Here is a 113537-nt window from a genome sequence, read left to right as displayed (position 1 = left end):
CGCGTCTGCGGCCTCCTGCGCGGAGGAGGCGGACCCGCTGAGCCCGTCCGCATTCGCCTGGTTCGCCGCCGCGGCGTCGTTCGCGGCCCCGGCCTGCGCGGAGTCCGAGCCGGCGAGCGCGTCCTTCGCGTTCTTCGCGTCGTCGGCGCTCTTGGTGCCTTCCTGATAGGCGTTGGACAGTTGGTCGAGGCTTTTCTTGAGCATGAGGCCCTGCTGGTTCTGGTAGGGCAGCGTGCTTTCGGACAGTTCCTGCATCTTGTTGTTGAGGGTGCTCATGGCCTGGTCGTTGCCTTGGGCGGCGCGGGCCATGGTTTCCATGCTGATGCCGGTCTGTTCCAGCAGTTCGGGCAGGTTTTTCGCGTGGCTGGCCATGCGGTCGAGGAATCCGAAGTCCATGTTCTGCATCTGGTCGACCATGGTGGAGCTGACGTCTCCGGTGGTTTCCATCGCGGTTTTGATTTCGTCCGCCGACTGCTTGGCTTTCTGTGCCTTGTTGGCCCAGTTCATGAGGGCGGCGCCGGCGACGGTGAAGGCGATGCCCCATGGTCCGCCCATGAGGTCGATGACGCCGCCGGCCATGCTTTTCAGTCCGGTGGTGACTCCCTGTGTGCGGCTTACGGTGGTGCCGAACGTCTGCATCTGCCGTTCGGTGCTGCCGAATGCGGCGCCGATGGCCTGCATGCCGTAGGAGAAGCTGCTGCCGGCCGCCTGGAATCGTTGGATGGGGTCGACGACCATGCCCATGGCCTGGCCGAAGCGGCTGCCGCTGGTGGCGAGTTTGCCGAAGCTGGTGTGCAGGAGGGTGGCGGCGCCGACGGCGGCTCCCATGACGACGACGCCCTGTTGGACGCCGGAGGGCAGGTTCGTGAACGCGTCGACGAGCATGTCGACGGTCTGCACCATGGAGCGCAGGGGCCCGTTGGCTCCCTCGCCGACGGTGATGAGCATGGTCTCGAAGCTGCCGGCGAGGTTCTCGAGGTCGCCTTTGAGGTTGTTGTTCTTCGCGGCGGCCTGTTCGGCGGCGAAGCCGCTTTCGCTGACTTCGCTGGTCCACTGGTTGATGCCGTCCGCTCCCTCCGCGTACAGCACGTTGGCGGCGCGGATGGCGTCGGAGCCGAATATCGTGGCGAGCGCCTGGTTGCGCTGCTCCTGTGACAGGCCGCCCATCCTGTCCTGCAGTTGGCCGGCGAGGTTGGCGAGGCCGACGAAGTTGCCTTGCGCGTCGTATGCGTTGATGCCGAGTTCCTGCATGAGGTTCTTGGCCTTGGTGCTCGGGTTCGCGAGGCTGATGAGCATGGTCTTGAGGCTGGTGCCGGCGTCGGAGCCGATCATGCCGGAGTTGGCGAACGCGGCCAGTGTGCCGGTGGTCTCCTCCATGCTGATGCCGAACGAGTTGGCGACCATGCCGGACTGCTGCAGGGCGTAGCCGAGGTCGCGTGCGCTGCCCTGTGCCTTGCCGGCGCCGGCGGCCAATGCGTCGGCCACGCGGGATGCGTCGGCGCCGGTGAGGTTGAACTGGGCGAGCGTGGAGCTCATGAGTTCGGCGGCCTCGCCGACGGCCATGCCGTCGCTGGCCGCGAGGTTCAGCGCGCCGGTCAGGCCGCCGGCGAGGATGTCTCCGGTGCTCATGCCGGCCTTGCCGAGTTCGTTGATGGCGTCCGCGGCCTCCGAGGCGGAGTAGACGGTGTTGGCGCCGGCATCCAATGCGGCCTGCCGCAGCTGCTGCATCTGCTGGGCGCTGGCCCCCGTGTTGGCCTGCACGGTGCTCATGGCGGCGTCGAACTGGGCGAACGCGGATACGGCGGCCACGCCGATGGCGGCGGACACCGCGCCTATGGCGAGGCCGGCCTTGGTGAAGCCCGCGCCCACCTTCTCGCTGGTGGTCATGGGCTTCTCCATGGCGGTGCCGAGCTTGGACGCCTGCGCGGATGCGGCCTGCATCTTCGCGGTGTAGTTCGACGTGTCGGCCATGAGCCGGATCATGATGTTCTCGTTCAACGCCATGGATGCGGTCCTTATTGTTTGTCGATGATGCGGGGCTTGAGGCTGGTGGTCTGCGCGTTCGAGTTCACGCTGCCGGATTCGCGGTATTGTTTCATGGCCTGTTCGCGCATCTCGGTGACGAAGCAGAGTTCGACCTCGCCGCCGGCGAACGCCTCGTGCACGCGGTCGTAGTCGTGGCAGAAGCCGATGGGCATCCCGCATAGCGGGCATACACGGTTCTCGTACGCCTGCAGGGCGAGCATCCACAGGCGTTCCGTCTCGTCCCATTCGACCGGGTCGTCGGGGGTCGGGGTCCAGCCGAGCCAGCGCTTGTAGCTGATGCCGAGGCCGCGTGCGCAACGCAGCCCGGCCAGGAGTTCGGGGTCGTCGGCTATGCGGTCGGCGAGTTCAGCAGCTCGGACACGGCTTTTGGGAGGCTCGTGGCCGGGGTGTTGAGCTGCTGGATGGTTTCGAGCAGCTGCATGGTCTGCGAGTCGGACAGTTCGTCGGCCAGCCGTTCGGCGTCGATGTCGGTGGTCTCGCCCCTCCATGTGGCGTGGTCGAGCATCCTGGGCAGGGCGAGCGTGAGGAGCTGCTGGAAGTCCTTGACGATCTTGCCGTCGACGCTTTTGGTGGAGGCTGCGACGATCTGGTTCCACTGGCTGGAGTTCAGGCCGCGCAGCGTGAGCGTGAGAGAGGATTCCCGCACCTTCGCGCCCAGTTCGTTCAGACGTGCCGTGAGCTCGTCACGTTTCCTAACGGTTTGTGCGGCCTCGGCCTCGGTCATGCCGTTCGCGGCCGGGGGCAGGTTGTTGATTTCGTCGGCGGTGAGGATGGCCTGTCGCAGGGCGTCGAGGTCGGTGCACACGTCGACGTCGGCGGTGGGGCGGCTGATGGTGATGTTCATGTCGATCCTCCGAAAAAGCAGGGTCGATTCTCGAAGGGGGAGGTTCCCCATGCCGGAGAATCGGAGACGGCATGGGGAAGGATGATGGCGGTCAGCTGCCGCTGGCCGGTGTGGGTGCGGGCAGTATCGCCGTGCCGGCGGCGCGGGCGTTCGCGCCCTGGGTGGTGCAGTCGACGACGGTGACGGTCTGGCCTTCGGTGCCGGAGACCCCGCCGTCCGCGGGCAGGTCGGCCCACCCGGATCCCAGGTCGCATACGGTGTCGTAGGCGACCTTGGGGGCCGCGTCGGCCGCGGTGATGATGTATCGGCGCTGCCGGCCCGAACCGAGGGTTTCGGCGACGGTGACGGTCTGGCCTCCCTCACGGGCTGCCGCGGTGACCGTCAGCGTGCCGAGCGTCGGCTCGGGCGTCACGCTTTTGGGCCGACGGTCGCGGTCTCGTCCTGGCTGCCGGGATCGGCGGAGAACGAGATGGTGCTCATCTGACGCTGGTTGGCGGCGTGCGCGACCGGCGTCTTGATGCCGATGGTGACCTTGAACACGCTGACGGTCTGTCCGGCCGCGAACGCGTCGTCGGTCGGCAGGCCGCGACGGCGCACGATGTAGCCGACGGTGCCCTGCGTGAGCGTCTCGACGGCCTTGTTGTCCGCCTTCGCGGCGCCGTTCTGCACGTTGACGTTGTCGAGCAGCTGGAGCGTGCCGTTCTCGTATTTCTCCTGTCCGGGGATCTGGCCCACGGCGGCGGCGCCCTCGCGGTCGTCGTCGATCATGTCCTGCGAATGGTCGAGTTTCCATCCGTCGGCGGTCAGCCAGTAGGACAGTTCCACCGCGTCGTCGGCGGTGAGCTCGTCCACTGTCGGGTTCTTCACGTCCGTGATGGCGGGCACGAACACGGTTTTGACGCGGCCGTCCTCCAAGTAGGCTGTGACGTTGTTCGGCATTATTCTGCCTTCCTTTCGGGGTTTGGTGGTGTTAGATGGGGTATCCGGTGCGCCATGTGAGCACGCGCATCACATAGGGGCGGCTCGACTCCGGCTGCTGGAGCTCGGCCGCGTAGGTGCCGGAGTCGATGTCGGGCACGAGCGCGGACAGCCCCTCGGGCATGGCGCCGTCCAATGCGTCCTGGAGTCGTTCGCACGCGATGTTGACGGACGTCTCGTTCACGCCGACCACGCGGATGTCCAATACGGCATGGCGCAGGGTAGCATGCACGGCCTCGTTCAGGTCGCGGCCGGTCTGGCGCAGGGAGACGACGATCCACGGCGGATGCGCGCCGTCGGCCATGCCGTCCTCGTACACGGCCCACCCGTGCATTTCGGGCAGGAGGGCGAGTACTGCGGTTCGGGCTTCGAGATAGTTCATAGGCCCTTCGCCGCCTCGTGCACGTAACGGGCCACGGTGTCGAGCTCCTCCTCGCCGTGCTCGTAGAACCGGTGCGAGCCGCCGCCCTTGGACGTGCCGAAGAACGCGATGTTGGCCAGCGAGCCCGCGCCGCCCGACTGGGGTGCGATGTCGGCCTCCACGTTCACGCCAGCGGATTTCATCTCGTAGGCGATGGGGATGCGGCTCATGGCCGCGTTGGAGGAGCCGGCCACGTCCTGCTGGATGGAGGTCTTGATGTTCTGCGCGCCCTTCTTCACCGCGGCGGCCACGAGGGCCTGCTTCTTCTTCGGCACGGCGGCGAGCCGTCGGCCGAACGCGGTGAGCTGGGACGCGTCAACCGATATCAGCGGCATCGTCGGTCTCCTTCGGGATCTCCTGCACGTTCCAGCGTTTCGCCGTCGCGTGCGACTTTTCCGACTGCATGTTGACGAGCCGGTATCGGCGGCCTATGAGGTCGGGGTCGGACGAGGCCGTGCATTCGGCCATGTCCTTCTCCCTGACCCCCGTCGCCGTCCATGGCAGGTGCAGGTAGAGCGCCCATTCGGGGACCATGCCGCCGGCGTTGGAGCTCTCGCCGGTGGCCGTGGCCCTGTTCGATGCGACGCCGCCGGCGGTCTGCAGTTTGCCCCTGCCCTCATACACCGTCGTCACGGCCTGCGTGACGGCACCCGTTTCGGGGTCCACGGTCTCGCCTGTGTGCCGGGTGATGCGGAACGTGTCGGTCATGAGGGATTCGGCCATGCTGCGGGCTCTGTTCAGGATTCTCATTTGAACACCCCGATGCTGATGCCGGGCGAGCCGAACCGGTTGCGGAGCGCACGTTTCGTGCTTTCGGGCAGTTCGCTCGCGTCGATGACCTCGTCGCCTCCCTGCCGGAAGCCGACCTGGTAGTCGTCGATGCGTTCGTAGGCCTTGCTGCGGTCGGCTCCGGGGCCGCCGTTCTCATGTTGGGTGAGCCCGGCGGCGACCATGCTGCATACGAGGCGGACGATGTCGGCGGGCACGGGGTCGTATCCGGCGGTGAGTGTGATGGTGACGGGCCGGGGGATGCCGTCGGGCGTGCCCCATAGGCCTTCCCGGTACAGGGCGTTGCCGAACAGCCTCCAGTCGTCGCATTCCTCTCCGTCGATGAGCACGGAGGCCACGGAGATCACCGGCCGGCATGGAAGGTCGAGCTTCCGTGAGACCTCGCTGGGGATGGTCAGCGTGTATTCGCCTCGGGAGATGGGGCATCCCGCGGCGTCCCGGACGGCGGCGGATACGGAGCCGAGCAGTCTCTGGGCCAGCGTCTCGCTGCCGTCGTAGTTGATGCCGTAGCCGTCGAGGTCCTTGGGGGTTGCCAGCGGTTCCATATGGTCTCCTAGGATGCGATGACGCCGGCCGCCCTGAGCTGGGTGAGGATGGCGTTGACCGTGCGGACGGCATCCGCCACCGTGGCCGTGTCGGCGAGGTTGGGGACGGCGACGCCCTTCTTCACTCCTCCCAGTGCCGTCGACGTGGCGGCGGGCAGCGTATAGGGAGTGCCGGCTCCGATGGCGGTGCGAGCCGCCGCGGCATCCGTGGCTTTGAGCACTGCCTTGCCGGTGGCGGTGGCTCCGGAGAGCGTGTCGGCGGTCGGGGATGCGGGCACGGTGGGGATGACGCCTGCGGCGAGCTTGTCCTTGGTGATGCCGCCGGCGAGCATCGCGTTCGTGATGCTGCCGTCCGCCGGGGTCGCGGATGAGCCGCTTCCGGGGATGGCTGCGTTGAGCTCGTCCGTGGTTTCGGCCGCGATAACCGCGCGGCCGGCGTCGCCCACGTAGGGCATGTCCTCGTAGTTTCCCATCACTTGCCCACCTTGAACGTGACGGTGGCGAGGCATTCGGGGCGGACGACCTTCGCGCCGTAGAGGTGCAGGCCCTTGACGATGTCGTCGAAGCCCTTCTCCTTGCGGGCGGCCTCGACCTTGGCGATCTGTTCGGCGAACGTGGTCGCGGCGTTGGTGCCGGCGATGATGACGTTGCCCTCGTCGGTGGGCGCGTCCTCGGTGCCTCCGGTGGCGGCGGGCGTGTTGTTGCTCTTGAGGATGGTCATGCCGGCGATCTCGCCGACCACGCCGTTGAGCAGGGTGTTGTGTGCGGCGTCGGAGCCGGTGATGAACCGGTTGTCCTTGCGCAGCAGGCCGTAGAAGTCGGGGTTGACGATGACCCAGCGGCCGAGGTCGGGCACGTTCTGCTTGTCGAGCGCGGTGGCGAGGTCGACGATGGCGTCGTACGCCTTGGTGGCGGTGGCTCCGGAAAGTGGGTCGAGCTTGCTTTTCGCGCCCTTGGCCATGAGCCCGGCGACGTACTGGTCGGCCAGGTCACGCAGCTGGTAGGCGGCGTCCTCGCTGTAGCGGGCGCTCAGGTCGTTCATGCTCTGGCGCTTCTCCACGTCGTCGACCTCGAACGCGAAGTATTTGCTCTGGTCGATGACGAGTTCGCCGGCGTCCCTGTCCGTGGCGGCTTCGATGGCGATGTCGGTGTGCGGGGTGTAGTCGCCGACGCTGATGTGGGCGATGCCGGTGATGTGCACGGTGTCGCCGTAGTTGGCGATGTCGCCCTCGTAGTCGCGGTTCACGGCGGAACCATAGACGAGGCTCTTCTGGAGTTCCACGAGGATCTGGGCGCTCCAGACCTCGGGGATGAAGTTGGTGATGGCCATTGGTCATGCTCCTTTACTTGTTGATGCCGAGGATGTCGTCGAGACGGCCTTCCGACTTCGCCTTGACGATCGCCTCGGGTTTCATGGTTTTCAGGTCATCCCTTGTGAGCTGGCCGGCGCCACGGTCTCCATCGCGCGTTCCCGAGGGAGGGATGATGCCCTGCGGGCCAGTGGGGTTCCCGGCTTTCCCGAGATACGGTTTCTCCTTCACGAGGCCGTCGAGCGCCGTGCCGATGGCCTGCGTGTCCACGTCGCCGTCGTCGGAGACGCTGAACTTGGAAAGGTCGAGATAGCGCAGCGCGTCGGACGGGTCGTTGAGCCTGCCGGATGCGGCGGCCCGGATCTCGGCCTTGAGGATGCGCTGGTTGGCCTGCTGCAGGGCCTCGTCCTTGATGGACTGTTCCTTTTTGGCGGCCTCGTATTCGGCCTCCTTGCCCTGCAGTTCGGCTACCTGCCGTTCGAGCGCGTCGACCTTGTCGCTCTTGCCGTAGGCCTCTTTGAGTTTGCGTTCGAGGTCCCTGTTGACCTTGCGCTGGGCCTCGTATTTGGACTGCCAGTCGGTTTCGGGCGGTGTCTGCCCGTCCTCGTTCGGCTTGTTCTCGTCGGTCTGGTTCTGATCCATGGTGTTTCCTTTCGAATCGGTGGATCATTGCGTGAAAATCTGGCCTCTGGTGGTCTTCCACCTGCGGTATTCGTTCTCCGCTCTCGCCAGTTCCTCCGGCGTGGCTGGCGCGTTGCTGCGGTAGGGGCTTCTGCCCTCCAATGCGGCCTCGTAGCGCAGGAGGGCGGTCTGGAGGCGTTTCTGCGCGGCGGTCATGGTCTCGTGCCGGCCCTGCCGCCAGTCGTTGTTGTGCAGCCACATCCCCCGTCTGATCTCCGGGGCCTGGCTCCGCCAGTCCTTGGGCAGGACGTAGCCCTCGCGTTCGAGCAGCCGGACCGCCTGGTCCCTGTCCTTGGCGAGCGCGTAGATGCCTTCGGGGGTGAGTCGGCGTTTTTGGGTGCGTCCCTGTCGGGTGGCGATCATGTTGGACCAGCCGTAGCGTGTGGTGCCTTCGGTGGTGGTCATGATCTTGTAGCCTTTGGCGCGTTTTGATTGGCCGATTGGTTCCATGCCTCGTTTGGCGTTGACGACCTGGCTGATGTCGGCGCCGTCGCGGATGGCCTGTGCGTTGGCTTTGCCGAAGGTTTTGTCCTGTTGTTCCGGGCTGAGGCTGTGGAACGTTTCCATGGGGTCGGTGATGAGCCCGTTGGCTCGTGCCCTGTCCTTGTCGGTGATGGGCACGTGGCGGCCGTGGCAGTGCGGGTGTCGGAGGAATCCCTGGTTCCATCGGAACGTTTTGCCGGCCAGTATCATGCATCGGTCGCAGCATCCGGGGGCTTCGACTCTCACCCATTGGACGCCTGGCCGGAGTGCCGTGTCCGTTTGGGCGGCGCTGTTGGCGGCGTCGTTGACGGCGAGCGCTGTGATGAGGGTGAGGAGTTGGCGTCCTATTTCCATGGCCTGTGTGGGTTTGGTGCCTTGGCTTATGGCGTGGAGGGTTGCGGTCATGGGGGCTTCGAGCGCGTCGGTGAGTGGTTGTCCTTGTGCGGTGTATCCGCCGAATGCCGTGGTGTTGGCGAGGGCGAGTGGTTCGACGTAGTCGCCTTGTTGGGCGAGCATCATGGTGTTGGCGGCCACTGCGGTGTCCGCTGCTTTGGCCTGCAGGAGGGTCAGGGTGCGGATGAGTTGGAGGCTCAGGGGTTTCCAGGATGCTGTGATGTCATTGGTTCTGACCTTGTTCCAGAGGCGGCTGGCGGTTCTGGTCGCGGTCAGTTCCAGTCTGGCGAGTTTCCGTTGGCTTTCCGTCAGGGCCGGTAGTGGTTGCATCGGCTTCTCCGATTCTCAGGGAGCGGTTCAGGGCTTCGAGTTCGGGGTCTCGTGTCTCGTCCTGTTTGAGCCGCATGATGCGGTCGATTTCGTCGGCGCCCAGTCCCATGCGTTCGGCGATCCATTGGAGGGGGAAGCCGAGCTGTTGGTATTTGAGCATGGCGTCGGCCATTTGGGTTTCGTTGCGGTACAGGGGGCTGCTGAAGTCGACTTTCGCGGTTTCGATGATGCGTGCGGTGGCGTCGTCCTGTTCGATTCTGGCGGCGAGCCGGCATAGGGTGCGGATGCCGCCTTTGAGGTAGCCGATGCGTTCGTTGGTTTTGCTGACGAGGCCGGCTTCGGCGACTTCGTAGCCGGTGGCGGGCACTTCGGCTTTGGTGAGCAGGTAGTGGCCGGGGGTTCTGGTTTCGGCGGCGATGTGTTCGACGGCTTTTTCGATGACGGGGATGAACGCGTTGAGGTTGGCGGCGCTCCATTCGGTGGCGCGTACGCCGTCGCCGGTGATCTGGAGGATGCGTTCGCTCACCTGCTTGTCGAGCTCCACGGCCTTGGAGCCGACGATGTTGCCTTCGGCGTCGAGGACGGGTTCCTCCAGTCGGTCTCCGCCGAGGATGAGGCGGCCGGGCAGGGTGGCCCAGTCGAGGCCGTTGAGCAGGTAGGCCCAGACGACGTTGACGGTGTCCTGCATGTCCTCGACCATGCTGATGTCGCTCATGGGCGCGTTGTCGAGCAGGCTTTGGTTACGGAACTCCACGAGGGGAACCTCGCCGAGTCCGTTGGCCTGTTCGGACGCGCGGTCGAACGTCCATTGCACGTCCGGGGGGAGACGGTCGTTGCCGCTGGGTTCGGGGTCGGTCTTCCTGCGACGCACGGTGTATGTGGCGTCGGGCAGGAGCAGCTGGCCGATCTCCTCGTCGTCTCCTTGGCGGATGAGGATGCCGGCCGTGGTGACGCCGGTGAGCGGGTCGATGCACACGGCGCAGGAGTCGGGGTTCTCGAACGTGATGCGTGCCTTGCCGCCGATGTCGGTGACGAGCCCGTAGCTGCGCCGCGCCGCCGTCATGACGAGCGCCGCCTCGGAGAGGCCGCGGTCGGCGTCGGAGCGGTTCCATGCGTCCCATACGCTGCGGCCGATGTGGTCGGTCGGGTCGTACGGGGTGAAGCCCTTGAAGCTGATGCGTTCGACCGGCGCCTGCGCGACGGGCAGGCACCAGTTGTCGGTGAAGCCCTTGAACCGTCGGCTGATGTAGCGCTGGAACTCGTCGGACACGAACCGCAGGGTCCCGCGCCGGCCTTTGACGTAGTTCATGTGCTTGGCGATGTCGCTGCGGCGCAGCATCACCTTGGTGGCGAGCAGGTTCGTCATGCGTGCCAGATACTCATCCGAATAGGCTGCCATGTGTGGCCTTTCTTGTGCTGGTGCCGCTGAACAGGAAGTTGTGGCGGCGTTCGCCCCATCCTGCGGAGCGGGCGTCGCTGGCGGCCTCGTGGGCGAGGACGCTGGTTACGGCGGCGTCGATCTTGCGGTCCTGCTTGGGTTTGCCGAGCCCGTATCGTTCCAGGCTTTTGCTGATCTTGCGGGCGTTGGCCATGTGCGTGTTGGTGATGGGGCATCCGTCGTGGGTGATGAGTCCGCTGGCGATGTCGGCCTCGAAACGGCGCAGCGCCTCGTAGACGGCGCCGACGCGGCTGGAGCCGCTCATCATCCACGACAGGTATTTCTTCGGTCCGTAGCGGCGGTCCCACGCCTCGATGTCGGACTCCCACGAGACCTCGTCGCGGAATCCGGGGTCGCAGTAGACGCGGACGATCCGGTACCGCCGGTTGAGTTCGTCCCACGCGGCGTTGACCTCGCCGCGCTGTATCCTGCCGCCCCAGTCCTTCGGATTCCATATGGTGGGTCTTTGCCCGTCGCCGTAGCGCGGGGTGAACAGGAAGCCGTTGAGCGTCTCGGCCTTGATGCAGGTCCAGTCGTCGTTTTCGGAGCCGTCGAACCCGCAGCATATCTCGGTGCCGTCCGGCGGATTGGGCAGCCACAGCTGATGGTGGCGGGCCAGGGGCCTATCCTGCGTACGCACTCTCCCATACTCCTTCGTCAAGCCATGCGCCGGCGCCCTGCACGAGACGGTTGCCGAAGAACCGTTCCGCCTGGTTGGGGTCGCGCCGCATCAATGCAGTGGCCTCGGCGTCGATGGAGTCGAGGTTCACCCACGGACTTCCGCTGTACACCGCCTCGAGGATCCGCCGCCGTTCGCGCTTGTTGAAGAAGCTGAACGGGGTGCCGTCATCGCGTCGCAGGCTCGGGTCGAGGTCGGGGTTGCGGTAGAACACGAACACGTCGGGGGCGCCGGACTCGTACACCTGCTGCGCGTAGCTGTTCTCGGCGGGGTCCCATGCGTTGGTCCACGCGTGGGTTCGGCCGCCCATGCCGGCGGCTCCTCGCCGCTGCGTGTCGGCCACGTCGATCATGCCGTTCGATTTCGTGTACAGGCCCGCCTCGTCCTGTTCCGCGTCGCTGATCGGGTTCCCCAGTCGCGAACGTGCCGAGGAGGTCACGATGTCGATGCGGTCGAGGTCCAGTCCGTCGTCCTCGCCGTCGGTTCCGGGTCTGAGGATTCGGATGAACGTGTCTCGCACCAGCAGCAGCCGTTTCAACGGGCCTAGCTGGATCATGGCCTTCAATGGCCTGTAGGCGTTGGCCACCTGGTCCTCGCTGTTGGCGGTCAGCTGGATGAGCGGGGAGGGATTGGGCCGTCCCTTGGGCTCGCCTTCCCGGTAGGGGAATTCGAAGCCGCAGGGGCATCCCCAGTCCGAACAGCGGTAGACGTCGCCCTGCTCCGCCCAGCCGTCGAAGACGACCGGCCCGCTCGCCTCGTCGGCCACGAACGCGGCCTCGGTCGGCCCCTTGCCGGTCTTCTGCGGTCCCACGGTCAGGGTCTGCCTATAGGTGAACGCCTGGTTGAGGACCATCGGGTTGTCGATGGTGACTTCCTCGGGCGGCACGTATTCGGCGTCCTCGCGGATGCGCAGCCGGTTGGCGAGGACCCAGAACTGCCAGTCCGCGAGCCGGAACGGCCGTCCTCGCAGGGGGCCGTCGGGCTGCCGGCAGTGCGCGGTGATCCATGCGTCGTTCAGGTCCCCCAGTGTGGGGAAGTCGATGACGAACTCCGGCTCCGTCATGCTAGGCCCTCAGACGACGCTTCGCCACCGTCATGCCGGCGTCGTTCGCCTGCCGTTCGGCGAGGCCTCGCTCCATGCGCCGCTGCGCGAGCTCGTCGGGCGCGATTCTCCAGCCGAGCCGCGCCAGACCGTCTGCGCTCAGGCCGATGCGGTCGGCGTAGCGGGGGATGAGGCCCCTGTCGGCGGCGGACGAGCCGGAGGATTCGGCGATGGTCATGCTGCGGCAGTACATGGCGATGTCGAACACCATGTACGAATACTGCGGCATGCTCCACGCCCATGCCTGCGGGTATCTCCACACCGCCTTCCACATGGACAGCTCGCGGCGGCGGAACGCCCTTGTCTCCTTTTCGGAGAATCTGACGACGCCCTTCTCCACGACCTCCATGACACGGTATCTTCCCAAGGGGAAGCCGGGCACGGGACCGTCGTACTCGCCGTTGGGCAGGCTCATCAGCGTGTATCCCGCGCGTGCGGACGTCCTTGAATTGGGGTCCTTGGCCGGACCGCTGCGTGTTCTCGCCCCTCCGCTAACCATGGTTTCACCTCGCTTCGCCCGGGCCTTTCGCCCGGCTCACGTCATGACAGCCCCGTTTCGGGGCATAAGAAAAGCCGCCTCGGAGAAGGCGGCCCAACGCAGCGTGTAGCCGTGGCCGGCTAGCTCTGCCACAAATCGAACTCCCGGTAGCAGTCGCGAATCGATTTCGTCTTCCCGTCGAAAATCTTTTCGTCGGCGAGTTCTTCGAAAGTTGTGCAGTCACGGCTGATTGGATCATAGGTGAAGTCGCGCTTGAACGGCTCCAGATTGCAGACGAACCATCCATCATGGCCGGCCCCGGTAATCATGGTAATGAAATACTCACGGTCGTTATAGTCGAAGATGGTCTCACAGTTGCCTTGACACAGTTCGGAGAACCACTGCCAGTCATCGGTTCGGTACGGATACGTTCTTCCGGTCATAGTTCACTCCAACTCCTCGCCCAACGTGTTGACTTTGTCGAATAGTCTATGCTCATCGTCCTTCAGCTCCCGCGCATCGCCACGGCGGGGCTTACCTCCGGGATATGTCCAATCGTGAACGTGTGGCCCCATGCCCTTGTGGTCGCGGTAGTCGATCTGCCGCCGCACTTTCCCTTCGCCCATGATGGAAATGGAATGAAGGGCACGCGTTTCTTTGTTCACAGTCACGTAGATTCGGTTCTCGCTCATGGTTTCGATAGGTGCCGTGGTGTTCTTCGCGTCCCTTCGCTCCACGAATTTGATGTTACCGAATTGGAGCAGGGTCCGGTACTCGCTGCCGTACGGTTTCCCGTTCCGGCCAATACCGCTTGACGCGCCTCGGCCTCCCATGCCTTCACCCTTTCCGTATTGCGGTTCCTGTAACCGATATACGCGGTGCCTTGCCAATCGAAGCCCGTCATTGGACTGCCATAAAGCAGCACAAGCCCCGGTCGGAGCCTTCGTATGGCCTCGGACATGCCCATACGCCACAGTCTAACGGCGCCGAGATCCCCGAGCACGCCGAGCGTTGACGCCGCCACGACGGAGCCGATGGGCAGCCCGTCGAACGCGAACGCATAGGACTCCGGCGTGCTCCATTGGAGCGTGGGAATCACCGAAAGACCATGCCGCTGCCAGTATGCACCGATGAGCCGGGAACGGTACACGTTGTGCAACTGCATGGCCATGGGCATGTCCGTGTACAGGCTGAAGTCGGGTGCCAGCACGCAGCGGAAGGGCCGCAGCATGTCGACGTACCGTTCGGGATGGCGCCAGATCCGCTCGAACTGGTAGTCGTCGAGGAAGAAATGCGCTCCATTGCCCGGTTTCGCCGAGTCCGCCATGCCCCTGACGTAGTTGAATCCAATCAAGTCCTCGGGGATTGCGTCGCACGGGGCGAGCGTGGGGATGTCCCATCGGCCGAAGGTCTCCACGCCGTCGAGCAGGGGAAGATTGTAGGCGTTCATCGTCCTCTCCCTCTCGCCCATGGGCCCCCTTCCCGGAACGTTTGAACGCCGCGCACCTCGGAGACACCTCACCGGCGGTTCGGCCGCCCCGGCCGCCTACCCCCACCCCCCGTATGGGGAAACCGTTGGTATTGCAACGTTTTTGTTTGAAAAAAATTTACGAGAGGTCTTGCTCTCGTGTCGCCGCCGTCCTGCGTCGTTTGACGCTGATTGGCGATGAAACTGAATCAGTCCTGCCGGAATCCTGCGGGTCGTGTGCGTGCGGTCTTGGTGTTGTGGCATGCGACGCAGATGCCTCGGCAGTATTGAGGATCGTTCGGATTGAGTCCTCGCTCGATGAGTTCCGTTCGTTCGAACGGATAGTGGTCGCAGACTGTTGACGGCTTTCCGCACAGGCCGTGGTGTCTGCCGCAGCCACCGTGCTCGATGTCGTCGCCCGGGCACACGCAGCGTGGGTCCCGTGCCAGCACCCTGGCCCGGCATGCCCTGTGCCCTGCGCTGGTGTAGGGGTTGTGTCCTCTGGTCAGGCGTCTGCCCTTCCGTCGTCGGCAGGTCTGGCATTTGGTCGCCGGCGCCTCGACGAGGTTGGGACAGCCTGGGGTGGAGCATACCCGGTATCCCATGGGGTCTCCCGTCGTCAGGGGCTGGATGTGAGTGGTGCCGGAGGGAATCGAACCCCCATCGTCGGAGACTGTCGGGTTACGGCCGACACGCAGTCCACCTGCTCGACACCGGGAGACACGCCGTGCAGACTGATCGGAGAACACGGCGTGCTTTTGTTGAGAGAGAAATTGGGCAGCGATATGAGAAAACCCCTGAGACCAAAGGCCTTAGGGGTTTTCATACTTATCGCTGTAGCGATTATATCACAGGTGCGTGTAACCCTACTCCTGCTTGAAATCCGTTTTTCGTTCAGCCAGTTCCAGCAGCCGGAGAATCGGGAACTCCCGATAACCGTTCTCGAGCTTCGGCGCCGTGATTCTACCGCTCCGGATCCAGTTGTTGACGTCGTCGCGGGTCACGTCGATGCCGGTCTCCTTTGCCGCATACCTCGCGGCTCCCGATGGCGTCTGCGTAGTGTGGAATCCTTCCAGCTTGCGTCGTGCGTCGGTCCTCAGTTGGGCGACGTTGAGCAGTGCGTTGCATCCCTTGCAGACTATCCAACTGTCCTCCTTCGCGGCATATGCCAGGCTCTCGCATGTGGGGCAGACGCCGATGAGCCGGCGCAATCGAGGCGGACGGTCGGTCAGCCTTTCGATGCGTGTGTTGGCCCGGACGACCTCGCCGAAGTAGTAGGCCGCGCCGTCGGCCGCCGTTACCTGCCTGATGTTGATGAGGAACGATCTGATCAGTCTCGGCCACGGCAGGGGACAGAGTCCGGAATCTCGCGCGATGGAAACGAGCAGGTATTCCACGTCTCGGCCCACGTCCTCGGCATGCTCATCGATGCCAAGCCGGGCGAATGCGGCTCGGCCGCCGTGCCCACGCTCTCCGAAATGCACCTCTCTGCGTATCACCAGCTGCAGGACGTCCATATGTCGGCGCAGGATATCCAGTTGCCGAGCATAGTCCCTTGCACAGTGGCTGCATATCCGCTGCTCGTTGGATATGTCGGCCGCGTTGCATGTCGGACAGATAGCCATCGTCACCTCTCTCTTGATTGCTTGGCCTGCTCCAATGCCGCACACACTCTCATGATGACGGACTCCAGTTGGTTGATCTCGGTCTCGGAGAATGTCGTCATGTTCGCGAGCGCTGTTGTTTTTTTATGCCGTCGGTTTTGGGGGTCGTGCCGTCATGTTGATCAGGCATGGCTGGGACGGTCGTGTTCATTATGTTGATTCCGCTGTTGTCTTGACCGGGCAGCAGATTCTTCTGTTCGTCCGTCAAGCGCGTGTATGGCCTGACCCCGCTCATGGCAGCACCTCCACGGTTTCGAGGAGTTTGCCGGCCAACGCGCGGATATCATCGTTATCCGTGTTCTCCTCGCTGTAGAGGGCGGGCGCGAGGCCAAATCCGAGGGCATCGAGACTCGTGGTGATCGCGTTGGCGAGTGATTCCAGGCGGCTGATGTCGCCACGATGGTCGGCGGCGAGGGCTTCGACCTGCACGTGCTGCCATCCCGACTGTTCGAGACGACGCTCCGCCTCCGTGACAGTGGTGTCCTGCGCGTCCTTGCACGTGAACGTGACGATGATACGCGGCTCAGTCATTGTTTATCTCCTTCTGGTTCCGTGGTGGCTTTGAGAACGTTGTCGATGGCTTGGGAGATCAGGATGGCCTGACGGGGCGTGTATGTCGTGGGAACGATGATGGTACGCGTCGAGACGGGAACGTTATTGGCAAGCCGGTAGGTGATGCGCGTGATCTCAGAATCGAATTCCGCGCATTCAAGCACACCGTATGCGACGGTAGGGGCCGCGAAGCTTGCGGCGGTTCTGGCTTCATTGTCGCTGTTGTCAGTCATTGGGGTTCCTTTCGGAAGTGTTATTCGAGCATGGGGTCGTCCCGGTAGCGGGCGCGGATGCCGGGGTCGGTCGTGCGGCGCATGGATTGGATGAGCCGTCGTGTGTCAGGGTCGTCCAGGTCCACAGGGTCCGCGGTCCCGAGCCGGATGTCGGCGTCGCATCCGTCGCACAGGTCGTCGTCCTCGTAAAACGTCGTCTGCGCGCCGCAGCGGCGGCATGTGCCGTGCCATGATCGCGATACGCCGTGGAGGAATCTCCAGCATCGATCGCACAATGGGGTTCTGACGGTTTTCAGCGGCAGGAGCTCATGGCAGTGGGAGCATTCACCCCGCCGCCGGCGTCTCGCCGACCTGCTTCCCGGCCCGGTCATTGCCATTCCTTTCCTTCTCCGGTTCGGCACTCATCGGGGTCCTCCCATCAGTGCTTCCGCGTTGGCGAGTTCCCGTGTCTGCCATCGGAGCAGCATTTCAGGTGTGGCGTTGCGCGGCAGTGGGTTCGGGTCGTACGTCCGGCCATGCCCCCTGTCCGCTCGGGTCCACCTGCGGTAAAGCCGGCGCCGTTCCTTCCATGACAGTTCCACGCTCGCGTCGACGATGCGCACCACCTCAAGCCGGACGCACCGGTAGGACTCGATGGGATCCTCCTCGCTCGCGGTGAGCTCGCAGCCGACGGGACGCACCTGATAGACGTCGCCACGCCCGTACATGCTCGCATGGAATCGTGCATACAGGCGGTCGGGAGTGCAATACACCTGATTGGGATGCTTGGTCGCGTCGATGGGCGCATCCTCGCCCCGCTCCCTACGCATCCTGCAGATGGGGCAGTCATCGTAGTTGTCGCGACTATGACCGGGCTCGATCAGATCGCCCGGCTTGAGACCGGGCACACCACCGTGATACAGGACACTCACTCGTCCACCACCCCACGCATCGCGGCGACGGCATCCCGGACCGCATCCAGATAATCCGACTTGTCCGCACAGTTCGTGTACGAGTCCCATCCCGGATAGCCCGGCTGCTTCAATCCCTCGTAGACGGCGGCGGCCATGGCCTCCACCTCCTCGTCGGTCAACGGTCGGCGAGCGCCGTCCAGGTATCCTTGGTGGTAGGCGAGCCAGATGGTTTCGGGGTTGGGGTTGTGTGTGGTGAATTGTTGTTGTGCTTCGAGGGTGAGGCTCATTTCATGTTCCTTTCGAGGAGGGTGCGGATGAGTTTGTAGGTTTTCCATTCCACGTTCAGGCATGTGTCGCTTCTGTGGTCGGTGGTGCCGGTGGAGGCGTGGATTTGCTGGATGATGTCCGGGTTGATGCTTTCCATCGTGAGGATGAGGCTTGATACGTCCACTTGGCGGTGGCTGAGCCGGCGCATGGTCTCCGGCATTCTTCGGGAGAGGAAATCCACGTCGAAGTGGATGCTGAAGCCGGTCGGGTGCAGCACATGGTCCGTGGTGAGGCGGCGGATCCATTGGTCGAACGTGTCCATGACCGTTGGCCATGAGCAGTCGTCCGAACCCGTGTGGTCGAGCTCGTGGATGAGGTTGTTGGCCGTATGCGTCTCATATGCCCAGGCGCTCAGGTTCTCGCGGACGTGACGCCAGAAGCGGGGTTTGACGAGTGAATGGTATTCCTCGCCGGTCTTCTCTCCCGTCATGTCCGTGAGCATGGCGCTGATCTCCAGCAGGCTGTCCCTGACCGGGTCCACGCCGGTGGTTTCGATATCCAGCCAGAGCAGCATGTCCGTTCCGCTCATTTCTTCTTCCTCCCGTGCTGTCTGTCGTAGCGTTCATGGGCCTTCGCCAGGATTTCCTCGCGATGCGTCTGGTAGTATTCCCGTTTCCGTCCCGTGCTGACCCTCCATGCCTCATAGCATTTGCGGCACATGCCACGGGCCTTCTTCCGGCCGCAGTCCCCACCGCAGGATTCGCAGATGCGGTCCGTGTATCTGGGGCGGCGTGTTCGCGGGCTCGACCCCGATTGCATCTGTCTCACGTAAGCCGCCAGTTCCGGATCGCGGATTATCTCGTCGAACAGACTCGGATGCGTCGGCAGGTTCCGGGCCACCGGAGGCCGGACCGTCAACGTGCTGTGCGCTGTGATGGTCATTGTTCGCTCCTTCCTACGCGACCTGGTCCAGCTCGTCCGGTGCCACACGGCCCAGCAGCCTGTCCACGGCGGTCTGCGGGTCCACGCCCTCGTTGAGCATGTCCGCCAGCCGTTGACGGGCCTGCGAGCGCTGGCTTGAGCCGAATCCGTGGGTGTTTTCGGTGCTGAACCGGTGTTCGATGGGTTTGATGATCGCGGTGACGTGTTCGCATCCGGCGCTGTGACGGTGGGGTGGTTCCACGTGGCGTGGCGGTGTGGGTGTTGGCTTGGGGTTGGGGTTGCAGGCGATGTTGAGTTCCTTGCCTCGGCGGAGCCAGTTGCGGAAGGCGGCGTCGGGGTTCTTGGGTGTTTTCCCTTCGGCGAGGCAGCGGTCGCGGAACTTGTCGGCTTCGCGTTGGAGGTCGAGGCCGCATTCGTCGGCGAGCTGTTGGGCGTCGGGGTTTGGTTTCCATTCGGTGATGGTTTTGATGGTTTTCTCGCGCGCGTGACTCTCTAAGGGTTCTATTAAGGGTTCTTTAAGGGTTTGGGTGCAGTGGGCTTCACCCCTCTGGTGCGCTGTACTGCACCGGTCTGGTGCAGTGGGCTTCACCGGTGCGGTGGATTGCAGGGGTGAAGTGGGCTTCACCCCTGTTTTGCGTGTTCTTTTTTTCTTGGTGATGCTTGGTTTTGCAACGGTTTCGACGGGTGTTGCGGACTGCACCGGTGCAGTGTGCTTCACCCCTGTTTTAGGATTTTTCATGTCGGTGCCCACACGGGGGAAGATTTCGTACACGGTGGGCCGCTGGCCTTTCGCGTAGTTGTGCAAGAGGCGCTGGTCTCCCCTGCGGATGAGTCGCATTCGTTCGAGTTTGCGCAGGCAGGTCTGCACCGTGCGTACGCTCTTCTCCAGCTGATCGCTCATCGTGTTGACGCTTGGCCATGCCATGTTGTCGTCGTTCGCATAGTCGGCGAGGATGACGAGCAGCAGTTTCGCGCTCGAATCGCCGCCAAGCTTCGTCTTCTTGGCTCGCGCCAGCAGTTCCACGCTCATGGTTCGTCTCCTTGGCTTAGCTGCCACCAGCAGTGGCGGCAGACCACGTATTTCGCTTTCGTATGCCAGATCTCACGCCTGTGGCATATCAGGCAGATCGTCTCGTTCATGCCGCCTCCGGCGGATCCGTCACGGTGATGTCGCCGTTGTCGTTCAACATCACCCATTGGGGGCGGTCGGAGCGGGCGTAGCGGAGCATGGGCGTCTCCGACGGATCCCTGCCCATGCGCACCAGCAGTCCCAATCGGTAGGCTTCGGCGGGGTGCGCGTGCACCCACCCATGGCATCCCGTCGTGCCCGTGCCGCAGATGTCGATGAGATTGCTGGGACGATGTAGCAACGTCGGGTCGGGTTGTTGGCTGCGCAACTGGCGGTGATGGCGTCCACCCGGCGAACCCGGCAGATATCTGCCGCACACGCTGCAGCATCGTCCATCCCGCTCGTCCACCAGACGTTTCACGCTTGCGGATGGTTGGCTCATAGCGCACCTCCCAACGGGTCGCAGTCCAAGGCCAGGCTGTCGGCCTCCCGCCCCTGCTCCTGCCCCTGTATCCGAATCCAGAAGCAGCCGTATTTGGTCCCATCCGCGGCGACGGCCTGGAAGTAGCCACCGTCCGGACTGTCGCTCATCGACTGCGAGCTCAACACCCTCATGCCCTCCGGCGTGCCCAGTGCGATGCAGGAGAGTATGACGCACAACGCCACCACCCCGCAGGCCGTGACCGTGCGCAGTATCATGCCGAACGTCCTCATAGCCTCTCCTCCAACACGTTGACCGCGGTGAACGGGGCGACAAGCTCATGTCGGGGATCCTCACCGTAGTCCGTCCGCAGGGTCTTAGGGGGCGTCGGAACCTTGACGACCGGGACCCTCTGCGGCATCATGCCCATCTCCACATACCCGCTGCGCTGGTGGACCACGCTCAACGCGCCGTCCACCGTCTGGCCGCGCATGTCCCGTGCCAGGAACCGGTGGCCCAGCAGTTCGCCGGGCGTCATCCTGGTCCAATCGACGCTCACCGAGGTGTTCATTCCCGTTCTCCTTTCACATAGGCGCCGTCCAAGGCGCTTTTCTCGTCGTCGCCCACCTCATAGCCGAGCCGTTCCAGCAGCCGGTAGTAGGGGCGGACGATGGATTCCAGAGTCTTCTCCCGTTCCCACGCCTCCGGAGACAGGGCGTTTTCGACGAGGGCGGACAGGTCGCAGACCGCCCGCAGCGTCGGGTCCGTGGGCTTCAGGCCTTCGAGGATGTCCTTGCGGTAGTCCTCCAGCCTGTAGGGCAGTTCCTGGGCGAAGACGAGCCCGGCGGCGAGGCCGGCCAATCCCGCCAGCGCCTCCGGGTCCGTCCTGCGGCGTTCACGGACGAGCCCGTGCAGGAACGCGATGCGCAGGTTCAGGCAGAACGACGCGAACGCGTTGATCCGTCTGGTCCTCTCCCACTCGATGCGGGCGCGTTCCTGCCGTTCCCTGTCGGCCTGCGCGGTCGCCGCCTTCTCCTCATCGGTTTTCCGGATGGCGAGACGGATGTCCCACTGCCACATTTCGGCGTCCTCGTCGGGCACTCGTGCGACGAACGGGCCGGTCCGGCCCTCCAATGCCTCGGCGACGGTACGGCCTCCCGGTCTCACGCTGTCGGGGAGGGACGTGTATTCGCCCCAGTCCATCTGGTCGATCAGGGTGATGTCGTCGCGGGAGCCGATGTAGTCGAGCTGACGGCGGCGCCATTGCGCCCATGCGATGCGACGGCGTTCACGTTCCGCCACGGCGTGGAGGTTGCCGCCGCCCGCGGCCTCCGCCACCCGCTTCTGGGCTTGGGGATGGTCCCTGAACTCGCTGATGGTCAGCCAGTCCTCCAATGAGAGCTGCTGGGGTTTGGACACCCGGTCCCGGATGCCGGGGTCGATGGCCGCGACCTTCAGCCGTTGGCGTACGTATCGGGTGCTGCGGCCCGTGGCCTTGGCCATCTCCTCCGTGCTCAGCCCGAGGTCCAGCAATCCCTGGTAGCCGGCGGCCTGTTCGGTCAGCGTGAGGTCGCTGCGCTGGTCGTTCTCCACGATCATGAGCTCCCGCTGCTCCCGTTCGGAGAGTTCCGCGACGGCGCAGGGCACCGTCCGCAGTCCCGCCTGTTTCGCGGCCGCCAGCCGACGGTGGCCGATGATGACCTTGTACCGCTCCCGGCCGTCCGCGCGGCGTCCGTCATGGACGACGAGGAGGTTCTGCCGGATGCCCTGCGCCTTGATGCTTTCGGCGAGGTCGGTCACGTCGCCCACGTTCCCTCGGGGATTATGCGGGTTCGGGACCAGTTGGCCCACGGGGATTTCCACGATGTTCTGCATCAGTCCTCCTGTAGCTGCGGGAACAGTGCCTTGAGCTGGCGGGCGCTCTCCCCCACCCAGCCGTTGCCGGCGACGGCGATGACGCCCGACAGTCCGGCGGGTGCGACGTGTTTGCCCGAGCCGGTGCGGTGCGTCAGGCCTCGGGCGAGCCGGCGCAGGACGCCGACGGCCACGTTCGACGCGTCACCGGGCCGGAGGGTGCCGTTGGTCTTGCGGGCCTGGACCTCCTCCAGTTCCAGGAGGGCCTCCCTGGCCATGTCCAGTTGTTCGGGGTTGAGGCGCATGGAACGGTACCGCGCCTGTGCCGTGCCGCGCATCAGAAGTCGGGCTCCCCGTTGGTGTTGAACTCGTCCTGTGGTGTGCCGTAGTCGGCGTGGCCGCCCCACGGATCCTGCGTGGCCTCGCACGCCTGGGACTGCGGGCTCGGCGGATGCGGCTGATTATGCTGGGCTCCTACGAAGCCGCCCTGATAGCCTCCCTGACGGACCGGCTGCCCGTTCCCGGATTTCGTGCGTTCGGCGACGGTCTGGTACCGGCTCAGCCCGGTGCCGATCTCGTCGACGCGCAGCTCCGTCGCGGTACGGTTCACGCCCTGGTCGTCGGTGTAGCGGCGCTGGCGCAGCCGGCCCTGGGCGATGACGCGCATCCCCTTGGTCAGGGATTGCGCGATGTTCGTGGCCAGGGTGAGCGTGCGCCCGTCCCATGCGCTGCATCGTAGGAACATGGCGTCCTCGTCCACCCACTGATTCTGTTTCGCGTCCCAGTGGGAGGGCGTGGATGCGATGGTGAAGTTGACCACCGTGCCGCCGCCGGGCGTCTGTCGTAGTTCCGGGTCGGCCGTGAGGTTGCCGATGACCGTGATGACCGTTTCGTTTGCCATTTTCAGGGCCTCCAATGGATGGCGAGTAGGAGCAGGTATGCGATGGAGAGGAGCAGGAGCGCGAGCAGGATCATCCAGCCGTCGGATTCGTGGGTGCCCCACAGCAGCATGACGCATCCCATGAAGCTGAACGCTGCCGCGCCGATGTGCAGGAGTCTCACAGGGCCTCCTCCAGCCGGTCCAGCAGACCGGAGAGTGATGCGTACGCCACTGCGCTGGCCGATGCCGTCAGCACGCTGATGGTGGCCACGATGCCGACGCTGACGATTCCGGTCGCGAAGCTGATGCCGAATACGACGGCGGATGCGATGGTCAATATCCTTGTCATGTCTCTCTCCCATGGGTGGTTTCCCCGCCGCCACCCGGCCGGAAGGAATTGGTGGCAAATGGCGGCGGGGAAGGAATCGGTTATGCCATGAGCGCCTTGACGCTCTGCGGCGAGATCATCCACTGGCTGCGTTGCGTGCGTTTGCTCATGCGCTTGCGGGCCTTGAGGTCGCCGCACGCGATCATGTCGTAGATGGTCTTGCGGTTGCGGATGCCCAACAATTGGGCGGCTTCCGCGACGCTGAGGCTGATACGCCGGTCGAGGTCATCGACCGTGAGTTGACGGGTCGTATCAGATATTCGGATGGCGCTTGTCATCGCGACCACTTCCTTCTGTTGTATGACCCCCGCAGAGCGCGGGTTTCAGCGCTTGAAGCTCTCGTTCGAGAGACTCGGCCCGATCTCGAAGAGCGTCTATACGATCCGAACGGCGTCGTAGTAAGTCGCAAAGCAGCTGAATCACTACGACGTCGATGGAATGAGAACGATCGTTTGGAACACCCGGCCCGTTAGAGGCCCACGCCTCCAGCTCCTCTCGGACGGCCCTCCTCATCGCGTCATACTCCGACGATGGCTCCCGGATGTGCCCATCCGCGCCCACCCGTTCCGGCGACACGTCGAACCCGTCCGCCGGCGTGGGAACGCCCTCCGAACACAGGCGGCGCAGCCTCGCCACCAGTCCGTCCATCTCAACGGCGAGGCGACGGACCTCGTTCACGTCAACGCCACTCATGGCAGCACCTCCTTGTCGGCGAGCGCCGAAGGATGCTTGGAGGCCGTCAGGGTTTCAAGAGAGACGCCTGTGGCATCGGAGATTTGTGCCAACTCCAACACCGTAAATGGTGAGATTCCGGGATTTTCCAACCGGCGGTTCAGTGTCGTCCGGGCAATGCCGGTTTTTTCTGATGTTGCCAGCACGCTCAGCCCGGCATCGTCCATGGCGGTGGAGACGTTTCTTGCAACGGCCTTTGCATACTCGATAATGTCCATAGCTGACATAGTACTGCCCATATGGGCAATGTCAAGTTATGACACGCCCATATGGGCAGTGCAATAGTGCTGCATTGTGGTTATACTGTCCACATGGACATTAACGAAGCAACGGCTAAGGCATTATCGGCGGAACGGTCGGCCGCCGATTTGACGATTAAAGACCTTGCCAGGAAATCAGGCATCCCAGAACGGACTCTCATTCGAATCCTGAAGGGGGAGCGTAATATCAACGTCATTCAGATAGCGCAGCTTTCGTCGGTCTTTGGCATCTATCCTCATGAGGTGATTGAATCCGCTGAGCGATTTATCGAGCGCGCAGAGCGGGGACCAGTCGATTTACATGATGCTTCGTCTGCGAGCGCGTCTGATGATGCTGACGCTGAGGCTCGTGTGCGGCGGGCGCTGGCGAAGCTCAACAAGAGCGACCACACCCTGGCCTCCTACCACGACGAGAACAAATACCGGGAAATGGGAGAGGAACAATGAACCGCATCATACCCGTCACGTCAACGATGACGTACGGGCAGATGCACGCCGCCGCCCAGGGACTCGGAATCATCATCCGCAGCCTCCCCCGCATGGAAGGCAGCCTCATGGGCGCCTACGACGAGGAAACAAAGACGATCTTCCTCGACCAACGACTCCTCCCCGTACAAAAACGATGCACCCTCATGCACGAACTCGTCCACTGGGAACACGGCGACGAAACATGCGGCACCATCTACGACACCAAAGCCGAACGCCGCACACGCATCGAAACCGCACGCCGGCTCATCACCCTCACCGAATACGCCACCCTCGAAAACATCTACGAAGGAGACAAATACGCCATCGCCGAGGAACTCAACGTCACCGTCAGCCTCCTCGAAGACTATAGAACATGGCTGCAGGAGAACGCATATTCATCCGTTGCCATGCGATATAGACGCCAAATCCTTTTAGCGGGAAAGAGCCGCATCTGATAACATTTACACCGTTACAAGCCACCACCGCCTCTCACCGAAGCACACTAGGGTGGCATTTTTGTATCAAGGAGAACGATGGAAGAAGAGAAGCAGCCGGAATACGGGCAAATGGCGCCCGCTACCCCACCGGCCCAGGAGGAGACCAAACAGCCCGGCCGCAACAGGCTTATCATCACCATAGCCGCTGCCGCCGCTGCCGGCCTCATCATCGGAGGAGCCATAGGAGGATTCGTCGGCCACTCCACCGGTTACACCGCCGGGCAGGCGGCAGAGGTCGCAGCCCAGAAACAAGCGGCCAAAGACACTCACAAGAAAAAAGTCGCCGCATACGAAAACCTCACCAACAAGCTCAGCTCGACCTACGACGAATGCTATCCGAGCGGCATCAAGAGCGACTACCTCATCTACTACGAGGGCACACTCGAACTGTCCACCACGAAATACTCGGCAGGCACCACCCTGAACTGCATCGAGGAAAAACTCGACATGCCCTCGGCGCTAGTCAGCCAGATAGGCCAGACGAACGCATACAACGGCGTACAGAGCAAAGACTTCGATGGATACACCACCACATGGAGCTTCAACTGGAACAAGGGACTCAGTTTCAGCGTCACCCCTACCGAGCCCAAGCCCGAATAGGGCAATCCCGGCGGCCGACAGCGGACGCCGGGAGAATAATCACCTAGTCATGCGGTAATCGTCCTCTGCGTATTATCGGGATCGCAATCATGGATTTTCGCCAGGAATTCCAGTTTATCGTAGGAGCGGGAAATGATGGATGCTGCCACGGCATGATTCATCTTCCGCATGGCATCCTGATTGGATTCCAGAGTGAAGTCCTTGTCCGCCTCATACAGCCCGGAATCATCTTCTGCGATGACGACGCCGACGTTCTTGTCACGGTATCGGAGTCTCACGCCAAGCATGGATGTCGGATGCATCGACAGGGCCTTGATTTCTTCGTCAGTCAGACCCTGACCCCGATACTGCTTCTCCCGTCGGCCTTTCGTTGTGGGGAACGTTATGAAACTTTCCCCCTGTTCCCACACTTCTGCGATGAAGCCTTTGTCAACTGGATACGCAGAACGCTTGAAGGCGGTCAGGGCACGATTGTAGGAAAAGCGAACCAGGGGAATCAGTCGATCATGGTCTTTGTCATAGCCGTATACCGTTACACGGGTATGGCTTTTCTCGCCTATTGTCACGTAAACGCTTTTGGCGTATTCAATTAGACCCTGCTTTAACGAGGTTAAAGCCAGTTCCTCAGCTTGGGCGGCACGCGTAAACTGGTCCGAGGTCGCCTTATTCGTTTTACCGTCGTGCCGCTTAATCAAGTAATCGACCAAAAGCAGAACAAGCCCACCACCAAGAAAACCCCAACCGGGCCGTGTGGCAGCGATATCAGGTCCGGCTAGGACTCCGCCGACGGCGGTGCAGGCAGCGGAACCGCCGGCAGCTGTCCAGCGAACCGCCCGATACAGCAGGTGTCCGGCAGCCGACAGCTCATCCGAAAGATCTTGATCCATGTCAGACCAGACTCAGCTGCTTGGTCTGATCGACAAGGAAACGTTTGGATGTCTCGTTAAGGGCATCCACTGTCTTAAGACGCTGGATGTCATCGAGATCGTCGATGTCGATGCCGCTGTTTTTGATCGCCGTCAACAGCTTTTTTCCGCTTTTGAGATTGGCGTCGTTGAAGGAATCGGCATCCACGTTGAATTCGACGGAAACAAAGCCGTCCTCATTCGTCACGCGAGCCCCGTCAAGGGCCTTCTCCAGATTCTTGATGAAAGCAGGGTTGTCTGCGGAACGTAACCCCTTTACTTGGAAAGAGGTGGCCAGTCGGATCTTCATATGCCCTCTTTACATTTCTACATTAATGGGCTCCGCACCGGGAGCGTCCGTCTTCGTTAGCTATAGACATACAACATGCTACAGAAACATGACGACCTTGATAAGACCCCACATCACGTGGGGTCTTTGCATCATGACAGCAGCGCCGCCATGGCCGCCACCCGCATCTCCCGGGGCAGGACCGAGACGATTTCCGCCGCCCTGGCCGGCTCCATCGATTTGAGCACGGCGATGCGCGCCGGCTCATCCATGTTGGCGAGCGCCGTGGTCAATGGGTCGTCCGTCCGGTTATCCGCAGGTTTTTCCTCTTTTGCGCTTTCGTCGGTGGCTTTGGTGATGGTCCGGTCGGTGGCCTGGATGACCTGTCGGGCGTGGCTTTGGCTGTGCTGTTGGTAGATGCTGACGGTTTTGATGTCGGAGTGGCCGCCCCATGCCATGAGTTCGCCGGGGCTGGCGCCGTGTTCGGCCATGCGGGTGAGGGCGGTGTGGCGGAGGTCGTGGAAGGTGATGTCCTCGAGGCCGGCGCGTTTTATGGCCTTGTAGTAGACGTTGCGCAGGGACTGCGGGGACAGCGTGGTCCCGCCGCGTTGGGCGGTGAAGACGAGGTCGTCGGGTTTGGGGCCGGTGAATCGTCTGAGATGCCGTTCCAGCGGTTCGATGAGGTTGTCGAGGATGGGGACGTCCCTTATGCCACGTGAGCTTTTCGGTTTGCCTGGGACGAGGCGTCGTGGCTCCCCGGGCCTGTAGACCTGTTTGATGGCCTGGCGGACGTGCAGGATGCGGTTTTCGAGGTCGACGTCCCGACGTCGGAGGCCGCAGACCTCCCCCTCCCTGAGTCCGAGCTGGCCGGCGATCTCCACGGTCAGGACGAGCCGGTCGGGCATCATGTCGGAGATGGCCCGGATGGTCTCCGGCTCCAGGACCTTGGGGTCTCGGCGGCGTTTGGGGTTGTTGGCCCGGATTCGTGCCGGGTTGCGGGGTATCAGCGTGTCCCCTTTGGGGTTGATGGGTTTTTCCGCGGCGGTGCGGAGGATGGCGTGCAGGGTGGCGTATGCGCGGCGTCGCGCCACGGCGTTGGTGCCGTCCGGTCCGACGGGGAACCTCTGGTACCAGTCCTCCACGTCGGTGACGGTGATCGATGAGATGGGCATGGAGCCGAACGTCGGGTCGAGCCAGATGCGCAGGTGCTCGCGGTACTTGCCCTTGGTGGTGTCCCCGATGGGCGTGCCGTCGTTCTTGAGCCGGTGCTCGATCCAGTCCTCGGCGTAGTCGTGGAACGTCGTGGATTCGCGTTTCTGCCGTTCTCGGCGTTTTCTGGGCGGCTCCCATGTTCCGAGCTCGATGGACAGGCGCGCCTGACGCAGCCACTCCTCCAGCTCTCCCCTGCGGTCCTCTGACGCGGTCCTGGTGATGCGCTTGGGCAGCGACGGGTCGTCGGCGAGCGCGTCCGGGGGCGTCGGATATGATGCTTCCAGATAGTGGATGCCTTTTCTGGTTATGGTTCGGATTTTGCCGAATGCGCGTCGTTGTGCTCCCAATGTCTCCGTCCTGTCTTGAGGGGGAACTTTTCGGGGCCTGTTTGTTCCCTCTCAAGTTCCCCCTTTAGGATTGGATTATACCGGTTTTTTTCGGACTTGTCTGGACATGGACGAATCGAGGAATCTTGCCCGCGAATGCTTGGAATCATTGGGTTTTCGTTGAAAACAAAAGGCTCCCGGATTTTCATCCGGGAGCCATCGGCGGAGTGAGGGGGATTCGAACCCCCGAACCGCTTGCGCAGTTAACACCTTAGCAGGGTGCCCCTTTCGGCCACTCAGGCATCACTCCGTGTCGAACGCCATCACCTGTATGCGATATGCGCGCAACAGAGAAATACTGTACCATCATCCGTCGATTAACGCGAGCCGCCGGCATGTTGCAACGACCATGCGCAGGGGAAGTACCATGGGAGGCATGAGTACTTCGCCACGTCTTGCCGCCGTCAGGCGCGACTGGGGGCATGACGAGAGCGGCTGCACGATACTGCACATCGACATGGACGCGTTCTTCGCGTCGTGCGAGATAGCGCGGCATCCGGAGCTCAAGGGGCGTCCGGTCATCATCGGCACGGGGACGCGGTCGGTGGTGTCGGCGGCAAGCTACGAGGCGCGGCCGTTCGGCGTGAACTCGGCCATGCCGACGGCCACGGCGCGCAGACTGTGCCCGAACGGCGTGTTCCTGCCCGTCGACATGGCCTACTACCGGAGCATTTCCCGACGGGTGTTCGATGTGTTCGGTCAGGTGACGGACCGTGTCGAACGTGTGTCGGTGGACGAGGGCTACATGGACGTCTCCGCGGCGCTGCGGCAATGGGACTCCCCCACCGCGATCGGCGCATGGATCCGCGCCGAGGTGGAGCGGCGTTTCGGCCTGACCTGTTCGGTGGGCGTGGCGTCGAACAAGCTCATCGCAAAACTGGCCTCGACGAACGCCAAGCCGAACGGGATGCTGCTGGTGCCCATGGCCCGGCAGGCCGAATTCGTGCAGCTGCTGCCGGTGCGGTCGATCCCCGGCATCGGACCGGCTTCGGCACGCAGACTCGAACAGTGGGGTGTGACGACGGTGGCGCAGCTCGCGCGGGTCGACGAACGCCGGCTCACGCAGATCACCGGGTCCGCCGCGCAGGCGCATCGGATGTTTCTCGCGGCGCGCGGCATCGACGAGCGCAAGGTGGTGCCGTATACGCCGGAGAAGTCCATCGGCTCGGAGCACACGTTCGACACCGACACCGCCGACGCCGGCACAGTGACCGGCCTGCTGCTGCGTTGCTGCGACACCGTCGCCTCCACGCTGCGCCGCCGCGGACTGATGGCACGCACCATCACCGTGAAGCTGCGGTTCACCGACCTCGCCTACGCCACGAAATCGATGACGCTCGACCGTCCCACCCGTACCGCCGGCGTGATGTATCCGCACAGCGTGCGCATATTGGAGCGGATGCTCGACATGCCGGAGGGATCCGCCGTCCATGGGGCCACGCTGCCCCGGCCCATCCGGCTGGCCGGCGTCAGCGCATCGGGATTGTGCGACGCCTCGGCACCCATGCAGGCCACGTTCGACGACATCATGGCCGAGGCCGACGGCGGCGGCACCCCGCAGCGTCTGGGACGGGCGGAGAGGGCGCTGGACTCCATCCGGGAAAAGTTTGGAGATGGGTCCGTGCGTTTGGGTCTGCGTAGTTCATGAATCGCGAGATACCGGCCGAAAACCGGCGTGTCGGACGGGTATCTCGCGATTCGTGAACTGGCCTCCACCAAAAAATCCCCGATCGCTTCACGCAATCGGGGATTTTCGGGCAATTAGGTAATTATTTATGTAATTATCAGTGGGTGAGCTCGCCCTTCTCCCACTTGCCGTTGTTCAGATCATCGGCGATCTTGCGGTACTTGTCATCCGTCAGACCGTAGAGGAAGAAGATGATCAGCATGGCGGCGAACAGGGCCACGGCCGGGTAGAGGGTCATGGCGCCCTTGATGCCGTTCAGGGTGGCCTGGGACTGCGCCTGGTTGGCGACGTATCCGGTCAGACCCAGGATGCCGGCGGAGATGATGGCGGCCAGGGACTGCGCGAGCTTGCGGGAGAAGTTGAACGCGGCCACGGTGATGCCTTCCTTACGGATGCCGGTGTGCCACTCGCCGTAGTCGATGACGTCGTTGACGAATGCCCAGGTGATGCCGTTCGGGATGGCGAGGCAGATGTAGCCGAGGGTCACGAACACGATGAACGTGGTGAGGTTGGTCGGCAGGAAGAAGTTGATGAGGTTGGCGACCGCGCCGACGACGAAGCAGAACACGGCGACCTGCTTCTTGCCGAACTTCTTCACGAGCAGCGGGATGGAGAGGATGGCCACGATGGAGCAGCCCATCTGGATGGCGTTGATCACCGGCTGCAGGCCCATGTTGCCCAGGTTGTACTCGGCGAAGTACAGCATCATGGCGTTGTTGGTGTTCATGGCGGAGATGGTGAACAGGGTCATGAGAATGATGGCGAGCAGCGGCTTGTTGGTGAAGACCACCTTGATGTAGGCGCCGACGCCCTCCTTGGACTTGTCGCCCGTCTTCTCACGGTTGATCTTGATGTGTTCCTTGCAGTTGAAGAACGTGACGGCGAAGCAGCACACGCCGATGATGGCCATGATCGCGGAGGCGACGGCGTAGCCGTGGAACGTGGTGACCTTGCCGTTGGAGTCGGAGAACAGCAGGATGATCGGGATGAAGGCCACGCCGGTGATCCACTGAGCGCCGAGGGAGCCGGCCTGGCGGGTGGTGGCCAGCTGGGCTCGTTCATCGACGTCTCGGGTCATGACGTTGGCGAGGCCGACGTACGGCAGGTTGGTGAACGAATAGCAGGTGCCCCATGCCATGTAGGTCACGAACGCGTAGACGATGCGGCCCCACATCGGGAAGTCCGGCATGGTGAACGTGATGACCGTGAGGATGGAGAGCACGATGGCGCCGACCATCATGACCGGACGGAACTTGCCGTGCTTGCCGACCTTGCGGCTGTCGACGAACGCGCCGGCGATCGGGTCCATGAAGGCGTCGTAGATCTTGGTAACGGCCATGATCGTGGCCACCATGCCCGGGTTGATGAGCGCCACATCGGTGTAGAACTTGGTCAGGTACGCCTGGCCCAGATCGAACATGAAGCCGTTGCCGAGATCGCCGAAACCGTAGCCGATCTTCTCTCGCCAGCTCAGCTTCACCTGGCCGTTGACGGCGGCCGCCTTCTCTTCTACTGAACTTGTCATGATTACTACCTTTGTAATTGTTAACGTGCGGCGTCGGCTGCCTCGTCGACACCGCACGACCCTTCCTTTGTCGATATTCAGTTATGTCGGTATTCAGTTATGCCGTCGTCCGGTCGGGGCGACGCGGCCGGGGCTGCCAGTCCCCGGCCGGCCGTTGCACGCAATGGCAGTTACGCGAACAGCTCCTTGGCGTTGTTGTAGGAGACGTCCTGCACCAGCGGGGCCAAGGTGTCGAGGTCCGACGGAATCTCGCCGCGGGAGGCCCACTCGCCGAGCTGCTCGCACAGGATGCGGCGGAAGAACTCGTGGCGCGGGAAGCTCAGGAACGAACGGGAGTCGGTGGTCATGCCCACGAAGTTGCCCAGCAGCGAGCCTTCGGCCATGACCTGGATCTGGCGGCGGATGCCCTCGCGGGTGTCGTTGAACCACCAGGCGTTGCCGAGGGCCAGGCGCTGCTTCATGCCGCCCTGGAAGCAGCCGAGCACGGTGATGATCGGCATGTAGTCGTTCGGGTTGAGCGAGTAGATGAGCATCTTCGGCACGGAGTCGGTCTTGGCGGCCTCGTTGAGCAGGGCGGCCAGCGGCTCGGCGATGGCGCGGTCGTTGAGCGCGTCGTAGCCGGTGTCGGCGCCGTGGATGGCGAACTCGTGCTCGTTGATGTTGCGCATGGCGTGGATGTGCATCTGCATGGTCCAGCCGTGGGCGTGGTAGATCTTCATGAGGTCGAGGAACAGCTGGGTGCGGTACTTGGTGACCTCCTCGAAGGTCAGCGGCTCGCCGGCGCGGGCCTTGGCGAGGATGGCGTCGCGCTCGGCGGCGGTGGACGTCGCGTACACCATGAGGTCGGCGGCGTGGTCGGACAGGCGGGAGCCGTGCTCGTGGAAGAAGTCGACGCGCTTGTTGATGGCGGCCATCATGTCGTCGAAGGAGTTGACCTTGTCGCCGGTGACCTGCTCGAGCTGGTCGACCCACTCGGAGAAGCCGGGCTTGTCGGGGTTGAGGGCCTTGTCGGGGCGCATGGCCGGGATCATCTTGAAGGTGTCGCCGCCCTCCTTCTCGAACGCGATGTGGTATTCGAGGGAGTCGACCGGATCGTCGGTGGTGCAGATGGTGTCGAGGTTCATGCGGCGCAGCAGCGAGCGGCGGGAGAACTCCGGCGTGGCCAGCATCGCGTTGGTCTTCTCGTAGATGTCCTTGGCGGTCTTGGAGTTCAGCTCGTCGGTGATGCCGAAGTAGCGGCGCAGCTCCTGGTGCGTCCACATGTAGACCGGGGAGCCGATGGCCTTCTCCATGGTCTGCGCGTAGGCATAGAACTTGTCCCACGGGTCGCCGTTGCCGGTGATGAGCTCCTCGGGCACGCCGTTGGCGCGCTCCAGACGCCACTTGTAGTGGTCGCCGTAGTTGTTGCCGTCGGTGAGCCAGGCCTCGACGATGTCCTTGAAGTTCGGATCCTTGTAGATCTCCTCGGGGTGCAGATGGCAATGGTAGTCGACGATCGGCATGTTCTCCGCGTAGTTGTGGAACAGGTCCTTCGCCAGATCCGTCGTCAGCAGGTAGTCATCATCCATGAATGCCATAGTCGTTTCCTTCCTCAGACCGCGTCGTCAGGGCATACGAAGACAGCTGTCGCTAGGGACAGTGTGTCTGTGCTCGATTTCGCAGTCGTTGTTGCTTGCCTGATTGCGTCCATGCAACCCGGCGTTACCTTGACTGTAAGAAACGTGAACTGAATCACGTTGTTTTGTTGCCAAGGTTTGCATGGACACGCGGCAAACGTTGGAAAATTGGCAACAGCTGGCAACATTTATCCCCTGAGGACCGAGAAATCCTTATCGTGAAACCGCATCTATCGAAAGGAATTTCTGATGAGCAACGAAGCTTGTGCATATTGCGACGAAGGCGCCGCGCTCGACGCGTTCGGCATCAAGATCTATGAACTTCCGGCCAGCAAGGTCGTCCTGTTCAAGGAACAGAGCCACAAGGGCCGCGTCATCGTGGCCTCGAAGCACCACGTCTCCGAGATCGTGGAACTGAGCAAGGAGGACCGTGACGCGTTCTTCGACGACGTGGACCGCGTGGCCAAGGCCGTGCATGCCACGTTCCATCCCGACAAGGTGAACTACGGCGCCTACGGCGACACCGGCCACCATCTGCACTTCCATCTCGTGCCGAAGTACAAGGACGACGATTTCGAATGGGGCGGCACCTTCGCCATGAACCCCGACCGCGTCCACCTGACCGACGCCGAATACGACGAGATGGCCAAGGCCATCGTCGCCAACCTGTGAGGTGATTACATCAATTTGTGGATCATCGGTCGAATCGACGATTTCGTCATGATTCACCGATGATTCCGACCCATCGTTCGTGATTTGCCTTACGGAACGATACTTGCGGCCGCACGCAACTGGCCCTTCCTGGCGTGCGGCCGCATTATTTGTATTGTGATCGGTTATCGCGACGACGATGACCGAGTCGTCACAGCATGGCGACGCTGCGGGCCAGCCGTTCGGCCGCCGCGGCGACGTCGGCGTCGCCGGCCGTCGACGACACACGAAGATACGCCTTGTCGCCGTAGAATTCGCCGGGGCTGACGATGATGCCGAGCCTGGCGAGACGGTCGATGTCCGTCCAGCAGTCGCCGCTCAGCGCCTTGACCCACACATACAACGCGCCCTGGGGCATGCATGCCGCATACCCGGCCGCGCGCAGCCCCTCGACCAGCACCCGAAGACGGCAACGATACCGTTCACGCTGGGCGATCACCGCGTCGACGTCGTCAAGGCCGGCCCTCATGGCGGCCTGGCTCGGTCCGGGGATGATCTGGCCGATCTGCTTGCGCGTCTCGATCATGGGGGTGACGATGCGTTTGTCGCCGGCGATCAGCGCCGTGCGATACCCTGCCATGTTCGACTGCTTGCTCAGCGAATACAGGCACAGCACGTCCCTCGCATCGTCGCCGCAGACGTTGGCGTCGAGGATGCAGGCCGTGGCGTCCATCGACGACGGCTCGGACGACCAGTCCATCAGCGCATAGCATTCGTCGGACACGACGACCGCGCCGATGGACCTCGCGGCCTCCACGATGCGGCGCAGCCACGGCCTGGTCAGCACCTCGCCGCTGGGATTCGACGGCGAATTGACCCACACCATCCTCACGCCCGGGACATGCACCCACGATTCGACGTCGGCGACGTCGGTCTTCAACGCCGTCGCGCCGGCGAGCTGGGTGCCGATCTCATACGTCGGATAGGAGATCTTCGGCTGGACGACGACATCGCCCTCGCCGAGGCCGAGCAGGGACGCCATGAGCGAGACGCCCTCCTTGGAGCCGACCGTGGGGCAGACGTCCGCGCCGATGGCGTCGAGGTCCACGCCGCGCAGGTCATGGAACCATCGCACGATGGATTCGCGCAGTGCCTTGGTGCCGCGCGTGACCGGGTATCCGTAGGCGTTCGACGCGTTCGCGGCGTCGGCGAGCGCCGTGGTGACGGATTCGGGGACGGGGTCGACCGGCGAACCGATGGACAGGTCGATCATGCCGTCCGGATGCCGGGCCGCGGTCCGTTTGGCGGCCGCCAGCCTGGACCAGTCGTACGGCGTGTTGAATGACGAGAATCCCACGTGCGGCTCTCAGTCCTGATTCTGCGGGGGCAGGGCCGCGACCTGGGCCTCGTCGTGGTCGATGGCGCCGAATCCGGAGGCGCCGCCCTGGTCGCCGACCTCGGCGAAGAAACGCACGGCGGCGTCCTTGTACCACGCCCACTCGTCGGGCAGGTCGTCCTCGTAGAAGATGGCCTCGGTGGGGCACACGGGTTCGCACGCACCGCAGTCGACGCACTCGTTCGGGTTGATGTACAGCGTACGGGGGCCCTCGTAGATGCAGTCCACCGGGCACTCGTCCACGCAGGCCTTGTCCTTCACATCCACGCAAGGCTGGGCAACAACGTATGGCATGTTCCGTTCCTCCTACAAATCTCGCCGCTCGTCCCTGCGGCTTTCCGACATATCGCGCATTTAGTCTACGCCGCCCCCACAACAGCTTGGGGCCTTCGCGTCGGGGGATGACGCGAAGGCCCCAAGGGGTTAGGGGTTTGCGGGGAGCCGGCCACGGGCCGGACCCGCGGGCGGCTATTCGGTGATGTCGCCCTTGAGCTGGTTCAGTCCCAGACGGGAGTGACGGTATCCGTACGCGAAGTAGATGATGAAGCCGACGACCAGCCACACGACGAAACGCACCCAGGTGAGCACGGTGAGGTTGAGCATGAGCCACAGGTTGGCCAGACCGATGAGCACCGGCACCCACGGGTTGCCGGGCATGGTGAAGGAGCGCTTGAGGTCGGGGCGCTTCTTGCGCATGATCGGGATGGAGATGGCGACGAGCGTGAACGCGGAAAGCGTGCCGATGTTCACCATGTCGGACAGCACGCCGATGTCGAAGAACGCGGCGACGAGCGCGACGACGATGCCGCACACGATCTGCAGCCTGGCCGGGGTGCCGTGGACGCCGGTCCTGGACAGGCCTCGGGGCAGCAGGCCGTCGCGGCTCATGGCGAACACGATGCGGGTGAGGCCGAGCAGCAGCACCATGACCACGGTGGCCAGGCCCAGCACGATGCCGAAGCTGATGATCTTGGCGGCCCAGTTGGCGCCGACGAGCTCGAACGCGGTGGCGAGCGAGGGGCTCGGCGCCTTGGCGAGGTCCTTGTAGGAGACCATGCCGGTGGTGACGACGGCGACGGCCACGTACATGATGATGATGAGCAGCATGCCGGTGCCGATGCCCAGCGGCACGGACTTCTTCGGATTGTCGGTCTCCTCGGCGGCGGTGGCCACCACGTCGAAGCCGATGAACGCGAAGAACACGAGGGCGGCGCCGGAGAGGATGCCGGGGATGCCGTAGATGGACGGGGTCATGCCGGTGGCGTACTGCCACAGCGGCTGCGCCCAGATGCCGGTGACCTCGGAGGAGGCCGTCTGCACGGAGTCGGCCGGCTGGCTCGGCGGGATGAACGGCGTGAAGTTCGACGCCTTGATGTAGAAGAAGCCGACGATGACGACGAAGAACACGATGGCGATCTTCAGCACGGTCATGGCGCCGTCGACGCGGGCGCCGAGCCTGGTGCCGAAGACGAGCAGCGTGGTGAAGAACGCGACGATGATGATCGGCGCCACGTCGAGCGCGAACGAGCCGATGTGGATGTTCGTGTTGAGGTTCCAGCCCATGAGGCGGAAGAAGTCGTTGAGGTACACGCCCCAGTATTTGGAGATCACGGAGCCGGCCATGAGCATCTCGAGGATGAGGTCCCAGCCGATGATCCATGCCACGAGCTCGCCGACGGTGGTGTAGGTGAACGTGTAGGCGGAGCCGGCGACCGGGATCATCGAGGCGAATTCCGCATAGCACATGACAGCTGCGCCGCAGACGATGCCGGCGATGATGAAGCTGATGATCACGGCGGGGCCGGCATGATAGGCCGCCGCCTGGGCGCCGACGGAGAAGATGCCGGCGCCGACGGCGACAGCCACGCCCATGATGGCGAGGTCCCACCACTTCAGGTTGCGCTTGAGCTTACGGTCGGCCTCATCGGTTTCGGCGATGGTCTGCTCGACCGTCTTGGTGCGTAAAAGATTCATTGATCCTTCTCTCGGAGTAGGCCATCGCGGCCTGCCGAAAATGTTCCTTGACGAGATTAGACGGGAATTGTGAATTCACCAAGAATCGGCCAAGGATTCACCGACTTCCACGCAATTTCGTCCACATTCCGGGACGGATATCATGCCTGTGACGATTGGGGCGGACGCTGCGCGGGCGTTAACGGCCGGCCTCTAGCGCAGGTCGATGCCGATGGCCACGGGCTCGGGGACGAGCCGGATGCCATACGCGGATTCGACGCCGTCCTGCACCGCTTTCGCCAAGGCGGCCACGTCGGCGGCGGAGGCGCTCCCCCGGTTGGTCAGCGCCAGCGTATGCAGCATGGACAGCGACGCCGGGGCGTTTTCGGCCACGGCGTACCCCTTGTGGAATCCTGCATGGTCGATGAGCCACGCGGCCGAGGTCTTCACGCCAGGCGTGCCGTCGGGAAGCTTGGCATCGAAGCGCGGCGCGTCGGCCGGCAGCCGCTTCGCGTCCTTGGGCGTGAGCACCGGGTTCATGAAGAAGCTGCCGCAGCTGTGGCGGTTGTAATCCTCGTCGAGCGACCCCTGGGCGTCCCACAGGCCCTTCATGGCGGCCTCGACGTTCCCCTCTCGCTTCGTACCCTTCATCCACTCGGTGTAATAGCGGTTCGGATCCTCGAGCATGCCCTTGCCTGCGCGCACGGCGAGTACGGCGTCGCGGATGGCGGCGGTCTCCATGCGTTCGCCCACCTCGACGCCGAGCGCCTTGGCGAGCTGGCCGAAGCCGACCACGCCGGTGGCGCTGTGCCGCAGCGCGAACGTGACCGACAGCACCACGTAGCGCGGCGTGGGGAAGAATTCGGCGGCGGGCGTGGCCGGAGCCGCATACATGCTGGTCTTCAACGCCGAGGTGCGGTAGCCGAAGCGCAGTTCGGCGGGTGTGAGGTCAAGCGTCTTCTTGTCCTTGCGGTCCCAGACCTCCACGGATTCGACGACCGTGCCGACCTCCTGGCCGTATGCGCCAATGTTCTGCACGACCGACGCGCCCACGGTGCCGGGGATGCCGGACAATCCCTCGATGCCCTCCAGTCCCATACGCACGCAGTATGCGACCAGATCGTCCCAATTCGTGCCGGCCTCGGCATGGATGTGCACGATGCGTTCGCCATCCTCCACCGGCGCCACCTCGTCGGGCACGCTGATCGACCGTCGCGCGTCGCGCACCACGTAGCCGGCGAACGGCTCGTCGGAGACCAGCATGTTGGAGCCACCGCCGATCACGCACAGCGGGATGCCGCGCTCGTCGGCCTCCTCCACGGCCTCGATGACGCCGACGCGGGATTCGGGTTCGAAGAAACGGGCGATGGGACCGCCGACACCAATCGTGGTCAGGTCGGCAAAACTGGGAGTTGAAGTCATATCGCCAACCATACCAATAACGGGATAATTAGGATACGAGGATTATCGACCGGAATAACAAAAAAACCCGACCGAAATTCGGTCGGGTTGAAAGTATGTGAACGTCTCAGCGGGTCTCGCGGTGGACGGTCTGCTTGCCGCAGCGCGGGCAGAACTTCTTCAGCTCAAGACGGTCAGGAGTGTTACGACGGTTCTTCGTCGTGATGTAGTTACGCTCCTTGCACTCGGTGCAGGCCAGCGTGATGCCTGGACGGATATCGGCGCTTTTTGCCATTATTCACCTCTGTATTGGTTTCCATCACCGGATGCTGATTGACTCCGATGTTTTTGTAGCGAGGAAGAGACTCGAACTCTTGACCTTACGATTATGAGTCGTACGCTCTAACCAGCTGAGCTACCCCGCCATGAGAGCCTCGAGCGAGAATCGGACTCGCGACCTCTTCCTTACCAAGGAAGTGCTCTACCACTGAGCTATCGAGGCGTGGCGGATAGTGGATTCGAACCACTGAAGCACGAAGCGGCTGATTTACAGTCAGCTCCCTTTGACCGCTTGGGAAATCCGCCATTGCTCTTCCCGGAGGAATTCCTCCGAAATCGGCAACTCGGCTATATAACCATAGAATCTCAGCTCGCGCAACTCGGCGTGTCGCGAAGGCGCCGCCAGCGCTGCAGGGCCCGCTCAATCCGCTTGTATCCTATGATTTCCACGGGAAAGCCGGCCTCCACGAATATGCGCTTGGGGCCCTTGCCGCGGTAATACTCCTCCACGGCGTGCTGCGCGAACGCGGTCGTGTAATGAATGTGCCCGCGCTCGTCCACGTAGTCCACGGCGTCGAGCGCCTCGAGCAGATGTCTTGCCTCGTCATCGAATCCAGTCATGTCGTTTCCCTTCCTAGACGACCATGCACTCATTCAACTGTGCACAACCCAATTGTGCACAACCCAACGGTATCCCATCCGCCGGCATGACGGTAGGCCGCTCCGGCGAATTCCCGAAGGCCCGTCCACGACGGCCGCGAGCTAGAAGTCCCAGTCGTCATCGTCGGTCTCCTCGGCCTTGCCCATCACGTAGGAGGAGCCGGAGCCGGAGAAGAAGTCGTGGTTCTCGTCGGCGTTCGGCGAAAGCGCGGCGAGGATGGCCGGGTTCACGTTCACCTCGTCGGCGGGGAACATGGCCGGATAGCCGAGGTTCATCAATGCCTTGTTGGCGTTGTATTTCAGGAACCGGCGCACGTCGTCGGCGAGGCCGACGCCGGAGTAGAGGCTGTCGGTGTAGGCAGCCTCGTTCTCGTACAGCTCCTCGAGCAGGGTGTGCGTGTAGTGGCGCATGTGTTCGCACTCCTCGACAGAGACGGCGGCGAGCCCCTTCTGGTACTTGTAGCCGATGTAGTAGCCGTGGACGGCCTCGTCGCGGATGATGAGGCGGATGACGTCGGCGGTGTTGGTGAGCTTGGCGTGGGCCGAGAAGTACATGGGCAGGTAGAAGCCGGAGTAGAACAGGAACGATTCGAGCAGCGTGGAGGCGACCTTGCGTTTGAGCGGGTTGTCGCCTTCGTAGTAGTCGAGGACGATCTCGGCCTTCTTCTGCAGGAACTCGTTCTCCTCGCTCCATGAGAACGCGGCGTCGATCTCCTTGGTGGAGCACAGGGTGGAGAAGATGCTCGAATAGCTTTTGGCATGCACGGACTCCATGAACGCGATGTTGGTGTAGACGGCCTCCTCGTGCGGGGTGAGCGAGTCGGGGATGAGGGAGACGGCGCCGACGGTGCCCTGGATGGTGTCGAGGAGCGTGAGCCCGGTGAACACGCGCATGGTGAGCGTGTGCTCCTCCTCGCTCATGGATCGCCAGACGGGGATGTCGTTGGAGACGGGGATGCGTTCGGGAAGCCAGAAGTTGCCGGTGAGACGGTTCCAGACCTCGAGGTCCTTCTCGTCCTCGAGCCGGTTCCAGTTGATGGCGCTGACGCGGTCGATGAGCTTGAGCGGCTTGCGGGGGATGGAGATCGGCGCCATGTCAGGCCTCCTCTTCGGTCGGGGCGGCTGCGGGCGCCGCAAATTCCTCGGGCGCGGTGAGCCGCAGGATCATGCGGTAGACGAATCGGGACATACTGTGCTCCTTTGTGGTTGTTTTCCGGATTGTCGTCGGCACGGACACCCACAACTCGTGGTTTTCGTGCCGAATCGGCGGTTTTTAGCGTTCACAACGCGAGTTGTGGGTGTCAGCTCGGCGGGCCACCAGATCCTTCGACTCCGGGCTGCGCCCTCCGCTCAGGATGACAAAGTCTCCCAGTGAAAGCCGAATGATGCGTGCGCTGAGGCGTTAAGCAGACAGTCCGGTGGACTGTCCGTAGCCGATGCGAGCAGCCGCCAAGGCTGCGAGGAGGCACGTAGTGCCAAGGCGCGGAAGACGAAGGCGCACAACAGTACGTCGAGTCTTCCGCAACGCCGACGACGCCCCAAGCCCCGTGAAAGTCGAATGATGCGTGCGGCATGGGTGCGGCAGGGGATGAAGACCGCACATCCCTCCCGTGAAAGTCGAATGATGCGTGCGGCGTCAAGGCGCGGAAGACGAAGGCGTACAACAGTACGTCGAGTCTTCCGCAACGCCGACGACGCTCCATCATTCGACTTTCCCCTAGGCTTTCACACGACGCAGGCGTAAGTGCAGGCGCCGCTGACCTCCGTCCCTTCGAGCGCCTGCTGTCGGATGCGGATGTAGTAGAGGGTTTTGATGCCTTTGCTCCAGGCGTAGATCTGGGCTTTGTTGATGTCGCGGGTAGTGGCGGTGTCGGGGAAGAACAGGGTGAGGGAGAGTCCTTGGTCGATGTGGGGGGTGGCGGCGGCGTAGGTGTCGATGATGGCTTTCCAGCCGATTTCATAGGCGTCGCGGTAGTATTCGCGGTTGTCGTTGGTCATGTAGGGGGCCGGGTAGTAGACGCGGCCGGTTTTGCCTTCCTTGCGGATTTCGATGCGTGATGCGATGGGGTGGATGGATGAGGTGGAGTTGTTGATGTAGGAGATGGATCCGGTGGGCGGCACGGCCTGGAGGTTTTGGTTGTAGATACCGTCGCGGCGGATGGCTTCGGCGAGCGCGGTCCAGTCGTCGCGCGTGGGGATGGCGATGCCGCGGGAGGCGAAGAGTTCGCGCACGTGTGCGGTGCGGGGCTCGAGTGTTCGGCTGCCGTCGGTGTATTGGTCGAAGTGGTTGCCTTCGCCGAGGGGTTTGGCGTAGTCCGAGCGGTCGAAGCCGGTGAAGGCGCGGCCGCGTTCGACGGCGATTGCGTGGGATGCGCGGTAGGCGTGGTAGGCGATGGTCATGAAGTAGATGTCGGTGAAGTCGAGGGCTTCGTCGGATCCGTAGTGGATGTGTTCGCGGGCGAGGAATCCGTGGAGGTTCATTTGGCCGAGTCCGATGGCGTGGCCTTCGTCGTTGGCGCGGCGGATGGAGGGCACGGAGTCGATGGTGGTGTGGTCGGCGACGGCGGTGAGTGCGCGGATGGCGGTTTCGACGGTGTCGCCGAGGTTGACGTGTCCGGCTCCGTCGGCGCCGCCATCGCCGTCCATGGCTTTGGCGATGTTGAGGGAGCCGAGGTTGCAGGAGACGTCGCGGCCGATGTGCCGGTAGGTGAGGTCCTCGTTGTAGGTGCTGGCTTCCTGTACCTGGAGGATTTCGGAGCAGAGGTTGCTCATGGCGATGCGGCCGTCGATGGGGTTGGCGCGGTTGACGGTGTCTTCGAACATGAGGTAGGGGTAGCCGGATTCGAATTGGATTTCGGCGATGGTTTTGAAGAATTCGCGCGCGTCGATGTAGGTTTTGCGGATGCGTTCGTCGGCGACCATTTCGTCGTAGTGGTCGGTGATGGCGATGTCGGCGAAGGGTTTGCCGTAGACGCGTTCGACGTCGTAGGGGCTGAACAGGGCCATGGGTTTTTTGGCTTTGGCGAGCCGGAAGGTGATGTCGGGCACGACGACGCCGAGGGAGAGGGATTTGATGCGGATTTTCTCGTCGGCGTTTTCGCGTTTGGTGTCGAGGAAGCGCATGATGTCGGGGTGGTGCGCGGAGAGGTAGACGGCGCCGGCGCCTTGGCGCGCGCCGAGCTGGTTGGCGTAGGAGAAGCTGTCTTCGAGCAGTTTCATGACGGGAACGACGCCGGATGACTGGTTTTCGATGTGTTTGATGGGGGCGCCGAGTTCGCGCAGGTTGGTGAGGTTGAGTGCGACGCCGCCGCCGCGTTTGGAGAGTTGGAGGGCGGCGTTGATGGCGCGGGCGATGGATTCCATGTTGTCTTCGACGCGCAGCAGGAAGCAGCTGACGGCTTCGCCGCGCTGCGCCTTGCCGAGGTTGAGGAAGGTGGGGGTGGCGGGCTGGAATCGTCCGGAGATGATGGCGTCGGCGTATTCGAGGGCGCGGTTTTCGTCGCCGTCGGCGAGTTCGAGGGCGACGGCGACGGCGCGCTGCGGGAAGTCTTCGAGGTATTGCTTGCCGTCGAAGGTCTTGAGCGCGTATGAGGCGTTGAATTTGAACGCGCCGAGGAAGGTGGCGAATGTGAATCCGCTGGCGGCGGCGTGCGCGTGGATGCGGTCGAGGAATTCGGGCGTGTATTGCGCGAAGACGTCGCCGTTGTAGTACTCGTGGTCGATGAGGTACCGCAGGCGTTCTGCGGTGGAGCCGAAGGTCATGGTGTTGGGCCGCACGTGGCGTTCGAGGTATTCGCGTACGGCGTCGTGCTCCTTGTCGAATCGGATGCGGCCGTCGGCGTCGGGGAGGTTGAGCATGGCGTTGAGGGCATGCCAGTCGTGGGCCGGATCGTACGACAGCAGTGTGGATGTCGTGTTGTCCAGGCTCAGGGCGGTTGTGGTGAGGTCGACCATGCGTCACTCGCTTTCGTTGGGGGATGATGGGGATTCGGACGTTGTTTCGATGCCGTCGGATGCGGCCGTCTCGTTGAGGCGGCGGAAGAACGCGACGAGGCCGTCCCGTACGCGTTCGCGGTCCTCCGGCGTGCCCATGAGTTCGAACCGGTAGAGGAAGGGGACGTGGCATTTGGCGGCGATGACGTCGCCGGCCACGCCGTATGCCTCGCCGAAGTTGGTGTTGCCGGAGGCGATGACGCCGCGGATGTACGCGCGGTTGGCCGGGTCGTTGAGGAATCGTTTGACCTGTATGGGCACGGCTTTGGCGATGCTGCCGCCGCCGTAGGTGGGCGTCATGAGCACGTATGGCTCGCGGATGGCCAGCGGCTCGTCGGATGCCCGCAGCGGCAGCCGGTGGACGGTGATGCCGAGTTCGGGCAGTCGGCAGTCGGCGACGAACCGTGCCGTGTTCTCGGAGACGGAGGAGAAATACACGAGCGCGCCGATGGCCGACCCGGAGACGTGGCCGGCCTCGTCTCCGGTGTCGCGCCGTGGCGCGCCCGTATCGTGTCGTATTGCCATTGCCCCTCCGTGGATGATGGTGCGTCCTGTTGTGGTTCGGATTTCAAAAACCGAAACATCACTATATATGGCACATCAATGGCAATCAAATACTAGATGTAGTGTTTTCCGTGGGGTATCTCACAGTGAGACTTGCGTCACAGACCGGCTTCGGCGAGCGCGTGGTCGATGTCGCGGATGAGGTCGTCCGTGTCTTCGAGGCCGACGGCGAGACGGAAGAACCCACGGTGGAATTCCTCCGGATAGAGGTACTGGCGTTCGTCGTCCTCGCCGAGGAACACGATGAGGCTTTCGTCGTGGCCGAGCGAGACGGCCGAGGTGATGACGTTGAGTTTGCTGACGAACCGGTTGTGGCCGTCGTGGTCGGTGTCGAGGCCGAAGGCGAGCACGCCGCCGAATCCGGCGTCGGGCCGGGCGAGCTGGCGTGCGGCGACGTCGTGGTGCGGATGCGATTCCAGTCCCGGGTAGGCGACGAACCGCACCTGCGGCAGACCTTCCAGATGCTTCGCGATGGCGAGCGCGGAGGCGTTGTGCTGCCTCATGCGCAGTGGCAGCGTGACCGATCCGCGGTTGATGAGCCAGGCGTTGAACGGCGAGATGATGCCGCCGTAGTTGACCTGGTAGGTGAATCGGATCCGGTCGGTGATCTCCTTGCTCGTGGCGATGGCGCCGCCGAGCGCGTCGCCGTGGCCGTTGATGTATTTCGTCAGGCTTTCGATGACGATGTCGGCGCCGAGGTCGGCGGGGCGCACGTTGTACGGCGAGTTGAACGTGTTGTCGACGGACAGCAGCGCGCCGGCGTCGTGGGCGATGTGCGCGGCGGCTTCGATGTCGGTGACTTTGAGCGTGGGGTTGGCGGGCGTCTCGACGTGGACGAGCCTGGTGTTCGGCCTGATGGCCTTGGCGATGTTGTCCGGGTCGGAGGTGTCGACGATCGAGGTCTCGATGCCGTATTTCTCGGGCAGGATCTGGTTGAGGAGGCGGTATGCGGCGATGTATGTGGTGTCGGAGAAGATGGCGTGGTCGCCGCGGTCGAGCACCGTGGTGAATGTGCCGGAGAGGGCGGCGACGCCGGAGGCGAGCACGACCGCGTCCTCGGTGTTCTCGAGCTTGGCGAGCTTGGCCTCGAGATACCGCTGGTTCGGATGCCCGTTGCGCGTGTAGAGGTTCACGTCGGAGCTGGACCAGTTGATGTCGGAGGGGTCGTAGGGCAGGGCGTAGGCGTTGGCGAGGGTGATGGGTCGGCGGATGGCGCCGGTTTCGGCGTCGACGCCGTTGCCGAGGTGGATGGAGAGCGTGTTGAATCCGAGCGGCTTGTCGTCGAACGAGATTCCCTGGTGTGTGAGTTCTGATGTCATGGTTCCAGCGTGCCATAGGCGCGGATGGCGCGCGAGGCGGGGCAAAACAGGGCAAACGTTGGAATTGCACGATGTTCCAGCCTGTCATAGATAGAATCTTCAATAGTTTTGTTTGTTGGCAACCGTATCGAGGAGGATATTCGTGCTTCCCGCCTATAAGAGGACCATGTGGGTCATGACCGTGTTCTTTGCCGTCGCCGTGATCGCCGAACGTGTGGTGGCGATGTTTTCGTCCGACCCCGTCGTGTCGATGTACGCCTATGTGATGCCGTGGATCGTGGCGGTCGTCATCCTGCTGTTCGTCATCGGCGCGGACGAGGACATCCGTCTGACCGTGGGCAAGGTGATCATCGTCACGCTGGTGGGCATGCTGCTGGTGTCGGCCGTGGCCGGCGTGCTGCTGTACCTGTTCGTCAGCGCCGCGCCGGTGGCGTGGGTGCTGCGCGTCGGGTGGATCGTGACGCTGGTGATCGTGGCCGTGGAGTCGCGGCTGGTGAACCCCGAGAACGTGGCGGCGGCGCAGCAGGCGGCCGAGGAGCGCGCGGAGGCGAAGCTGGAGAAGAAGCTCACCATGCAGCGCGAGGTGCAGCAGGCGGCCCGCGAGCGCGTCGCACGTCGTGAAATTCGTAAGCGCAACAGGCGCAAGTAGCTGTTCCGGCCGGGTCACCGGCCGCCCATGCCGCCTCCTCCGCCGCCGCCGGAGGAGCCTGAGAAACCGCCTCCGCCGAAGCCGCCGCCCGACGATGACGTCGAGGGGTGGGCAAGCTCGGTGACCGCGCTCTGGATGTCGTTGAAGTTGCCGGAGAGCATCTGCCCGAGGTCCGGCAGCGACATGGCCGGACCGGCGCCGCCGGCCATCGAATGATGGAACGTGGAGTAGACGACCGGACTGGAGTCCCAGGTGCCGTCCATGAACGCCGGGTCGCGCAGCTGCGGGTAGAGGGCGTGGAGCTGGCGGATCACCTGGTCGCTGATGCCGAATGCGGCGGCGTAGACGAGGTAGAAGTCCCACATCGCCAGGTCGGGCACGCCGCGCTTGGAGAAGTCGGAGAAGTCGAGCATGTAGCGTTTGAGGCCTTCGAGCCTGCCCGCCACGAGATTGCCTTCGGGGGTGAGCGTCTCGGATTTCGCCTTCGCCATCACCGTCACGCACAGCACGATCGCCGTGGTGATGACGGCGCCGGCGAGCAGGGGCCAGTCGAGGGCGATGAATCCGAGCATGGCCAGCATGCCGATGCCGATGGTCACGGCGCAGGGGACGACCGTGTACCGCTGGGTGGTCGTGGTGTAGTGGCCGGCGCCGTATTCCATGGCGACCTGGTCGCGGTATCCGGCGAAGAGCCCGTCGAAGGCGACGTAGTCGGCCTTGCCGGCCTGTTCGAGGTCGTTCATGGTGAATGGGCGGCGGTAGCCGGCCCCGGCACGTTGCAGCACGGCATACAGCGCCTGTTCGCTGCCGGCGAGCCGGGCGGCGCGCGATCGCGCCGGCTCGCGCAGGGTGATGAGCACATCCTGCGCACCGTACTGGCCGGCGGGCCGCATGGTGAGGCCGATCCACCTCTTGTGGGCCAAAGACAGCATGGTGGCTGCCATGCCGTTGCGATCGGCGCCCCTGCCGGCGCCGCCCATGGCGATGAGCTTGGCGGCCACGGCCGGGGAGACGCCCGGATCGTCGCGCCAGTACGTCATGTCGCCCCGATAACGGGCGAGACGGCGCGAAGTCCGAATCGCCCAGACCGTCCAGGCCAGCATGGCGAGCATGAGGATGAGGCTTGCCGCGCACAGGGCGATGGTCATGTGGTTGCGTGACTGCACCTTCGCCTGCCAGGCGTCGGCCATGCGCTGCTCGGCGGCGGCGATGTCGCCTGAGGTCTTGCCGCTGCTGCGCTTGGCGTTCTCGACGTATGCGGCGGGGAATGTGGCGTGCACCTCCAATGGCATCTGCGCGGGCATCGGTTCGGCGTGGAACCGTATGACGCCGTCGTCGCCGATGGTCAGTTCGGAGGGCGAATGCTCGAAGTGCAGCCAGGCGCGCACGTCGTCCTTGGCGAGGGCGCGCGACTGCTGCCTCTGCACGCTGGTGGGGATGGTGATCTCGCCGTTGACCTGTTGGGCGTAGATGCCGTTCGAGGAGTCGAGGAACTGCCAGTTGAATTCGGCGCCGCCGTCCGAAAGCCGCGTGATGGCGTTCTTCACGCGGTAGCTTACGTAATAGGTGGCGCGTCCGGAGTCGGTCGGCGGGATGTTCCAGCCGAGTTCCGTGGTGTCGGTGCCGGTTTTCGTCAGATAGTAGGTGCCGGCAAGCGCCTCGTATTGGTCCTCCGGCACGTTTTCCGGGTCGGCGAGGTCGGTCTGCCGGTAGCTGTGCCGGTCGGCGTCCCGCACGCTGACGTCGGTGATGCCGTCGTAGACGTTCGGACGGTCCTTGAACGTGCGGAAGAGCTGATGCCATGGCCGGGTGTCGCCGCTGGTGTCCTCGCGCGTCTCCATGGCCACCTTCCACGTCTCGCTGACGAGCATGTCGCCGTTCGGCTGGATGGCGACGTCGTAGCGCAGCGAGTCGAGCGTGAGCGGCTCGTTCTGGCCGGCCACGCCGCAGGACGCCAGTCCAAGTATGCACGCCGCCGACAGCAGTACGGCGGCTACGGTCCGCCCCCAACGCCTTGCACCCATGATGGCTAGAACCGCACCTGGGGGACGGCGCGTGCGGACTCCTCCACGGCGAAGAACTCGCGCGGGGTGAAGTGGAACATGCCGGCGATGATGTTGTTCGGCACGGTCTGGATGCCGGTGTTGTATTTGAGCACGACGTCGTTGTAGAACTGCCGGGCGTAGGCGATCTTGTCCTCCAGCGCCTTGAGCTGCGCCTGCAGGTCGAGGAAGTTCTGGTTGGCCTGCAGCTGCGGGTATGCCTCGGCCGTGGCCATGAGGTTCATCAGCGCCTGGCCCACCTGTGTTTCGGCGGCCGCGCGCTCGCCGGTGGTGGTGGCCGCGGCGGCGCGGGCGCGGGCGTTGGTCACGGCCTGCAGCGTCTGCGATTCATGGGATGCGTAGCCTTTGACGGTCTCCACGAGGTTGGGGATGAGGTCGGCGCGCTGTTTGAGCTGCACGTCGATCTGCGCCCATCCGTTGTCCACCCGGTTGCGCAGCGTGACCAGTCCGTTGTAGGCGGCGATGGCCCAGACGACCAGCACGACGACGATGACTGCGATGATGATGCCGATGATCATGGCTTCTCCTTTGAATCGGCGGCTGTTCCCATTATGGCCTACGATGCGGCAGGGATGGGGGAAGCAGCGTCATGGCGGCGCGGCGCGCAACGCCTGCCGCTCCCCCGTATCGCTTACGACACATGGCATGGAACGTTTGACGGATGCGTTCGAGATCGGCGACGAGCGACTCGCCGGCGTCGGATCGTTCCCCCGCTCCGTCGGACGATTCGTCCGTGACCGGCTTCGAGAACGTGAGCCGTACGGCCTGGTCGGCAACGTCGGCGATGCACCGACGTATGTCGACGATGTCGTCGGCATCATCGTCATCGCCATCAAGGGCGGTCATGATGGCCGCGACGACGTCGGCGTCGGTGGCGCCGGGTGCCCATCGTATGCCGTGGTCCCAGGCGGTGTCGGTCAGTTCGCGCCATGCCAGACGCGGCGCGTCGGCGTCGCCGGCGCGGATGCGCGCGTATCGCCGGCGGCGGCGGAGTCTTCGCGCCCACATGCCGGCGGTCACGCCGCCGTATGCCAGCAGCATCAGCACCAGTATTTCCGCGGCCCGTATGCCGTACCGGGTCATCGCCGATCCGGCGGCGGTGGTCCCGCCGTCCGTCGGGGAGTCGTCGCCCGCCGCGCCCGCCGACGTGGAGGATCCGCCGGCGTCGGCCGGGGAGGACGCCGTGCCGGAGGCGTGGCCCGGGGCCGACGAGCCGGTGGATGTCGATGCCCGCGCGCCGGCCGACGCATCGTCGCCGCCCGTCGTATCGGATGACGTGGTCGACGACGGGGCGGCCGTCGTCTCGTCGTCGCTGGCCGGCGTCACGTCGAACGGCACCCATCCCAGGCCGTCGATGTAGGCTTCGACCCAGCTGTGCAGTTGGCTGCTCGACACGCCTATCGACCCCCCGGACGTCTCCCCGGAGCCGGGGGAATAGCCGAGCACCATGCGGGTCTTGACGCCCATGGCGCGGCCGAGCACCGCCAGCGCGGACGCGTAGTGGGCGCAGTAGCCGGTTTTGCGGTCGAGGAAGTCGCCGATGATGTCGAGGTTGTTCCGTCCCGACCCGTCGGGGGCGTCGAGCGAATACGAGAATCCGCCGGTGGTGAAGTGGTTCACGAGGTATCGCATGGCCGCGATCTGCTCGTCGGCATCGCGCCCATGCGTGGGGACGCCCTGGCTGGCGGCCTTGCCGACGACGGCCATGACCTGGTCGGGCAGACGCGACGGCAGTGCGTCGTAGCCTTGCGGCGCCTGCGACCCCCAGTCGTAGGGGTCCTCGTATGCCGTGCCGCCGGAGGAGCCCGAGAGGGTCATCATCACGAATTCGTCGTCGGGCAGGGCGTCCGCGTATGCGCCGGTCCCATAGGCGCGGGCCTGCCGCATCATCCACGAGGGCGGATTGGTGTCGATGACGTATTGCTGGACGGTCTCCCCCACGTCGCCGTCCGTCGAATCGTCCGCCACCGGCGTCGCCACCAGGACGCGGGCTTTGCGCGCGTCCAGGCCGTGCTCCCGGATGAATGCGGCGGAGAATCGCACGCCGGCCTGGGAGACCTGGCCGACGACGCGGCCGTTCGCGTCGGTCACGGTCTCGTCGTCGATGATGCGGATGGTGATGAGCTGGCGTTGGCGGGCCTGTTCGGCCTTGCGCTCCAGTGCGGTCAGGGCGGTGATGCGACGGAAGTCCCGCACCGATGCGATGGGCGCGAGATACTGGCCTTCGGCGGTGTATCCCATGCCGGTCTCGGTGCCGCCGGAGGTGGAGTATATGGCGGCGTCGCCGCCCTGACGCCAGCCCTTGCCCATGCCGGATGCGGTGACGCCGCCGGCGGGCACGGGCAGGAACCGCGACCGCAGGTCCTGAATGGTCACAGTGGTCCTCACATCGGTGAGGGGGATGTCCTCGGCGGTGGCGGCGTCGCCGAGAATGTCGAGATAGCGGCTGATGGGCGTGCGGCTGCTGAAGAACGCGGAGTATCCCAGCTGGATCTCACCCTGCCATCGTCCATCGGCGTCGCCGCCCGCGGTGCCGCTGTAGAAGTCGCCGGCGTCGCTGAGCCGTTTCGAGAACGACCAGGTGTCGCCGTTGAAGTCGTCGAGCGTGGCGAGGCGGAAGTAGAGGCGTTGGCGGCCCGTGTAGGTGAAGGCGGTGACGCCGGCGGTCTGGTTGACGCCGCGTTTGAGGTCGACCATCGGGTTGATGGTGCTGTTGGAGAACAGTCCGCCGGAATCGCCGAGCGGGATGTCGACGCGTTGCGCGACGACCACGGCGGAGGGCGTCAGCGTGGCCGTCACCGCCATGACCACGACGGTGGCGACGAATGGCACGGGCGCGGGAAGGCGCCGGCCGTGCGCGGCCCACAGCAGGATGACGGCGAGCCCCGTGCAGGCCACGACCAGCCACAGGTCCGGCTCCTGGCCGAGCCATGCGTAGCCGACGGCCATGACCACCAGGGGCAGCAGCGCGCAGAACGGCCAGAGGGACCGTACGGCGAGCAGGCAACGCAGCACCACGACGGTGCCGGCGACGACGAGCAGCAGCAGTACGTCGGCGTCGTCGGTGATGGTGACGGGCACGTATTGCTCGTAGATCGATATGGCGCCGTCGACGATCATCGTGCGGGCGGCGTCGAGGAAACCGCCGGGCGTGGCGGGATACGGTGTCGATGGCGCCGCGGCGGCCGACGAGACGAGGCCACGATGCACGCGGACGCCGGCCGTAGCCGCACCGGCGAGCAGCACGACCAGACTGACGACGGCGCAGCGCATGGCGCGGACCGCGGCGCGGCGGGCGGGTATCGCCGATTCCACGCCGATCGCGGCGAACGCGACGGCGGCGAAGCCCGACCACCAACCGGCGGAGAACAACGCCGTCGTCTGCCATACTCCGATGGCGAGCGCGGTCGGCATGGCCAGCGCGGCGATGACCGTGGCGGCAATGGGGTAATACGCCGTTCCCTCCCCAGATGTGGCGGGGCGGGCAGCGGCCGGCTCGGTGCGGGCAGGGGCGCTCCGGCCCGGCGTCTCCTCCCCCGCGGCCCCCTTGCCCCGTATCCGCCGGACGGTGCTCCGCCCTTCCGGCAGCAGGCCGCGCAAAGCGGTCGTGAAATCGCTATCCCCAGAATTATCCCCGTCGTCCACAGCCGGTGTGGACGGACCTGAACGTACGGCCGAATCCGGTGTGAGCACCAGGGCCACGGCCCGCGGTCCCATGGCGGCGAGTCGTTCGGCGACGGACACCGCGCGGGTCGGCGCGTCGGCGAAGTCTTCGATATTACCATTCCGGCCGGGTGCATGGTCGCCGGGCTGCGCCGCGGCGAGGAACCGCCGTATGGCATGGGCGTCTTCGGCGATGTGGACGCCGTCCGTCACCGTCGCCCGTCCGCCGGCGGCCCACGTGGCCTCGCAGCGGCGCATCGCGGCGGCGAGACAGGCGTCGAACGCGTCGCCGGCCGGATCGTCGGCCCAGGTGTCGACGACGATGAGCGTATCGGCAGGCATGTCGCGGCCGCCATCCCGGGTCATGAGCTCGCCGCGGTGCGCGGTCTGCCGCCATGCGATCATCCGCCATGGGTCGCCGGCCTCGTACGCGCGCACGCCGGCCGTGTCCATCCGTTCCGCGCGGCCTGTCGTCGTCGACTTCGCCGTCGCGTCATGGATGGCTGCCGATTCCGGGTCGGCGAGATTGCACAGCTCTCCGCCGTCGTCCGCCACGACGCGGACCCTCCACAGGCCGAAGGCGCCGACCCATGACGCGGCGACGGAGTCCAGACGGTACAGCCCCCGCGACCGCGGCCGCTCCCCCACGAACCGTCGTATCGGACGATCGTATTGGTCGAGCCGCGTCCACTGCCCGACGATGGCGGCGTGTCGTGGCAGCAGCCATGTCCGCCACTGCGTTCGCATGCCTCGTCGATCGGCGGCCGGCCGTCCTTCGCCGCATCGTCGCCGGTATCGGCGTCGGGCGTCGGCAAGGCCATGGCCCGATATGGTCGATGCCATCAGCCGTCGTTGGATGACGGCAAGCGGCAGCGAGAGCATCGTCGTCGTCAGGCCCGCGATGGCCATGGCCATCAGCGCGGTGCTGTCCACGGCGAGACCGAGCACCGCCGCCGTCGCCGCCAGCGCGGCCACGACGACGCAGCGGGCCGTGGGTCTGAGCAATCCCCGGCGATGGGGTCTCCCGCCGCGTCTACGCATGATCGGCACGCGGCGCGGGAACACGGTCCGTTATCTCGGCGAGGATGTCCGCCGCCGCACCGGTCGTGAACGACGACGGCATGCCGGCGGACGCCCGCAATACGAGACGGTGGGACAGCACGGGAACGACCAGCGCCCTGACGTCATCGGGCGTCACGTAGTCGCGATGATGGATGACGGCGCGGGCCCGGGCCATGGCCAGCAGGTTGAGCCCGGCTCGCGGCGAGGCCCCGAACCGGACGTCGGCATGGTCACGGGTGGCGCGCACGATCGCCACGATGTAGTCGGCCACCGGTTCGGCCACGTACACGGCCCCGGCCAGACGCTGCGCCTCGAGCACATCCCTCGTGGAGCAGACCGGACGGATGCCCGCGAGCGGGTCGTTCGCATGGTCGGCGAGCAGCATCGCGCGCTCCGCCTCGCGCGTGGGATACCCGAGCGACGTGCAGGCCATGAACCGGTCGAGCTGGGCCTCCGGCAATGGATACGTGCCCTCCAGTTCGATGGGGTTCTGCGTGGCGAACACCAGATACGGCTCCGGCAGCGCATGGGTGACGCCGTCCACGCTGATCTGCCGTTCGGCCATGGCCTCCAGCATGGCCGACTGCGTCTTGGGATTCGCACGGTTGACCTCGTCGGCGATGATGATGTTGGCGAACAACGGGCCGGGATGGAATTCGAACCGTCGGGTCGTCTGGTCGAAGATGCTCACACCGGTGAGATCGGACGGCATCATGTCGGGGGTGAACTGCACACGGTGCACGTCGCCGCCGACGCATTGGCCGAGCGCACGGGCCAACGTGGTCTTCCCGACGCCGGGCACATCCTCAAGCAGCAGATGGCCTCCGGCGCACAACACGGTGACGGTGAGCTCGATGACGTCGCGCGAGCAGGACAGGGCGGCGTCAAGCGCGTCGATGATCGTCCGCGGCATCGCCGATGACGACGCGGACGACATCGCCGCACCGGCCGGTTCGGAAGCGTTCATGAGGTCCCCAATCATGACGAGATGTTCTACCCAGACTAGCAAGATACGGGCCGGCACGATACCGGCCGCCGGACCGGCGGATAAAAAACTCCCGCCGACGGGGCGGGAGTCATGCACGAGAATTCAGACGATCTCGGGCAATCAGTTCAGGATGCCGAGGACGTCGCGGGCGGAGACGATGAGGTAGTCCTCGCCGCCGTAGTTGACCTCGGTGCCGCCGTACTTGGAGTACAGCACCTTGTCGCCGACCTTGACGTCGACGGGGATGCGCTCGCCCTTGTCGTCACGACGGCCCGGGCCGACGGCCAGGACTTCGCCCTGCTGCGGCTTCTCCTTGGCGTTGTCCGGAATGTACAGACCGGAAGCGGTCTGGGTTTCAGCAGCGGCCTGCTTGATGACAATCTTGTCTTCCAACGGTGTGATAGCGATCGACACTGTGGGCCTCCTCTTTCATAAGAGAACATTCGGTACAATTCCCACGCCAGAACGCCGCCGAGAGGCTGACGATCACTCGGGTGAACGTCCCTTTGCGCTATTCGTTATGGTAGCGCGAAATTAGCACTCTGCCAACTCGAGTGCTAATCGGGTTTGCCGATAGCGAAGCCGCTCAGCCCCGGCGACGGGCGAGAACGGCGTCGACGTCGGTGCCGAGGGATTCGCCGCTCGCCTTGGGGACGCTCACCTTCTCCTCGCGACGGGCGGTCTGGCGCTGGCGCCGCTGCACGGCATGGCGCTCCTCCACCTTCTTGGCGTCGATGAGCTGCTCCATGGCATCGTCTTTCACCGTGGCATCGTCCTTCGCGGACGCATCGCGTTTCGCCGAAGCGTCGTCTTTCCGCGCGGCATCGTTCCCCGCCGCGGAAGCGCCGTCACGATGGTCCGGACGCTGCGCGCGCGGCTTGCTGCGCGAGACGGAACGGGCGAGCGCCGACTGCCAGATGTCCCCCGGTTTGGAGGATCCGGCCTTCGGACGGGCCTTCGCCTGCGGCTTCGGTTCGGCGGCTTTCGCCTTCCCGCCCTGGGACGGTGCGGAGGCCTGCGAATCCTTACGGGCGGGCTCCGAACCGGATTTGACCGGCTCGGCGTGGGCCACCTGCTTGGTCGACTTGATCTCGCGGCTCTGCGGTTCGGAGACCGCCACCTCGTTGCCGTGACGAGGCGAGCCCAGGGAGAAGGAGATGAGGTCCTGGTTGGAGGCCAGCTCGAAGGCGTCCAGCGGATGCGAGGGCGAGACCTTCGTCAGCTCGGTGGTGTAGTCGTCCGGCTCCGCGGGCTTCGGCTCACGCACGGGCTTCGGCTGGGTCTTGGCCGCGGCCTGCTGTGCCGGTTTGGTCGGGGAGGCCACGGGCTGGGCGGACGGCTTCGGCTGCTGCCGAGAAGAGTTCTCCGGCTTCGTCGGCTGTGCGGGCCGCTTCGCGGCCTCGGCCTCCTGCCGACGTCGCTCCTCGGCCGCGGCACGGGCACGGCGCTCCCGTTCGGCGGCCGCCTGGGCCTCGGCACGCTGACGTTCGGCGGCCTCGCGACGCTTCCGCTCCTGCGCCGCCTCGCGACGGCGACGCTCCGCCTCGGCGCGCTTGCGTGCGACGACCTCCTCGCGGGCCTTCTGGTTGGCGGCCTCGACCGCCGCACGCTGACGTTCGCGCGCCTCAAGCGCGGCCTGCTTCTCCTCCCTGGCCTGTTCGATGGTCCTGCGAATCTCCTGCTGCGACATCGCATAGGTGGCGGAATCCTCGGCGGACGGGGTCTTCTCTGCGGTCCCCTCCTCGGCGTTCCGCAGACGCTGCGCGGCGCGCATGGCGGGGGTCTGCTGCACGGCGGCCTCCTGACGGGCCTTGTTGCCGCGGGCGGCCTTCTTGGCCTTCGCCACCATATGCTCCCATTCGCGGGCCTGCCTCGACGCCCTGGCCCCCAAGACCAGCACGGCCGCGTCCAGCGCCACGGGAATCAGCGCGAACAGCGGGCTGAAATGCAGGGACAGCGCCAATACGAGCACCACGATGGCGACGACGGCGAGGGAAAGCACCAGAACACGCCTCCTGCGTATGGCGTCACGACGCAGCGCGCGAACATGCGCGATCTTCTTGTCGTCAAGTCTGGCGGCCTGCCCGGAAGACTGCATTGCTGCCCCTTTCCCGACGATGTTCCCGTGTCTATCGCCGAATTGCATGCCATCGTCCATATCGATGATATGCAATGATGCAGAATATCGGTCGGAACGATGCTCCATCGCGTTTTTCATGCTTCGCGTGGTTTTCCACGGCTGCAGCCCGAAGACGAGTATCGCGATGATCGCCCACAGTACAATACTGGCGAGCGAATCCAAATCCATGTCCTCTACGATAAGGTACGCCCATGAAAAAACACTTTCGTTCATGTCGCGTGTGTCGAAGACCGACACAGAGTCCGCACATCGCACCCCGTCGGCGGGCATGAACGGGGTTCCCCACACGTTCCAGGACCTTCACCGGGCCGTGTCTGCGCCCCTCCCGCGAAGACGGTCGACGACATGCCCCCGAAGGTCGGAATCCAGCAGCGTGTAGATGTCATGGTCGCGCCATCGCCCGTTCACATACATATAGTCGCGTCGCACGCCCTCGTGGATGAGGCCGAGCTTCTCCGCCACACGCCGGGAGCGCGCGTTCTCGGGCAGGATCGCCACCTCGATGCCGTGCAGCCGCGGGCCGGTCTCGTCGCTCAGCGCCCAGTCGGCGAGCAGCGCCAACGCCAGCGGCGCATAGCCGTGGCCCACACAACGCCGGTCGACCCAGTAGCCGATCGTCCCCGTGCGCATGGAGCCATAGCATATGGCTCCCAGGGAGATCTGGCCGACGATGCGGCCGCCGACGATCATCAGCATGATGACGCCCCGGCCGGCCTGCTCCGCCCGACGCTGCCTGGCCACCCACTCATTGAACGTGATCGTCGGACCGTTCATCGGATCGCCGGAATCCCAAGGCCTCAGCCAGTCGTCATTGAACCGTCTGACCTCGCTCCACTCGTCCAGGTCATCCAACGTCATGGGTCTGAGCGACAGCGCGGCGAACCCCTCGGGCGCACGCAGCCTCGCGGGGATGTGGAAGTCGGCGTTGCCGGTCTCGGACGGAACATGCTTGGAGAACAGACGGAACATGCCTCCCATTATCCCGCCACGACGTACAGGCGTGTCATCGTACGGCGTGCGAGACGACGGGCGGCCCATGGACGGCGGCGATGGTAGAACCGTGACCATGGACCATATGCGGACGCCGGCGACGGACGGCATGAACGACGGGAACCTTGCCGACGACAGAAACCTTGTCGACGGCAAGAACCACAACGGCAACAAGGACGACGCCATCGACATCGCGGACATCATCACGGATGACGTCATGGCGCGCAAGACGGCGCTGCGCCGCGCCGCGTTCCGGCGCCGGCGCGCCGTCGACGACGACGAGCGCCGTCGGTCCGGCGCGCTGCTCGCCGACGTCGTCGAACGGTCGGGCGTCCTCGACGGCGTGCATACGGTGGCCGCCTACGTGTCGATGGGCACCGAGGTGCCGACGACGCCGATGCTGCGCATGATGCTCCGGCGGGGGCTGCGGGTGCTGGTGCCGAGGCTGGGGTCGGGGCGCGACCTCGGCTGGGGCGTGATGGACGACGTCGACGCGCTACGCGGCGCCGGCGACCGTCGCCCCGACGAGCCGGCCGGCGCCGTGCTGGACGCGGACGCCATCGCCCAGGCCGACCTGGTCGTGACGGCGGCCGTGCTGGCGGACCGCACCGGCGTACGGCTGGGCCGTGGAGGGGGATGGTACGATCAGGCGCTCACGCGGCGCCGTGGGGGCGTGCCGGTGATCGCCGTGGTATGGCCATGGGAGCTGGTCGACGGCGGACTGCCATGCGAGCCGCACGACCAGCGCATCGACGGCGTGCTCACGCCGCAGGGGTATGTCGTCTGCGATGGTCATGGTTTGTCATAGTCGCGGCTAGGATATGAACAGGCTTCATGGCTCGCGACGTAAGATTTTTTGATTTTGGAGGAACTTGTGCCTACGTATCATTACCGTTGCAAGAACTGCAACTACGATTTCACCGAGCAGCAGTCGTTCAGCGACGACCCCATCACCGTATGCCCGAAGTGCGGCGAGGAGCAGGTGCGCAAGGTGTTCGCAGCCCCGTCCATCGAGTTCAAGGGCTCGGGCTTCTACCGCACCGATTCCGGCAAGCACTGATTCGGCCGTCATGCCGGGACGCGTTGGCTAAATCACCTGACGCGTTTCATGCAATCGTTGACAACGTTGGTTTTCCAAGGCTGATTCACGTTCATCAACATTGTCGGCTCGGATAGACAAGGCATATCCCCATCCTTCATGCTGGGGATATGCCTTTTTTCATGACCACAGCAGGAAGCCAGCCGGGCAGCGGCGCATCCCGTCGCCGGCGCGCCGGCGAGACGCTGCGCCGTCTGGCGATCGCGTTGTGCTGCGGGTTCGCGGTCTGGTTCGCCCTGCAATGCGTGATGTCCACGGTGGCCACCCGTGCCGTCGTGGTGACGGTGCGCGGCATCACGCGCGGCGACGTGATCGGCGACGGCGACGTGGCGGTCCGGCTGGTGCCGGACTCCGATGCGATGGGTCATGCGATCGGCGATGTGCGGCGGGTGGTCGGCGACGTCGCACGGGTGGATATCGAGGCCGGTGCACCGGTCATCCGCGGCATGACGTCGTCCGAGCCGGTCTCCTCCGACGGGCGTACGACGTTGGAGGTGGCGTTGGCGAGTGCGCCGGATTCGCTGACCCCCGGCGACACGATACGGCTGGTGACGACCGGGGAGGGAGGTGATGCGACGACGTCGAAGACACGGGCGAGGACCCTGGCCGACGATGTGCTGGTGATGAAGACCCCGCCGCGGGATGACGACGATGGCGCGGGGCTGCTGTCGGCCGACGCGGCCGATGGCCGGCGGACGGTGATGGTCTCGCTGACGCCCGATGAGGCGTTGGCTGTTCTGGGCGCCCAGGAGGCCTCGCCCATTCTCGCCGTGGAACGCTAGCTAGCGGCGTCCCTCGGCGTCGAACTTCCCCCAATGCGGGGGAAGTTCATTGAGGATGCGCCTGTCGTCGTCGGCGGCCTTGTCGAGCCGTTCGCGGCGGGCCTCCGGGTCGGTGGACGATTCGCCGCCGTCGAGGAACCCGTCGGCGTCGAATCGTTCGGTCCCACGGAACACCACGCGCCGGTGCCGGCGGCGCGCCGGATGCCGCGGTGCGGTGCCGGACGCAGCTGCCGGGGTGTCGGTGGCCGTAGCGGCCGGGGTGTCGGTGTTCGGGGCGCTCAGGCCTTCCGGGGTGTTCGGTTCGTCCATCGTGGCGTGGCCCCTACCGTTCGTCGCCATAGATCTTGGCGAGCCGGCTGACCACGCGGTCGACCTCCTTGTCGGGGTTGACGAACGCGGCAACGCTCCAGACGGCCATGACCGACCATCCGAGGGATTCGAGGTCCTCCATCATGAAGCGGTGGCGCTGGCGCGTGGACGGGATGGACATGAACTGCGGGTCGTCGGTCATGACGGCAAGCGAGAACGGCTTGTTCGGCAGGCCGATGGCGAGCGGGATGCACATACCGCCGTCGAACCCGTAGTTGACGGCCACGTTGAGTCCGCGGGCCCGGATACGTTCGGCGAGGTCCTCGAGCAGCGTGCTGGCCTTGACCGGCAGGGCGTGGGGCCTGGGCACGGTCACCTGGGTGAGGTTCTCGCACCAGACGAGCAGCTTCTTCATCAGCTGCGGGCCGGGCTGGCGCAGGCGTTCGTCCTCGAGGTCCTTCGAGCCGAAGGCGGAGACCACGTCCACGTGCGCGTGGGCGAGGGCGAGGGCGTCGAGCAGCATGTCGGCGCCGCCGGCGGATTCGAGCACGGGGCCGAACTGCTGGAGCATGCGGCCGTGCGTGGTCCTGGCGAAGCCGAAGGTGATGATGACGTCCGTGGACTCCATGCCGCACACCTCGTTGAGCCCGATGATGCGCACGTGGCGCAGGAACTTGCGCAGGCCCGCGTCCTTGGAGCTGCGCGCCTTGAGCTCGGCGCCGATGCGCTGGCGATGCGTCGGGCACATGGTGACGATGGTGAGCAGATAGGACGACGGGACGATGGTGAACCCGCCGGCACGGTTGATGACCAGCTCCACGACGGCGTCGATTTCGTTCTTCGTGCTTTCCACGATGCCGGTGACCACCGAGGGCACGCCATTGGCCTCGACCTTCGTGTAGCTGACGCCGAGCTTCGCGTTCGGCACGCCGAGCGCCATCGGCACCTTGCCGTAGCCATGGGATTCGAGGAACTGGGCGACGCGCAGGTCCCGGCGGTCCGGGCGTTCGAGCAGCCGCAGCGGCTTGAGATGCTCGATGAGCATCTTGACGGCGGGCGAGGAGACGGTCTCCTTGTGGGCGAGGATGACCACCTGGTCCACGCGCGCGAGCACCGACAGCAGCTCCAACGGGTCGACGTGCGCGGCCGAGTCGATGATGGCGATGTCCGCCAGACGCTCCAGCGACGTGTTCGCCACAAGGGAGGCGGGCGACGCCACGAGGATCGGCTTGGTGGCGGTGAGGATGTTCGGGTAGTCGCGGCGCAGGCGTCCGAGCGGCACCGGCGACGGGCTGGCGAGCAGCGTGTGCAGCTGGTTCGCCTCGTGCGAGCGCGAGAACAGCAGCTCGCTCAGACGCTTGGTCATCTCCTGGTTGACCATGGGCCCGATGGACGTCACATGCTCCGCATCCACCTGGCTGAACCGTTCGGACGCCGCCGACAGCACGGAGCCGTCCTGGTTGGAGATGATGGGCGACGAGCGCACGATGAGCTCGAAGATCGTGGTCCACCAGGCCAGCTGGAGCTCGCCGGCGGCGGCGTCCTTGGTCACGTGGCGGTTGCGCAGGTCGTCGACCAGTTCGCCGAGGCCGTTGTCGCGGAAGTCGCGCTCGAGCATGGCGCGCTCGGGCAGGGTGTCGAGCGAGCGATGGTCGTCGAACAGACCCTGCAGGCGGGCCTCAAGCGCGGCGAACGGCACGGATTCGAGGTCGGCGCCGTCGGGTGTGGTGGCAAGCACGGAGTTCAGGGCGGTCAGGTCGGAGGTGATGTCGTCCTGCGTCTCGATGATGTCGTCGAGCTTCGGCGGCAGCACGGGCCAGCCGCCGCGGGGCACGAAGAGCCGCCACTGGTCCGCCTGCTTGGAGACGATCACGAGGGCGTCGTGCAGGTCCTCCACCTGCGCGCCCACGCGCAGCAGGCTCTTGGCCTCCTTGATGTGGCGCCGGCGGTCCCAGAAGCCCATGGCGGAACCGGACGCCTTGCGCTCGGCCTTGGACTTCGAGGCCTCGATCATCGCGGCGATGTCGCGTTCGAAGATGGCGGGCTGGAACACGTCGAGCACGCGGCGCAGGTTCTTGAGCACCACCACCTGGCGGCTCCACTCCTGCATGGTCTTGGGGATGGGGAACCCGCAGGTCTCCACCACGGAACGGATCTGCTCGCGCACGGCGGGCAGCAGCGTCTCCAACAGGCGCACCACGCGCTGGTAGGCGTTGACGGCCTCCTGCTCGCTGTAGATGGAGGCCCGGTACCAGGAGGTGTCCTCGGGGCCGATGCGGAATTCGCCGAGCTCGCCGGCGCGGACGAGCTTCTCGCTCCACTCGTCCATGGCGTTGCCCAGTTCGCGCGCCGTGTGCTCGCTCAGGCGCACGTGCGTGGCCGGGTGGGTGGGCAGGGCGGAGATGCGGGCGAGGTTCTGGATGGTCTCATAGGCGGAGACGCCCCACTCCTTGTTCTTGCCGTGCAGGTCGCCCAGATACCGGGTGAGGCGCGAGCGCACGCCCACGAGCTCGTCGGCGAGCTGGTCGAAGTGGGAGCTGGCCGTGCCGGGCTGGTATCCCACGGCGGCGATGAGCTGCTGGTCGATGGCCGAATTGGAGGCGTGGTCGCCGATGTCCAGCATGAGGCCCGCGATCTCGTTGCGGGCGATGCGGCGCATGAAACGGCGCTTCTGGCTGGGCACGCACGGCACGTACAGCACGGTCTTGCCGTTCATCACGGCACGGCTCGCGATGCCGGCGGAAATCATGTCGGAGCTGCGGCCGGTGGGCAGGTCGACGAACACGGAGGCGCCGGAGGACACGATCTGCGCGGCGTAGCGGGTGGCGTTGTCGATGTCGCCGATCTCCAGCTCGTTGTGGGGGTCGCCGTCGTAGGGGCTGAACGTCGGCACCGGATAGTCGGCGAGGAAGTCCGCGGCCTTGTCGTTGCCGGCGAGCGTGTCGAGAAGATCGTTGCCCGTCAGCCCGCGGCGCATGCGACGCAGCAGCGCTTCGCCCTCCTCGAGGAACAGCGTGGACGAGTGGATGAAGCAGCCGAGGATGATCTCGCGCTCCACGACGAAGTCCTCCACGGAATCGCCCACCAGCGACGTGATGCGGGAGAACAGCGCGGACGTCTCCGGGGAGCTTTCGGAATACTGCGAGGTGTCGAGCAGGCTGTCCTCGTCGAGCATGACGCCGTTCTCATGCATGGCGGAGACGAACACCGGGTTGATGTTCGCCGTGGCGGTGAAGCGGATCTGCGCGTGGGCGAGCGACTCCTCCCCCTCGCCGCGGTCCACGCGCACGGGGTAGAGCAGCAGCGGCATGGTCGAGCCCTTCCAGCTGGCCACGCCCACGGCGAGCGACAGCTGCGCGTCGCCGCTGAGGTTCTCCACGGCGGCCTGGTCCTCCAGCACGCGCGCGAGCCGGTGCTGGCCCGCCCTCAGCATGCCGCTGTCGCGGAACAGGCTGCTCAGCTGCACATGGCCGCTGGCGAACAGCTGCGCCACCCCGGAGGGGTGCGCATGGGTGAGGTCGAGCCTGGCCTCCAACTGGGTGAGGTCCTCCACCGGAGAGGGATTGTGGTCGTTGCGGTATTCCTCATACCAGGACTGCACACGGTCGATGGCCTCGGCGGACACCGAGGCTTCAGCAGCGTTATTCATTCGTTCTATTCCCCTTTACCGGCCAGATAATCCTGATATCCCTGATTGCCCTGCAACGCCCGGTCGACGTCGTCGTTGCCCTGCAGCTCCAGCCACGAATAGAGATCGGGATACAGTGAAGGATTCAATGCGAGGAACGGCAGCAGCTCGCGCTGACGCGCGATGTCGAACTGCATGTCGTAATCACGGGTAGTCTTGGCTTCGTCCGAGGTGAACCCACCGGCCTCGATCACCGGTTCGGGCTTGTTCAGCTCGCCCTTGGACAGCCGTTCGAACACCGACCCCGGCTCGAACACCGGGGTGAATCCGGTGGAGGCGCTCTCCGCCCCGGCCGGCGCGGCGTCACCGGCGGCGCCCGGCCGGAACCGGCTCATGGCATCGGCCCCGGCATCCGGGGAGGCGGCCACGGGTGCGGCCACAGGCGAGGCCGTGTCCGGCGTGGCTTTCGGACCGCCGATGACCTCGGTCACGGCGTCCTGCACGGCGGCGCCCCCGGTCGCGGAGGCATCGGATTCCTGCTGCCTGCGGGTCTCGGCAACGACGCGGTCATGCAGCGCGTCGATGCGGCTGCGCACCTTGGCGGTGCTGAGCAATCCGGTAGGCTCCCCCGCACGCAGGTCGAGGATGTCGTCCACGCTCATGTCGGCGGGGGTCGTCTCCTGCTGCGCCTCGCCGCCCGGCGCCGCATACGCGAACAGGTCGGAGACCTTCGTGCCCTCGTCCTTCGGCCGGGCGGGGACCCTGAGGAAATCGACCGGCACGTCGCCGAGCTGGAACCGCATGGTCGACCGTGGCAGCTGGAACTCCTTGCTCGCCGGCACACGCATCAGCTCGCCATCGTCACGCACCACGTAGGTGCCGTTCGTCGACGACAGGTCCTCGATGCTGGCGACGCCGGCATCCGTCACGGCGAATCGCACATGGCGTTTCGACATGGACTTCGTCGTGTCGTCCACGTCGAGGCGACGCACGCCCTCCTCCTCGGCGACGGGACGCAGGGGCTTGCGGCCGATGACCACGGTCTGCCCCGCATCGACACGAATCTCGTCAACGCCGTTGACTTTGATGAGCCACTGCTGGTCAATCACAGAACGAGCCTCCTCTACCGTTGTGGGCACCTTTGATGCCGGACACACTTATGTCAATTGTGGCACGGCACGTCGGCTTTCCCCCATTATTGCAACACACCCGTCTCACATCTGCACATTGAGGCGTTTCAACACGCGGTATTGCAGGGGAATCGTCGTGAGGAACGTCAGGATGTCGGCCACCGGCTGCGCCGCCTGCACGCCGAGCAGGCCGCATGCGTGCGGCAGCACGGCGATCAGCGGCACCAGGTAGACGCCCTGGCGGCATACGCCCAGGAACGAGGCCACGCCGGTCAATCCCATCGTCTGCTGCATCATGTTCGATATCATGTTGCAGCCCATGATGGGCAGGCTCGCGCATTGCAGCCACAGCGCCACGACGCCGATGCGCACCACGTCGGGGTCGGAGCGGAACAGCTCGATCAGCTGCGGGGCGAACGCGGACAATCCCACGGAGAACCCGATGAGGATCGCCGTGCTCAGCCGGATGCAGAACCAATAGCCCTGTTTGACGCGGGCGAACAGCCCGGCACCGTAGTTGTACCCGCACACGGGCTGGAAGCCCTGGCCAAGCCCGATGATCACCGAATTGGTGAACAGCATGAGCCGCATGACGATGGCCATGGCGGCGATGGCGGCGTCGCCGAACGGATTGGCGGCGAGGTTCACGCAGGTGGTGGCCACCGATCCGACGCTCTGCCGCAGCAGCGACGGCAGTCCCCCGCCGATGACCTCGCGCACCAGCAGCATGTTCGGGCGGAACTGCCGCGGCGTGAGCTTGAGCACCGCGACCGTGCGGCACATGCCGACCAGTATGGCGAAGCTGATGGTCTGGCATATCGCGGTGGCGACGCCCGCGCCGAGGATGCCGAGCCGTGCGCCGAAGATCAGCGCGGGGGCCAGCGCGATGTTGAGCACGGCGCCGAACACCAGGCCCACCATGGCGTACGCCGAAAGCCCCTGGTACCGCAGCAGCCCGTTCATGGTGAACGACCCGCACACCATGGGCGCGGCGACGAACAGCGGCGTGAGATACCGCACCGCATACGGCGCGATGGTGTCGGTGGAGCCGAGCGCGAACACCAGCGGATGCACGAGCAGCAGCCCGCATACGGCGAGCAGCGTGCCGAACCCGACCGACCCGAAGAAGCCGATGGCCATGAGCCGTGCGGCGCGGGCCTCGTTGTGCTTGCCGAGTTCCCTGGACATGGAGTTTCCGGCGCCGTTGCCGAAGAAGAAGCCGATGGCCTGCATGACGGTCATGATGGAGAACGCGATGCCGATGGCTCCGGACTGCGAGGTGCCGAGCTGGCCGATGAAGTACGTGTCGGCGAGATTGTAGATCATGGTGACCAGATTGGAGACGACCGCCGGCAGCGCGAGCCGCATGATGAGCGGCTTGACCGGCCGGCCGGTCATCTGCCGGTATTTCTCGTCCGCCTTCGCCCGTCGCACGCCATGCATCGCCGTCTCGTCTGCCTCTGCCACGCCCGATAGTGTACGCCGGGCGCAGACCATTGGCGAAAATTCCGAGGGTTCTTCCCGCCGCATATGCGAAAACCCCGTGCCGCGGGATTCCACGGACACAGGGTCTGACGAAATCAAGCAGTGAACACTGCGCGGCTCATGCCGCGAGAATCACTTGAGCTCGACGGTGGCGCCAGCCTCTTCCAGCTGGGACTTGGCCTTCTCGGCGTCTTCCTTCTTGGCGCCTTCGAGGACCGGCTTCGGAGCGCCGTCCACGAGAGCCTTGGCGTCGGCCAGGCCCAGGGAAGTGATGGCGCGGACGGCCTTGATGACCTGGATCTTCTTGTCGCCGACGGCGGAGAGGATGACGTCGAACTCGGTCTTCTCCTCCTCGGCCGGGGCGGCGGCGCCCGGAGCGGCAACGGCGACGGCGGCCGGAGCGGCGGCCTCGACGTCGAACTTGTCTTCGAAGGCCTTGACGAACTCGGAGAGCTCGACGAGGGTCATTTCACCGAAAGCATCAAGAAGCTCTTCGTTGGTGAGCTTAGCCATAATGGCTTCCTTTCATTCAATGGCGGCCGGGAGTTTTGTTAAGGTGAAATCCGGTCACCGAAAATTTTTATATTGATTATTCAAGCGGCGAGATGCCAGTCCGTGTGGACGGGAATCAGGCGGCCTTCTCCTGCTTCTCGCGCAGAGCGTCCACGGTGCGGACTGCCTTGGTCGGCAGGGCGACGAAGAGCTGAGCGGTCTTGGTCTGTACAGCCTTGAGGGAGTACGCGATCTTGGACAGCAGGACCGGGCGGGACTCAAGGTCGGCGAGCTTGGTGACGCCTTCGGCATCGTAAACGGTGTCGTCAGCGTAGCCGCCCTTGACGATGAGCTGCTTGTTGGTCTTGGCGAAATCACGCAGGACCTTGGCGGCCTCGACGTAGTCACCCTTGACGAAGGTGATGGCGGACGGTCCCTTGAGGTACTCATCAAGACCCTCGATGCCAGCTTCCTTCGCGGCAATACGTGCAAGCGTGTTCTTCGCCACAGTGTAGGAAGTATCGCGGCCCAGCTTTTCGCGCAGATCGGTGATCTGCGGCACGCTCAGCCCGCGGTACTCAGTGAGGTACACGGCATCGGCGTCACGGAACTGTTCCGTGAGCTGTGCGATGACCTCAGCCTTTTCGGGCCTTAACATGGCGTTCCTTCCTAAGTCGGCCGTTGACCGGAGGAAGCCACGAAGCAATAAAAAAGCCCCGCACGCAGGCGGAGCAAACATCATCATCGGGCATCGCCATAATCATGAATCATGGCCATGCCGAAATCTTCCGAATCCGGAAGGTCAGCTTTCTCAACCTGCGTTGGCAACCTTCGAGAGGCTTGCGCCCCTAACCAACGGTCTGTGGTTTACAAAACAAGCAATATACACCTGATTCCCGACGACGGCAAATCCGCGACACGCCCGGAAGACGCGCGCCGATGCCCACACCTTTGTCCCGCCCCGCGTCCTCCCGACCGGGCATGGGAACGCCCCCTCGTCGGAGGGGGCGGGGTTCCCGGGCCGTCACTTGGCGATTCGCTGGAGCTGCGCGTTGAGGTAGGCGAGCTTCTGCGGGATGTCCGTGGCGTCGCCGGCCATGTTGCGAAGCTGGTCGAACATCTCGACGAGGCTCTTGTCGCCGAGCACGCCGAACATGCTGGCCTTGATTCTCATGTTCGCGAGGCTGGAGGCCGCGTTGGTCACCGTGGCCGAGGCCTCGGGGTTGTCAAGGATCGTGCTGACGGTGTCGTGCACGGAGTAATGCGACTCGTCGTACGGGGCGTCGACCGGCAGCCCCTCGTCGGCGGAGACGTCGTCGAACCAGTTCATGACGATGTTGCCGCCTTCGGGGTCGACGAACGTATACGGCTCGTACGGTTCGGCCACCTTCCGCCACGACGTCGAGTCGGAGACGTCGCCGGCATGGGCCTCGACTCGCGTGTACCCGTCGGCGAGCGGCACGTCCCTGAACACGAAGACGTGCGGGTCGGGCTGGGCAGGGGCCTCGAGCGTGGCGAACGGCCTGCCGTCGACCACGAGCGAGACGGACGGCTGGTTGGAGTAGACCTTCACGTCGATGGCTTCGGCGGCGCGCAGGGCGTAGCGCTTGGAGCAGATGTGCACCATGGGCTCGGCCGACCAATACGCCTGGTAGATGAAGAACGCGTCCTTTTTGACCCTGCGGTCGATGGTCACGAGGCCCTTGTTGTTGCGGCCCGCGACGCCGCCCTCCTTGCGGGCGTCGCAGCCGAAGTCGAACATGTTCCACACGTGCGTGCCCCACAGCCATGGGCGCTCGTCGATGATGCGGGCCATGTGCTCATGGTAGACGGCCTGGTATTCCTCGGAGTAGTCGCCGCACTGCGGGTCGTCGGTATGGTACGAGATGATGCCCTCGCAGCCGTATTCCGACAGGCCGAACGAACGGTCGGGATGCATGGCGTGGAAGTCGTCGAGCCATGCCTCGTTGTCCTCGAGATGGCCGCCGTACCAGCCGAAGTAGTGGTTGTAGCTGAGGATGTCGGTGATCCGGTTGTGCTCGGAGTTCTTCGGCGTGCTGGAGACCTGCGCCATGGTGGTCACGCGCGTGGGGTCGAGGCTCTTGGCGAGCGCGTGCAGCTCCCGGAGGTTCGCGACGAGCCGCGGGCTGTCGCCGCCGATGAGAATCTCGTTGGAGATGCCCCACATCGCGATCGACGGATGGTTGAAGTTCTGGATGACGAGCTCGGTCATCTGGCTCAGGCAGTCCTGGTGGGCGGCCGGGTCGTCGCTCATCTTGGAGATGAAGGGGATCTCCGCCCAGACGACGAAGCCGAGCCGGTCGCACAGGTCGTAGAATTCCTGCGCCTGCTGATAGTGGGCGAGGCGGATGGTGTTCGCGCCGAGCTCCCTGATGAGGTAGGCGTCCTCGACGTGGTCCTCGAGGCTGAGCGCATTGCCTTTGCCGAGACGGTCCTGATGACGCGAGACGCCGCGCAGCGGGGTGAGCCTGCCGTTGAGGAAGAAGCCCTCCTGCGGGTCGAAGCGGAATTCACGCACGCCGTGGAGGAACGAGACCTCGTCGAGCACCTCGTTGTGGCGGATCACGGTGGCGACGACCTCATACAGGTACGGGTCCTCGGTGCCCTGCCACAGGTGGGCGTCGGGAATCTCGATGAGGGTGCGGACCGCGCCGCCGTCGAGGTCGGCCGGCTGGGCCGCGCAGGCCACCTCCTCGCCGTCCTCGTCGAGGATGCGGAAGCTCACCTGATCGCCGGCTTCGGCGCCGGCCACCCATGCGCGGGCGTCGAGCAGCGCGGCGCCATGCTCGCCGATGGTGGACGAGACGGTGACGCCGGGGCCGCCATGGTGGTCGAGGTCGAAGTGGGTGGGGTTCACGACCAGCACCTCGACCGGGCGGTACAGGCCGCCGTAGAATGTGAAGTCGGCCATCTGCGGGTAGACGTCGGAGCGTTCCTCGTTGCCGACCTTCACGGCGAGCACGTCGCCGCCCGTCGTGAGCGCATCGGTGACGTCCATGCGGAACGTGGAATAGCCGCCGACGTGCCCGCCGACCCTGTTGCCGTTCACGTAGACCTCGGCGACATTGGCCGCGCCCTGGAATTCGAGGTAGACGCGTGAGCCGGGGGCGCGCTCGCCGACCTCCAGCCCGCGCACGTACCAGCATGCGCCGCGGTGGTAGTCGGAGCCGCCGTCCTGGCCGTCGAACGCGTTCCAGGTGTGGGGCACGCTGACCTCGGCCCATCCGGGGCCGGGCGCGTAGGCGGGCACGCCGTCGAGGGACTCCTTGGTGAACAGCCAGCCGTCGGTGAGGGTGGTGATGGTGCGTATGGTCATGATGTACCGTCCTTTGCGTCGCCGGCGCATGGCCACGGACGATGCCGCGGCCCGCCGGCCGTGTGGATGATGTGGTCGTGGATGATTGGGTCGTGGTGGGTTGGTCGGATACGGTGGCGGGAGCGGACCGGTACCTCGTCGTCGGCCCCGTTCCCCTGCCCACCACTGTATGGGATGGGGAAACCGCGTGGTTTTCTTTCCAGAGTTTTCCATGACGCCCGGTTTCCCCGGGGTCCTTCGCCGTGACATCACACGGCTAGGATGACCGTATGAGTTCACGGAAACCAGCACAGCCCACGCCCGCACCGCCCTCCGGCCACGATGGCGCTTCGAAGCCGGGCGACGTCTCCTCGGCGGCGGCCACGATGGTCGGGTTCGCGGCGATCGCGTTGTGGAGCATGATGATGGGGCTTGTGCGCATCGTCTCGGAATCGTTCGGCGCCACGCTCGGCTCGGCGATGATCTATACGTGCGGCGCCGTGCTGCTGCTGGTCTTCCGTCGGCCGAAGCCGCTGTGGCTCGCGCCGAAACGGTATCTGCTCGTCGGCGGCGGCCTGTTCGTGTTCTACGAGTCGTCGATCGCGCTGTCCATCGGGCTGGCGTCGTCGGCCGCGCAGTCGGTGGAGATCAGCCTCATCAACTATCTGTGGCCCACGATGATGGTGCTGCTCGCCGCGGCCGTCTCCCGACGGCGCCACGCCGTATGGTTCGCGCTGCCCGGCGCCGTCGTGGCCACGGCAGGCGTGTTCCTCGCCGTGGGCGGCAACAGCGGTCTCGACTGGCATGTGGCCGCACGGCATGTGGTAGAGAACCCGCTGCCGTTCGCATTGTCGTTCGCGGGCGCGCTCGCCTGGTCGGTGTATGCGGTGGCCACGCCGTCGATGTCGAAGGGGTACGACGGCACCAGCGTGTTCTTCCCCTGCGTATGCGGGGCGTTGTGGCTGGTGCACTTCGCCTCCGGCGACGGCCTGCCCGCCGCCGCTCCCCCGCCGCACGCGTGGGCGACGGTGCTGGTCACGGCCGCGGTGATCGCCGGCGGCTACGCCTGCTGGGGGTTCGGCATCCTCCATGGCAGCATGGAGAAGATGGCCGTGGCCTCCTATGCCACACCGGTGCTGTCGGTCGGCGCCAGCTCCCTGCTGTTGGGGCTGAGCCTGTCGATGCCGTTCTGGATCGGCACGCTGCTGGTGGCGGCCGGCTCCCTGCTCAACTGGTTCGGCAACCGGTTCGGCGGGGTCGGATAGCGCAGCGCCCAAGGTCCCCTCCGGGGAGGAACGGAGGGGACCTCTGGCGTGTGCGCGGCGGGACGGAGGCTAGGCCTCCACGGCCTCGGCGGCCTCGGCCTGCGCGCGCTTGGCCTTGAGGAAGGCCACGTTGGAGTCCACGCGCTTCTTGTTGAGCGGGTAGATGAAGACGAGGATCAGGATGCCGACGACCAGCGTCACCGCGGGGATGAGCGTGCTGAGCGTGTAGATGTTGTTGCGCACCTCGGCGGTCTGCACGGTCGTGGCGCCCGCCTGGTAGCCCACCCAGCTCAGCGCGTTGCCGGCGAGCCAGCCCGCGATGGCCTGGCCGACCTTGCGGCCGAACGAGTACACGGAGTACACGGTGGCGTCCTCGCGCATGTTCTGCGTCACCTCGATGTCGTCGATGGTGTCGGTGGCCATGGCGTAGCAGACCATGGTGCTCATGCCCACGCCGAAGAACAGGATCATGTAGCCGACGGTGAACACGAGGGGCTGGTCGGTGTGCAGCACGTACAGGATGATCACCACCACGCAGGCGAGCGTCAGGCCGCTCATGGAGATGCCCTTGTGGCCGATCTTCTTGGTGAGCGGGCGGACGAGCGGGGCGGCGGCCAGCATGGCCAGGGAGCCGCCCATGGTGGTCACGGCGATCATGCTCGCGTTGCGGAAGTAGTCGGCGTAGATGTAGTTGACCATCTGCATGAGGAAGATCAGGGCGATCGCGGAGCACACGCTCATGAGGATCAGGCCCCACAGGGAGCGGCTCTTCAGCGCGTTGCCGATCATGTGCAGCGTGGACTTGCGTTCGGCGGCGGGTTCGCCGTCCGCGTGGTGGATCTCCGGCTTGACGCGCTCGGTGCACAGCTTGTAGCAGGCGAAGAAGCAGGCGAGCGCCAGCACGGCGAAGATGCCGGAGACGAGCGCGAAGATCTGCGTGCCTTCGCCGCCGCGGATGATCTGGGAGCCGTCCGCCGCGGTCTCGTAGATGATGAGCGGGGCGACGACGCCGATCACCAGCGAGGCGCAGGTGGAGCCCACGGAGCGGAAGGTCGACAGGCTGGTGCGGTCCTCGGGCTCGGGGGAGATCAGCGAGGCCATGGAGCTGTAGGGGATGTTCACGCAGGAGTACAGGATGCCCCAGATGATGTACGTGATGTACATGTACACGATCCTGACCCACATGGGCGAGCCGACCGTGAAGGTCTGGTACATGAGGAACGAGAAGATGACGACGGCCGGGGCCATCTTCATCATGACCGGACGGTACTTGCCGCCCTTGCCTGCCGGCATCTTGTCGACCACCACGCCGACGGTGACGTCCGCGAAGGCGTCCACCACGCGCGCGATGAGGAACAGGGTGCCCACCACGGCGCCGGGCACGCCCATGACCTTGGTGTAGAAGATCATGAGGAACGAGCTGGCGAAGGTGAACATGAAGTCGTTGCCGAAATCACCGAACAGGTATCCGGCCTTGTCCCTCATGCCGAAGGGCCGCACCGTCGCGGTTCCGTTGGTAGCGGGGGAACTCATAATACTCTCCTTTGAGTTGGTTGATGGCCGCCGGGGTTCCGGCGGTTCACAGAACGATGAACGAGATCGATGCCGGGGGCGCCGTCACGGCGTCGGTGGCGATGGTTTCGGGGATGATGTCGGGGAAGGCGCCTTCCGCGCCCATGCGCAGCGGCGTGCCGTTGAGCCGTATCTCGCGCGAGCGCGGGTCGTCGGCGGTGAACTGGTAGATCCAGCCCCCGCGCACGCCACGCACCTCGGTCGGCTCGGTCGGCGAATTGTTGACGAGCAGCCATGCCGCGCCCTCGCGGCCGTCCTTGCGGGAACGGGCGAACAGGTGCACGCCTTCGCGCGCCGGCTCGCCGGCGTTGTACACGGTGGTGCCCATGAGGCGGTTCCACAGGTAGATGAACCAGTAGTTCGGCCGTGGCGAGAAGTCGGCGAAGTCGAGCCATCCGTAGTCGGACGAGGCGAGGGTGTTGTGGAACAGCACGCCGTCGGTGAGTTCGCCGAACACGCCCAGTTCGCAGGCCGTGCGGAACACGTCGAGGTAGGTGGAGGCCCAGGTGTTGCCGCCGAGTCCGGCGTCGGCGGTCTCGGTCACCCACATCGGGGCGTCGGGCGCGAACCGGTCCCGCAGCGGCATGTACCGCCGGCATGCGGCCCCGGCCACGGCCAGGTAGCGTTCGCCCATGGCCTCCGAAACGTCCCAGTGGTTGCCGAGCACGCTTTCCCCACGTTCGGAGAGACCGTTGTACCAGTGATAGCTGAACACGTCGGCCCGTTCCTGCAGCACCGGCATGAGTTCGTCGGTTCCGAACGACATGATGGAGTCGAGCACCGACGAGTCATAGGGGTTGACGGCGCTGGTCGGCACGGTCGGATCGTGCCCGTCGGACGCGCACGGCCCCACGCACAGCACTTCCGGGTACTCCTCGCGCAGGAGGCGGAAGAACGCGTCCTGGTCGCGCGCGTAATCGCCCATCGTGTATCCTTCGGGCGAGTTGTCGGCGCCGAGGACGTTGGGCTCGTTCATGAATTCGGCGGCCTCGATCGGGACGCCGTATTCGCGGCTGAAGTCGAACAGCATCCTGGTCTGTTCGGGGTTCCATGACCCGTCGGCGGTGTCGTGCACGCCGGCGCTGTTCGCCACCGATACGAGCAGGCGTCCGCCGACCGCCTTGACGAATTCGAGCACGCCCACCCACTGATCGCGGGTGAGGACGCTGGAGAAGCCCTCGGGCGCCCTGCCGCCGGTCGTGCCGTCGAAATCATAGTAGGTGTTCGACGCCCAGCTGCCGGAGACGCGCACCCATGCGGGTCCGAGCCGCTTGGCCATGGCGAGCAGGCGCGGGTCGCGCAGGTCCTTGGGCGGGTAGACCTCCATGATGCTCGGCAGTCCGGCGACGCCGTCCACCTCCAGCCGTTCCGTGCCGGCGAGCTGGCCGGGCATGTAGCGCTTCCAGAACGTGCCTCCCGTCACCTCGGTCATTTCGATGTTGTACGACGCCATCAACGGACTGACGTCGCGAATGGCGCGCAGGCGTGATGTTCCTAGCGATATCGTTGGCATGTTCCTCTCCTTCGAAGCCCGTGCCGGCAGCTCCGCCGACGACGTAGTACACACTGTATGGGCCGTGAAGGCTGCCCCCGTTTTCTTTCCAGATTTTGCAGTTGCCATGCCGTCGGCCGCGTCCTTGCGCCCGTATCCGCATTCCCGCCGATACAATGATTTCCATGGCAAAGAACGACATAGGGAAAAGCGACAAGGTCACCCTCGCGGAGGTCGCCAGCGTGGCGGGGGTTTCACCGGCCACTGTATCGAGGGCATTGTCCCGTCCCGGCCGGGTCAATTACAAGACCGCGCAGCGTGTGCGCCTCGTGGCCCATGAGCTCGGCTACCGCGCCGGCAGGATCGATGCGCTCGACGAGGAGCGGCTGCACGGCATGATCTCCGCCATCGTGCCCGACATCAACAACCCCGCGTTCGCCACGGCCATCCATACGCTGCAGGCCACCGGCATCCGACGAGGATTCTCGGTGAACGCCAGCGACAGCGAGGAGGACCCGGCCCAGGAGAAGCGGCTGCTCGACAACGCCCTGCAGCTCGCTGACGGCGTGCTGCTCATCTCGCCCAGACTGTCCGACACCGTGCTGCGCAAGGCCGCGCAGCGCAAGCCGGTCGTCGTCGTCAACCGTATCGTGAACGGGCTGCCGGGTGTGATCCCCGACCTGACCGACAGCATGGACGACGCGCTGCGCCGGCTCGTCGAACTCGATCACCGCGCCATCACCTACCTCGCCGGGCCGCATCTCTCCTGGCAGGAGGGGTACCGCTGGCAGCTCATCAAACGCCTCTGCGCCAAGCACGGCCTCAAGGTGCGGCGCATGCAGGGAGTCGAACCCACCTACCGCGGCGGATGGCATGATTTCCAACGGTTTCTCGACCAGCCCACCACCGCCGTGGTCGCCTACAACGACGTGATGGCGCTCGGCTTCATGGCCTTCCTCAAACAGCACGACGTGGGCATTCCGGACCAGGTGTCGGTGATGGGCATCGACGGCACCCGTCTGGCACACATGTTCGACCCACCGCTGGCGAGCATCATCATTCCCCGGCGCGAGATGATCGAGATAGGCACCACCATGTGCGTGGACATGATCCTGCATACCGCCGACCCGAGCGCCACGCCCGTCCGACGATGCCCCACCTCGTTCCTGCAGCAGACCAGCATCGGCGCGGCGGCGCGGCGGGCCGAAGACGCCGGGTGACGGCCGTCACGCCGTGACGGGCACTGCGTACCGCGCGGCGGCCATCGCACGCCGCACGCGGCCGCCCTCAGCCGGCCTTGCCGGCGACCCCCGCGTCCTGTGCGCGCCGTATCACCACCCCGACCATGACCACACAGTACGTCAGCGCGAACGCCCATGCCATCGGGTTCGACAGGCAGACGAGCAGGTAGCCGCCGCCGATCACCGTGAGCCATCCGCCGAGGCACCGGCCGGCGAGCTCGCCGAAGCCGGAGATGATGGCCTGCGTGCTGTAGCCCATGCCCTGCAGCGTGTTGAGGAAGATCATGAGCGAGCCGTGAAGGATGAAGAAGCAGCTCATGATGAACAGATACTCCACGGCCGCATCCACGATCTCGGGGCGTGAATCGCCCAGCACGAAGCGGCACATCGGCTCCTTGAACAGCAGGATCGTCACCCACGCCAGGGCGCAGTACACGGCCTGGATGATCACGCCGTCGCGCAATCCCAGACGTATGCGGTCGAGCCGCCGGGCGCCGTAGTTCTGCCCGGCGTAGGTGGCGATGGCCATGCCGACGCTTTCCATGGGCAGCGTGAACATCTGGCGGATGCGTTCGCCGGCGGTCTGCGCGGTCACCATGGCGGCGCCGAGCGAGTTGATGGCCCCCTGCATCGCCACGGCGCCGACGGCGCACACGGAATGCTCGAACCCCATCGGCAGGCCCACATAGCACAGCCGGGCGATGTGGCGGTGCGACCAGCGCATCTCGTCGTGGCGCACCCGGAATATCGGGATCCTCGTGAACGCCCACCAGCAGTTCAGCGCGGCGGAGAGCGTCTGCCCGATGACGGTGGCGAGCGCCGACCCGACGACGCCCATGCCGACGATGCCGATGAACACGTAGTTGAGCACGATGTTGACCACGCAGGAGACGAGCAGGAAGTAGAACGGGTGCTTCGAATCGCCCGCGGACCGCATCAGCGCCGCCGAATGGTTGTACAGCACGGCCGAGGGGATGCCGAGGAAGATGACGATGATGTATTCGACGGCCATGCCCATGAGTTCGGCCGGCGTGTCGATGAACGCGAGCAGCGGACGGGCAAGCAGCGTCATCGACGCGGTGAACGCGACCGACATGATGACGCACAGCCAGACGCCGTTCCACATGAACCGGCGGAAGTCGCGCTCGTCCTTGGCGCCGAAGCTTTGCGCCGCGGGGATGGAGAACCCGATGCACGCGCCCTGCACGAATCCGAGGATCAGGAAGTTCAGCGAATACGTGGCGCCGACCGCGCCGAGGGCGTCGTCGCCGATGAGACGGCCGACGATGACGGCGTCGGCGAAGCTGTAGAGCTGCTGGAACAGGGTGCCGAGGATCAGCGGAATCGAAAAGACGAGGATGCGCGTCAGCGGACGGCCGACGGTGAGGTCGGCCGTGGAGGCGTTGTGGGTTTCGTGCGCGGCCATGGCTTCCTCCATTCGTGGCGTTCGTGGCGGGAGTGGGTCGTGGACATGTCGTGGACATGGTGAACAAATCATGGGAAGGGGATGCACGGTGCGGTGGCGGTTCCCGCGTGGCCTCCACGCTCGCGGGAACCGTCCGCCGATGCAGGGATTCCGTCCGCCGAAAAAAGCTGGCAGTGGCGGGAGGATTCCCGAATCATGACCGTTCGTATGCGATGACTGGCATCATCGACGCCCCCATCGTAAAGAGGGGCGTTCGGCGCCGTCTCGTTTTTTCCATCGTTTTCCAAATCCTGCGGCAACGGGCACTATGCTGAACGGTCATGGGCAATGTTCACGACACCGACGGCGATACCGACGAAGACATCGACGAAAACGGCGCAGCCGACACCGCCGCCACAGCCGGCTTCGACGACGCCGCAGGCCGGCGGGACGACGGCGCGGTCACGATCACCGACGTGGCGAAGGCGGCGGGCGTCTCCATCGCCACGGTCTCGCGCACGTTCCGCTACCCCGACCGCGTGAACGTACGGACGCTGGACCATGTGCGGAAGGTGGCGTCCCGGCTCGGCTATCATGCGGCGATGATCCGCCCACGGGAGAGGGGCCGCCTCGCCGGCCTGATCTCACTGACCGTCAACGACCTGGGCAATCCCGTGTATTCGCAGATCGCGCGGGCCGTGCAACGCGAATGCAGTCGTCGGGACTTCGGGCTCATGGTGTCGGAGACGGAGGAGAATCCCGCATCCGAACGCGACATCATCGTCAGGGCCATCCCCCACGTCGATGGGATGATATTGTGCGCGCCGCGTCTGCCCGACGCCACGATCCGCAAGCTCGCCCAGTCGCGTCCGCTGGCGGTGATGAACCGCGCTGTCGGCGGCGTCCGGTCGCTGTACGCCGACGACGGGCCGGCGATCGTCGAGGCCGTGGAGACGCTGCGAAGGCTGGGCCACCAGCAGGTGACGTATCTGCCGGGGGCGCGGCGGTCGTGGCAGAACGGGCTGCGGGCGAATGCGCTGCAGGCCGCGTGCCGCCGTATGGGGCTGCGATTGCGGCACACGTCGTACACGTATCCGGTGGGGACGGAATCGACGCTGGCGTTCGAGACGTTCCTGCGACGGCCCACGTCGGCCGTCATCGCCTATAACGACGAGGTCGCGTACTCATTCATGACGTTCCTCGCCGGGCATGGGATGAGGGTTCCGGACGACGTGTCGGTGATCGGCATCGACGACATCCCCATGTGCGAGGTGTGCTCGCCGCAGCTGTCGAGCATCGCGGTACCGCGGCAGGAGCTGGCCCGCGAGGCGGCGCGGTACGTCATCGGGCAGGCGCTGCACAGCGGCGACGACACGATGGCCCCGGTGACGCTGCGCTCGCGGTTCGTGCGCCGTGCGAGCATGGGCCAAGCGAAGTGACAGCGGTAGACGCGGACGACCGTAGGTTATCACGCAAGCATGCATGATAACCAGCGGGGAAGTGGTCCAAGCGTAGGGTCTTACGCCATACGTGCGGCATAACCTACGCAAGGCACTCCCCGCGTAGGGTTCTCCACACGCTTGCGTAAAACCCTGCGCGAGGCAGCCCACGGGGAAAACGGAAAAGCCCGTCCGCCGAGGAGAAACGGCGGACGGGCGGCATGACACATCGCGGCAAACCGATAAAAACCGCGACGACTATGGTCGGACGATGCACGACGACGTACGCAACCCTTCATACGTCATGCGCCCCGTCCGGGGGAACGGCGACGGCGTGGCCGTCACCGCACGGGGAACGTCACTTGGCGAGCTTGGAGAAGTCTTCGAACAGTTCGCCGTAGATCTGGCCCCAGGAGCGCTTGCCCTGGATGTACTTGATGGTCATCGACTTGGTGAACGAGTCGAAGAAGCCCTTGATCTCGGCCTTCACGTCGTCGGCGACGTCGAGCTCGTCGACCTTGGCCTTGATGCCGGCGGAGGCCTGGGCGCAGCGCAGGGCCTCCCACTCGCCGTAGGTCATGGACTTGAACTTGCCGTCAAGGCCCTCGTTGAGGGTGAAGGTGTCGGCGGTGGTCAGCGCGGCGAGCGTCGGCTCGATCTGGTCGGCCGGGGTGGCGAAGTCGAGTTCGCCGGCCTGGTCGAGGCCCGTGAAGGTGACCTTGCCGTCGTTGATCTCGGCCTGGATGAACACCATCTTGTCGATCTTCTCGTTGTAGAGGATGATCTGTGACATGATTTGCTTCTTTCGTTGAAAGGTATGGAAAGAGCCGCGTTCGGCGAATCGCGTCGCGCGGCTCGGGGAACGGAACAGGTCCGTTATGGGATCTTCAGATCCTGGCGATCATCAGATCTTCTCGATCGGCAGGCCGTTCTTGTCCAGATCCGGCCAGAGCTTCTCGTACGGGTGACCGGTGAGCTCCTCGGCGATCTTGCGGGCTTCCGGAGTGACGTCGGCCTTGGAGCCGCCGGCCTCGAGACGCTCGATCTCGGCCTTCAGGATGCCGTGGGTCTCACGGTCGAGGTAGATGCGGCGGGACATCCACAGGGCCCAGGCGATCAGGACGCAGGTGCCGAGGAAGAACACGAGCACGATGCCGACCTGCACGTTGTGCGGGGTGGTCTGGAAGTTCTTCATGGTGTCGGCCTTGTAACCGGTGAACTCGAGGAGCAGACCGGCGACCCACGTGGCGATGGCGCCGGTGGACTTGCGGAAGAAGGTCATCACGGAGGCGTAGAGGCCGGCACGGTCGCCACGGGTCATGATGTAGTCGACGTCAGGCATGAACGGGAACAGGTTCCACGGGGTGAACTCCAGGGTGGCGCGACCGCACTGGTACACGATGGAGACGATGAGGAAGATCCAGAACGGGTTGTGGATGCCGGCGGCCCACACGCCGACGTAGGCGACCATGGCCACGAGGATGGAGACGTAGCTCAGGCGGAACAGGAAGCGCGGACCGTGGGAGATCATGAGCTTGGCGCACAGGATCGTCATCGGGATGCCGAGGATGGACATGGCCTGGAAGGTCCACGGCCAGGACTCGCCGGCGCCGGAGATGCAGCAGACGATGAAGGTCGGCAGCAGCGTGGAGTAGAAGTCCTTGCCGGTGAAGGACAGCAGGTAGACGGCCAGGTGCGTACGGAAGGCCTGGTTCTTGAAGGTGTCGACGTAGCCGGTGACGGATTCCTTGAGGAACTGGCCGACGGACTGCTTCGGACGGGACTCGAGCTCCTTGATGAACTCCTCGGTGAGCGGGCGCTCCCAGGTGCCGAACGTGGAGATGGCGATGGCGACCACGAACAGGACGGTCCATGCGATGCCGGCGATCAGGTAGGAGTTCGGGTTGTTGGCCTGCTTCAGGGCGGCCAGGATGAGGAACACGAGGGCGGTGCCGGTGGCGGAGATCACCATGCGGGAACCGGACAGCGTGGTGCGCAGCGTGTAGTCACGGGTCATCTCGGTGGGCAGGCACTCCCACGGGACGATCATCATGGCGATGATGACCTCCATGGCGATGTAGACCGCGAGGTAGTAGGCCGCGGAGGTGGAGTTGATCCAGAACAGCGGGAACACGCAGGCGAACAGGATCAGGCCGAGCAGCATGAAGAAGTGACGACGGCCGAACTTCTGACCGAGCTTGGTGTGGTAGAAGTTATCGGTGATCAGGCCGAGGAACAGGTTCCAGATGCAGTCCACGATACGACCGGCGGCGGCGATGCCACCGGCGATTGCGGGGTTGAAGCCCTGTGCCAGGGTCAGGTATGCGAAGATGACGCCGGAAACGATGTTGTTCCAGCCGCCGCCCATGAGGTCGAGCATGCCGTACTGGATACCACGACCGATGTTGATTTCGTGAGCCTTGTAGGGCCACTTGTTAAGGTTGGAGGCCATTTTGTTTTTTACCCTTTCCTTCTCCAACACGGACCTTCATGGTCCGCGTTAGCTTCATTCGGGTGCAAGAGTGCTCCCTTGCACCGCTGGCCGTCCCGAGGATCCGCCTTACTGCCAGGTTTGACGAATCACCGTCCGTCATCCGCGCTGCCAGTGCGCGGACGTCGATGACGACCTTCCACTTTCGAGAAGTAGTTTCATGTTCATTGTGGCCCTTGCCGGCATTTGCCGTCGTGCGTTGCCATAATTTGCATATCAAGTGTGATAGCGGTCACATCCGAAAACGGCATTCGTTTGGCAACGCCATGGCAACATCACGACGGCGTTCGCCGGCTTGCGGCGACGCCGCCGCAAAACCGCAAAAAAGGCGGAATATCAACGAAAAACGAGGATGCCGATACGAAAGCGCCCGCATCGCCGTAATCGGCGGATGCGGGCGTTCGATAATCATCGACCGATGCATCGATCGAAGTCAGGCCGTCGGAATCAGGCGTTCTTCTTGTCGATGATCGGCTTGACGAGGGCGCGGGCGTCGGCGCAGGCCTGGGCGATGGCGTCCCAGTCGTGGGCCTTCTGCGCGGCGGACGGCACCGGGAAGGAGCCGCCGATGGCGAACACGTTGTTGAGGCTGATGTACTCCTCGGCGTTCTTCAGGCTCACGCCGCCGGTGGGCAGGAACTTCATCTCGGCGAACGGGCCGTTGAGGGCCTTGAGGGTCTTCACGCCGCCGTAGGCCTCGGCCGGGAAGAACTTCACGTAGCGCAGGCCCAGCTGGTAGGCGTCGTCCACGTCGGACGGGACGGCGGTGCCGGGGAGGACGAGGATGTCGTTCTCGAGGGCGTAGTCCACGATGCTGCGGGTGAAGGCCGGGGTGACCAGGCCCTTGCAGCCGGCCTCGATGGAGGCCTTGGCCTGCTCGACGGTGTGCACGGTGCCGGCGACCAGGGTGACGCCCGGCACTTCGTCGCGGATGCGCTTCATGCCTTCGATGGCGTACGGGGAACGGAAGGTGACCTCGGCCACCGGGATGCCGCCGCGCTCGAGGGCCTGGGCCAGCGGAACGGCCTCCTCCACGCTGTGCAGCGTGACCAGCGGGACGACTCCAAGCTCGGAGAAGTAGGCCAGCTGCTCTTCGTTGGTCTTATCTGCCATAGTGATACTCCTTTGAGTTATTGCCAACAGGTTGATTATCGCGCTTGCGTTCGATCATGCACGACTTGCGTTTGCTTCCGCTTCCGACTCTGCGCCTACTTCGCGCGCGGGTGCGACTCGGTGAACGCCTTCAGCTCCTCGGGGGTCGGCAGGCCCTCGTTGTCGGAGATGAACTGCGTCTGGATGGCGCCGAGCGCGCAGCCGCGCTCCAGCGCCTCATCCACGGTCCTGCCGTCCATGAGCGCGGAGAGCGTGCCGGCGGCGAAGCCGTCGCCGCAGCCGACCGTATCGACCACATGGTCGACCACGAAGCCATGCACGTACGTGGACTCCTTGCCGTCGGTGGCGTAGGCGCCGGCGGGGCCGTCCTTGACGACGACGAGCTTGGCGCCGTTGTCGATGAACGCCTGGGCGGTGCTTTCCAGATCGTCGGCGCCGAACAGCTCGCGGCCTTCGCCGACGCCCGGCAGCACCAGGTCGGCCTGGGAGGCCAGCTCGACGAGGGTCTTGCGCATGAGGTCGAGGCTCGGCCAGATGGCGGGACGCAGGTTCGGGTCGAACGACACGTAGGCGCCGTTCTCGCGGGCCCTGACGATGAGCTCCTTGGCGGCGGCCAGCGTGGTCTCGCTCAGCGGGGGCAGGATGCCGGTGAGATGCACCAGCGAGATGTCGGAGAAGTCGACGGCGTCCACATCGGCCGGGGACAGCGTGGAGGCCGCGGAGTTCTTGCGCCAGTAAGCGGTCTTCGGATCGCCGTGGCTCACCTTGGACTTCATCATGAAGCCGGTGAGGCGATCGTCGTTGTAGGAGACGAGCGAGGTGTCGATGCCGTTCTTCTCCATGAAGTTGCGGATGCGGTCGCCGGCGGGGTCGTGGGCGAGCTTGGTCATGTACACCGGCTTCTGCCCCAGACGGGAAAGGCCAACGCACACATTCAGCTCGGCGCCGGCCACCGAGGCGCCGAACGACTCGACCTCGGCCAGGTCGCCTTCCTGCTCAGCGGTGAACAGCGCCATCGCCTCACCGACCAGCAGCACCTTTCCCGGCTTAATAGCCACAGTTGATTCACTCAACGTCATGAGAAATCCCTCTGTTCAATCAATGTATAGTTTTTTCGATCCAAGTTCGAACCTTGAACTCAACCGGTACACATCATACTATCCTGAGAGTAGTTTTCGTAGGCGGTTGTTGGCACGTTTTTCAAAATTCGACGCCGGTTCACCCGAACGCGCCGGCGGAAACGCCGTGCATGGCGCCGCACCGGGCGTCGGGTACAGTGAATGCAGATTCTCACCACACGGAGGATATTGCGACATGAGGCAGTCAAAGGCGAACCGCAAGCCCAGCATCGCTGACGTGGCGGCCGCGGTGGGGGTCTCGAAGACCACGATCTCGCGGTATCTGCACGGCAAGTACGACTACATGTCGGCCGAGACGAAGGAGCGCATCGACGCCACCATCGAGGAGCTCGGCTACCGGCCGAACAAGATGGCGCAGAGCCTCAAGGCCTCGAACAGCCATCTCATCGGCGTGACCATCGCGAACATCAGCAATCCGTTCAGCTCGCAGCTGCTCAAGGGCATTCAGGCCGAGTGCCGGGCGCGCGGCATCCAGCTGCTGGTGAGCGACGTCGACGACAATCCGGCGCTCGAGCGCGCGGCCATCGAATCGCTGCTCGACTCGCAGGTGGACGGCCTCATCGTGAACACCGCCGGCGACAACGACGACTACCTCACCGAATTCGCCACGAAGGACGGCAATCCGCCGATGGCGACGCTCGACCGATTCATCAAGCCGGTGGTCTGCGACTGCATCACCACCGACAACGCGGCCGGCGTCGATGAGATGCTCGACCATCTCGTCGCCCAGCGGTTCGACCATGTGGTGTTCGTCACGCAGCCGGCGGCGGCCATCACCACGCGAGTGACGCGAGTGACGGCGTTCCGGTCGTATATCGCCGCGCATGGTGCGGCTGCCGGCGCGGCCGGTGCTGCCGATATTGCCGGTGCTGCCGATACGGCGACCGGCGCAATCAGCGGCACGATCAGCGGCGAAGTACTGGAATACAACGACCTCGCAGGTCTCGAGACCGGCCTCGAACGGATCATGGCCGAGCAGGCCGGACGCAGGGTCTGCCTGTTCTCGAACAACGAGGACGGCATGTGCGACATATTCGAGGCGTATCCGGCCGCGCTCGACGGGCATATCGGGCTGTGCGCGTTCGCCACCAAACGCTGGGCGCGCTACAGCGGCCGCGGCATCACATGCCTCGACCAGAACCCGGTGCGCATGGGACGCACCTGCGCCGCCAAGCTCGCCGCACGCATCTACGACGGCGACGATTCGCCATACGAGCTTCTGGAGCTTCCCGCCGAGCTGTGCATCTACGCCTCCACCACCGAGGTATAGCGAACACCTCCGTTCACAAGCGCGGCCCGTGCACGAATCGCCATATATCGCATATCCCGTCGTTGACGGATACGACAACCGTTCACGAATCGTCCGATGCGCATATATTCCGTCACTTGCGAGCAGGTATTTCATTCAGGAATCCCCAGATATACGCACATCCTCCCATTCGCACGCGGCCTTTTCATGCACGAATCCCCAGATATACGCACATATCACCATTCGCGCGCATATGCCATGTTCATGAATCGGCGAATATACACATATCCCATGGTTCATATCAAACCGCCACGTTCACGAATCAATCGATAGCCCGATATTCCAACATTCATCGAGAGAAAATGCCTCCACGAATCGACAAATGCACGAGCATCCTTCGATTCGTGAACACATGCCGAATTCCCGAATCGGGGGATATCGGCGCATATCCACATTCGCGAGCCCAAAACGGCCGCACGAATCGGCGGATGCGGGCGCATCTTTCGGTTCGTGAATGAAAGCCGCGTTCATGAATCAATCGATGCATCCGCATATGACGATTCATGAGTCTCGATGCCGGACATACGAGTATACGGATATATGAGTATATGGATATCTCGCCATTCGTGCGGCAGGGGTTGCGTCGTGTTTTCGCCATGCTTTGCGACACGCCGAAGAAAGCACTGCGAATACTTGGTTGTTATCCCTCACATATCTAACGAGAATCGAAGAGTACACCGGTTTAGTTGACCGGTAAACAATAACGTCGTATAGTACTTATCAACCGGTTTACGAAACCGGTACACACAACATCGTTTCGGTATAGTATCTGCCAGCGGACAACGTCGATTCCCCTCGCGAATCGTCCGACGTTCGAAAGAACACAGCTCAAGGAGGAGCGCCATGATTATCTGGGTGATGGCCGCATTGCTCATTCTCTCCTTCGCCGTCTTCGCGGTCTACGCGATGAAGGGCGGCAACCTCACCATCGGATTCTTCGTGCAGACCATCGTCTGGCTGCTCATCTACTTCCTCGGCGTGGCGTTCGGAGTCGGCAAGCCGTTCGACTTCGTGGAGGACATCTTCGCCCAGCCGGCACTGACCTACGGTCCGACGATCATCCAGATCGTCTGCGGCGCATGGTTCGGCCGCGTGCTCGTCGACACCGGCATCGCCGCCTCCATCTCCTACCGCACCGCCAAGGTCGGCGAGAAGAACCCCGTGCTCGCCACCATCTGCATGGCCGCCGTCACCTGCCTCATCTTCACCAGCGCCTACGGCGTCGGCTCCGCCATCGCCATCGGCGTCATCCTCTTCCCGATCCTGGGCCGCCTCGGCGTCCCCAAGCGCGTGGCCGTCCCCGTGTTCACCCTCTCGATCGGCGCCGCAATGTGGGTCAACAGCGTGCTGTTCGTGCAGTTCGCCGCCTTCTACCAGGACTACAAGTCCCCCGACGGCTCCGTGGTCGAATGGGGCACCCACTACCTGCGCTTCGGCATCGCCGCCCTGCTCGTGCAGATGCTCGGCGTCATCATCTTCATCCTCATCAACTCCAAGGCCATCAAGAACGGCACCCCGTACGAGGTCGGTGACCCCGACGAGCAGCCGACGGACATCCCCGACGTGCCCGTATGGACCTACATCATGCCGATCGTTCCCGTGGCCCTGTGCATCATCCTGCAGTGGAACGCCGTGCCCGCGCTCATGCTCGCCACCATCCTCACCTTCGCGTTCACCGGCCACATGAAGTCCATCAAGGAATTCGGCGCCATGCTGAACTCCACCGCCAAGACCGCCATCGGCGACATCGGCCCGCTCATCATCATGTTGCTCGTGCTGCGCTTCTTCCAGGAGATCGCCGTCACCGTGATGAAGGACTTCGGCCCGATCCTCACCCCGCTCATCCCGAACAGCACGTTCATCCTCGGCCTCGCGTTCTGCATCCTCGCCCCGCTGGCCCTGTTCCGCGGCCCGCTGGAACTCTACGGCGCCGGCTCGGCCGTCATCAGCATCTTCATGGCGACCGGCATGTTCAACGCCTGGTTCCTCTTCGCCCTGCTCGTGGTCCCGTCGATGACCTGCATCTCCTCCTGCATCACCCAGTCGTGGAACACCTGGTCGGTCGGCTACACCGGCCTCGAACCGAAGACCTTCCTCAAGAACGGCGTTCCCGTCTACTGGGCCTGCACCTTCCCCATCATGGGCCTCGCCGGTCTGCTGCTGTTCTGACCTTCACCTCTGACCTCCACCTCCGTGTGGGCGGCCGGCCCCTTCCCCGGCCGCCCACGACCCTCCCCTGCTCTTCCCTGATTCCGCACCACACACCACACCCACACACCAAAGAAACCAAGGAAATCCATCATGACCGCTCTCGGCATCAACACGCTCGTATACCTCTCCGACCTCGCGAACGGCGTCCCGCAGTCGACGCTGCTCCCCCGCATCGCCGATCTCGGCGCCGGCCTCGCCGAAGTCCGCCGCGAATACATCGTCGGCGCGGACGGCATCGACGCCGACGTCGAATTCGACCGCATCGCGGCGGCACGCAGGGCCGGCGGCCTCGGCCTGTTCTATTCCGTGCCCGAAGTCATCACCGCGGAGGGCGCCGCCAACCCCGAGTTGGCCACCTATTTCGCCGAGGCCAGGCGCATGGGCGCGAAGAACGTCAAGCTCAACCAGGGCGACGTGAAGGACGTCAGCGCCGACGTGCTGCACGGCATCGACGCGCTCGCCGCCGAATACGGCGTGAGCGTGACCATCGAGAACGACCAGACTCCGGAGAACGGCACGTTCGTCTGCACCGCCTCCTCGCTGGAAAACATCAAGGACGCCGGCAGCGCCATCGGCTACACCTTCGACCTGGGCAACTGGCTGTGGAGGGACGAGGACCCGGACGCCGCGTTCGCCGCCCTGCACGGGTTCATCACCGTGTTCCATCTGAAGAACGCCAACGGCGCCGAGAAGCGCGAGGACCTCGTCACGACGATGCTCGACGACGGCGTCATCGACTGGCGCGAGCTCGTCGCGCAGCTGGGCGACGACGTTCCCGTGTTCCTCGAGTTCCCCATCCCCGCCGACCGCGTCGCCGAACAGTTCGACATCGTCCGCGCCGCCCTCGCCTGACCGGCGGCCATACAAGCCGACATCGCACGACATCGCATATAACGAACGAAGAAACGTAAGGAAACCACAATGGCAGAAGTCATGACCATCGGCGAACCCATGGTGAACCTCATCGCCGATTCCGACCAGACCTACATGGAGGCCCGTAACCTGCCGACGCAGATGGCGGGATGCGAGTTCAACGTGGCCATCGGCGCGAACCGCCAGGGCCACTCGGTCAGCTACGTCACCACGCTGGGCGAGGACTGGCAGGGCGACATGATCGTCGACTACATGAACACCATCGACATCGACACCGGCAACATCCGACGCACGACGAAGGCCTCCACCGGCTCGCAGCTCAAGGTGGTGCTGCCCGACGGCGACCCGAAGGTCATCTACTTCCGTGCCGGAAGCGCCGCCAGCAGGACCACGCCCGACATCGTGGACGACGTGGACTTCGACGGCGTGAAGGTGCTGCACGTCACCGGCGTGTTCGCCGCGCTCGCCCCGAACACCTACGAGACCGAATCTCGCCTCATCGACGAGGCCCGCGCGCACGGAGCGCTCGTGACCTTCGACCCGAACCCCCGTCCGACGCTGTGGCACAGCGAGGAGGAGATGATCTACGCCACGAACAAGCTCGCCGCCAAGTCCGACGTGTTCATGCCCGGCCTTTCCGAGGGCCAGCTGTTCTCCGGCCGACAGGACCCGCGCGACATCGCCGACTTCTATCTCGACATGGGTGTGAAGAAGGTCATCATCAAGCTGGGCGACGCCGGCTCCGCGCTGTTCGAGCGCAACGAGGACGGCGAGCGCGTGGAGACGGTGGTGCCGAGCTTCGTGGTCGACGTGGTCGATACGGTCGGCGCCGGCGACGGCTTCGCCTCCGGTGCGATCACGGCCCTGCTCGAAGGCCTTGACGCCGAGCATCTGCTGGAGCGAGCGAACGCCGTCGGCGCGATCCAGGTGACAAGCGTCTCCGATTCCGAGGGCCTGCCCACCCGCGCCGAGCTTGAACGGTTCATCGCCGAAACCCCGCGAAAGGAAGTATCGCTGTGAAACTGCAGGTAGCCATCGACCGCGTGGACATCCCTCGCGCAGAAGCCATCATCCGCCAGGTCGCCGCATCGGCCGACGTCATCGAGATCGGCACGTCGCTGACCAAGGAGTTCGGCGTCCGTGCTCTCGCCCCGCTCATCGGGGCCGCGCACGAGGTCCGGCCCGAGACCGCCGTGCTCGGCGACATCAAGACCTGCGATGAGGGCAAATACGAGTTCGATCTTGGATTCGACTGCGGATTCAGGTACCTCACCGTCATGGGCTCGTCGTCGCTCGGCACGCTGAAGGTCTGCTACGAGTCGGCCGCCGCTCACGACGGCGTGATGATGATCGACCTGCTCGAATGCGACGACGACCGCATCGAGAGGATCTCGGTCTTCCCCGACGCCGTCTACTGCCTGCACACGTCGGTCGATTCGGGCGCGACCGCCGATCCGGTCGGCCAGGTGCGGGCGTTCAAGGCACGCTACCCTCAGATCGGACGCATCGCCATCGCCGGCGGCATCAGGAAGGACCAGCTTGCCGGCCTTGCCGCTGAGGGCGTGGAGATCGCCATCATGGGGTCGGCCATCACCAAGGCCGACGACATCGCCGCGGCGGCCGCCGAATGCAGGGCGCTGTGCGCGTAGTCGCTGCCGGCCAACGACATCGGCTCGCCGGCCAACGACCATAGGTCACGAATTCCTAACCATCCGAATAATCCAAGGCAGAACAAATCAGGAAAAGAGCAGATATCATGACCAACGACAACCGCATTCTCGACCAGATCGTCGATGAGATCTCCGGCGTCATCGCCAAGATGGACGAGGCCGACCTCGAGGCCGCGCGCGACCTTATCGGCCGCGACGACCGCGTGTACGCCACGGGCGAGGGCCGTTCCGGATTCCAGGCGCGCAGCTTCGCGATGCGCATGATGCACATCGGCTACACGAGCTACATGATGGGAGAGACCATCTGCCCGTCGATGCATGAGGGCGACGTGCTGCTGGCCATCTCCGGCTCGGGCAAGACGCGCAAGACCGTGGAGGACGCCGAGGCCGCGAAGAAGCTGGGCGTGAAGGTGATCGCCGTCACGTCGAAGCCGGAATCCCCCCTGGCCGACGCGGCCGACGCCGTGATTCTCGTGCCGGGCCGCGTGAAGGGCGAGGCCGGCGGCTCCATCCAGCTGCTCAGCTCGCTGTTCGACCAGAGCGTGCACATCGCGCTCGACGCCCTGTGCCTCATGCTCTCCCGCCGCGACAACGTCTCCGACGCCCAGGCCAACGCCAACCACGCCAACGTGGAGTGACCATCAACGTGAAGCAATAGAACGAAGCTCCGCCTTCCGGAATATCGGAAGGCGGAGCTTTTCGCATCCGGACGAATGACCGTCACAGCCTTGAGTAGGTGAAGTCGCGGATGAGGTCGAGGACGACGCCGCTTTCCTCAAGCCAGCTCATGCACACGGGGAACACGTGGCCGAGGGTTTCGGCGGGCGCGGTCTTCCAGTCGTGCAGTTCGAAGTCGGTGTCGCCCTCCGACAGCAGCGCGGCCAGATGCAGGGTCTCCGACTGGATGAAGTCGTCGCTGCTGGTGTTGAGGAACAGCGGCGGCAGGTCGACCGACCGCACGATTTCGGCGACGTCGACGGCCGAACGGTCGACGTCGGCCAGCGGCGCGAAGAACGTGGACGACATGGCGTCGAGGATGGTCTTGGGGTCGTCCTCCCCCGCGGCCGTGGCGGCGGCACCGCCGGCGGCCGGAACGTACGGCAGCAGGTTGTACAGGCCGGAGACGAGCGCCGCGCCGTTCACGCCGATGCCGCTGGCCTCGACGCCCAGAGCGGCGGCGACCGACGCCGAGCGTTCGACGGCGGCGGTGAAGAACGCGAGGCATCCGCCGGCGGAGTCGCCGGTGAGCCAGACGCCGTCCTGCGCGATCGGGTATTCGGCGCGATGGTCGCGAATCCAGGCGAGCGCCTGCGCGACGTCGCGCAGCTGGCCGAGAAAGTCGGTCTGCGGCGAGGGACGGTAGTTCACCGAGAACACGGCGAATCCGCGCGAGGCCAGGTGCGTGCAGAAGTTGCGGTTGAGCTCCTTGTGGCCGTAGACGAATCCGCCGCCGTGGATGTCGACGTATACGGGCATCGTCTGGCCGCCTCGCACGACGGCCTCGTGCGGCAGGTAGAGGTCGAGCCGGTGGCCGCGCACCTCGTCGGCGTCGTCGGCGTACGGCAGGTCGGCGATGACGTCCACGTCGTCGGGCGTGTGCCAGAACGGCACGCGGGAGGCGTCGCCGTCGGCGAAGTCCACGCGGGACTTGAGGATCGCCGAACGCAGCGGTTCGGGGCAGTCGCCGAGGTCGCCGTCGATCTCGGTCCAGTCGGTGTACGGCACTCCTTCGGCCGTGGCGTATCGGTTGCTCATCATGGTCTCCTTAATCTTCATGCATCGTTGTCATGCGTTACGCAATGCGCCGGCCTGCCGATGTCGGCGCGGCCGGCGCACAGGCGAATGGATTCGGTCACTCGGCCTTCATGTCCTCGAGGGCCACGCCGTTGGTCTCGGGCAGCACCTTCTTGACGAACAGGTAGCTCAGCAGCGCGAACACGGTGTAGGCGAGGTACACGTTGCCGACGCCGATGGTGTCGCGCAGCGGCGGGAACGTGGTGGAGACCACGAAGTTGCCGATCCAGTTGAACGCGGTGGCCACGGCCACGCCGATGGCGCGGATGTTGTTCGGGAAGATCTCGCCGATGACGACCCACATGCCGGCGCCCCAGCTGAAGTTGAACGACAGGAAGAACGCGTACATGCCGAAGATGGCGATCGGGGCCCAGATGCCGGGGAGCACGAAGTTGCCGTCCTGCATGGAGGCGTGGTAGAAGCCGACGGTGGCGATGAGCAGGAACACGGTCATGGCGATGGAACCGGCGGCGAGCAGCTTCTTGCGGCCGATGCGGTCGAGCAGGATCATGGACGCGATCATCGGGATCCATGCGGCGAGCGTGCGGTACAGCGAGATGTCAAGCGCGACCTGCTCGGAGAAGCCCATGGAACGCCAGATGCTCGAATCGTAGTAGAGGATGATGTTGATGCCGCAGAACTGCTGGAACAGGGCCACGAGGATGCCGATCCACACGACCTTCTTCAGGCCGAGGAATCCACCGCGCAGGTCGCGCAGCTTCGCACCGCTCTCGCTGCCGACGGTGGCGCGGATCTGGGCGATCTTGGCTTCGGGGTTCACCACGCCGTTGATGCGCTTGAGCGTGGCGGCGGCCTCCTCGTCGCGGCCCTTCATGACGAGGTAGCGCGGCGATTCGGGCAGCAGCAGCGACACGGCGAACATGACGACCGACGGCACGATCATGATGAGCAGCATCCAGCGCCAGGTGGCGAGACCGAACCAGAACGGCGAGTCGGCGCCGCCGGAGCCCTTGGCGAACATGCTGTTGGTGATGGTGGAGGCCAGCATGCCGATGCCGACGCCGAACTGCTGGAAGCTGGTGAGGAAGCCACGCATCTTGGTCGGCGAGACCTCGGCGATGTAGGCGGGGCCGAGCACAGAGGCCAGGCCGACGCCAAGGCCGCCGATGAAGCGGAACACGATGAACGACCAGATCTCGGGTGCGAGCGCGGAGCCCAGGGAGCTGGCGATGAACAGGATGGCGGCGAACAGCATGGAGTGGATGCGGCCGTACTTGTCGGCCAGCTTGCCGGCGAACCAGGCGCCGAGCACGCAGCCGAGCAGCGCGCACGAGACGGAGATGCCGCTCATGAAGCTGTTGAGGCCGAAGCCGGTCGCGGTGCCGGCAATCGAGTCCACGGCGCCGTTGATCACGGCGGTGTCGAAGCCGAACAGCACGCCGCCGATCGCGGCGGCCGCGCATACGATGATGATTCTGCGTTTGATGACCGGATCGACGATTTCCTCGAGATCGTCATGCCGGGAACTGGTCTGTGACGTCATTGCCCTCTCCTTCGTTGATGACCACCTTGTCATTTCCTCCATGGCCGCGACCCTTCGCAGCCATGTGATGTTCATCATCGTAGGGGCATGATTTCATCGCCGGTAATCATTATGTGATTCAGAAAATATGATTTTGTGATGTATTATTACGGAAATACGAAGATAACATCACATTATGCATTTTCCGCGTCACGAATCGTAGACATCATGCCGACGATGTCATGCCGAAGGCGGCATTCCGACAACGAAGGCCGACGACGGCACGGAAACGGTGAAGGCATACGAGACGACGGGAGCCCGACCATGACCGACGACCACGACTATCCGTACAACCGGGTGATCACCGACGATTATCTCGAGGAGAACATCTATCCGGAGGACTCCCCCGCCCTGATCCTGATGCACAACGTCAGAGGGGAATCGGTGCGCCCCCACTGGCATCGGGGATTGGAGCTCTCCCATTGCTTCGCCGGTACAGCCACATGGACCATCGACTCGTCGATCATCGAGACCGCCCCGGGGCATACCACGCTCATCAGCCCGTATGCGATCCACGAGGCCAAGCTCACCGACGTCGGCTATTACAGCGGAGTCTCCATCACGTTCAACAACGACATCGTCGAGAAATCGTATCCGTACGCCGACCGCAACCTCGTCGACTTCATGAGCCCCACCGCTACCGACGACGACCGGCAGCGCCTCACCGACCTCGTCATCAAGGCCGCGCAATGGCATGAGCGGCCGGGAACGCTGAAGACGCTGCAGCTGAACGCGATCCTCTACGAGATCCTGTACCTCGTGTATTCGAAATTCGTCGTCGGCGTGAGACGGCCGGAACTCGTACGCAACGGCCGCCATGTGTTCATACAGGTCGTCGGGTTCATCGAAAGCCATTATGCCGAGCCGCTGACGGCGCAGGACGTGGCTGCGCGGTTCGGTTACAGCCGCGAGCATTTCAGCCGTCTGTTCAAGGAGGCGACGGGCATGGGATTCAAACAGTTCGTCACCCGGCTGCGTCTGCAGGACGCCGAGCGGCGGATAGCGCGCTCGACCGTGCCGATCGCCGAGGTGGTGCGTTCGAGTGGATTCGCGGATTCGCGCAGCATGTGCGCGGCGTTCGAACGCGCCTACGGGATGACGCCCAGCGCCTACCGCCGTGCGCAGAGGGCGGAGCAACGGCAGGGGTAGCGCCGAACGCCCGGGAATGCGACGGGGCTGAGGCATTCGCGTTATGACCGACACCGGGAAATCACAGACGGAGGGTTCTGCGAGGATGAACCTGCACATATGAAAAAGGCCTGCGCGTCCGGTCGTTCGACCGATTCGCGCAGGCCTTCATCGATAGGAAGGTATCCCTCGTTCCGGCTGCCACCGAAGCGAGGAAGTCAGTGCGTTACTTGTTGTACTTGACGGTGTCCCACACGCCCAGCAGGTACTGGATGCCCAGGGCGCGGTCGTACAGGCCGTAGCCCGGACGCGGCTTGTGCTCCGGCGTGTTCTCGTTCCACAGGTGACGGCCGTGGTCCGGACGGATGTAGCCCTGGTAGTCGGCCTCGGCGTACGCCTTCATGATGCCGATGGTGTCCACGTCGCCCTCGGACGCGCGGTGGCCGACCTCGGAGAAGCTGCCCGCCTCGTCGAGGAACTTGATGTTGCGCACGTGCGAGAAGTGGATGCGGTCCATGAACGTCTTGACGGCGTCGACAGGGTCGTTGCCGCGGCGCGACGAGAAGGAGCCGAGGCACAGGCACAGGCCGTTGTACGGGCTCGGGTTGAGGTCGAGCACGCGCTGGATGCCCTCCTTGGAGGAGACCACGCGCGGCCAGCCGAACAGGTCGAAGGCCGGGTCGTCGGGGTGCACGGCCAGCTTGACGTCGTACTTCTCGCAGGTCGGGATGACGGCGTCGAGGAACACCTTGTAGTTCTCGTAGTACTTGTCGTGATCGATGCCCTTGTAGGCCTCGATGAACTCGGGCAGGTGGGCCAGACGCTCCGGCTCCCAGCCCGGCATGGTCAGGCCGTTGGCGCCCTCGAGCGTCTCGTCGATCAGCTTCTGCGGGTCGGTGAGCTCGGCGACCTTGTGGGCGTCGTAGTACAGGGCAGTGGAGCCGTCCGGGCACGGGTGGAACATGTCGGTGCGCAGCCAGTCGAACACGGGCATGAAGTTGTAGGTGACGACCTTCACGCCGGCCTTGCCGAGGTTCTCGATGGTCTTGATGTAGTTGTCGAGCGCCTCGTCGCGGCTCATGCCCAGCATGGTCTTGCCGGTCTTGATGGACTCGTGCACGTTCACGGACTCGACGACGTCGGCGTTGAACGTCTTGGTGATGCCGTGCTTGCGGTCGTAGTCGGAAAGGCCGGTGATCTTCTTCATCTCGGCCTCGATCTCCTCCGGCTCCCACAGCTCGCCGGCCTGCTTGTGGTGCAGCGACCAGACGATCGTCTCGACGCCCGGGATCTGGCGGATGTCGTCCAGCGAAATGGTGTCGTTACCCTCGCCGTACCAACGGAAACCCATCTTCATAGCGGTTGATCCTTTGCTTTCGGTGGTTATACAGTTTTCGGTTTACACCGCAACGGTGCTGTTACGGTGCGGATTGTCGTGAATTGTCACGGATTGCGGCGGGCGGCGCGACCATGCGCCGCTCGTGGGGCCGACGGCTCCCCTTCAATCATGCGGGGAGCCGTTGACCTTGGGAGGCCTGGCTCAGAGGCCGAGCTCCTTGTCGATGACGGGGTGCAGGGTGCCGGTGCCGGCCGCGAACTCCTTGAAGTAGCCCACGATCTTCTCGGCGAGCGGGGTCTGCGTGAGGTCCACGTTCCACAGGGTGGTGTCGGCGAGGATCGGCTTGAGCACCTCGTCGGCCTTGGACAGGTCGCCGCCCAGCGTGAGCGGGGCGAGGTCGGCCTGCAGCTCGGGGATGCGCGGATCGGGGCTCAGGGTGATCTCGTTGCCGTTGTCGTCGGTGGCCTTGCCGTCCTTGCCGAGCAGCAGGCGCAGCCATGCGGCGATGGCCAGCGGGATGGCGACCAGCTCGTTGACATCGTGGTCCGGGGACTCGACGTACTTCTTGATGGTCACGCCGAAGCGGATCGGCACCTTCTGGGAGGTGTCGGTGGAGATGCGGACCGGGGAGTCGGGCAGGCTCGGGTTCGGGACGCGAACGTCGATGACCTTCTCGGCGAACTCCTTCGGGGAGAAGATGCCCGGGTCGGTGACGACCGGCAGGCCCTCCTTGTAGGAGAGACGCTCGGCCAGGGCCTTGAGGGTCGGGTCGGCGATGGTCTCGCTCATGGAGTCGTAGCTCATGAGACGACCGGTGACGGCCAGGGCGGTGTGCACCGGGTTGAGGCAGGTGGTGACCTTCATCTCATCGGAGTCGTTGACGGTGTCGCGGTCGCCCAGGAAGACGCCGGCCTTCTCGAGGGCCGGACGGCCGTTCGGGAAGGAGTCCTCGATGACGAGGTACCAGGTCTCCTCGGAGTTGGCGAACGGGGCCACGTTGGTGCCCTTGGCGGTGTGGAAGATCTTGTTGTCGCCGAAGCCCTTCTCGGCGAGCAGCTTGGAGACGGACTCGGCCGGGTTCGGGGTGATGCGGTCGATCATGCTCAGCGGGAAGGAGACCTGCTCCGGATCGTCGACGTAGCGGACGAAGTCCTCGGAGACGAAGCCCTTCTTGGCCCACAGCTCGGCGAACTCGACGATGACGGAACGGAAGCGGTCGCCGTTCTGCGAGAAGTTGTCGGTGCTGACCATGGCGATCGGCTTGGCGCCGGCCTTGAAGCGCTCGAACAGCAGCGCGGTGATGGCGCCCATGGCGGAGACGGCGGTGTCGGGGCCGTTCTCGACCTCCGGCTTGATCCACGGGAGAAGCTCGCCGTCGTTGTTCTTGATGGCGTAGCCCTTCTCGGTGATGGTGACGGTGACGAACTGCAGCTCCGGGTTGGTGAAGACCTTGACCAGGCCGTCCCACACCTCGTCGTGCTTCTTGACGCCGTAGGAGGCGGCCACGGAGGCGACGAGCTCGGTGTCGATGGAGCCGTCGGACTTGAGGATGACGGACAGGCCGCGGTTGTCGAACGGCTTGAAGGAATCCTCGATGATGTCGGCGTCGAACGTCTCGGCGACGATGATGCCGGACTTGGTCAGGCCCTGGTTGAGCAGGTCCTGGGCGATGAGGGCGTGGACCTCACGGAACAGGTTGCCGGCGCCGAAGTGCACCCAGTAGGGGTGGTCGGCGGTGTATGCGGCGACCTCAGCGGGATCGTACTGCGGGAGCTTGATGCCGGCGGCCTCCCAGTCGGCGGCGTTGGCCTTGAAGTCATCGGTGAGATGAAGAACCATGGAAAACGTTCCTTCCTGTCGATATCGGCGTCCGCCTTCATTGGCGACCACCGTTATAATCAGTTTATAATATGGGATATTCCCGACGTAGGCCGTGCCAATATTTGCCTTGGCCAACGCCGGCGACGCTGCCGCGACCTCCCCGTAAGGAGGCCACGGCAGCGTGATGGGCGGAATCAGTCAAGCTTGAAGACGTGGCGCGGGCCGGCCTGCACGGAGTCGCGCATGACCTTCTTGCCCTCGTCCATGCTCAGGCGGTGATCGGCGACCAGGCCGGAGACGAAGCGGGCGGTCAGACGACGGTTGGTGTCGTGACGCGTCGGGATCGAGCACAGGGCGCGGGTGTCGTCGATGAAGCCGGAGAGCTTGGTGAAGCCGGCGGCGGTGGTGATGTAGTCGAAGTAGCGCAGAATCGGCTCCGGGGAGTCGAGGAACCACCACGGGGCGCCGACGTACAGGCTCGGGTAGAAGCCGGCCAGCGGGCCGAGCTCGCGGGAGTAGACCGTCTCGTCCATGGTGAACGCCACGAAGTGGAAGTCCGGGTTGTTGCCGTACTTGTTGAGCAGGCTCTTGAGGTCGACGGCGTACTCGGCCTTGGCCGGGATGTCGGCGCCGATGTTCACGCCGTACTGGGCGAGGTTCTGCGGGTCGTAGTCGCGGTGGACGTGCGGGTGCACGGTCATGACCAGACCGTCCTCCTGGGCCATCTCCACCTGGTCGGCGAAGAAGTGGCGGCGCAGCTTGTCGCCCTCCTCCGGGGTGATGTTGCCGGCCATGGCCTGCTTGAACAGGCGGTTGACCTCGGTGTCGGAGAGGCGGTCGGTGCGCACGTCGGCGTGGGAGTGGTCGGACAGCACGGCGCCGTGGGCCTTGAAGTACTGGCGGCGGCGGCGCAGGGCCTCGGTGAAGCCCGCGTACGTGGTGGCGTCGATGCCGGCGACCTCGCCGAGCTTCTCGACCTCATGCGCCCAGTTGGCGGTCTTGTAGGGCTCGAGGTAGAGGTCGGGGCGGAAGGCCGGGGCCAGACGGGCCGGGAAGTCGGGGTCGGCGTTGGTCTCGTCGTGCAGGTGCAGGTCGTCGAGGGTGTCGTCGGTGGTGGAGATGAACTCGATGTTGAACTTCTTCACCAGGGCGCGGGTGGAGAACTCCGGCTGCTTCAGGTCGTCGTTGATCTCGTCGTAGATCTCGCCGGCGGTGTCGGGGCCGAACGGCTTGTCGATGCCGAAGACGGTCGACAGCTCATCGTCGAACCAGTACTGCATCGGGGTGCCGACGTAGGCGTACCAGTACTTGCCCAGCAGCTCGAACGCGTGCTTGGACTGCTCCTCGGTGAAGTCCTTCTGGCCGACGCCCAGGTCCTTGAGCTGCACGCCCTGCGAATGCAGGATGCGGGTCACGTAATGGTCGGGCGTGATGAACAGTTCGGTCGGGTTGGCGAAGTGGTAGTCCTTGTCGTGGAACCATTCCACCGGAACGTGGCCGTGGGGGGAGATGATGGGAAGGTCCTTGACCTCGGCGTACAGTTCACGCGCGATGTCGCGGGTGTGCGGGTCGGCAGGCAGCAACCTATCTGCGTTTACCATGCTAGAAACTCCTTTGTTTGTTGTCTTCCACTTTCGATTATGGGTTTGCGGCACCGGGCCGGCGTCCAGTTGCCAGCGTTTGCACGCCTCGGCCGTACCATCATGACGTGAGGGAAAACGGTAGGGTAATATTCCATTAGGAAAACACTTCGGGAGCGATGCATGACTTCATCTGAAAACGCCAATGAGGACGTGAACGACGACCTACGGTCAACGACGACGGACGCCACATCGAATACGACGACATCAAGCACGACGGCATCAAGCACGACGACTTCGACCGACGACGCCCCGTCGAACGCCAGGAAACCCGTGACGATACGTGACGTGGCACGCCTCGTCGGCGTCTCACCCTCCACGGTCTCCCGCGCCTTCGCACGCCCCGGCAGGGTGAGCGCCGAGACGGCGAAACGCATCCGCGAGGCCGCCGACCGGCTGGGATACCGCGTCAAGGCGGTCACGTCGCTGAACATGACCGATTCGGAGCATCTCAACGGGCTCATCGCCATCACGGTGGCCGACCTCGGCAACCCCATCTTCGCCGACTATGTGAAAAGCGCCCAGCACGAATGCCTGCGCAAGGGGTTCGGACTGCTGGTCATCGATTTCGAGGAGACGAACCTCATCGAACGCAAGGCCCTCAACCTGGCCATGAACCACGTGGACGGCCTGATCCTCACCTCGTCAAGATCGTCCGACGCCACGGTCAGGAAGCTCGCCGAGATCAAGCCGCTGATCGCGTTGAACCGGCCCATCCGCGGCGTGCAGTCCATCATCCCCGACGCCCGGCAGGGGCTTGCGGAGGCGGTGGAGCATCTCATACAGCTCGGCCATGACGAGATCACGTACCTTTCCGGGCCGGAGGCCTCGTGGCAGGACGGCCGGCGCTGGCGCACGCTCTCGGAACTGTGCTCGCAGCACGGGATCCGCCTGCGCCGCGTGGCGTCCGAGGCGCCGTCGTACAGCGGCGGCTACCGCTACAGCGAGGAGTTCATGCGCAACCCGACCACGGCGGTGATCGCCTACAACGACATCCTCGCCATCGGGTTCATCAAGGCGCTGCAGGCGCGCGGCATCCGCATCCCCGAGGAGATTTCGGTGATCGGCGTGGACGACACACCCGTCAGCTCGCTGGTCACGCCGGCGCTGTCCACCGTGCGCCTGCCCCGCAAGGAGCCGGCCGAGCTCGCCGTGGACGACATCATCGCCCAACTGCGGCACACGCGCCCGGAGGCGAGTGCCACGTCCACGAAGTTCCTCAGGTCCACGTTCATCCCGAGGTCGAGCACCGGCCCCGCCAGCAACGACATCCATACGTTCACGCTGTGACGACGTCGTCGCGTCGGTGGCGTGGTAATGCCGTCATCGTTACGGCACCGTCGACGGACAATGACGTCGTCGACGGTGCCGACGACGCATGAACCGTTTCGACGATGGACGCCGATGCGAATGCCGACGTAGATGAACAACGGTTGAATTATGGTGAACGCCGGATTGCCCGGCGTTGATTTCTCCCTCCCCCGGCGTACGGCCCGAATCATCGTGGCGCACACTGGAATCGCAGTAATGTCGATGACGCCACCCGAACGGAGTCGTCGGCATTTTTCCATATGAGGATTGGGAGAATCATGACACATACTGCTTTCCCGACCACGGTGGTCAAGGGGGCCCTCACGGGCCTTGTCGCCGTGGCCATGTTCGCCCCGCTCGCCACGACGGCGAACGCGGCCGAAGCCACCGGCGATGCCGCATCCAACGAGCAGAGCTTCATCCAGTACGACGTGGCCCAGAACCCGGCCGGTGACCAAGGCAAGGCCCTGACCACCATGCTCGGCGACTTCAACACCTACTGGACCCCGAACAAGGGCGTGGCAAGCGACGCCGGCGAGAAGGTGCTCGCCCACGATGACGCCCTGACCGAGGAAATCAACAACAAGGCCGCCGCCGACACCAAGGCCGGCACCAACGACCAGCAGGCCCGCGCCTACTCCGACGCGCAGATGGACACGACCGACACGCTCTACGAGGCGTTCGGCCCGACGATCGGCGCCTATTTCAAGGCCGACATGAACGCCGGCAAGCTGCCGAAGACCACCGCCTACCTCAAGTCGATGGGCGTGAGCACCAGCAACGCCAAGAGCACGTATGCCCACCCGCGTCCGTACATCGACCGCGCCAACTACAAGGGTCAGGAGCTCGACCTCAAGGGACTCAAGGACACGCTGAACATCCAGAAGGTGCAGGCGTACGAGAACCAGGGCGAATACGCCAGCCTCGCCGACTCCGGCTCCTTCCCGTCCGGACACACCACCTTCGCGTTCTCCAAGGGCACGGCGCTCGCGGCCGTGATGCCCGAACTGGGCGCGCAGATCATGACGCGAGTCTCCGAGGCCGGTAACAACCGCATCGTGCTCGGCGTCCACTACCCGCTTGACATCATGGGTGGTCACATCGCCGGCGCCTATGGCGTGGCCACCGCGCTGAGCGATCCCGCCACCGCACAGGAGGCCAAGGCTGTGCGTGCCGAGCTGCAGTCCGTGCTCGGCGCCGACTGCAAGGCCGACGGCCTGACCAAGGACGTGAACCTGCACGACTGCATCAACGCCACCAACGCCAACGGCCAGTCCAGCAAGAAGCAGTACGGCGGCTATACCAACTCCTTCACCGATGACGTGGTCACCAAGCCCGTCACCGACGAGGACTCCACCCTCGCCGCCTACACCGCCCGCATGACCTACGGCTTCGAGCAGACCGGTGACACCACCAAGCGCCCGGTTGTGCCGGAAGGCGCCGAGAACCTGCTCGCCAACGTCGACTACTTCAACACCGACGACCCGGCCAACGGCAAGCTCAAGCTCAGCACCGACGAACTGCGTCAGGTGATCGCCGCCAGCGAAATCAAGTCCGGATACCCGCTTGACGCCGACAGCAACGGCTGGGGCCGCATCAACCTCGCCGCCATCTACACAGCCCGCGTGACCTTCGACAAGGCCGACGCCGCCACCCGCAAGATTACCGGCATCTCCTTCGGCCACCACCGCGACGAGGTGGAAATCGAAGCCGCCAAGCCGAGCGTGCCGACCCAGCCCAAGGCCGACGCCATCACCAACCTGCTGACCGACTACAACACGTACTTCGACTTCTACAACGCCAACGGCGTGAAGAACACCGACGTAGCCAAGGCCACGACCAAGCACGATGACGATCTGACCGCCTCCATCAACAACAAGGCGTTCGGCGCCGACGGCAAGACCGCCCAGGACCAGCGCGCCCTGTCCGACGCCCAGATGAACTCCACCAACACGCTGTACGACGCACTTGGTCCGGTGCTCGGCCAGTACTACAAGACCGCCATGGACAACGGCAAGCTGCCGCAGACCAAGGCGTTCCTCGCCACGATGGACAAGTCGGCGAGCACCGGTACCGCCAAGGCCTACTACCAGCACCCGCGTCCGTACATCGACCGCGTGAACTTCCAGGGCAAGACCCTGAACATCGACGACACCCTGCAGAACCGCATCAAGAAGGTTCCCGGCTACGAGACCTTCGACTGGGGCGACGGTGAGACGCCCGACAACGAGTACACGAGCCTGTACAACAGCGGCTCGTTCCCGTCCGGCCACACCACCTTCGCGTTCACCCAGGGTGCAGGCCTCGCCTACATCCTGCCTGAGCTCGGTCCTGAGATCATGACCCGCGTCTCCGAAGCCGGCAACAACCGCATCGTGCTCGGCGTTCACTACCCGCTCGACATCCTCGGCGGCCACATCGCCGGCCAGTACGGCGTGGCCACCGCGGTCAGCAGCGACGCCAAGGCCAAGGCCGAAGCCGCCGCCGCCCGTACCGAGCTGGTGAACTACCTCACCGCCCAGTGCAAGGCCGACAAGCATGGCGACACGCTGGAGTCCTGCATCGACAACACCAAGGCCAACAGCACCGACGGCTACAAGAACGACTTCACCGACGACGTGGTGAAGAACGCCGTGACCGATCGCAAGTCGGCCATCGCCGCCTACAAGGCCCGCATGACCTACGGCTTCCAGACCACCGGCAAGACCGATCAGGCCGCCGTGGTCCCGGATGCCGCAGTAAGCATGCTCGACAACGTGGCCGCGTTCAAGAACCTGACCACCGACCAGAAGAAGGCCGTGCTCGCCGCGACCGAAGGCGACTCCGGCTACCCGCTCGACGCCAGCAGCAAGGGCTGGGCACGCATCAACCTCGCCGCCGCCTACAGCGCCAAGGTCACGCTGAGCAGCGACAAGAAGACCGTGGAGAAGGTCGAACCCGGCCAGGCCGAGGCCAGCGTGGTCGTGGCCACCCCCGACACCACCGCTCCCGTGTTCTCCGGCGTGCAGGACGCCACCGTGGCGCTGAACTCGAAGTTCGACGCTCTGGCCGGCGTGACCGCCAAGGATGACAAGGACGGCGACGTGACCGCGGACATCAAGGTCAGCGGCTCCGTCAACACCGCCAAGGCCGGCGAATACACGCTGACCTACACGGTGTCCGACAAGGCCGGCAACACCGCCACCGCCAAGCGCGTCATCACCGTCGCGGCCAAGGGAACCGCCCCGGCCGGCAACACCAACGGCGTGAAGACCGCGGGCCAGCTCGGCAAGACCGGCGTCGCCATCACGGGCATCGCGCTCGTGGTGATCGTCGCCGCCGCTGCCGGCGTGACGATGGTCATCCGTCGCCGCCGCGCCTGATCTGCCGGTCATCGGATTGCGTGGTCTGCCATGACCGCGTTCCGATGACCGCATAATCAAAAAACGAGGGTTCCGGAGCCGATGGAAGTCGGTTCCGGAACCCTCGTCGTATTCGCGCTAAGTATCGCTATCGTTCAGGCCTGTGCGGCCGTCACATCCTGCCGAGGATGTTGAGGACGAGCTTGGCGGCGGTGTCGGCGTATTCGCTGATGTCGAATTCCTTGAACGTCTCGTATTCGGTGTCGGCGTTGTCGCTCAGCGCGCGGATGACCAGTGCGGGCACGCCGTTGCGCGAGGCGACGTGCACGACGGCGGCGCCCTCCATCTCCACGGCATCGGCGCCGGTGGCCACGATCACCCTGTTGACGTTCTCATCGCCTTCGACGAAGTAGTTGCCGGTGGCGATGATGCCGGTGATGTGGGTGATGCCCATGTCGTCCAACGCCTCGTCGGCAAGTTCGATGAGCTTCGGGTCGGAATGGAATTCCTCGGTCTTCGGCGCGGACTGGGCGATGAGGCGCATGTCGGAGTCGAGGTAGCGCAGCGTGCCGCCGAGCACGACGTCGTTGATGTGCAGATGCTTGTTGAGATTGCCGGCGATACCGGAGAAGATGACGGCTTCGGGCCGGTGGACGTCGATGAGATGCTGCGTGGTGGCGGCCGCGTTCACCGTGCCCATGCCGGCCACCGTGGCGACGACGTGCAGCGTTTCGCCGGACTTCGTGGCATAGGTGCCGGAGACGACGTCAAGACCGGCGGCGTGCGTGGTGGCGGTGTCGTGCAGTGACTGCGCGATGAGGGCGACCTCTTCGTCCATTGCTCCGATGACGGCGATGGTCCTGGTCATGAATGCTCCTTTACGGTACGTAATCTGCGTAATGACTTTCCCCGATACAGCTTAGTGGGTCTTGCACCAGGCCGGCTTCAAGTCGCGGGAGAGGACGGGAAACGGTGAGGACGGGACGGTCCGACACCTACCAACCCACTACCGCCGCAAGCGGAGCCGCCATACCCTCTGTCATCCTGAGCGAAGCCGCTTGCGGCCTCTCCTTGTCATCCTGAGCGAAGCAGTATGCGTCCTCTCCTTGTCATCCTGAGCGGAGGGCGTATGCGTCCTCTCCTTGTCATCCTGAGCGGAGGGCGTAGCCCGGAGTCGAAGGATCTTGCACCCCTAGCCGATTCAAGATCCTTCGACTCCGCCGCAAGCGGCTCCGCTCAGGATGACAGAAAACGCACGGCTTACGAGAGACGTATTTCCCAACGGCGCGCTCGATGCAATCGCGCGCCCTGAGCCTACGGACAGTCCACAGGACTGTCCGCGTAACGGCTCAGCCCTTCTAGCCGCAAGCACAGTAGCGGACCTGAGGGAGGGAGACGTATGCGTTTCGCGATCGTAAAGACTTGGCCTGAGCGGCCCGGAGCGTATCGCGAAATGCATACGTCTCCCGACCGCCCTTCCGCGTGTTACGCAGCGGCGTCAGCTCCATCGGCGTTCGCCCACCGCCTGGGCGAGCTCGCGCAGCAGCTTCTCGGTTTCGGGCCATGCGATGCATTTGTCGGTGATGGACTTGCCGTAGACGAGCTGGGGCAATGGCGCGGCGGGCTGGTTGCCGCCTTCGATGAAGCTTTCCATCATGATGCCGGTGATGCCCTGTTCTCCTGCGGCGATGCGGGCGGCGATGTTGCGCACGACTTCGGCCTGGCGGTGTTCGTCCTTGCCGGAGTTGCCGTGCGAGGCGTCGATGACGAGCCCGTGCGCGGCGGCCGAGTCGGCGGGCATTTCGTCGCGGACCGCGGCCATGGCGGCGGCGACGGATTCGGGGTCGTAGTTCGGACCGTGGCTGGAGCCGCGCAGCACCACGTGGCAGTCGGGGTTGCCGAGCGTTTCGACGGCGGCGGCGCGTCCTTCGTGGTCGATGCCGAAGAACGTGTGCTGCTGGGCGGCGGCGTAGCAGCCGTTGATGGCGGCTTTGACGGAGCCGTCGGTGGCGTTCTTGAAGCCGACGGGCATGGACAGTCCGCTGGCGAGCTGGCGGTGGATCTGGCTTTCGGTGTTGCGCGCGCCGATCGCGCCCCAGGTGACGGCGTCGGCGATGAACTGCGGCGACGTGGGTTCGAGGAATTCGGTGGCGGCGGGCAGTCCGGCGTCGAGTACGTCGAGGAGGACGCGGCGGGCGAGCAGCAGGCCTTTGTGGATGTTGTGGCTGCCGTCGACGTCGGGGTCGTTGATGAGGCCTTTCCAGCCTACGGTGGTGCGCGGTTTTTCGAAGTACACGCGCATGACGATCATGAGTTCGCCGTCGAGTTCGTCCTTGAGTGCGGCGAGCCGGTGCGCGTAGTCGAGTGCGGCCTTGGGGTCGTGTACGGAGCAGGGGCCGACGAGCACGAGCAGTCGGTCGTCCTGGCCGTACAGACAGGCGCGTACTTCGTCGCGTGATGTGGCGACGAGGTCGCGGGCGGCGCCGTCGAGCGGCAGGTCGGCGAGCACTTCGGCCGGCGTGGGCAGCGGGTCGAGCTCCATGACGCGGCGGTTGACGATGCGGTCGATGCCGACCTGGTCCTCCCAGCGTGGGATGCCTTGCATGTTCAGCGGGTTCTTGCCCTCCCCCAGGGCCTCACGGATGGCGCGCAGCTCTTCGCCGCGGTCATTGTTGTCTTGCATGACGAATCAGTCTCCTCATATGCGAATGTCCTCCCACATTGTACGGGTTGCCGGCACGACCGTAGTGCCGTCTCCTTCCGTAGCGGAGCACTCCCCTCGGCCGTCCTACCCTGTCAGCCGGACTGCACCTCACTGTCATCCTGGGCGAAGCCGCTTTATTCTCCACTGTCATCCATCCTGGGCGAAGCCGGCTTATTCTCCACTGTCATCCATCCTGAGCGAAGCCGGCTTATTCTCCACTGTCATCCTGAGCGAAGCCGGCTTATTTTCCACTGTCATCCTGAGCGAAGCCGCTTGCGGCGGAGTCGAAGGATCTTTGAGCACGGTATGTGCAAGATCCTTCGACTCCGGGCTACGCCCTCCGCTCAGGATGACAAGAGTTGGTGCCGGCCCTCCGCTCAGGATGACAAGAGTTGGTGCCGGCCTTCCACTCGGGATGACAAGAGTTGGTGTCGGCCCTCCGCTCAGGATGACAAGAGTTGGTGCCGGCCCTCCGCTCGGGATGACGAGTGGTCAGGCGTTTGCGCTCTTGGCGACGATGACGTGGTGGCCGGCGGTCAGGCCGTGGATGCGGCGTGCGCCCTCGGGGTAGTTGCCCTGCGCGATGGTGGTGGGCATGCCCAGCGAGGCGTCGCCCGCGGAGGCTTCCTCGCCGTTGAGCGTCAGCACGCCTTTGCCTTCGGTGAGCGGCGGCACGATCACGTCGGCCGTGGTGCCGATCGGCACGGTCACGGTGATTTCGATGCCGTCGACGCGCTGGTCTCCCGGCGTGGGAATCGTGTCGCCGAGCAGCTTGTACGAGGCTTCGATCCGTCCGACGGCGGTCGGCACGATGGCGCTGGCTTCGCGCACGGCACCGCCCTGCGGCGCCACGACGAACTCGCGGAAGCCCGGCTCCAGCGGGTGCACGCCCACCATGTACCGTGGCAGCAGGTATGCCGGCGAGCACGCCCACGGATGCGAGTACGTGGTGTTGCTCTTGAGGTCCAGGCTCCACGCCTCCATGGTGGCGCCCGCGCCCTGGTCGATCATGTGCTGCCAGGTGCGTTCGCCTTCGGTGGCGGCCATCAGCTCGTTCGCGTAGGAGCCGGCGCCGGCCTTGTAGAGTCCTTCGAGCAGGATGGCGGCCACGTACACGCTGCAGGCCATGCCCTTGCCATGCAGGAACCTCACCACGCGCGGGATGCGCTCGGCGGGCACGCGGCATCCGGCGAGCACGAACGCGGAGGCGTGTTCGGAGCAGTGGCCGAGCTGCGCGCCGTCGGCGCCGGTGTCGAGCCCGTCGACGTAGGCGCCGGTCTCCTCGTCCCACAGCCGTTCGTTGATGGCCTTGTTCATTCGTGTGGCGATGCGGAAGTACCGGCGTCCCTCCTCGCCCTTGCCGAGTTTCAGTGCGAGCTGCGACGCGCACCGGTAGGCGTAGGCGGCGAGCGCGTTGATGACGGTGTTCACGCGGCCGAATTCGAATCCGTCGCGTTCGGCGGGCGGCCAGTCGACGAGGTCGCCGTCGGTGTGGCTGCTTTCGCCCGGGTCCTTGACGATCAGCCCGGTCGTGTCGTCGATGTAGCCGTTGGGCAGCATGGCGACGATCTGGTCCCAGTGGTCGCGCGCCTGCTTGAGGTTGCCGGTCTGCACCCACGCGTTGTATACGGCGAGCACCAGGTACATGGGCCATTCGGTGGGCCAGGTGCGGTTGGCGAGCAGGAAATTGATGGAGTATTCGCCGAGGGCGGGCGCGTCGTCCAGTGCCAGGTGCGCGCGCTGCTGGAGCCATGCGTCGGCCTCGTACGGAATGCGTTCGCGCGTCCACGAGTCGACGTACATGTTCACGTTCAGGCCTTCGATGGTGCTGCGGCACAGGTTCCATACGCGGTTGAGGGTGTCGTCGGATGAGTCGAAGCCCTTGGCGTCGCCGTGGAACGGGTAGATGAGCGAACGTGCCATGATGGCGGTGTCGCTGTCGTACAGCGTGTCGATGAGGCCGTCGTCGTCCCCAGAGAGGATCTCGACGTAGCGGAACACGCGCAGGCCCCATGTGCGTGCGGAGATCGGCACCTTGAGCTTGTTCGGTTCGAAGTGCCAGACGTCCTGATACGTGTTGTAGGCGCTCAGCCGGTATTTGACGGTGCGGTCGTCGTTGAGCACTTCGCCGTAGCGGATGACGAGGTTCGTCGGCGTGGACGAGTATGCGGCCATGCGGATGCCGCCGGCCACGGCGCGCCCGAAGTCGAGGACGAGGCGGCCGTCGTCGGTCTTCCATTTGTCGACGGCCTTCCATTCGTGCAGTTCGGGCTTGTCGATGGGCGCGGCCTTGAGTTCGTCGAACGCGGGCTTGACCTTGGCGCCGGCCCATGCGATGTCGTCGTAGCCGACCTCGGACATGCCGCGCGGGTATTCCGCGGCGTCGATGTATTCCGCGGGCAGTTCGTAGACGTGCGATCCGACGGACGGCGAGTCGAGGAAGACGTTGTTGCCGACCTTGGCGAGCCATTCGTCGTCGGTGCCGAAGTGGGCGAGCGTGCCGTCCTCGTACATGACGTCGAGCTGGGCCATGAACCGCTGGTCCTCGAGCGCGTAGGCGATGACGCCGATGAAGTTGTCGCGGCCGGGGACGAGGTACCGGGTGACGTCGAAGCCGTCGTATCGTGTTTCGCCGGCGATGGGGAACGTCGGTCCGATGCCGACGAAGTGGCCGTTGAGCCACATGCGGTAGACGAACTGACGGGACCGCCAGACGCTGGCGCCGGTGGCGTTGAGCGTGGCCCAGCGGATGGGCTTGCGTGCGAGGCTGATGCGTCCGCGCATCAGCGCCCAGCCCTGGGAGTTGTGCTCCGACTGCATGGTCTGCGGCTTGGCGGCGAACTGGTCGTCGGCGTCGGATTCCACGGCTTCGTCGAGGGCGTTTTCGGGCAGGTCGAGGGTGCGGTAGGCGTTGGCGGTGAGCGGGTCGGCCCAGATCGGCTCGGCGTGCCATGCCGTGCCGGCGCCGGTGCCGAACGTCATCGGCTCGCTCCATGCGGTGGGTTTGCTGGAGTCCTCGGTGCCGCGCCAGACACGCACGGCCGTCCAGTAGCGGGTGCTGGCCGGCATGGCGACCTCGTCGAGCGTGACGCCGTCGAAGCCGTTGCCTTCGCGGCGGCCGGAGTCCCATACGTCGCCGATGCCGGATTCCGCGATGTCGTATGTGGAGGCGACGACCACCTGGTATGCGACGACGGCGTTGAAGGCCGTGGCCTCGTCGGCGGCCTGCACGGTGCCGATGTCGACGAGCGGCACCTCCCATTTGAGTACGGGCGCGACGTCCGGCTCCAAGTCGACGGGCGCCACGCGCTCGTTCATCCGCAGGTGCTTCGGCGCCTTGCTTTCCGTCACGACGACGATTCTATCGGCCATGTCTTTTCCCTTCCCCGCATCGTTGCAGAAATTCCATACACGACCATTATTTCGCATGAAACGCCAAAACGACCGAACATTTTCCGTGTTTTTATCCAGTCGTCAACCACACGTCAACTCCCCTCGGGATGCTCCTGTCGTCCTGAGCGGAGGGCGAAGCCTCTCACCCGTCGTCCTGAGCGGAGGGCGAAGCGTCTCACCTGTCATCCTGAGCGGAGGGCGAAGCGTCTCACCTGTCATCCTGAGCGGAGGGCGAAGCGCTTCACCTGTCATCCTGAGCGGAGGGTGAAGCCCGGAGTCGAAGGATCTTGCACACATCGTGGTCAAAGATCCTTCGACTCGCTGCGCTCGCTCAGGATGACAAAAGGAAGAGCCGCCCGTTCAGGATGACACAGAACACGCCGTCCACTCAGGACGACACGTCTCAGCAACTTGGCTCCCCTCAATCATGAGGGGAGCCGATTGGTACGCAGCCAACCGACTCCCCTCTGGAATCCGTCTACAGCGTGCGACGCTTGCGGACCGCGGCGGCGAGCGTGTGCAGCAGCTCGTCGGTGCGATCCCACGGCACGCAGCGGTCGGTGACGGACTTGCCGTACACGAGCTGGTCGAGCGGGGCGGGCTTCTGCGATCCGGCCTCGATGAAGCTTTCCATCATGATGCCGGTGATGCCCTTCTCGCCATTGCCGATGCGTTCGGCGAGGTTCTCGACGACCTTGGCCTCGACGACCTCGTCCTTGCCGCAGTTGCCGTGCGCGGCGTCGACGATCAGGCCGACCTCGCTCGGACCGGGCGCCTTCGACTTCTTCAGCGCCTCGAGCGCGCCCTTCACCGATTCGGGATCGTAGTTCGGGCCGTGGCTCGAACCGCGCAGAATCAGGTGGCAGTCGGGGTTGCCCTTCGTCTCGGCGGCGATCACGTGGCCGTCGAGGTTGATGGACAGGAAGTGGTGCTGGAAGCTGGACGCGTAGCAGGAGTCGGCGGCCGCCTTGATGGAGCCGTCGGTGGAGTTCTTGAAGCCGACCGGCATCGAAAGGCCGCTGGCCAGTTCGCGATGCACCTGGCTTTCGGTGTTGCGCGCGCCGATCGCGCCCCAGCTGATCGCGTCGGAAAGGTACTGCGGCGTGATGGGGTCGAGCCATTCGGTGGCGGCGGGCACGCCGAGGTCGAGCACGTCGGAAAGCACCTTGCGCGCCATGAACATGCCCTTGCGGATGTTGAACGTGCCGTCGAGGTCGGGGTCGTTGATGAGGCCCTTCCATCCGATGGTGGTGCGTGGCTTCTCGAAGTACACGCGCATGACGATCACCAGGTCGTCACGAAGTTCGTACTTGAGTTCGGCCAGACGCTGCGCGTAGTCGTGCGCGGCCTTCGGATCATGGATCGAGCAGGGGCCCACGATGGCGAGCAGGCGGTCGTCGCGGCCGTTGAGCACGTCGCGGATCTCCTGACGCGAGCGGCGGACCAGCTCGAGCTGCTTGTCGCTGAGCGGAATCTCCCTGATAAAGGAGCGAGGTGCCGGAATAGGATCAAGCTGATAGATGTTCACATCCATCGTCTCGGGAAAAACCGCGCGCTCCGAGAGATTGCGCCGTTCGTCTTCGCTGCTGTCGGGGCCACGAAGCACTGCCATATTTCTCACCTCTTTCACTGCATGATGCGACGGTCTGTCGCCATGTATCTCGTCTCAACCGCTGAGACGAACTCCCACTATACGAGGTCCCCGCCACTTTCCCCCGTGTTGTCTCATTCGATTGCATCGAATCCGATGTGCGATGCCCGTTCCGGAACCGTCGGAGGAGACGGCGTCGACGACGACGTCGGGACGTCTTCATTGTCTCACTATTGCCGACGGACGCCACATATCGGGACGATTATGGGGCGTTTTCCAACAACATGTGATGACTGGCGCCACGTCAAACGTTCCATGACGCGACACCGCTACGCTGTCAGGTAGGAAAACCCCATGATTTCGACTACTATCGACAAGGGTCGAAAGGAGAAACTCGCATGTCCACAGTCCTGGAGGAAACCCCGAAGAGGAAGCTCGCCATCGTCACCGGCCGGGCATACCCGGAATTGGGTGAGGAAATCGCGAAATGCCTGGGCATCGACGTTCTCCCTACGACGGCATACGACTTCGCGAACGGCGAGATGTACATCCGCTTCACGCAGCCCGTGCGCGGCGCCGACGTGTTCGTCATCCAAAGCCACACCGACCCCATCAACAAGTGGATCATGGAGCAGCTCATCATGATAGACGCGCTCAAACGCGCGTCCGCCCGCTCCATCACCGTCGTCGCGCCGTTCTTCGGCTACTCCCGTCAGGACAAGAAGCACCAGGGCCGCGAACCCATCACCGCGCGCCTCATGTTCGACATGTTCAAGACCGCCGGCGCCGACCGCATCATCACCGTCGACCTGCACGCCACGCAGGAGCAGGGCTTCTTCGACAACCCCGTCGACCACCTGACCGCCATGCCGATCCTCATCGACTACGTGCGCAACCACTGCGAGCTCGGCAACGTGACCATCGTCTCCCCCGACGCCGGCCGCATCAAGGTGTCCGAACGCTGGGCCGCCCGCCTCGACAACCGTCCGCTGGCGTTCATCCACAAGTCGCGCGACATCACGCGTCCGAACCATGCCGAGGCGCATGGCATCATCGGCGACGTCGAGGGCCGCGACTGCATCGTCGTCGACGACATGATCGACACCGCCGGCACCATCTGCGAGGCCGTGAAGGTGCTGCGCGGCGCCGGCGCCAAGAGCGTGACGCTCGTCGCCACCCACGGACTACTCTCCGGCCCGGCCGTCGAACGACTCAAGAACTGCGGCGCCCGCGAGATCATCCTCACCGACACCGTGCCCGTGCCCGCCGAGAAGCGCTTCGACGGCGTGACCGTGCTGTCCATCGCGCCGCTGCTGGCCGCCGGCATCCGCTCCGTGTTCGAAAGCGATTCGGTGACGCACCTCATCGAAGGACTGCCCGCCGACATGCGCGAACGCAACATGTACGCGTAAAATCGCGGATTTACGACGATATACAACGAGGTCCGGCACCGTTTGGTGCCGGACCTCGTTGCGTATCGGGTCGGGTGACTGGGCAGAAGCGAGGACGCCCCTGGAGCACTCCGTTATTCCGAGCGCGCGCAGCCACATGGTCAGTATCCTGAGCGAGCGCAACCACACGACACGGTCGTCATCCTGAGCGAGCGCAACCACACAGTCGTCATCCTGAGCGAGCGCAATCACACAGTTGTCATCCTGAGCGAGCGCAATCACACAGTTGTCATCCTAAACGCGCGCAATCACACAGTTGTCATCCTGAGCGAGCGCAGCGAGTCGAAGGATCTTTACCATAGCACGGACAAGATCCTTCGACTCCGGGCTGCGCCCTCCGCTCAGGATGACAGAACACTCCACAGCGCGACAGTCCACTGGACTGTCGCGCTTAACGGTTTTCTAGCTTTGGCTTGACGGCTTTGCCGTCAAGCCAAAGCTCCCATTGGATCCCAGGCGGGGAGGGCGATGGCGGGGGCGGCGAGGGCCTCCTGATACTCCTTGGGCAGGTAGGACTTCGGGACGGCAACCTCGTAGACGAACTCGCTGAACCAGTCGTCGCTCATCGTGAAGTAGCCCTTGTCGGCGATCTTGTCGCCCCACGAGTTCTCCACGCGCCAGCGCCGCGTCGTCGTGCCGTCGTCGGCCACATCGACGCCGACGAACGCCATCGCATGGTTCATCGCGGAATCGGCGAAGCGCACACGCTCCTCCTTGTCCATCGCGAAGTCGAAGTCGTACACGCGGCCGTATTCGAACAGGTCGGTGGCCCATGCGCCGTTCGTGCGGTCCATCATCGGATGGCAGTCCGCGCCGAACCAGACGGGAATGCCCTGTTCCTCCATGATGCGGCGGGCGCAGTCCTTCATGAAGTCGACCGGCACGTTGAGATACTCGGTGGGCGTGCCGCCGACGACGTTGCCAAGATGCTCGATGGCGATCTTCGTGCCCTTCGGATGCTCCTTGCGCGGGTCGTCGACCAGGCAGACGTAGTCCTCAAGGCCGGCGTCGACGTAGCGGTTCCAGAACTCGACGGGCGTGATCTCGCCGACGCGGTGGAAGTCGCCCTCGTCGTCGGTCCACTCCCAGTCGAAGCTCGTCGGCGGCGTGCCCAGATGGATCGTGAGCACACGGTGCGCGGCGGCCAGCGTCTCGGCCACGGTGGATTCGACGTCGGCGCCCTCATACAGCCGGGCGACAGCCTGACGCAGCACGGAACGCAGGTTCGTGTTCATCTGGCCGGTGTTCTGGCTGGACGCGGTCTCGGGGAACAGGTCCTTCGGCACGGCGCCGTACTTGGTGTACACGTTCAGGGCCATGGTCCACTGGCCGCCGTCGCCCATCACGTCGTGCAGCAGATGCTGCATGAGACGGGAGTCGGCGGGCTCTCCGGCTGCGACGAGCGCGGCCACGTCCTGCAGGAAGTAGTTCACGCGTTCGAGCTTGTCGTAGTACATGGCGTAGCTCTGGGAGAACTCGAAGTCCTTGACGCCGAGGTTCTTCTTGGCCACGAAACGCGCCACGTTCAGCGAGCTGAACAGCCAGCAGCGGCCGGAACGCGCCTGCGACGTGACCTTGCCGTTGTCGACGACGGTGGAGAACCGGCGCTGCAGCGAACGGGCGCGGTCGAAATTGCGGGCGGTCTTGTCGATGCCGGAATCGGTGACCGCGTTCATGGCGATGCGGTTGGCCTCACGGGCGTCGAAACGCTCACGCAGGTCGGCGAGACGGCTTTCGGACAGGGATGCGAACTCGGTGGTTGCGGCGGTTGCGGCGGCTGCGGTTGCGTCAGTCATGCATGCGCTCCTTCTTGTGCACGGGCTCGATGGACGGCGGCATCTCCGCGGGGGCGGCCATCGTCTGCATGTGCGGCGGCACCGGGGAGGCCGGAGCGGCGGGGGCGGCAGCCGGCTCGGCGGGGGCC

General features: G+C 64.6%; 108 protein-coding genes and 5 tRNA genes (1 of these 113 running past the window's edge). 22 read left to right on the top strand and 91 right to left on the bottom strand.

The annotated features are described in order from the left end of the window. The 40 genes from KIH77_RS08860 to KIH77_RS08660 form a co-directional block, all read right to left on the bottom strand. Positions 1 to 2004 carry the 5' portion of a phage tail tape measure protein gene (locus KIH77_RS08860; RefSeq protein ID WP_219101062.1) on the bottom strand. Its footprint begins 1368 nt before the window's first position, so the window shows 2004 of its 3372 coding nt (coding positions 1-2004); it begins with the start codon at positions 2002 to 2004; the stop codon falls past the left edge of the window. Positions 2005 to 2015: 11 nt separating this feature from the next. Next, positions 2016 to 2246: a hypothetical protein gene (locus KIH77_RS08855; RefSeq protein ID WP_219101107.1), complete on the bottom strand. Its 231-nt coding sequence runs from the start codon at positions 2244 to 2246 to the stop codon at positions 2016 to 2018. A 128-nt stretch (positions 2247 to 2374) separates the two neighbouring features. Beyond that, positions 2375 to 2890 carry a hypothetical protein gene (locus KIH77_RS08850; RefSeq protein ID WP_219101060.1) on the bottom strand — a complete coding sequence of 172 codons (516 nt, stop codon included), beginning with the start codon at positions 2888 to 2890 and terminating at the stop codon, positions 2375 to 2377. 91 nt (positions 2891 to 2981) lie between these two features. Beyond that, positions 2982 to 3302, bottom strand: coding sequence for a hypothetical protein (locus tag KIH77_RS08845; RefSeq protein ID WP_308283332.1), 321 nt, complete (start codon positions 3300 to 3302; stop codon positions 2982 to 2984). Next, complete coding sequence (locus tag KIH77_RS08840; protein ID WP_219101058.1) at positions 3299 to 3829, bottom strand: phage tail tube protein; 531 nt, start codon at positions 3827 to 3829, stop codon at positions 3299 to 3301. The genes KIH77_RS08845 and KIH77_RS08840 overlap by 4 nt, the downstream gene beginning before the upstream one ends. Before the next feature lie 31 nt (positions 3830 to 3860). Beyond that, positions 3861 to 4250, bottom strand: a complete 390-nt coding sequence (locus KIH77_RS08835; protein ID WP_219101056.1) for a hypothetical protein — start codon at positions 4248 to 4250, stop codon at positions 3861 to 3863. Beyond that, the gene (locus KIH77_RS08830) at positions 4247 to 4624 is read right to left on the bottom strand and encodes a hypothetical protein (RefSeq protein ID WP_236024592.1); all 378 of its coding nucleotides are present in this window, start codon (positions 4622 to 4624) and stop codon (positions 4247 to 4249) included. The genes KIH77_RS08835 and KIH77_RS08830 overlap by 4 nt, the downstream gene beginning before the upstream one ends. Next, the gene (locus KIH77_RS08825; protein ID WP_219101054.1) at positions 4605 to 5039 is read right to left on the bottom strand and encodes a DUF6093 family protein; all 435 of its coding nucleotides are present in this window, start codon (positions 5037 to 5039) and stop codon (positions 4605 to 4607) included. The genes KIH77_RS08830 and KIH77_RS08825 overlap by 20 nt, the downstream gene beginning before the upstream one ends. Further along, complete coding sequence (locus tag KIH77_RS08820; protein ID WP_219101052.1) at positions 5036 to 5623, bottom strand: hypothetical protein; 588 nt, start codon at positions 5621 to 5623, stop codon at positions 5036 to 5038. Before KIH77_RS08820 ends, KIH77_RS08825 begins: the two co-directional genes overlap by 4 nt. 8 nt (positions 5624 to 5631) lie before the next feature. Further along, on the bottom strand, positions 5632 to 6096 hold the full coding sequence (locus KIH77_RS08815; RefSeq protein ID WP_236024591.1) for a head fiber protein: 465 nt from the start codon (positions 6094 to 6096) through the stop codon (positions 5632 to 5634). Beyond that, complete coding sequence (locus KIH77_RS08810; RefSeq protein WP_219101050.1) at positions 6096 to 6953, bottom strand: phage major capsid protein; 858 nt, start codon at positions 6951 to 6953, stop codon at positions 6096 to 6098. Before KIH77_RS08810 ends, KIH77_RS08815 begins: the two co-directional genes overlap by 1 nt. Positions 6954 to 6966: 13 nt before the next feature. Next, positions 6967 to 7575: a phage scaffolding protein gene (locus KIH77_RS08805; protein WP_236024590.1), complete on the bottom strand. Its 609-nt coding sequence runs from the start codon at positions 7573 to 7575 to the stop codon at positions 6967 to 6969. 24 nt (positions 7576 to 7599) lie between these two features. Continuing rightward, on the bottom strand, positions 7600 to 8820 hold the full coding sequence (locus tag KIH77_RS08800; protein WP_236024589.1) for a hypothetical protein: 1221 nt from the start codon (positions 8818 to 8820) through the stop codon (positions 7600 to 7602). Next, a complete protein-coding gene (locus KIH77_RS08795) occupies positions 8714 to 10219 on the bottom strand; it encodes a phage portal protein (RefSeq protein WP_219101048.1) in 1506 nt (501 codons plus the stop codon). Before KIH77_RS08795 ends, KIH77_RS08800 begins: the two co-directional genes overlap by 107 nt. Then, positions 10200 to 10898, bottom strand: a complete 699-nt coding sequence (locus KIH77_RS08790; protein WP_308283329.1) for a terminase large subunit domain-containing protein — start codon at positions 10896 to 10898, stop codon at positions 10200 to 10202. Before KIH77_RS08790 ends, KIH77_RS08795 begins: the two co-directional genes overlap by 20 nt. Further along, the gene (locus KIH77_RS08785; RefSeq protein ID WP_219101046.1) at positions 10882 to 12000 is read right to left on the bottom strand and encodes a terminase; all 1119 of its coding nucleotides are present in this window, start codon (positions 11998 to 12000) and stop codon (positions 10882 to 10884) included. Before KIH77_RS08785 ends, KIH77_RS08790 begins: the two co-directional genes overlap by 17 nt. Before the next feature lies 1 nt (position 12001). After that, a complete protein-coding gene (locus tag KIH77_RS08780; RefSeq protein ID WP_219101044.1) occupies positions 12002 to 12538 on the bottom strand; it encodes a hypothetical protein in 537 nt (178 codons plus the stop codon). A 119-nt stretch (positions 12539 to 12657) separates the two neighbouring features. Beyond that, positions 12658 to 12960, bottom strand: a complete 303-nt coding sequence (locus tag KIH77_RS08775) for a hypothetical protein (RefSeq protein WP_219101042.1) — start codon at positions 12958 to 12960, stop codon at positions 12658 to 12660. Positions 12961 to 12963: 3 nt separating this feature from the next. Continuing rightward, entirely contained in the window at positions 12964 to 13209 is a 246-nt protein-coding gene (locus KIH77_RS08770; RefSeq protein WP_219101040.1) for a hypothetical protein, read from the bottom strand. After that, the gene (locus KIH77_RS08765) at positions 13206 to 13988 is read right to left on the bottom strand and encodes a DUF4417 domain-containing protein (protein WP_219101038.1); all 783 of its coding nucleotides are present in this window, start codon (positions 13986 to 13988) and stop codon (positions 13206 to 13208) included. Before KIH77_RS08765 ends, KIH77_RS08770 begins: the two co-directional genes overlap by 4 nt. A gap of 634 nt (positions 13989 to 14622) precedes the next feature. Continuing rightward, a tRNA-Tyr gene (locus KIH77_RS08760) sits at positions 14623 to 14700 on the bottom strand. A 151-nt stretch (positions 14701 to 14851) separates the two neighbouring features. Then, a complete protein-coding gene (locus tag KIH77_RS08755) occupies positions 14852 to 15502 on the bottom strand; it encodes a hypothetical protein (RefSeq protein WP_219101036.1) in 651 nt (216 codons plus the stop codon). A 378-nt stretch (positions 15503 to 15880) separates the two neighbouring features. Beyond that, a complete protein-coding gene (locus KIH77_RS08750) occupies positions 15881 to 16180 on the bottom strand; it encodes a hypothetical protein (protein WP_219101034.1) in 300 nt (99 codons plus the stop codon). Next, a complete protein-coding gene (locus KIH77_RS08745; protein ID WP_219101032.1) occupies positions 16177 to 16434 on the bottom strand; it encodes a hypothetical protein in 258 nt (85 codons plus the stop codon). Before KIH77_RS08745 ends, KIH77_RS08750 begins: the two co-directional genes overlap by 4 nt. A gap of 20 nt (positions 16435 to 16454) precedes the next feature. Beyond that, positions 16455 to 16805, bottom strand: a complete 351-nt coding sequence (locus tag KIH77_RS08740) for a hypothetical protein (protein WP_219101030.1) — start codon at positions 16803 to 16805, stop codon at positions 16455 to 16457. A 30-nt stretch (positions 16806 to 16835) separates the two neighbouring features. Then, positions 16836 to 17345, bottom strand: coding sequence for a hypothetical protein (locus KIH77_RS08735; protein ID WP_219101028.1), 510 nt, complete (start codon positions 17343 to 17345; stop codon positions 16836 to 16838). After that, positions 17342 to 17614: a hypothetical protein gene (locus KIH77_RS08730; protein WP_219101026.1), complete on the bottom strand. Its 273-nt coding sequence runs from the start codon at positions 17612 to 17614 to the stop codon at positions 17342 to 17344. The genes KIH77_RS08735 and KIH77_RS08730 overlap by 4 nt, the downstream gene beginning before the upstream one ends. Continuing rightward, positions 17611 to 18183: an exonuclease domain-containing protein gene (locus tag KIH77_RS08725; RefSeq protein ID WP_219101024.1), complete on the bottom strand. Its 573-nt coding sequence runs from the start codon at positions 18181 to 18183 to the stop codon at positions 17611 to 17613. The genes KIH77_RS08730 and KIH77_RS08725 overlap by 4 nt, the downstream gene beginning before the upstream one ends. Beyond that, entirely contained in the window at positions 18180 to 18536 is a 357-nt protein-coding gene (locus KIH77_RS08720) for a hypothetical protein (protein ID WP_219101022.1), read from the bottom strand. The genes KIH77_RS08725 and KIH77_RS08720 overlap by 4 nt, the downstream gene beginning before the upstream one ends. A 13-nt stretch (positions 18537 to 18549) precedes the next feature. Beyond that, entirely contained in the window at positions 18550 to 19566 is a 1017-nt protein-coding gene (locus KIH77_RS10495; protein WP_236024588.1) for a helix-turn-helix domain-containing protein, read from the bottom strand. A 106-nt stretch (positions 19567 to 19672) separates the two neighbouring features. Then, entirely contained in the window at positions 19673 to 20047 is a 375-nt protein-coding gene (locus KIH77_RS08705; protein WP_219101018.1) for an HNH endonuclease, read from the bottom strand. Then, the gene (locus tag KIH77_RS08700) at positions 20044 to 20319 is read right to left on the bottom strand and encodes a hypothetical protein (RefSeq protein WP_219101016.1); all 276 of its coding nucleotides are present in this window, start codon (positions 20317 to 20319) and stop codon (positions 20044 to 20046) included. The genes KIH77_RS08705 and KIH77_RS08700 overlap by 4 nt, the downstream gene beginning before the upstream one ends. Further along, positions 20316 to 20597: a hypothetical protein gene (locus KIH77_RS08695; RefSeq protein ID WP_219101014.1), complete on the bottom strand. Its 282-nt coding sequence runs from the start codon at positions 20595 to 20597 to the stop codon at positions 20316 to 20318. The genes KIH77_RS08700 and KIH77_RS08695 overlap by 4 nt, the downstream gene beginning before the upstream one ends. Beyond that, the gene (locus KIH77_RS08690; RefSeq protein ID WP_219101013.1) at positions 20594 to 21901 is read right to left on the bottom strand and encodes a ParB/RepB/Spo0J family partition protein; all 1308 of its coding nucleotides are present in this window, start codon (positions 21899 to 21901) and stop codon (positions 20594 to 20596) included. The genes KIH77_RS08695 and KIH77_RS08690 overlap by 4 nt, the downstream gene beginning before the upstream one ends. Continuing rightward, complete coding sequence (locus tag KIH77_RS08685; RefSeq protein ID WP_219101011.1) at positions 21901 to 22218, bottom strand: hypothetical protein; 318 nt, start codon at positions 22216 to 22218, stop codon at positions 21901 to 21903. Before KIH77_RS08685 ends, KIH77_RS08690 begins: the two co-directional genes overlap by 1 nt. Next, entirely contained in the window at positions 22218 to 22781 is a 564-nt protein-coding gene (gene ssb, locus KIH77_RS08680) for a single-stranded DNA-binding protein (RefSeq protein ID WP_219101009.1), read from the bottom strand. Before ssb ends, KIH77_RS08685 begins: the two co-directional genes overlap by 1 nt. A 2-nt stretch (positions 22782 to 22783) precedes the next feature. After that, positions 22784 to 22942 carry a hypothetical protein gene (locus KIH77_RS08675; protein ID WP_219101007.1) on the bottom strand — a complete coding sequence of 53 codons (159 nt, stop codon included), beginning with the start codon at positions 22940 to 22942 and terminating at the stop codon, positions 22784 to 22786. Further along, positions 22939 to 23109 carry a hypothetical protein gene (locus KIH77_RS08670; RefSeq protein ID WP_219101005.1) on the bottom strand — a complete coding sequence of 57 codons (171 nt, stop codon included), beginning with the start codon at positions 23107 to 23109 and terminating at the stop codon, positions 22939 to 22941. Before KIH77_RS08670 ends, KIH77_RS08675 begins: the two co-directional genes overlap by 4 nt. Positions 23110 to 23189: 80 nt before the next feature. Then, positions 23190 to 23426, bottom strand: coding sequence for a helix-turn-helix domain-containing protein (locus KIH77_RS08665; protein WP_219101003.1), 237 nt, complete (start codon positions 23424 to 23426; stop codon positions 23190 to 23192). A gap of 411 nt (positions 23427 to 23837) precedes the next feature. Beyond that, on the bottom strand, positions 23838 to 24098 hold the full coding sequence (locus KIH77_RS08660; protein ID WP_219101001.1) for a helix-turn-helix domain-containing protein: 261 nt from the start codon (positions 24096 to 24098) through the stop codon (positions 23838 to 23840). Between the two features lie 93 nt (positions 24099 to 24191). Here KIH77_RS08660 and KIH77_RS08655 point away from each other — a divergent pair, with 93 nt between their 5' ends. The 3 genes from KIH77_RS08655 (at position 24192) to KIH77_RS08645 (ending at position 25705) form a co-directional block, all read left to right on the top strand. After that, positions 24192 to 24587, top strand: coding sequence for a helix-turn-helix domain-containing protein (locus tag KIH77_RS08655; RefSeq protein ID WP_219100999.1), 396 nt, complete (start codon positions 24192 to 24194; stop codon positions 24585 to 24587). Continuing rightward, complete coding sequence (locus KIH77_RS08650) at positions 24584 to 25063, top strand: ImmA/IrrE family metallo-endopeptidase (RefSeq protein WP_236024587.1); 480 nt, start codon at positions 24584 to 24586, stop codon at positions 25061 to 25063. Before KIH77_RS08655 ends, KIH77_RS08650 begins: the two co-directional genes overlap by 4 nt. A gap of 78 nt (positions 25064 to 25141) precedes the next feature. Continuing rightward, entirely contained in the window at positions 25142 to 25705 is a 564-nt protein-coding gene (locus KIH77_RS08645) for a hypothetical protein (protein ID WP_219100997.1), read from the top strand. A gap of 47 nt (positions 25706 to 25752) precedes the next feature. Here KIH77_RS08645 and KIH77_RS08640 read toward each other — a convergent pair whose 3' ends face one another. From KIH77_RS08640 to KIH77_RS08625, 4 genes are all read right to left on the bottom strand, one after another. After that, positions 25753 to 26592 (bottom strand): hypothetical protein, encoded by an 840-nt coding sequence (locus KIH77_RS08640; RefSeq protein WP_219100995.1) that lies wholly within the window; start codon positions 26590 to 26592, stop codon positions 25753 to 25755. A 1-nt stretch (position 26593) separates the two neighbouring features. Beyond that, positions 26594 to 26920, bottom strand: a complete 327-nt coding sequence (locus KIH77_RS08635) for a hypothetical protein (RefSeq protein WP_219100993.1) — start codon at positions 26918 to 26920, stop codon at positions 26594 to 26596. A gap of 131 nt (positions 26921 to 27051) precedes the next feature. Then, positions 27052 to 28458, bottom strand: a complete 1407-nt coding sequence (locus KIH77_RS08630; RefSeq protein WP_219100983.1) for a tyrosine-type recombinase/integrase — start codon at positions 28456 to 28458, stop codon at positions 27052 to 27054. Positions 28459 to 28660: 202 nt separating this feature from the next. Then, positions 28661 to 28747 (bottom strand) — tRNA-Ser (locus KIH77_RS08625). Positions 28748 to 28873: 126 nt separating this feature from the next. Here KIH77_RS08625 and dinB point away from each other — a divergent pair. Then, entirely contained in the window at positions 28874 to 30145 is a 1272-nt protein-coding gene (gene dinB / locus KIH77_RS08620; protein WP_219100981.1) for a DNA polymerase IV, read from the top strand. 136 nt (positions 30146 to 30281) lie between these two features. Here the strand turns inward: dinB and KIH77_RS08615 are convergent, their stop codons facing one another. After that, positions 30282 to 31709, bottom strand: a complete 1428-nt coding sequence (locus KIH77_RS08615; RefSeq protein WP_219100979.1) for a glycoside-pentoside-hexuronide (GPH):cation symporter — start codon at positions 31707 to 31709, stop codon at positions 30282 to 30284. A 170-nt stretch (positions 31710 to 31879) separates the two neighbouring features. Further along, positions 31880 to 33286: a glucuronate isomerase gene (uxaC, locus tag KIH77_RS08610; RefSeq protein WP_219100977.1), complete on the bottom strand. Its 1407-nt coding sequence runs from the start codon at positions 33284 to 33286 to the stop codon at positions 31880 to 31882. A gap of 288 nt (positions 33287 to 33574) precedes the next feature. On the opposite strand from uxaC (KIH77_RS08610), the gene KIH77_RS08605 reads away from it, so the two are divergent. Further along, entirely contained in the window at positions 33575 to 33997 is a 423-nt protein-coding gene (locus tag KIH77_RS08605) for an HIT family protein (protein WP_219100975.1), read from the top strand. 190 nt (positions 33998 to 34187) lie between these two features. Here KIH77_RS08605 and dapC read toward each other — a convergent pair whose 3' ends face one another. From dapC to KIH77_RS08540, 13 genes are all read right to left on the bottom strand, one after another. Further along, complete coding sequence (dapC, locus tag KIH77_RS08600) at positions 34188 to 35333, bottom strand: succinyldiaminopimelate transaminase (RefSeq protein WP_219100966.1); 1146 nt, start codon at positions 35331 to 35333, stop codon at positions 34188 to 34190. 9 nt (positions 35334 to 35342) lie between these two features. Continuing rightward, positions 35343 to 35666 (bottom strand): ferredoxin, encoded by a 324-nt coding sequence (gene fdxA, locus KIH77_RS08595; protein ID WP_219100964.1) that lies wholly within the window; start codon positions 35664 to 35666, stop codon positions 35343 to 35345. A gap of 174 nt (positions 35667 to 35840) precedes the next feature. Next, positions 35841 to 37346 (bottom strand): amino acid permease, encoded by a 1506-nt coding sequence (locus tag KIH77_RS08590; RefSeq protein WP_219100962.1) that lies wholly within the window; start codon positions 37344 to 37346, stop codon positions 35841 to 35843. A 192-nt stretch (positions 37347 to 37538) separates the two neighbouring features. Continuing rightward, the gene (locus tag KIH77_RS08585; RefSeq protein WP_236024586.1) at positions 37539 to 38747 is read right to left on the bottom strand and encodes a UDP-N-acetylmuramate dehydrogenase; all 1209 of its coding nucleotides are present in this window, start codon (positions 38745 to 38747) and stop codon (positions 37539 to 37541) included. Positions 38748 to 38853: 106 nt separating this feature from the next. Then, positions 38854 to 39021: a 50S ribosomal protein L33 gene (gene rpmG, locus KIH77_RS08580; protein WP_007053013.1), complete on the bottom strand. Its 168-nt coding sequence runs from the start codon at positions 39019 to 39021 to the stop codon at positions 38854 to 38856. A gap of 56 nt (positions 39022 to 39077) precedes the next feature. Continuing rightward, positions 39078 to 39151 (bottom strand) — tRNA-Met (locus tag KIH77_RS08575). A 5-nt stretch (positions 39152 to 39156) separates the two neighbouring features. Further along, positions 39157 to 39228 (bottom strand) — tRNA-Thr (locus KIH77_RS08570). A 1-nt stretch (position 39229) separates the two neighbouring features. Further along, positions 39230 to 39311: transfer RNA gene (locus KIH77_RS08565), tRNA-Tyr, on the bottom strand. Positions 39312 to 39371: 60 nt separating this feature from the next. Further along, complete coding sequence (locus KIH77_RS08560) at positions 39372 to 39626, bottom strand: hypothetical protein (protein WP_219100959.1); 255 nt, start codon at positions 39624 to 39626, stop codon at positions 39372 to 39374. 141 nt (positions 39627 to 39767) lie between these two features. Next, complete coding sequence (nrdF, locus tag KIH77_RS08555) at positions 39768 to 40760, bottom strand: class 1b ribonucleoside-diphosphate reductase subunit beta (protein ID WP_219100957.1); 993 nt, start codon at positions 40758 to 40760, stop codon at positions 39768 to 39770. Between the two features lie 630 nt (positions 40761 to 41390). Further along, positions 41391 to 43619 (bottom strand): class 1b ribonucleoside-diphosphate reductase subunit alpha, encoded by a 2229-nt coding sequence (gene nrdE / locus KIH77_RS08550; protein WP_219100955.1) that lies wholly within the window; start codon positions 43617 to 43619, stop codon positions 41391 to 41393. Between the two features lie 3 nt (positions 43620 to 43622). Then, positions 43623 to 44183 carry a class Ib ribonucleoside-diphosphate reductase assembly flavoprotein NrdI gene (nrdI, locus tag KIH77_RS08545; protein WP_219100953.1) on the bottom strand — a complete coding sequence of 187 codons (561 nt, stop codon included), beginning with the start codon at positions 44181 to 44183 and terminating at the stop codon, positions 43623 to 43625. A 137-nt stretch (positions 44184 to 44320) separates the two neighbouring features. Then, the gene (locus tag KIH77_RS08540; RefSeq protein ID WP_219100951.1) at positions 44321 to 45541 is read right to left on the bottom strand and encodes a trans-sulfuration enzyme family protein; all 1221 of its coding nucleotides are present in this window, start codon (positions 45539 to 45541) and stop codon (positions 44321 to 44323) included. Positions 45542 to 45716: 175 nt separating this feature from the next. Between KIH77_RS08540 and KIH77_RS08535 the strand changes: the two genes are divergently transcribed. Then, the gene (locus tag KIH77_RS08535) at positions 45717 to 46190 is read left to right on the top strand and encodes a hypothetical protein (RefSeq protein WP_219100949.1); all 474 of its coding nucleotides are present in this window, start codon (positions 45717 to 45719) and stop codon (positions 46188 to 46190) included. A 14-nt stretch (positions 46191 to 46204) separates the two neighbouring features. On the opposite strand, the gene KIH77_RS08530 is transcribed toward KIH77_RS08535, so the two are convergent. The 7 genes from KIH77_RS08530 to KIH77_RS08500 all read right to left on the bottom strand — a co-directional run bounded on the left by KIH77_RS08530 (position 46205) and on the right by KIH77_RS08500 (position 57075). After that, positions 46205 to 48214: a DUF2207 domain-containing protein gene (locus KIH77_RS08530; protein WP_219100947.1), complete on the bottom strand. Its 2010-nt coding sequence runs from the start codon at positions 48212 to 48214 to the stop codon at positions 46205 to 46207. A gap of 5 nt (positions 48215 to 48219) precedes the next feature. Then, complete coding sequence (locus KIH77_RS08525; RefSeq protein ID WP_219100945.1) at positions 48220 to 48771, bottom strand: LemA family protein; 552 nt, start codon at positions 48769 to 48771, stop codon at positions 48220 to 48222. Positions 48772 to 48802: 31 nt separating this feature from the next. Next, on the bottom strand, positions 48803 to 52921 hold the full coding sequence (locus tag KIH77_RS08520; protein ID WP_219100943.1) for a transglutaminaseTgpA domain-containing protein: 4119 nt from the start codon (positions 52919 to 52921) through the stop codon (positions 48803 to 48805). 28 nt (positions 52922 to 52949) lie between these two features. Continuing rightward, positions 52950 to 53945 carry an AAA family ATPase gene (locus KIH77_RS08515; RefSeq protein WP_236024585.1) on the bottom strand — a complete coding sequence of 332 codons (996 nt, stop codon included), beginning with the start codon at positions 53943 to 53945 and terminating at the stop codon, positions 52950 to 52952. A gap of 141 nt (positions 53946 to 54086) precedes the next feature. Then, on the bottom strand, positions 54087 to 54380 hold the full coding sequence (groES, locus tag KIH77_RS08510; protein WP_109136942.1) for a co-chaperone GroES: 294 nt from the start codon (positions 54378 to 54380) through the stop codon (positions 54087 to 54089). 172 nt (positions 54381 to 54552) lie between these two features. Beyond that, positions 54553 to 56064 (bottom strand): hypothetical protein, encoded by a 1512-nt coding sequence (locus tag KIH77_RS08505; protein ID WP_219100941.1) that lies wholly within the window; start codon positions 56062 to 56064, stop codon positions 54553 to 54555. Positions 56065 to 56406: 342 nt separating this feature from the next. Then, entirely contained in the window at positions 56407 to 57075 is a 669-nt protein-coding gene (locus tag KIH77_RS08500) for a GNAT family N-acetyltransferase (RefSeq protein WP_219100939.1), read from the bottom strand. 130 nt (positions 57076 to 57205) lie between these two features. Between KIH77_RS08500 and KIH77_RS08495 the strand changes: the two genes are divergently transcribed. From KIH77_RS08495 to KIH77_RS08485, 3 genes are all read left to right on the top strand, one after another. Next, entirely contained in the window at positions 57206 to 57904 is a 699-nt protein-coding gene (locus KIH77_RS08495; protein WP_236024584.1) for a 5-formyltetrahydrofolate cyclo-ligase, read from the top strand. A 66-nt stretch (positions 57905 to 57970) separates the two neighbouring features. Beyond that, positions 57971 to 58156, top strand: a complete 186-nt coding sequence (locus KIH77_RS08490) for an FmdB family zinc ribbon protein (RefSeq protein WP_219100937.1) — start codon at positions 57971 to 57973, stop codon at positions 58154 to 58156. A 161-nt stretch (positions 58157 to 58317) separates the two neighbouring features. Next, entirely contained in the window at positions 58318 to 58977 is a 660-nt protein-coding gene (locus KIH77_RS08485) for an SAF domain-containing protein (RefSeq protein ID WP_219100935.1), read from the top strand. Here KIH77_RS08485 and KIH77_RS10490 read toward each other — a convergent pair whose 3' ends face one another. The 7 genes from KIH77_RS10490 to KIH77_RS08450 form a co-directional block, all read right to left on the bottom strand. Beyond that, positions 58978 to 59286 (bottom strand): hypothetical protein, encoded by a 309-nt coding sequence (locus KIH77_RS10490; RefSeq protein WP_236024582.1) that lies wholly within the window; start codon positions 59284 to 59286, stop codon positions 58978 to 58980. It abuts the gene before it with no gap. Positions 59287 to 59299: 13 nt separating this feature from the next. Continuing rightward, on the bottom strand, positions 59300 to 62935 hold the full coding sequence (locus KIH77_RS08475; RefSeq protein ID WP_219100933.1) for a PDDEXK-like endonuclease domain-containing protein: 3636 nt from the start codon (positions 62933 to 62935) through the stop codon (positions 59300 to 59302). Between the two features lie 5 nt (positions 62936 to 62940). Next, positions 62941 to 64023 (bottom strand): variant leucine-rich repeat-containing protein, encoded by a 1083-nt coding sequence (locus KIH77_RS08470; protein WP_308283322.1) that lies wholly within the window; start codon positions 64021 to 64023, stop codon positions 62941 to 62943. Between the two features lie 105 nt (positions 64024 to 64128). Then, a complete protein-coding gene (locus tag KIH77_RS08465; protein WP_236024595.1) occupies positions 64129 to 65487 on the bottom strand; it encodes an MATE family efflux transporter in 1359 nt (452 codons plus the stop codon). 174 nt (positions 65488 to 65661) lie between these two features. Beyond that, the gene (rplL, locus tag KIH77_RS08460) at positions 65662 to 66042 is read right to left on the bottom strand and encodes a 50S ribosomal protein L7/L12 (RefSeq protein WP_109136935.1); all 381 of its coding nucleotides are present in this window, start codon (positions 66040 to 66042) and stop codon (positions 65662 to 65664) included. A gap of 115 nt (positions 66043 to 66157) precedes the next feature. Beyond that, entirely contained in the window at positions 66158 to 66679 is a 522-nt protein-coding gene (gene rplJ / locus KIH77_RS08455) for a 50S ribosomal protein L10 (RefSeq protein WP_219100931.1), read from the bottom strand. Between the two features lie 366 nt (positions 66680 to 67045). Beyond that, positions 67046 to 69358, bottom strand: coding sequence for a glycoside hydrolase family 2 protein (locus KIH77_RS08450; RefSeq protein WP_219100929.1), 2313 nt, complete (start codon positions 69356 to 69358; stop codon positions 67046 to 67048). Positions 69359 to 69627: 269 nt separating this feature from the next. On the opposite strand from KIH77_RS08450, the gene yddG reads away from it, so the two are divergent. Next, positions 69628 to 70602 carry an aromatic amino acid DMT transporter YddG gene (gene yddG / locus KIH77_RS08445; RefSeq protein ID WP_219100927.1) on the top strand — a complete coding sequence of 325 codons (975 nt, stop codon included), beginning with the start codon at positions 69628 to 69630 and terminating at the stop codon, positions 70600 to 70602. Between the two features lie 69 nt (positions 70603 to 70671). Here yddG and KIH77_RS08440 read toward each other — a convergent pair whose 3' ends face one another. Together KIH77_RS08440 and KIH77_RS08435 are read right to left on the bottom strand one after the other, a co-directional pair. Beyond that, the gene (locus KIH77_RS08440; RefSeq protein ID WP_219100925.1) at positions 70672 to 72135 is read right to left on the bottom strand and encodes an MFS transporter; all 1464 of its coding nucleotides are present in this window, start codon (positions 72133 to 72135) and stop codon (positions 70672 to 70674) included. 46 nt (positions 72136 to 72181) lie between these two features. After that, positions 72182 to 73687 (bottom strand): hypothetical protein, encoded by a 1506-nt coding sequence (locus KIH77_RS08435; RefSeq protein WP_219100923.1) that lies wholly within the window; start codon positions 73685 to 73687, stop codon positions 72182 to 72184. Between the two features lie 164 nt (positions 73688 to 73851). On the opposite strand from KIH77_RS08435, the gene KIH77_RS08430 reads away from it, so the two are divergent. Next, on the top strand, positions 73852 to 74886 hold the full coding sequence (locus tag KIH77_RS08430) for a LacI family DNA-binding transcriptional regulator (RefSeq protein WP_219100922.1): 1035 nt from the start codon (positions 73852 to 73854) through the stop codon (positions 74884 to 74886). A 67-nt stretch (positions 74887 to 74953) separates the two neighbouring features. On the opposite strand, the gene KIH77_RS08425 is transcribed toward KIH77_RS08430, so the two are convergent. Then, positions 74954 to 76333 carry an MATE family efflux transporter gene (locus KIH77_RS08425; RefSeq protein WP_219100920.1) on the bottom strand — a complete coding sequence of 460 codons (1380 nt, stop codon included), beginning with the start codon at positions 76331 to 76333 and terminating at the stop codon, positions 74954 to 74956. Between the two features lie 320 nt (positions 76334 to 76653). On the opposite strand from KIH77_RS08425, the gene KIH77_RS08420 reads away from it, so the two are divergent. Next, on the top strand, positions 76654 to 77751 hold the full coding sequence (locus tag KIH77_RS08420; RefSeq protein WP_219100918.1) for a LacI family DNA-binding transcriptional regulator: 1098 nt from the start codon (positions 76654 to 76656) through the stop codon (positions 77749 to 77751). A 358-nt stretch (positions 77752 to 78109) separates the two neighbouring features. Here KIH77_RS08420 and KIH77_RS08415 read toward each other — a convergent pair whose 3' ends face one another. From KIH77_RS08415 to KIH77_RS08395, 5 genes are all read right to left on the bottom strand, one after another. Further along, on the bottom strand, positions 78110 to 78544 hold the full coding sequence (locus KIH77_RS08415) for a hypothetical protein (protein ID WP_219100915.1): 435 nt from the start codon (positions 78542 to 78544) through the stop codon (positions 78110 to 78112). Between the two features lie 111 nt (positions 78545 to 78655). Beyond that, the gene (locus KIH77_RS08410) at positions 78656 to 80203 is read right to left on the bottom strand and encodes an MFS transporter (RefSeq protein ID WP_165777250.1); all 1548 of its coding nucleotides are present in this window, start codon (positions 80201 to 80203) and stop codon (positions 78656 to 78658) included. 271 nt (positions 80204 to 80474) lie between these two features. Further along, a complete protein-coding gene (locus tag KIH77_RS08405; protein WP_133119530.1) occupies positions 80475 to 80654 on the bottom strand; it encodes a hypothetical protein in 180 nt (59 codons plus the stop codon). A gap of 35 nt (positions 80655 to 80689) precedes the next feature. Beyond that, positions 80690 to 81355, bottom strand: a complete 666-nt coding sequence (gene eda / locus KIH77_RS08400; RefSeq protein ID WP_100510659.1) for a bifunctional 4-hydroxy-2-oxoglutarate aldolase/2-dehydro-3-deoxy-phosphogluconate aldolase — start codon at positions 81353 to 81355, stop codon at positions 80690 to 80692. Positions 81356 to 81450: 95 nt separating this feature from the next. Next, positions 81451 to 82413, bottom strand: a complete 963-nt coding sequence (locus KIH77_RS08395; protein WP_243386740.1) for a sugar kinase — start codon at positions 82411 to 82413, stop codon at positions 81451 to 81453. A 256-nt stretch (positions 82414 to 82669) separates the two neighbouring features. On the opposite strand from KIH77_RS08395, the gene KIH77_RS08390 reads away from it, so the two are divergent. From KIH77_RS08390 to hxlB, 6 genes are all read left to right on the top strand, one after another. Continuing rightward, positions 82670 to 83764 (top strand): LacI family DNA-binding transcriptional regulator, encoded by a 1095-nt coding sequence (locus KIH77_RS08390; protein ID WP_163199975.1) that lies wholly within the window; start codon positions 82670 to 82672, stop codon positions 83762 to 83764. 882 nt (positions 83765 to 84646) lie between these two features. Further along, a complete protein-coding gene (locus KIH77_RS08385; RefSeq protein ID WP_163199974.1) occupies positions 84647 to 85972 on the top strand; it encodes a gluconate:proton symporter in 1326 nt (441 codons plus the stop codon). A gap of 132 nt (positions 85973 to 86104) precedes the next feature. Next, entirely contained in the window at positions 86105 to 86866 is a 762-nt protein-coding gene (locus KIH77_RS08380; protein ID WP_163199973.1) for a sugar phosphate isomerase/epimerase family protein, read from the top strand. A 69-nt stretch (positions 86867 to 86935) separates the two neighbouring features. Further along, positions 86936 to 87907, top strand: a complete 972-nt coding sequence (locus KIH77_RS08375; protein WP_163199972.1) for a sugar kinase — start codon at positions 86936 to 86938, stop codon at positions 87905 to 87907. Then, entirely contained in the window at positions 87904 to 88536 is a 633-nt protein-coding gene (locus KIH77_RS08370; RefSeq protein WP_163199971.1) for an orotidine 5'-phosphate decarboxylase / HUMPS family protein, read from the top strand. The genes KIH77_RS08375 and KIH77_RS08370 overlap by 4 nt, the downstream gene beginning before the upstream one ends. Before the next feature lie 107 nt (positions 88537 to 88643). Then, the gene (gene hxlB / locus KIH77_RS08365) at positions 88644 to 89195 is read left to right on the top strand and encodes a 6-phospho-3-hexuloisomerase (protein WP_163199970.1); all 552 of its coding nucleotides are present in this window, start codon (positions 88644 to 88646) and stop codon (positions 89193 to 89195) included. Between the two features lie 82 nt (positions 89196 to 89277). Here hxlB and KIH77_RS08360 read toward each other — a convergent pair whose 3' ends face one another. Both KIH77_RS08360 and KIH77_RS08355 read right to left on the bottom strand, forming a co-directional pair. Next, positions 89278 to 90315 carry an alpha/beta hydrolase gene (locus KIH77_RS08360; RefSeq protein WP_163199969.1) on the bottom strand — a complete coding sequence of 346 codons (1038 nt, stop codon included), beginning with the start codon at positions 90313 to 90315 and terminating at the stop codon, positions 89278 to 89280. 94 nt (positions 90316 to 90409) lie between these two features. After that, entirely contained in the window at positions 90410 to 91855 is a 1446-nt protein-coding gene (locus KIH77_RS08355) for a sugar porter family MFS transporter (RefSeq protein ID WP_163199968.1), read from the bottom strand. A gap of 303 nt (positions 91856 to 92158) precedes the next feature. Here KIH77_RS08355 and KIH77_RS08350 point away from each other — a divergent pair, with 303 nt between their 5' ends. Continuing rightward, positions 92159 to 93043: an AraC family transcriptional regulator gene (locus KIH77_RS08350; protein ID WP_163199967.1), complete on the top strand. Its 885-nt coding sequence runs from the start codon at positions 92159 to 92161 to the stop codon at positions 93041 to 93043. A gap of 205 nt (positions 93044 to 93248) precedes the next feature. Here KIH77_RS08350 and uxuA read toward each other — a convergent pair whose 3' ends face one another. The 3 genes from uxuA to uxaC (KIH77_RS08335) form a co-directional block, all read right to left on the bottom strand. Further along, the gene (gene uxuA, locus KIH77_RS08345) at positions 93249 to 94379 is read right to left on the bottom strand and encodes a mannonate dehydratase (RefSeq protein WP_100510648.1); all 1131 of its coding nucleotides are present in this window, start codon (positions 94377 to 94379) and stop codon (positions 93249 to 93251) included. 183 nt (positions 94380 to 94562) lie between these two features. Further along, positions 94563 to 96200 (bottom strand): mannitol dehydrogenase family protein, encoded by a 1638-nt coding sequence (locus KIH77_RS08340; RefSeq protein ID WP_219100913.1) that lies wholly within the window; start codon positions 96198 to 96200, stop codon positions 94563 to 94565. 176 nt (positions 96201 to 96376) lie between these two features. Further along, complete coding sequence (uxaC, locus tag KIH77_RS08335; protein ID WP_219100912.1) at positions 96377 to 97783, bottom strand: glucuronate isomerase; 1407 nt, start codon at positions 97781 to 97783, stop codon at positions 96377 to 96379. Between the two features lie 162 nt (positions 97784 to 97945). On the opposite strand from uxaC (KIH77_RS08335), the gene KIH77_RS08330 reads away from it, so the two are divergent. Both KIH77_RS08330 and KIH77_RS08325 read left to right on the top strand, forming a co-directional pair. Then, positions 97946 to 99112 (top strand): LacI family DNA-binding transcriptional regulator, encoded by a 1167-nt coding sequence (locus KIH77_RS08330; RefSeq protein ID WP_219100910.1) that lies wholly within the window; start codon positions 97946 to 97948, stop codon positions 99110 to 99112. A 299-nt stretch (positions 99113 to 99411) separates the two neighbouring features. Beyond that, on the top strand, positions 99412 to 102495 hold the full coding sequence (locus tag KIH77_RS08325; protein WP_219100909.1) for a phosphatase PAP2 family protein: 3084 nt from the start codon (positions 99412 to 99414) through the stop codon (positions 102493 to 102495). A 151-nt stretch (positions 102496 to 102646) separates the two neighbouring features. Here the strand turns inward: KIH77_RS08325 and mtnN are convergent, their stop codons facing one another. The 4 genes from mtnN to KIH77_RS08305 form a co-directional block, all read right to left on the bottom strand. Further along, complete coding sequence (mtnN, locus tag KIH77_RS08320; protein ID WP_219100907.1) at positions 102647 to 103342, bottom strand: 5'-methylthioadenosine/S-adenosylhomocysteine nucleosidase; 696 nt, start codon at positions 103340 to 103342, stop codon at positions 102647 to 102649. Between the two features lie 630 nt (positions 103343 to 103972). Then, positions 103973 to 105157, bottom strand: coding sequence for a 3-deoxy-7-phosphoheptulonate synthase (locus KIH77_RS08315; RefSeq protein ID WP_219100905.1), 1185 nt, complete (start codon positions 105155 to 105157; stop codon positions 103973 to 103975). A gap of 513 nt (positions 105158 to 105670) precedes the next feature. Continuing rightward, positions 105671 to 108550, bottom strand: coding sequence for a family 78 glycoside hydrolase catalytic domain (locus KIH77_RS08310; protein WP_219100903.1), 2880 nt, complete (start codon positions 108548 to 108550; stop codon positions 105671 to 105673). Between the two features lie 499 nt (positions 108551 to 109049). Beyond that, on the bottom strand, positions 109050 to 110183 hold the full coding sequence (locus KIH77_RS08305) for a 3-deoxy-7-phosphoheptulonate synthase (RefSeq protein WP_219100901.1): 1134 nt from the start codon (positions 110181 to 110183) through the stop codon (positions 109050 to 109052). Positions 110184 to 110560: 377 nt separating this feature from the next. Between KIH77_RS08305 and KIH77_RS08300 the strand changes: the two genes are divergently transcribed. Beyond that, positions 110561 to 111574, top strand: coding sequence for a ribose-phosphate diphosphokinase (locus KIH77_RS08300; RefSeq protein ID WP_219100899.1), 1014 nt, complete (start codon positions 110561 to 110563; stop codon positions 111572 to 111574). A gap of 467 nt (positions 111575 to 112041) precedes the next feature. On the opposite strand, the gene KIH77_RS08295 is transcribed toward KIH77_RS08300, so the two are convergent. Beyond that, positions 112042 to 113409 carry a C1 family peptidase gene (locus KIH77_RS08295; protein WP_219100897.1) on the bottom strand — a complete coding sequence of 456 codons (1368 nt, stop codon included), beginning with the start codon at positions 113407 to 113409 and terminating at the stop codon, positions 112042 to 112044. Positions 113410 to 113537: the final 128 nt, after the last annotated feature.

The sequence above is a fragment of the Bifidobacterium pluvialisilvae genome, from assembly GCF_019331695.1.
Classification (GTDB): Bacteria; Actinomycetota; Actinomycetes; order Actinomycetales; family Bifidobacteriaceae; genus Galliscardovia; species Galliscardovia pluvialisilvae.
The sequence above is the reverse complement of the archived record's forward strand: the minus strand, read 5'-3'. Positions and strand labels throughout refer to the sequence as shown.

Excerpts from the sequence above, each read along its gene's own strand:
- KIH77_RS08855 (WP_219101107.1), bottom strand. The coding sequence starts at position 2,246 with ATGCTCGCCCTGCAGGCGTACGAGAACCGTGTATGCCCGCTATGCGGG.
- KIH77_RS08850 (WP_219101060.1), bottom strand. The coding sequence starts at position 2,890 with ATGAACATCACCATCAGCCGCCCCACCGCCGACGTCGACGTGTGCACC.
- KIH77_RS08840 (WP_219101058.1), bottom strand. The coding sequence starts at position 3,829 with ATGCCGAACAACGTCACAGCCTACTTGGAGGACGGCCGCGTCAAAACC.
- KIH77_RS08835 (WP_219101056.1), bottom strand. The coding sequence starts at position 4,250 with ATGAACTATCTCGAAGCCCGAACCGCAGTACTCGCCCTCCTGCCCGAA.
- KIH77_RS08830 (WP_236024592.1), bottom strand. The coding sequence starts at position 4,624 with ATGCCGCTGATATCGGTTGACGCGTCCCAGCTCACCGCGTTCGGCCGA.
- KIH77_RS08825 (WP_219101054.1), bottom strand. The coding sequence starts at position 5,039 with ATGAGAATCCTGAACAGAGCCCGCAGCATGGCCGAATCCCTCATGACC.
- KIH77_RS08820 (WP_219101052.1), bottom strand. The coding sequence starts at position 5,623 with ATGGAACCGCTGGCAACCCCCAAGGACCTCGACGGCTACGGCATCAAC.
- KIH77_RS08815 (WP_236024591.1), bottom strand. The coding sequence starts at position 6,096 with ATGGGAAACTACGAGGACATGCCCTACGTGGGCGACGCCGGCCGCGCG.
- KIH77_RS08810 (WP_219101050.1), bottom strand. The coding sequence starts at position 6,953 with ATGGCCATCACCAACTTCATCCCCGAGGTCTGGAGCGCCCAGATCCTC.
- KIH77_RS08805 (WP_236024590.1), bottom strand. The coding sequence starts at position 7,575 with ATGGATCAGAACCAGACCGACGAGAACAAGCCGAACGAGGACGGGCAG.
- KIH77_RS08800 (WP_236024589.1), bottom strand. The coding sequence starts at position 8,820 with ATGCAACCACTACCGGCCCTGACGGAAAGCCAACGGAAACTCGCCAGA.
- KIH77_RS08795 (WP_219101048.1), bottom strand. The coding sequence starts at position 10,219 with ATGGCAGCCTATTCGGATGAGTATCTGGCACGCATGACGAACCTGCTC.
- KIH77_RS08785 (WP_219101046.1), bottom strand. The coding sequence starts at position 12,000 with ATGACGGAGCCGGAGTTCGTCATCGACTTCCCCACACTGGGGGACCTG.
- KIH77_RS08780 (WP_219101044.1), bottom strand. The coding sequence starts at position 12,538 with ATGGTTAGCGGAGGGGCGAGAACACGCAGCGGTCCGGCCAAGGACCCC.
- KIH77_RS08775 (WP_219101042.1), bottom strand. The coding sequence starts at position 12,960 with ATGACCGGAAGAACGTATCCGTACCGAACCGATGACTGGCAGTGGTTC.
- KIH77_RS08770 (WP_219101040.1), bottom strand. The coding sequence starts at position 13,209 with ATGAGCGAGAACCGAATCTACGTGACTGTGAACAAAGAAACGCGTGCC.
- KIH77_RS08765 (WP_219101038.1), bottom strand. The coding sequence starts at position 13,988 with ATGGGCGAGAGGGAGAGGACGATGAACGCCTACAATCTTCCCCTGCTC.
- KIH77_RS08755 (WP_219101036.1), bottom strand. The coding sequence starts at position 15,502 with ATGGACGTCCTGCAGCTGGTGATACGCAGAGAGGTGCATTTCGGAGAG.
- KIH77_RS08750 (WP_219101034.1), bottom strand. The coding sequence starts at position 16,180 with ATGACTGAGCCGCGTATCATCGTCACGTTCACGTGCAAGGACGCGCAG.
- KIH77_RS08745 (WP_219101032.1), bottom strand. The coding sequence starts at position 16,434 with ATGACTGACAACAGCGACAATGAAGCCAGAACCGCCGCAAGCTTCGCG.
- KIH77_RS08740 (WP_219101030.1), bottom strand. The coding sequence starts at position 16,805 with ATGACCGGGCCGGGAAGCAGGTCGGCGAGACGCCGGCGGCGGGGTGAA.
- KIH77_RS08730 (WP_219101026.1), bottom strand. The coding sequence starts at position 17,614 with ATGAGCCTCACCCTCGAAGCACAACAACAATTCACCACACACAACCCC.
- KIH77_RS08725 (WP_219101024.1), bottom strand. The coding sequence starts at position 18,183 with ATGAGCGGAACGGACATGCTGCTCTGGCTGGATATCGAAACCACCGGC.
- KIH77_RS08720 (WP_219101022.1), bottom strand. The coding sequence starts at position 18,536 with ATGACCATCACAGCGCACAGCACGTTGACGGTCCGGCCTCCGGTGGCC.
- KIH77_RS10495 (WP_236024588.1), bottom strand. The coding sequence starts at position 19,566 with ATGAGCGTGGAACTGCTGGCGCGAGCCAAGAAGACGAAGCTTGGCGGC.
- KIH77_RS08705 (WP_219101018.1), bottom strand. The coding sequence starts at position 20,047 with ATGAGCCAACCATCCGCAAGCGTGAAACGTCTGGTGGACGAGCGGGAT.
- KIH77_RS08700 (WP_219101016.1), bottom strand. The coding sequence starts at position 20,319 with ATGAGGACGTTCGGCATGATACTGCGCACGGTCACGGCCTGCGGGGTG.
- KIH77_RS08695 (WP_219101014.1), bottom strand. The coding sequence starts at position 20,597 with ATGAACACCTCGGTGAGCGTCGATTGGACCAGGATGACGCCCGGCGAA.
- KIH77_RS08690 (WP_219101013.1), bottom strand. The coding sequence starts at position 21,901 with ATGCAGAACATCGTGGAAATCCCCGTGGGCCAACTGGTCCCGAACCCG.
- KIH77_RS08685 (WP_219101011.1), bottom strand. The coding sequence starts at position 22,218 with ATGCGCGGCACGGCACAGGCGCGGTACCGTTCCATGCGCCTCAACCCC.
- ssb (WP_219101009.1), bottom strand. The coding sequence starts at position 22,781 with ATGGCAAACGAAACGGTCATCACGGTCATCGGCAACCTCACGGCCGAC.
- KIH77_RS08670 (WP_219101005.1), bottom strand. The coding sequence starts at position 23,109 with ATGACAAGGATATTGACCATCGCATCCGCCGTCGTATTCGGCATCAGC.
- KIH77_RS08665 (WP_219101003.1), bottom strand. The coding sequence starts at position 23,426 with ATGACAAGCGCCATCCGAATATCTGATACGACCCGTCAACTCACGGTC.
- KIH77_RS08660 (WP_219101001.1), bottom strand. The coding sequence starts at position 24,098 with ATGGACATTATCGAGTATGCAAAGGCCGTTGCAAGAAACGTCTCCACC.
- KIH77_RS08655 (WP_219100999.1), top strand. The coding sequence starts at position 24,192 with ATGGACATTAACGAAGCAACGGCTAAGGCATTATCGGCGGAACGGTCG.
- KIH77_RS08650 (WP_236024587.1), top strand. The coding sequence starts at position 24,584 with ATGAACCGCATCATACCCGTCACGTCAACGATGACGTACGGGCAGATG.
- KIH77_RS08645 (WP_219100997.1), top strand. The coding sequence starts at position 25,142 with ATGGAAGAAGAGAAGCAGCCGGAATACGGGCAAATGGCGCCCGCTACC.
- KIH77_RS08640 (WP_219100995.1), bottom strand. The coding sequence starts at position 26,592 with ATGGATCAAGATCTTTCGGATGAGCTGTCGGCTGCCGGACACCTGCTG.
- KIH77_RS08635 (WP_219100993.1), bottom strand. The coding sequence starts at position 26,920 with ATGAAGATCCGACTGGCCACCTCTTTCCAAGTAAAGGGGTTACGTTCC.
- dinB (WP_219100981.1), top strand. The coding sequence starts at position 28,874 with ATGAGTACTTCGCCACGTCTTGCCGCCGTCAGGCGCGACTGGGGGCAT.
- KIH77_RS08615 (WP_219100979.1), bottom strand. The coding sequence starts at position 31,709 with ATGACAAGTTCAGTAGAAGAGAAGGCGGCCGCCGTCAACGGCCAGGTG.
- uxaC (WP_219100977.1), bottom strand. The coding sequence starts at position 33,286 with ATGGCATTCATGGATGATGACTACCTGCTGACGACGGATCTGGCGAAG.
- KIH77_RS08605 (WP_219100975.1), top strand. The coding sequence starts at position 33,575 with ATGAGCAACGAAGCTTGTGCATATTGCGACGAAGGCGCCGCGCTCGAC.
- fdxA (WP_219100964.1), bottom strand. The coding sequence starts at position 35,666 with ATGCCATACGTTGTTGCCCAGCCTTGCGTGGATGTGAAGGACAAGGCC.
- KIH77_RS08590 (WP_219100962.1), bottom strand. The coding sequence starts at position 37,346 with ATGAATCTTTTACGCACCAAGACGGTCGAGCAGACCATCGCCGAAACC.
- KIH77_RS08585 (WP_236024586.1), bottom strand. The coding sequence starts at position 38,747 with ATGACTTCAACTCCCAGTTTTGCCGACCTGACCACGATTGGTGTCGGC.
- rpmG (WP_007053013.1), bottom strand. The coding sequence starts at position 39,021 with ATGGCAAAAAGCGCCGATATCCGTCCAGGCATCACGCTGGCCTGCACC.
- KIH77_RS08560 (WP_219100959.1), bottom strand. The coding sequence starts at position 39,626 with ATGACTGGATTCGATGACGAGGCAAGACATCTGCTCGAGGCGCTCGAC.
- nrdF (WP_219100957.1), bottom strand. The coding sequence starts at position 40,760 with ATGGCGCCGATCTCCATCCCCCGCAAGCCGCTCAAGCTCATCGACCGC.
- nrdE (WP_219100955.1), bottom strand. The coding sequence starts at position 43,619 with ATGGTCGACCTCACCACAACCGCCCTGAGCCTGGACAACACGACATCC.
- nrdI (WP_219100953.1), bottom strand. The coding sequence starts at position 44,183 with ATGGCAATACGACACGATACGGGCGCGCCACGGCGCGACACCGGAGAC.
- KIH77_RS08540 (WP_219100951.1), bottom strand. The coding sequence starts at position 45,541 with ATGACATCAGAACTCACACACCAGGGAATCTCGTTCGACGACAAGCCG.
- KIH77_RS08535 (WP_219100949.1), top strand. The coding sequence starts at position 45,717 with ATGACCGTGTTCTTTGCCGTCGCCGTGATCGCCGAACGTGTGGTGGCG.
- KIH77_RS08530 (WP_219100947.1), bottom strand. The coding sequence starts at position 48,214 with ATGGGTGCAAGGCGTTGGGGGCGGACCGTAGCCGCCGTACTGCTGTCG.
- KIH77_RS08525 (WP_219100945.1), bottom strand. The coding sequence starts at position 48,771 with ATGATCATCGGCATCATCATCGCAGTCATCGTCGTCGTGCTGGTCGTC.
- KIH77_RS08515 (WP_236024585.1), bottom strand. The coding sequence starts at position 53,945 with ATGAACGCTTCCGAACCGGCCGGTGCGGCGATGTCGTCCGCGTCGTCA.
- KIH77_RS08505 (WP_219100941.1), bottom strand. The coding sequence starts at position 56,064 with ATGCAGTCTTCCGGGCAGGCCGCCAGACTTGACGACAAGAAGATCGCG.
- KIH77_RS08500 (WP_219100939.1), bottom strand. The coding sequence starts at position 57,075 with ATGTTCCGTCTGTTCTCCAAGCATGTTCCGTCCGAGACCGGCAACGCC.
- KIH77_RS08495 (WP_236024584.1), top strand. The coding sequence starts at position 57,206 with ATGAACGACGGGAACCTTGCCGACGACAGAAACCTTGTCGACGGCAAG.
- KIH77_RS08485 (WP_219100935.1), top strand. The coding sequence starts at position 58,318 with ATGACCACAGCAGGAAGCCAGCCGGGCAGCGGCGCATCCCGTCGCCGG.
- KIH77_RS10490 (WP_236024582.1), bottom strand. The coding sequence starts at position 59,286 with ATGGACGAACCGAACACCCCGGAAGGCCTGAGCGCCCCGAACACCGAC.
- KIH77_RS08475 (WP_219100933.1), bottom strand. The coding sequence starts at position 62,935 with ATGAATAACGCTGCTGAAGCCTCGGTGTCCGCCGAGGCCATCGACCGT.
- KIH77_RS08465 (WP_236024595.1), bottom strand. The coding sequence starts at position 65,487 with ATGCATGGCGTGCGACGGGCGAAGGCGGACGAGAAATACCGGCAGATG.
- rplL (WP_109136935.1), bottom strand. The coding sequence starts at position 66,042 with ATGGCTAAGCTCACCAACGAAGAGCTTCTTGATGCTTTCGGTGAAATG.
- rplJ (WP_219100931.1), bottom strand. The coding sequence starts at position 66,679 with ATGTTAAGGCCCGAAAAGGCTGAGGTCATCGCACAGCTCACGGAACAG.
- KIH77_RS08450 (WP_219100929.1), bottom strand. The coding sequence starts at position 69,358 with ATGACCATACGCACCATCACCACCCTCACCGACGGCTGGCTGTTCACC.
- yddG (WP_219100927.1), top strand. The coding sequence starts at position 69,628 with ATGAGTTCACGGAAACCAGCACAGCCCACGCCCGCACCGCCCTCCGGC.
- KIH77_RS08440 (WP_219100925.1), bottom strand. The coding sequence starts at position 72,135 with ATGAGTTCCCCCGCTACCAACGGAACCGCGACGGTGCGGCCCTTCGGC.
- KIH77_RS08435 (WP_219100923.1), bottom strand. The coding sequence starts at position 73,687 with ATGCCAACGATATCGCTAGGAACATCACGCCTGCGCGCCATTCGCGAC.
- KIH77_RS08430 (WP_219100922.1), top strand. The coding sequence starts at position 73,852 with ATGGCAAAGAACGACATAGGGAAAAGCGACAAGGTCACCCTCGCGGAG.
- KIH77_RS08425 (WP_219100920.1), bottom strand. The coding sequence starts at position 76,333 with ATGGCCGCGCACGAAACCCACAACGCCTCCACGGCCGACCTCACCGTC.
- KIH77_RS08420 (WP_219100918.1), top strand. The coding sequence starts at position 76,654 with ATGGGCAATGTTCACGACACCGACGGCGATACCGACGAAGACATCGAC.
- KIH77_RS08415 (WP_219100915.1), bottom strand. The coding sequence starts at position 78,544 with ATGTCACAGATCATCCTCTACAACGAGAAGATCGACAAGATGGTGTTC.
- KIH77_RS08410 (WP_165777250.1), bottom strand. The coding sequence starts at position 80,203 with ATGGCCTCCAACCTTAACAAGTGGCCCTACAAGGCTCACGAAATCAAC.
- KIH77_RS08405 (WP_133119530.1), bottom strand. The coding sequence starts at position 80,654 with ATGATTATCGAACGCCCGCATCCGCCGATTACGGCGATGCGGGCGCTT.
- eda (WP_100510659.1), bottom strand. The coding sequence starts at position 81,355 with ATGGCAGATAAGACCAACGAAGAGCAGCTGGCCTACTTCTCCGAGCTT.
- KIH77_RS08390 (WP_163199975.1), top strand. The coding sequence starts at position 82,670 with ATGAGGCAGTCAAAGGCGAACCGCAAGCCCAGCATCGCTGACGTGGCG.
- KIH77_RS08385 (WP_163199974.1), top strand. The coding sequence starts at position 84,647 with ATGATTATCTGGGTGATGGCCGCATTGCTCATTCTCTCCTTCGCCGTC.
- KIH77_RS08380 (WP_163199973.1), top strand. The coding sequence starts at position 86,105 with ATGACCGCTCTCGGCATCAACACGCTCGTATACCTCTCCGACCTCGCG.
- KIH77_RS08375 (WP_163199972.1), top strand. The coding sequence starts at position 86,936 with ATGGCAGAAGTCATGACCATCGGCGAACCCATGGTGAACCTCATCGCC.
- hxlB (WP_163199970.1), top strand. The coding sequence starts at position 88,644 with ATGACCAACGACAACCGCATTCTCGACCAGATCGTCGATGAGATCTCC.
- KIH77_RS08360 (WP_163199969.1), bottom strand. The coding sequence starts at position 90,315 with ATGATGAGCAACCGATACGCCACGGCCGAAGGAGTGCCGTACACCGAC.
- KIH77_RS08355 (WP_163199968.1), bottom strand. The coding sequence starts at position 91,855 with ATGACGTCACAGACCAGTTCCCGGCATGACGATCTCGAGGAAATCGTC.
- KIH77_RS08350 (WP_163199967.1), top strand. The coding sequence starts at position 92,159 with ATGACCGACGACCACGACTATCCGTACAACCGGGTGATCACCGACGAT.
- uxuA (WP_100510648.1), bottom strand. The coding sequence starts at position 94,379 with ATGAAGATGGGTTTCCGTTGGTACGGCGAGGGTAACGACACCATTTCG.
- KIH77_RS08340 (WP_219100913.1), bottom strand. The coding sequence starts at position 96,200 with ATGGTTCTTCATCTCACCGATGACTTCAAGGCCAACGCCGCCGACTGG.
- uxaC (WP_219100912.1), bottom strand. The coding sequence starts at position 97,783 with ATGGTAAACGCAGATAGGTTGCTGCCTGCCGACCCGCACACCCGCGAC.
- KIH77_RS08330 (WP_219100910.1), top strand. The coding sequence starts at position 97,946 with ATGACTTCATCTGAAAACGCCAATGAGGACGTGAACGACGACCTACGG.
- KIH77_RS08325 (WP_219100909.1), top strand. The coding sequence starts at position 99,412 with ATGACACATACTGCTTTCCCGACCACGGTGGTCAAGGGGGCCCTCACG.
- mtnN (WP_219100907.1), bottom strand. The coding sequence starts at position 103,342 with ATGACCAGGACCATCGCCGTCATCGGAGCAATGGACGAAGAGGTCGCC.
- KIH77_RS08315 (WP_219100905.1), bottom strand. The coding sequence starts at position 105,157 with ATGCAAGACAACAATGACCGCGGCGAAGAGCTGCGCGCCATCCGTGAG.
- KIH77_RS08310 (WP_219100903.1), bottom strand. The coding sequence starts at position 108,550 with ATGGCCGATAGAATCGTCGTCGTGACGGAAAGCAAGGCGCCGAAGCAC.
- KIH77_RS08305 (WP_219100901.1), bottom strand. The coding sequence starts at position 110,183 with ATGGCAGTGCTTCGTGGCCCCGACAGCAGCGAAGACGAACGGCGCAAT.
- KIH77_RS08300 (WP_219100899.1), top strand. The coding sequence starts at position 110,561 with ATGTCCACAGTCCTGGAGGAAACCCCGAAGAGGAAGCTCGCCATCGTC.
- KIH77_RS08295 (WP_219100897.1), bottom strand. The coding sequence starts at position 113,409 with ATGACTGACGCAACCGCAGCCGCCGCAACCGCCGCAACCACCGAGTTC.